At 67.3% G+C, this 112,336-nt stretch carries 104 protein-coding genes and 1 tRNA gene (2 of these 105 cut by a window edge); 54 read left to right on the plus strand and 51 right to left on the minus strand.

Annotated elements, in window-relative coordinates; genetic code table 11:
- Window positions 1-24: the 3' end of a DNA repair protein RecO gene (gene recO / locus HFK18_RS10375; RefSeq protein ID WP_180166238.1), read on the plus strand. The gene continues 696 nt to the left of window position 1, outside the view; 24 of the gene's 720 nt are visible here — the last part of the coding sequence; the start codon falls outside the window, past its left edge; the stop codon is at window positions 22-24.
- Window positions 25-576: 552 nt separating this feature from the next.
- Here the strand turns inward: recO and HFK18_RS10380 are convergent.
- A complete protein-coding gene (locus HFK18_RS10380) occupies window positions 577-1,299 on the minus strand; it encodes a response regulator (protein WP_025879186.1) in 723 nt (240 codons plus the stop codon).
- Window positions 1,300-1,427: 128 nt separating this feature from the next.
- On the opposite strand from HFK18_RS10380, the gene rlmD reads away from it, so the two are divergent.
- Entirely contained in the window at window positions 1,428-2,762 is a 1,335-nt protein-coding gene (gene rlmD, locus HFK18_RS10385; protein WP_099818938.1) for a 23S rRNA (uracil(1939)-C(5))-methyltransferase RlmD, read from the plus strand.
- A gap of 49 nt (window positions 2,763-2,811) precedes the next feature.
- On the opposite strand, the gene HFK18_RS10390 is transcribed toward rlmD, so the two are convergent.
- Window positions 2,812-3,432, minus strand: coding sequence for a hypothetical protein (locus HFK18_RS10390; RefSeq protein ID WP_180166239.1), 621 nt, complete (start codon window positions 3,430-3,432; stop codon window positions 2,812-2,814).
- Between the two features lie 93 nt (window positions 3,433-3,525).
- Here HFK18_RS10390 and HFK18_RS10395 point away from each other — a divergent pair, with 93 nt between their 5' ends.
- The 8 genes from HFK18_RS10395 to HFK18_RS10430 all read left to right on the plus strand — a co-directional run bounded on the left by HFK18_RS10395 (window position 3,526) and on the right by HFK18_RS10430 (window position 9,750).
- Complete coding sequence (locus HFK18_RS10395; protein ID WP_180166240.1) at window positions 3,526-4,011, plus strand: CYTH domain-containing protein; 486 nt, start codon at window positions 3,526-3,528, stop codon at window positions 4,009-4,011.
- 84 nt (window positions 4,012-4,095) lie between these two features.
- Window positions 4,096-4,803 (plus strand): DsbA family oxidoreductase, encoded by a 708-nt coding sequence (locus HFK18_RS10400; RefSeq protein ID WP_180166241.1) that lies wholly within the window; start codon window positions 4,096-4,098, stop codon window positions 4,801-4,803.
- Between the two features lie 162 nt (window positions 4,804-4,965).
- Window positions 4,966-5,973, plus strand: a complete 1,008-nt coding sequence (gene nagZ, locus HFK18_RS10405; protein ID WP_100461396.1) for a beta-N-acetylhexosaminidase — start codon at window positions 4,966-4,968, stop codon at window positions 5,971-5,973.
- Window positions 5,973-6,527 carry a hypoxanthine-guanine phosphoribosyltransferase gene (locus HFK18_RS10410; RefSeq protein WP_025879180.1) on the plus strand — a complete coding sequence of 185 codons (555 nt, stop codon included), beginning with the start codon at window positions 5,973-5,975 and terminating at the stop codon, window positions 6,525-6,527. Before nagZ ends, HFK18_RS10410 begins: the two co-directional genes overlap by 1 nt.
- 81 nt (window positions 6,528-6,608) lie before the next feature.
- On the plus strand, window positions 6,609-7,355 hold the full coding sequence (locus HFK18_RS10415; protein WP_099818943.1) for an S-methyl-5'-thioinosine phosphorylase: 747 nt from the start codon (window positions 6,609-6,611) through the stop codon (window positions 7,353-7,355).
- A gap of 88 nt (window positions 7,356-7,443) precedes the next feature.
- Entirely contained in the window at window positions 7,444-7,650 is a 207-nt protein-coding gene (locus tag HFK18_RS10420; protein WP_019183439.1) for a cold-shock protein, read from the plus strand.
- 384 nt (window positions 7,651-8,034) lie between these two features.
- Window positions 8,035-9,303, plus strand: a complete 1,269-nt coding sequence (locus HFK18_RS10425; protein ID WP_180166242.1) for an NAD(P)/FAD-dependent oxidoreductase — start codon at window positions 8,035-8,037, stop codon at window positions 9,301-9,303.
- Between the two features lie 177 nt (window positions 9,304-9,480).
- Window positions 9,481-9,750, plus strand: coding sequence for a hypothetical protein (locus HFK18_RS10430; protein WP_180166649.1), 270 nt, complete (start codon window positions 9,481-9,483; stop codon window positions 9,748-9,750).
- A 33-nt stretch (window positions 9,751-9,783) separates the two neighbouring features.
- Here HFK18_RS10430 and pdeM read toward each other — a convergent pair whose 3' ends face one another.
- From pdeM to HFK18_RS10450, 4 genes are read right to left on the minus strand one after another with little or no spacing between them, the layout of a single operon-like run.
- Window positions 9,784-10,425, minus strand: a complete 642-nt coding sequence (gene pdeM / locus HFK18_RS10435; RefSeq protein WP_180166243.1) for a ligase-associated DNA damage response endonuclease PdeM — start codon at window positions 10,423-10,425, stop codon at window positions 9,784-9,786.
- The gene (locus tag HFK18_RS10440; protein WP_180166244.1) at window positions 10,415-12,874 is read right to left on the minus strand and encodes a ligase-associated DNA damage response DEXH box helicase; all 2,460 of its coding nucleotides are present in this window, start codon (window positions 12,872-12,874) and stop codon (window positions 10,415-10,417) included. The genes pdeM and HFK18_RS10440 overlap by 11 nt, the downstream gene beginning before the upstream one ends.
- A complete protein-coding gene (locus tag HFK18_RS10445) occupies window positions 12,871-14,478 on the minus strand; it encodes an ATP-dependent DNA ligase (protein WP_180166245.1) in 1,608 nt (535 codons plus the stop codon). The genes HFK18_RS10440 and HFK18_RS10445 overlap by 4 nt, the downstream gene beginning before the upstream one ends.
- Window positions 14,475-15,473: a ligase-associated DNA damage response exonuclease gene (locus tag HFK18_RS10450; protein ID WP_180166246.1), complete on the minus strand. Its 999-nt coding sequence runs from the start codon at window positions 15,471-15,473 to the stop codon at window positions 14,475-14,477. Before HFK18_RS10450 ends, HFK18_RS10445 begins: the two co-directional genes overlap by 4 nt.
- Before the next feature lie 114 nt (window positions 15,474-15,587).
- Here HFK18_RS10450 and HFK18_RS10455 point away from each other — a divergent pair, with 114 nt between their 5' ends.
- Window positions 15,588-17,225 carry an acyl-CoA dehydrogenase family protein gene (locus HFK18_RS10455; RefSeq protein WP_180166247.1) on the plus strand — a complete coding sequence of 546 codons (1,638 nt, stop codon included), beginning with the start codon at window positions 15,588-15,590 and terminating at the stop codon, window positions 17,223-17,225.
- A 307-nt stretch (window positions 17,226-17,532) separates the two neighbouring features.
- Here HFK18_RS10455 and HFK18_RS10460 read toward each other — a convergent pair whose 3' ends face one another.
- The 3 genes from HFK18_RS10460 to HFK18_RS10470 all read right to left on the minus strand — a co-directional run bounded on the left by HFK18_RS10460 (window position 17,533) and on the right by HFK18_RS10470 (window position 19,734).
- Entirely contained in the window at window positions 17,533-17,943 is a 411-nt protein-coding gene (locus HFK18_RS10460; protein WP_089236410.1) for a hypothetical protein, read from the minus strand.
- 149 nt (window positions 17,944-18,092) lie between these two features.
- On the minus strand, window positions 18,093-18,434 hold the full coding sequence (locus HFK18_RS10465) for a hypothetical protein (RefSeq protein WP_089236409.1): 342 nt from the start codon (window positions 18,432-18,434) through the stop codon (window positions 18,093-18,095).
- Between the two features lie 124 nt (window positions 18,435-18,558).
- A complete protein-coding gene (locus HFK18_RS10470) occupies window positions 18,559-19,734 on the minus strand; it encodes a thiolase family protein (protein WP_100553193.1) in 1,176 nt (391 codons plus the stop codon).
- Window positions 19,735-19,916: 182 nt separating this feature from the next.
- On the opposite strand from HFK18_RS10470, the gene HFK18_RS10475 reads away from it, so the two are divergent.
- A complete protein-coding gene (locus HFK18_RS10475; RefSeq protein WP_180166248.1) occupies window positions 19,917-22,754 on the plus strand; it encodes an autotransporter serine protease in 2,838 nt (945 codons plus the stop codon).
- Window positions 22,755-22,835: 81 nt separating this feature from the next.
- On the opposite strand, the gene HFK18_RS10480 is transcribed toward HFK18_RS10475, so the two are convergent.
- Window positions 22,836-23,933 carry a Glu/Leu/Phe/Val dehydrogenase dimerization domain-containing protein gene (locus HFK18_RS10480; RefSeq protein WP_100553191.1) on the minus strand — a complete coding sequence of 366 codons (1,098 nt, stop codon included), beginning with the start codon at window positions 23,931-23,933 and terminating at the stop codon, window positions 22,836-22,838.
- Window positions 23,934-24,202: 269 nt separating this feature from the next.
- Between HFK18_RS10480 and HFK18_RS10485 the strand changes: the two genes are divergently transcribed.
- Window positions 24,203-25,282 carry an HDOD domain-containing protein gene (locus HFK18_RS10485; RefSeq protein WP_180166249.1) on the plus strand — a complete coding sequence of 360 codons (1,080 nt, stop codon included), beginning with the start codon at window positions 24,203-24,205 and terminating at the stop codon, window positions 25,280-25,282.
- 3 nt (window positions 25,283-25,285) lie between these two features.
- Here the strand turns inward: HFK18_RS10485 and HFK18_RS10490 are convergent, their stop codons facing one another.
- The 3 genes from HFK18_RS10490 to HFK18_RS10500 form a co-directional block, all read right to left on the minus strand.
- On the minus strand, window positions 25,286-26,896 hold the full coding sequence (locus HFK18_RS10490) for a phospholipase D family protein (protein ID WP_180166250.1): 1,611 nt from the start codon (window positions 26,894-26,896) through the stop codon (window positions 25,286-25,288).
- Window positions 26,897-27,010: 114 nt separating this feature from the next.
- Window positions 27,011-27,709, minus strand: a complete 699-nt coding sequence (locus HFK18_RS10495) for an RNA pseudouridine synthase (RefSeq protein WP_025879164.1) — start codon at window positions 27,707-27,709, stop codon at window positions 27,011-27,013.
- Between the two features lie 46 nt (window positions 27,710-27,755).
- Window positions 27,756-28,256: a M48 family metallopeptidase gene (locus HFK18_RS10500; RefSeq protein WP_059064772.1), complete on the minus strand. Its 501-nt coding sequence runs from the start codon at window positions 28,254-28,256 to the stop codon at window positions 27,756-27,758.
- A gap of 61 nt (window positions 28,257-28,317) precedes the next feature.
- Here HFK18_RS10500 and HFK18_RS10505 point away from each other — a divergent pair, with 61 nt between their 5' ends.
- Both HFK18_RS10505 and HFK18_RS10510 read left to right on the plus strand, forming a co-directional pair.
- On the plus strand, window positions 28,318-28,875 hold the full coding sequence (locus HFK18_RS10505; RefSeq protein ID WP_180166251.1) for a DUF2058 domain-containing protein: 558 nt from the start codon (window positions 28,318-28,320) through the stop codon (window positions 28,873-28,875).
- 106 nt (window positions 28,876-28,981) lie between these two features.
- A complete protein-coding gene (locus tag HFK18_RS10510) occupies window positions 28,982-29,248 on the plus strand; it encodes a DksA/TraR family C4-type zinc finger protein (RefSeq protein WP_025879161.1) in 267 nt (88 codons plus the stop codon).
- 519 nt (window positions 29,249-29,767) lie between these two features.
- Here the strand turns inward: HFK18_RS10510 and HFK18_RS10515 are convergent.
- Window positions 29,768-30,361: a mechanosensitive ion channel family protein gene (locus HFK18_RS10515; RefSeq protein ID WP_080353823.1), complete on the minus strand. Its 594-nt coding sequence runs from the start codon at window positions 30,359-30,361 to the stop codon at window positions 29,768-29,770.
- 35 nt (window positions 30,362-30,396) lie between these two features.
- A complete protein-coding gene (locus HFK18_RS10520) occupies window positions 30,397-30,576 on the minus strand; it encodes a hypothetical protein (protein ID WP_180166252.1) in 180 nt (59 codons plus the stop codon).
- Window positions 30,577-30,702: 126 nt separating this feature from the next.
- On the opposite strand from HFK18_RS10520, the gene HFK18_RS10525 reads away from it, so the two are divergent.
- From HFK18_RS10525 to HFK18_RS10535, 3 genes are read left to right on the plus strand one after another with little or no spacing between them, the layout of a single operon-like run.
- Window positions 30,703-31,281, plus strand: a complete 579-nt coding sequence (locus HFK18_RS10525; protein ID WP_180166253.1) for an RNA polymerase sigma factor — start codon at window positions 30,703-30,705, stop codon at window positions 31,279-31,281.
- Window positions 31,278-31,811: a hypothetical protein gene (locus tag HFK18_RS10530; RefSeq protein WP_180166254.1), complete on the plus strand. Its 534-nt coding sequence runs from the start codon at window positions 31,278-31,280 to the stop codon at window positions 31,809-31,811. Before HFK18_RS10525 ends, HFK18_RS10530 begins: the two co-directional genes overlap by 4 nt.
- 12 nt (window positions 31,812-31,823) lie before the next feature.
- Window positions 31,824-32,702, plus strand: coding sequence for a DUF4097 family beta strand repeat-containing protein (locus HFK18_RS10535; protein WP_180166255.1), 879 nt, complete (start codon window positions 31,824-31,826; stop codon window positions 32,700-32,702).
- A 49-nt stretch (window positions 32,703-32,751) separates the two neighbouring features.
- Here the strand turns inward: HFK18_RS10535 and HFK18_RS10540 are convergent, their stop codons facing one another.
- From HFK18_RS10540 to HFK18_RS10550, 3 genes are all read right to left on the minus strand, one after another.
- Window positions 32,752-32,934, minus strand: coding sequence for a hypothetical protein (locus HFK18_RS10540; protein WP_025879072.1), 183 nt, complete (start codon window positions 32,932-32,934; stop codon window positions 32,752-32,754).
- 11 nt (window positions 32,935-32,945) lie between these two features.
- Window positions 32,946-33,239: a YkgJ family cysteine cluster protein gene (locus HFK18_RS10545; RefSeq protein WP_051501656.1), complete on the minus strand. Its 294-nt coding sequence runs from the start codon at window positions 33,237-33,239 to the stop codon at window positions 32,946-32,948.
- 230 nt (window positions 33,240-33,469) lie between these two features.
- Complete coding sequence (locus HFK18_RS10550) at window positions 33,470-34,831, minus strand: Hsp70 family protein (protein ID WP_099818961.1); 1,362 nt, start codon at window positions 34,829-34,831, stop codon at window positions 33,470-33,472.
- A gap of 180 nt (window positions 34,832-35,011) precedes the next feature.
- On the opposite strand from HFK18_RS10550, the gene HFK18_RS10555 reads away from it, so the two are divergent.
- Entirely contained in the window at window positions 35,012-35,347 is a 336-nt protein-coding gene (locus tag HFK18_RS10555) for a zinc ribbon domain-containing protein YjdM (protein ID WP_099818962.1), read from the plus strand.
- 7 nt (window positions 35,348-35,354) lie between these two features.
- Here HFK18_RS10555 and HFK18_RS10560 read toward each other — a convergent pair whose 3' ends face one another.
- Window positions 35,355-36,512, minus strand: a complete 1,158-nt coding sequence (locus tag HFK18_RS10560) for a tetratricopeptide repeat protein (protein WP_180166256.1) — start codon at window positions 36,510-36,512, stop codon at window positions 35,355-35,357.
- Window positions 36,513-36,740: 228 nt separating this feature from the next.
- On the opposite strand from HFK18_RS10560, the gene HFK18_RS10565 reads away from it, so the two are divergent.
- The 4 genes from HFK18_RS10565 (at window position 36,741) to HFK18_RS10580 (ending at window position 39,611) form a co-directional block, all read left to right on the plus strand.
- Window positions 36,741-37,343 (plus strand): hypothetical protein, encoded by a 603-nt coding sequence (locus HFK18_RS10565; RefSeq protein ID WP_089236395.1) that lies wholly within the window; start codon window positions 36,741-36,743, stop codon window positions 37,341-37,343.
- A 49-nt stretch (window positions 37,344-37,392) separates the two neighbouring features.
- Window positions 37,393-37,572, plus strand: a complete 180-nt coding sequence (locus HFK18_RS10570; RefSeq protein WP_343202961.1) for an oxidoreductase-like domain-containing protein — start codon at window positions 37,393-37,395, stop codon at window positions 37,570-37,572.
- On the plus strand, window positions 37,569-38,186 hold the full coding sequence (locus HFK18_RS10575) for a DUF998 domain-containing protein (protein WP_180166258.1): 618 nt from the start codon (window positions 37,569-37,571) through the stop codon (window positions 38,184-38,186). The genes HFK18_RS10570 and HFK18_RS10575 overlap by 4 nt, the downstream gene beginning before the upstream one ends.
- Window positions 38,187-38,282: 96 nt before the next feature.
- Complete coding sequence (locus HFK18_RS10580; RefSeq protein ID WP_306669830.1) at window positions 38,283-39,611, plus strand: AcvB/VirJ family lysyl-phosphatidylglycerol hydrolase; 1,329 nt, start codon at window positions 38,283-38,285, stop codon at window positions 39,609-39,611.
- Between the two features lie 126 nt (window positions 39,612-39,737).
- Here the strand turns inward: HFK18_RS10580 and mprF are convergent, their stop codons facing one another.
- Complete coding sequence (mprF, locus tag HFK18_RS10585) at window positions 39,738-42,302, minus strand: bifunctional lysylphosphatidylglycerol flippase/synthetase MprF (protein ID WP_180166259.1); 2,565 nt, start codon at window positions 42,300-42,302, stop codon at window positions 39,738-39,740.
- Between the two features lie 193 nt (window positions 42,303-42,495).
- Between mprF and HFK18_RS10590 the strand changes: the two genes are divergently transcribed.
- Window positions 42,496-42,843, plus strand: a complete 348-nt coding sequence (locus HFK18_RS10590) for a RidA family protein (RefSeq protein ID WP_025879081.1) — start codon at window positions 42,496-42,498, stop codon at window positions 42,841-42,843.
- Between the two features lie 82 nt (window positions 42,844-42,925).
- Here the strand turns inward: HFK18_RS10590 and HFK18_RS10595 are convergent, their stop codons facing one another.
- The 10 genes from HFK18_RS10595 to HFK18_RS10640 form a co-directional block, all read right to left on the minus strand.
- Window positions 42,926-43,300: a hypothetical protein gene (locus tag HFK18_RS10595; RefSeq protein ID WP_180166260.1), complete on the minus strand. Its 375-nt coding sequence runs from the start codon at window positions 43,298-43,300 to the stop codon at window positions 42,926-42,928.
- An 818-nt stretch (window positions 43,301-44,118) separates the two neighbouring features.
- Window positions 44,119-44,532 (minus strand): Rnf electron transport complex subunit RnfB, encoded by a 414-nt coding sequence (rnfB, locus tag HFK18_RS10600; protein WP_100461287.1) that lies wholly within the window; start codon window positions 44,530-44,532, stop codon window positions 44,119-44,121.
- 24 nt (window positions 44,533-44,556) lie between these two features.
- Complete coding sequence (locus HFK18_RS10605) at window positions 44,557-45,147, minus strand: HAD family hydrolase (protein WP_180166651.1); 591 nt, start codon at window positions 45,145-45,147, stop codon at window positions 44,557-44,559.
- A 76-nt stretch (window positions 45,148-45,223) separates the two neighbouring features.
- Entirely contained in the window at window positions 45,224-47,302 is a 2,079-nt protein-coding gene (gene metG, locus HFK18_RS10610) for a methionine--tRNA ligase (RefSeq protein WP_180166261.1), read from the minus strand.
- 102 nt (window positions 47,303-47,404) lie between these two features.
- Window positions 47,405-47,848 carry a DUF2147 domain-containing protein gene (locus tag HFK18_RS10615; protein ID WP_099818971.1) on the minus strand — a complete coding sequence of 148 codons (444 nt, stop codon included), beginning with the start codon at window positions 47,846-47,848 and terminating at the stop codon, window positions 47,405-47,407.
- Window positions 47,849-48,311: 463 nt separating this feature from the next.
- A complete protein-coding gene (locus tag HFK18_RS10620) occupies window positions 48,312-48,716 on the minus strand; it encodes a VOC family protein (RefSeq protein ID WP_180166262.1) in 405 nt (134 codons plus the stop codon).
- Window positions 48,713-49,783 (minus strand): serine hydrolase domain-containing protein, encoded by a 1,071-nt coding sequence (locus HFK18_RS10625; RefSeq protein ID WP_180166263.1) that lies wholly within the window; start codon window positions 49,781-49,783, stop codon window positions 48,713-48,715. The genes HFK18_RS10620 and HFK18_RS10625 overlap by 4 nt, the downstream gene beginning before the upstream one ends.
- A 16-nt stretch (window positions 49,784-49,799) precedes the next feature.
- On the minus strand, window positions 49,800-51,743 hold the full coding sequence (locus HFK18_RS10630) for a DUF885 family protein (protein ID WP_180166264.1): 1,944 nt from the start codon (window positions 51,741-51,743) through the stop codon (window positions 49,800-49,802).
- A 96-nt stretch (window positions 51,744-51,839) separates the two neighbouring features.
- A complete protein-coding gene (locus HFK18_RS10635) occupies window positions 51,840-52,625 on the minus strand; it encodes a queuosine precursor transporter (RefSeq protein ID WP_180166265.1) in 786 nt (261 codons plus the stop codon).
- Window positions 52,622-53,305 carry a DUF502 domain-containing protein gene (locus HFK18_RS10640; RefSeq protein ID WP_100553172.1) on the minus strand — a complete coding sequence of 228 codons (684 nt, stop codon included), beginning with the start codon at window positions 53,303-53,305 and terminating at the stop codon, window positions 52,622-52,624. The genes HFK18_RS10635 and HFK18_RS10640 overlap by 4 nt, the downstream gene beginning before the upstream one ends.
- 84 nt (window positions 53,306-53,389) lie before the next feature.
- Between HFK18_RS10640 and HFK18_RS10645 the strand changes: the two genes are divergently transcribed.
- Window positions 53,390-54,661 carry a hypothetical protein gene (locus HFK18_RS10645; RefSeq protein ID WP_257216221.1) on the plus strand — a complete coding sequence of 424 codons (1,272 nt, stop codon included), beginning with the start codon at window positions 53,390-53,392 and terminating at the stop codon, window positions 54,659-54,661.
- 7 nt (window positions 54,662-54,668) lie between these two features.
- On the opposite strand, the gene HFK18_RS10650 is transcribed toward HFK18_RS10645, so the two are convergent.
- From HFK18_RS10650 to trxA, 5 genes are all read right to left on the minus strand, one after another.
- Window positions 54,669-55,388: a hypothetical protein gene (locus HFK18_RS10650; protein ID WP_180166267.1), complete on the minus strand. Its 720-nt coding sequence runs from the start codon at window positions 55,386-55,388 to the stop codon at window positions 54,669-54,671.
- Window positions 55,389-55,441: 53 nt separating this feature from the next.
- On the minus strand, window positions 55,442-55,894 hold the full coding sequence (locus tag HFK18_RS10655) for a DUF4442 domain-containing protein (protein WP_032975063.1): 453 nt from the start codon (window positions 55,892-55,894) through the stop codon (window positions 55,442-55,444).
- Between the two features lie 90 nt (window positions 55,895-55,984).
- Window positions 55,985-57,619 carry a CHASE2 domain-containing protein gene (locus HFK18_RS10660; RefSeq protein WP_180166268.1) on the minus strand — a complete coding sequence of 545 codons (1,635 nt, stop codon included), beginning with the start codon at window positions 57,617-57,619 and terminating at the stop codon, window positions 55,985-55,987.
- Window positions 57,616-59,316: a FecR domain-containing protein gene (locus HFK18_RS10665; protein ID WP_180166269.1), complete on the minus strand. Its 1,701-nt coding sequence runs from the start codon at window positions 59,314-59,316 to the stop codon at window positions 57,616-57,618. The genes HFK18_RS10660 and HFK18_RS10665 overlap by 4 nt, the downstream gene beginning before the upstream one ends.
- Before the next feature lie 107 nt (window positions 59,317-59,423).
- Entirely contained in the window at window positions 59,424-60,281 is an 858-nt protein-coding gene (gene trxA, locus HFK18_RS10670; RefSeq protein ID WP_180166270.1) for a thioredoxin, read from the minus strand.
- Window positions 60,282-60,434: 153 nt separating this feature from the next.
- Here trxA and HFK18_RS10675 point away from each other — a divergent pair, with 153 nt between their 5' ends.
- The 9 genes from HFK18_RS10675 to HFK18_RS10715 all read left to right on the plus strand — a co-directional run bounded on the left by HFK18_RS10675 (window position 60,435) and on the right by HFK18_RS10715 (window position 68,444).
- Window positions 60,435-61,043: a DUF998 domain-containing protein gene (locus HFK18_RS10675; protein ID WP_180166271.1), complete on the plus strand. Its 609-nt coding sequence runs from the start codon at window positions 60,435-60,437 to the stop codon at window positions 61,041-61,043.
- Window positions 61,044-61,148: 105 nt separating this feature from the next.
- Window positions 61,149-63,788 carry a leucine--tRNA ligase gene (gene leuS / locus HFK18_RS10680; protein WP_180166272.1) on the plus strand — a complete coding sequence of 880 codons (2,640 nt, stop codon included), beginning with the start codon at window positions 61,149-61,151 and terminating at the stop codon, window positions 63,786-63,788.
- 139 nt (window positions 63,789-63,927) lie between these two features.
- Window positions 63,928-64,503, plus strand: coding sequence for an LPS assembly lipoprotein LptE (lptE, locus tag HFK18_RS10685; protein WP_180166273.1), 576 nt, complete (start codon window positions 63,928-63,930; stop codon window positions 64,501-64,503).
- Window positions 64,504-64,515: 12 nt separating this feature from the next.
- Window positions 64,516-65,553 carry a DNA polymerase III subunit delta gene (holA, locus tag HFK18_RS10690; RefSeq protein ID WP_099818983.1) on the plus strand — a complete coding sequence of 346 codons (1,038 nt, stop codon included), beginning with the start codon at window positions 64,516-64,518 and terminating at the stop codon, window positions 65,551-65,553.
- A gap of 3 nt (window positions 65,554-65,556) precedes the next feature.
- Window positions 65,557-66,222 (plus strand): nicotinate-nucleotide adenylyltransferase, encoded by a 666-nt coding sequence (nadD, locus tag HFK18_RS10695; RefSeq protein WP_099818984.1) that lies wholly within the window; start codon window positions 65,557-65,559, stop codon window positions 66,220-66,222.
- Between the two features lie 58 nt (window positions 66,223-66,280).
- Window positions 66,281-66,694 (plus strand): ribosome silencing factor, encoded by a 414-nt coding sequence (gene rsfS / locus HFK18_RS10700; protein ID WP_025879295.1) that lies wholly within the window; start codon window positions 66,281-66,283, stop codon window positions 66,692-66,694.
- Window positions 66,695-66,757: 63 nt separating this feature from the next.
- Window positions 66,758-67,228, plus strand: coding sequence for a 23S rRNA (pseudouridine(1915)-N(3))-methyltransferase RlmH (gene rlmH, locus HFK18_RS10705; protein ID WP_025879294.1), 471 nt, complete (start codon window positions 66,758-66,760; stop codon window positions 67,226-67,228).
- A 22-nt stretch (window positions 67,229-67,250) separates the two neighbouring features.
- A tRNA-Asn gene (locus tag HFK18_RS10710) sits at window positions 67,251-67,327 on the plus strand.
- A 157-nt stretch (window positions 67,328-67,484) separates the two neighbouring features.
- Entirely contained in the window at window positions 67,485-68,444 is a 960-nt protein-coding gene (locus HFK18_RS10715; RefSeq protein WP_180166274.1) for an alpha/beta hydrolase, read from the plus strand.
- A 67-nt stretch (window positions 68,445-68,511) separates the two neighbouring features.
- Here HFK18_RS10715 and arcD read toward each other — a convergent pair whose 3' ends face one another.
- The 4 genes from arcD to HFK18_RS10735 form a co-directional block, all read right to left on the minus strand.
- On the minus strand, window positions 68,512-69,933 hold the full coding sequence (gene arcD, locus HFK18_RS10720; protein ID WP_180166275.1) for an arginine-ornithine antiporter: 1,422 nt from the start codon (window positions 69,931-69,933) through the stop codon (window positions 68,512-68,514).
- Between the two features lie 108 nt (window positions 69,934-70,041).
- Window positions 70,042-72,837 carry a TonB-dependent receptor gene (locus tag HFK18_RS10725; protein WP_180166276.1) on the minus strand — a complete coding sequence of 932 codons (2,796 nt, stop codon included), beginning with the start codon at window positions 72,835-72,837 and terminating at the stop codon, window positions 70,042-70,044.
- Window positions 72,838-73,053: 216 nt separating this feature from the next.
- A complete protein-coding gene (locus HFK18_RS10730; protein ID WP_180166277.1) occupies window positions 73,054-73,704 on the minus strand; it encodes an energy transducer TonB in 651 nt (216 codons plus the stop codon).
- A 221-nt stretch (window positions 73,705-73,925) separates the two neighbouring features.
- The gene (locus HFK18_RS10735) at window positions 73,926-74,663 is read right to left on the minus strand and encodes an SIMPL domain-containing protein (protein ID WP_100553160.1); all 738 of its coding nucleotides are present in this window, start codon (window positions 74,661-74,663) and stop codon (window positions 73,926-73,928) included.
- Between the two features lie 130 nt (window positions 74,664-74,793).
- On the opposite strand from HFK18_RS10735, the gene HFK18_RS10740 reads away from it, so the two are divergent.
- From HFK18_RS10740 to tldD, 4 genes are all read left to right on the plus strand, one after another.
- A complete protein-coding gene (locus tag HFK18_RS10740) occupies window positions 74,794-75,402 on the plus strand; it encodes a Maf family nucleotide pyrophosphatase (protein ID WP_180166278.1) in 609 nt (202 codons plus the stop codon).
- Window positions 75,395-76,882 (plus strand): ribonuclease G, encoded by a 1,488-nt coding sequence (gene rng, locus HFK18_RS10745; protein ID WP_100553158.1) that lies wholly within the window; start codon window positions 75,395-75,397, stop codon window positions 76,880-76,882. Before HFK18_RS10740 ends, rng begins: the two co-directional genes overlap by 8 nt.
- A 30-nt stretch (window positions 76,883-76,912) precedes the next feature.
- Window positions 76,913-80,782 carry a YhdP family protein gene (locus HFK18_RS10750; RefSeq protein WP_180166279.1) on the plus strand — a complete coding sequence of 1,290 codons (3,870 nt, stop codon included), beginning with the start codon at window positions 76,913-76,915 and terminating at the stop codon, window positions 80,780-80,782.
- Window positions 80,783-80,846: 64 nt separating this feature from the next.
- Window positions 80,847-82,292 (plus strand): metalloprotease TldD, encoded by a 1,446-nt coding sequence (tldD, locus tag HFK18_RS10755; protein ID WP_180166280.1) that lies wholly within the window; start codon window positions 80,847-80,849, stop codon window positions 82,290-82,292.
- Window positions 82,293-82,333: 41 nt separating this feature from the next.
- Here tldD and yjgA read toward each other — a convergent pair whose 3' ends face one another.
- Complete coding sequence (gene yjgA, locus HFK18_RS10760; RefSeq protein ID WP_100553155.1) at window positions 82,334-82,924, minus strand: ribosome biogenesis factor YjgA; 591 nt, start codon at window positions 82,922-82,924, stop codon at window positions 82,334-82,336.
- 68 nt (window positions 82,925-82,992) lie between these two features.
- Here yjgA and pmbA point away from each other — a divergent pair, with 68 nt between their 5' ends.
- Together pmbA and HFK18_RS10770 are read left to right on the plus strand one after the other, a co-directional pair.
- Window positions 82,993-84,360, plus strand: coding sequence for a metalloprotease PmbA (gene pmbA / locus HFK18_RS10765; RefSeq protein ID WP_180166281.1), 1,368 nt, complete (start codon window positions 82,993-82,995; stop codon window positions 84,358-84,360).
- A gap of 87 nt (window positions 84,361-84,447) precedes the next feature.
- Entirely contained in the window at window positions 84,448-84,810 is a 363-nt protein-coding gene (locus HFK18_RS10770) for a DUF4870 domain-containing protein (protein ID WP_099818995.1), read from the plus strand.
- Between the two features lie 70 nt (window positions 84,811-84,880).
- Here HFK18_RS10770 and HFK18_RS10775 read toward each other — a convergent pair whose 3' ends face one another.
- From HFK18_RS10775 to HFK18_RS10795, 5 genes are all read right to left on the minus strand, one after another.
- Window positions 84,881-85,759, minus strand: coding sequence for a farnesyl diphosphate synthase (locus tag HFK18_RS10775; protein WP_180166282.1), 879 nt, complete (start codon window positions 85,757-85,759; stop codon window positions 84,881-84,883).
- Window positions 85,749-86,009 (minus strand): exodeoxyribonuclease VII small subunit, encoded by a 261-nt coding sequence (locus tag HFK18_RS10780; RefSeq protein ID WP_006381978.1) that lies wholly within the window; start codon window positions 86,007-86,009, stop codon window positions 85,749-85,751. Before HFK18_RS10780 ends, HFK18_RS10775 begins: the two co-directional genes overlap by 11 nt.
- Window positions 86,010-86,045: 36 nt before the next feature.
- Window positions 86,046-87,332: a tRNA lysidine(34) synthetase TilS gene (gene tilS, locus HFK18_RS10785; RefSeq protein ID WP_343202955.1), complete on the minus strand. Its 1,287-nt coding sequence runs from the start codon at window positions 87,330-87,332 to the stop codon at window positions 86,046-86,048.
- A gap of 581 nt (window positions 87,333-87,913) precedes the next feature.
- Complete coding sequence (locus HFK18_RS10790) at window positions 87,914-88,459, minus strand: WG repeat-containing protein (protein WP_180166283.1); 546 nt, start codon at window positions 88,457-88,459, stop codon at window positions 87,914-87,916.
- The gene (locus HFK18_RS10795) at window positions 88,456-90,162 is read right to left on the minus strand and encodes an alkaline phosphatase (protein ID WP_180166284.1); all 1,707 of its coding nucleotides are present in this window, start codon (window positions 90,160-90,162) and stop codon (window positions 88,456-88,458) included. The genes HFK18_RS10790 and HFK18_RS10795 overlap by 4 nt, the downstream gene beginning before the upstream one ends.
- Before the next feature lie 154 nt (window positions 90,163-90,316).
- Between HFK18_RS10795 and HFK18_RS10800 the strand changes: the two genes are divergently transcribed.
- The 7 genes from HFK18_RS10800 to HFK18_RS10830 all read left to right on the plus strand — a co-directional run bounded on the left by HFK18_RS10800 (window position 90,317) and on the right by HFK18_RS10830 (window position 97,405).
- Complete coding sequence (locus tag HFK18_RS10800) at window positions 90,317-91,651, plus strand: dicarboxylate/amino acid:cation symporter (protein WP_025876066.1); 1,335 nt, start codon at window positions 90,317-90,319, stop codon at window positions 91,649-91,651.
- A gap of 287 nt (window positions 91,652-91,938) precedes the next feature.
- Window positions 91,939-92,421: a hypothetical protein gene (locus HFK18_RS10805; protein WP_306669834.1), complete on the plus strand. Its 483-nt coding sequence runs from the start codon at window positions 91,939-91,941 to the stop codon at window positions 92,419-92,421.
- Complete coding sequence (locus HFK18_RS10810; protein ID WP_180166286.1) at window positions 92,418-93,032, plus strand: hypothetical protein; 615 nt, start codon at window positions 92,418-92,420, stop codon at window positions 93,030-93,032. The genes HFK18_RS10805 and HFK18_RS10810 overlap by 4 nt, the downstream gene beginning before the upstream one ends.
- Before the next feature lie 44 nt (window positions 93,033-93,076).
- Complete coding sequence (locus HFK18_RS10815; RefSeq protein WP_089236356.1) at window positions 93,077-94,459, plus strand: adhesin; 1,383 nt, start codon at window positions 93,077-93,079, stop codon at window positions 94,457-94,459.
- Between the two features lie 140 nt (window positions 94,460-94,599).
- A complete protein-coding gene (locus HFK18_RS10820; RefSeq protein ID WP_180166287.1) occupies window positions 94,600-95,304 on the plus strand; it encodes a C39 family peptidase in 705 nt (234 codons plus the stop codon).
- Window positions 95,305-95,317: 13 nt separating this feature from the next.
- Complete coding sequence (locus tag HFK18_RS10825; RefSeq protein WP_180166288.1) at window positions 95,318-96,070, plus strand: hypothetical protein; 753 nt, start codon at window positions 95,318-95,320, stop codon at window positions 96,068-96,070.
- 45 nt (window positions 96,071-96,115) lie between these two features.
- Window positions 96,116-97,405, plus strand: a complete 1,290-nt coding sequence (locus HFK18_RS10830) for a transporter (protein ID WP_180166289.1) — start codon at window positions 96,116-96,118, stop codon at window positions 97,403-97,405.
- A gap of 44 nt (window positions 97,406-97,449) precedes the next feature.
- Here HFK18_RS10830 and HFK18_RS10835 read toward each other — a convergent pair whose 3' ends face one another.
- The 3 genes from HFK18_RS10835 to HFK18_RS10845 form a co-directional block, all read right to left on the minus strand.
- Window positions 97,450-98,802: a sigma-54 dependent transcriptional regulator gene (locus HFK18_RS10835; RefSeq protein WP_180166290.1), complete on the minus strand. Its 1,353-nt coding sequence runs from the start codon at window positions 98,800-98,802 to the stop codon at window positions 97,450-97,452.
- Between the two features lie 227 nt (window positions 98,803-99,029).
- A complete protein-coding gene (locus tag HFK18_RS10840) occupies window positions 99,030-99,806 on the minus strand; it encodes a C40 family peptidase (RefSeq protein WP_180166291.1) in 777 nt (258 codons plus the stop codon).
- A 132-nt stretch (window positions 99,807-99,938) separates the two neighbouring features.
- On the minus strand, window positions 99,939-100,478 hold the full coding sequence (locus HFK18_RS10845) for a C40 family peptidase (protein WP_049466242.1): 540 nt from the start codon (window positions 100,476-100,478) through the stop codon (window positions 99,939-99,941).
- A gap of 111 nt (window positions 100,479-100,589) precedes the next feature.
- Between HFK18_RS10845 and HFK18_RS10850 the strand changes: the two genes are divergently transcribed.
- The 6 genes from HFK18_RS10850 (at window position 100,590) to HFK18_RS10875 (ending at window position 106,405) form a co-directional block, all read left to right on the plus strand.
- Window positions 100,590-101,072, plus strand: coding sequence for a peptidylprolyl isomerase (locus HFK18_RS10850; RefSeq protein ID WP_025876084.1), 483 nt, complete (start codon window positions 100,590-100,592; stop codon window positions 101,070-101,072).
- 99 nt (window positions 101,073-101,171) lie between these two features.
- Window positions 101,172-102,416 carry a DUF418 domain-containing protein gene (locus HFK18_RS10855; RefSeq protein ID WP_180166292.1) on the plus strand — a complete coding sequence of 415 codons (1,245 nt, stop codon included), beginning with the start codon at window positions 101,172-101,174 and terminating at the stop codon, window positions 102,414-102,416.
- Between the two features lie 202 nt (window positions 102,417-102,618).
- Window positions 102,619-103,977, plus strand: coding sequence for a glutathione-disulfide reductase (gene gorA / locus HFK18_RS10860; protein WP_180166293.1), 1,359 nt, complete (start codon window positions 102,619-102,621; stop codon window positions 103,975-103,977).
- A 404-nt stretch (window positions 103,978-104,381) separates the two neighbouring features.
- Window positions 104,382-105,302 carry a DMT family transporter gene (locus HFK18_RS10865; RefSeq protein WP_100554164.1) on the plus strand — a complete coding sequence of 307 codons (921 nt, stop codon included), beginning with the start codon at window positions 104,382-104,384 and terminating at the stop codon, window positions 105,300-105,302.
- Window positions 105,209-105,637: an MGMT family protein gene (locus HFK18_RS10870; protein ID WP_240196465.1), complete on the plus strand. Its 429-nt coding sequence runs from the start codon at window positions 105,209-105,211 to the stop codon at window positions 105,635-105,637. Before HFK18_RS10865 ends, HFK18_RS10870 begins: the two co-directional genes overlap by 94 nt.
- Before the next feature lie 93 nt (window positions 105,638-105,730).
- Entirely contained in the window at window positions 105,731-106,405 is a 675-nt protein-coding gene (locus tag HFK18_RS10875) for a rhomboid family intramembrane serine protease (RefSeq protein WP_180166294.1), read from the plus strand.
- A gap of 177 nt (window positions 106,406-106,582) precedes the next feature.
- Here HFK18_RS10875 and HFK18_RS10880 read toward each other — a convergent pair whose 3' ends face one another.
- A complete protein-coding gene (locus HFK18_RS10880; protein WP_180166295.1) occupies window positions 106,583-108,169 on the minus strand; it encodes an NAD(P)/FAD-dependent oxidoreductase in 1,587 nt (528 codons plus the stop codon).
- A complete protein-coding gene (locus tag HFK18_RS10885; RefSeq protein ID WP_180166296.1) occupies window positions 108,166-108,648 on the minus strand; it encodes a VOC family protein in 483 nt (160 codons plus the stop codon). Before HFK18_RS10885 ends, HFK18_RS10880 begins: the two co-directional genes overlap by 4 nt.
- A 125-nt stretch (window positions 108,649-108,773) precedes the next feature.
- Here HFK18_RS10885 and HFK18_RS10890 point away from each other — a divergent pair, with 125 nt between their 5' ends.
- Window positions 108,774-110,429: an SDR family oxidoreductase gene (locus tag HFK18_RS10890; RefSeq protein WP_180166297.1), complete on the plus strand. Its 1,656-nt coding sequence runs from the start codon at window positions 108,774-108,776 to the stop codon at window positions 110,427-110,429.
- Window positions 110,430-110,556: 127 nt separating this feature from the next.
- On the opposite strand, the gene HFK18_RS10895 is transcribed toward HFK18_RS10890, so the two are convergent.
- Window positions 110,557-112,336: the 3' portion of a M13 family metallopeptidase gene (locus HFK18_RS10895; RefSeq protein WP_180166298.1), read on the minus strand. Its footprint extends 227 nt past the window's final position; 1,780 of the gene's 2,007 nt are visible here — the last part of the coding sequence; the start codon falls outside the window, past its right edge — the gene reads right to left on this strand; it ends in the stop codon at window positions 110,557-110,559.

Consider the following 112,336-nt stretch of genomic DNA (forward strand, 5'->3'; position numbering starts at 1 on the left):
GAGCAGCTCGCGCCCAGGCGTTGAGGGGTGTTCGGCAGGGCTTGCAGCCCTGCACCTGCCGAATCAACGTCAACGGCAAGAGCTGGCTATCCGTGGGTAGGCGGGGTGGGTCCGGTGGCAGGGGACGCCGTAAATACGTCCCTGTAGGCTCGGTCGCCGCATCCATGCGGCTCACGCCCCTGCCACCGGACCCATCCCGCCTTCGACAATTGTCCGCGAGCTGTCGGAACGGCTTCCGGCTCTGGTAGGTGTCGACCTTGGTCGACACGTAGATCCATGCCATGCGTGGATGCTCTTCGTTCAATTGTCGAAATATTCGATTTCGATGGATTCATCCACGCATGGCGTGGATCTACCAGACAACGGGAAACTGTCAGGGGTGGGGCGGCATGGGTTGGCAGGACCGTTGGCGCCATGGATGGCGCCATCGAGCCCCCATGGATGGGTTTACGGCGTGTCCTGCCAGCCCATGCCGCCCCGCCATCCCGCAGGAAGCCGCTTTGGCTTTGGCCGTTGCTTTGGCCGTTGCTCCGGCCGTTGCCTCTGCGGGTGCCGGGCGCAGCCCGGCCGAACCCCTCAGTGCAGCAGGGCCGCTACGGCGGCGCGGAACCCCGCCTGTGCCTGCCCCGATTCGGGCGTGTGGTGCAGCTGCCGCACCGCGCGTGCCAGTCGCGCTGCACCCACGAACCCGCAGCTGGCCTGCAACCGGTGCAGCTGGCTGCGCAGCTGGCGCTCGTCGTGCTGGTCCACGGCCTGTTCGACCGCGTCGCGCACGCCCGGCAGTTCGGCCAGGAACAGTTCGCGCAGGGCAATCAGGTGGTTGCGCTGGCCATTGAGCGCGGCCAGAGCGGCGGTTTCATCCCAGTCCTCCAGCGCCAGCTCGACCGCCGCTGGCGGCACCGTGGAACCGGCAGGGCTGTTGACCAGCGCACGACGGACCGCCTTCAGCAGCTGGTCGCGGCCCAGCGGCTTGACCAGGGTGTCGCTGAAGCCAGCCTCGCGCAGGCGTGCGTGAATGGCGGCATCGCCGTCGGCGGTATGCGCCAGCGCCGGGGTGTCCGGGTGCGAGCGGCGCAGCTGGTGCAACAGCTGGGCACCATTGCCATCGGGCAGGTTGACGTCGATCAGCCACAGATCGTGGGCACCGGGCTCGGCGCGTGCCAAAGCGCTGGCCAGTGAATCGGCGGTGTCCACATCCGCTGGTAACGTTTCCAACGCCGCTTTGAAAAAACCGCGGCTGATGATGTCGTCCTCGACAAGCAGGAAGCGGGGTCGACTGGCCCGCGGGGTCATCTGCATCAGGGCTGCCTCCATGTCAGCTGGGGTCAATCATCAAGCACGGCGGCGGCGGGCGCAAGCGGCCAGCGGCCCCGCCGGTCAGGATCTGCGACAATACGGCCCCACTTTTGCCCGCAGCCTGTTGCCACGTGGCCCGATCCCGCTCCCGTATCGACCGTACTCCCTTCCAGACCGAGATCCTCGACCTCAGCCATGATGGTCGCGGTGTTGCCCGCCGTGAAGGCGAGGGCGGCAAGGTCACCTTCATCAGCGGTGCCCTGCCGGGCGAAGTGGTGATGGCCGAACAGACCGCCCGCAGCCGCCACTTCGATGAGGCGCGCACGGTGCAGGTGCTGCAGGCCTCGCCGCAGCGGGTCACCCCCAAGTGCCCGCATTTCGGCACCTGTGCCGGCTGTGTGCTGCAGCACCTGGATGAAGACCAGCAGATCGTCGCCAAGCAGCGCGTGCTGATGGACAACCTGGAGCGCATCGGCCATGTGAAGCCGGGCACCGTGTTGCCGCCGCTGGTCGGCGACAGCTGGGGCTACCGCCGCAAGGGCCGGTTCTCTGTGCGCCGGGTCGAGAAGAAGGACAAGACCCTGGTCGGCTTCCGCGAGCAGGACCCGCGCTTCGTCGCGGACCTGCAGCAGTGCCTGACCGTGATCCCGGAAATCGGCACCAAGGTGGAGGTGCTGTCGACCTTCATCGAATCCCTGGACGGCAAGCGCGACATCCCGCAGATCGAGTTCATCGCCGGTGACCAGGCCGTGGTGCTGACCGTGCGCCACCTGCAGCCGCTGAGTGACGCTGATCGCGCTGCCTGGGCGGCCTTTGGCCAGCAGCAGGGCTTTGTCATCTACCTGCAGTCGGGTGGCGTGGACACCGTGCAGCCGCTGGACGGGCAGGGCGTGGCGCTGTCGTTCCGGCTGGCGCCGTGGGATGTCGAACTGGCGTTCCGTCCGCTGGATTTCATCCAGGTCAATGCCAAGCTCAACGAGAAGATGATCGCCCACGCGCTGGACCTGCTTGAGCCGGGTGCCGACGAGCGCGTGCTGGACCTGTTCTGTGGCCTGGGCAACTTCACCCTGCCGCTGGCACGCAAGGTGCGCGAAGTGGTGGGCGTGGAAGGTGATGCCGGGCTGGTGGCGCGTGCGCGCGAGAACGCCGAGCGCAACGGACTGGCCAACGCGCAGTTCTACAGCGCCGACCTGACCCAGGACCAGCGCAGCACGCCGTGGATGCGCCAGGGCTTCGACAAGCTGCTGCTGGATCCGCCGCGTTCCGGTGCCATCGAAGTGCTGCAGCAGCTGCCATTGAAGCAGTTCAAGCGCATCGTCTATGTCAGCTGCCATCCGGGCTCGCTGGCCCGCGATGCCGGCTACCTGGTCAACGAACAGGGCTTCACCCTGGTCAGCGCCGGTGCGATGGACATGTTCCCGCACACCGCGCACGTGGAAAGCATCGCGGTGTTCGAAAAGCGTTGATGAATGCAGCGCCGGGGTCTGCCCGGCGACTGCTGCGGAAGCAGCGCGCTCAGTCGGCCGGGGCGTTCTGCCACTGGCCGTCCACGCGCACGAAGGCCATGGACTGCTCGCCGTGCTCGTTGCCGTCGCCGGCGCGCACCGTGCATTCGATGACGGCCCTGTCGCTGGCAACGTCGCAGCTCCTCACGTCCTGCACCTGCAGGGTGCCGGCCGCCTGCTCGTAGCGTGCGCGCAGGGCGGGGTCGGCCTGCTGCTGCGCCTGTGCGGCGATCCGTTCCCGCAGCAGAGCCTGCACCCGATCCTTCGGCGGCGCCGGAACCGGGACATCGCGCTGGTCAGGCAGGGTCCACACGCCGCCCACCAGTGCCAGCCGCAGCAGCTGCGGTCGCGAATCGATGTCTGCGCTGGCGGTGGCGATGCAATCGACGGCGTCGCCGGCCTCGGCGGCTGCGCAGCTGTCCAGGGCCTGCAGGCGGGGCCGGAAGGTCTCGGCGACCAGGCGGCTGCTGTCGCTGGCGGGGCGATCGGCAATGGCCTGATCGAACATCCGGTCCATCGCGGCCTGTGCCTGCTGCAGCGATGGCATCGCCGTTGATGCGGCATTGGCGGCCACACACGGCAGCAGTGCCGACAGGGCAAGGCAGCGGCGAAGACGACGGGAAAGTGTCATGCGCGACCATTCCTTGGTTGGGGGCCGCGCAGTGTAGTCGTGCCTGTCGCCGCGCCGATAGGCAGCATCTGGCGTGAGCCGCATACTGTGCCCATGGGCATTGAAATCGAACGCAAATTCCTCGTCACCCATGATGGGTGGCGCACCGCCGCGCACCGGGTCATTCCGATGGCACAGGGCTATATCAACGATCTGGGCGCGCTCGACCGCGGCACCCAGAACGCCTCGGTGCGGGTCCGCATCGAAGGCGAGAAGGCCGCACTGAACCTGAAGTCGCGAACGCTGGGCCATACCCGGCAGGAGTTCGACTACCCGATCCCGGTGCAGGACGCGCGCGACCTGCTGGCGCTGTGCGTCGGCGGCCTGATCGACAAGCGCCGGCATCTGGTCGAGTACGCCGGCCTGACCTGGGAAGTGGATGAGTTCCTTGGCGACAACGCCGGCCTGGTGGTTGCCGAAGTCGAGCTCGACAGCGCTGACCAGGCCATCGACCTGCCGGACTGGGTCGGCGCCGAGGTCACCGACGACGCGCGCTATTACAACGTGGCGCTGGCCAATAACCCCTATTCACAGTGGTGAAATCCTGAAGCGGGGCGAACGGGACAGCCACTTGATTCCCTCCGTCCCCCTTTTTTCGGGGCGAGCAGGCCACATGTCGCAGGGATGAGAATCGACATCTACTCCGACGTGGTCTGCCCCTGGTGCTGGATCGGCAAGCATCGCTTCCAGCAGGGTGTGCAGTTGCTGGGCGCCGACGCGCCCGAACTCGAGATCCACTGGCAGCCGTTCCAGCTCGATCCGGATGCGGACGCCACCCCGGTGCCGCTGCGCGAGGCCTATGAGCGCAAGTTCGGCGGTGCCGAGCGCACCGAGCAGATTCTTGGCCAGACCCAGACCACTGCGCGGGCCGAGGGCTTGCCGATGGACTTCGGCCAGGGCCAGGTGCGGGTAACCACGCTGCCGGCGCATCGCCTGTTGTGGCTGGCTGGCCAGCACGGCGTGCAGGAGGCGGTCGGCGAGGCGCTGTTCCGCGCCCACTTCGAGCATGGGCGGAATCTGGCCGACCCGGCGGTGCTGGTCGAGGCCGGCGCCGCAGGTGGTCTGGGCGCAGATGAGATCCAGCAGATGCTGGCCGGCGATCGTGGCCTGGCCGAAGTGGAAGCGGGCCTGGCGCAGGCCCATGCCCTGGGTATCTCCTCGGTGCCCACCTTCGTCATCGACGGCCGCTGGGCTGTATCCGGCGCCCAGCCGCCGGAAGCCTTCGCCAACGCGCTGCGCCAGATTGCCGCCGAGAAGGCGACAGGGCAGGGCGCGCAGGGTGCCCCGGATGACAGCGGCGACGCCTGCGGCGCGGACGGCTGCAAGGTCTGACCGGACCGCAAAAGGAGACGGAGGGGATTAAGTCGTATTCGGCACCAGTGGGTCGATTGCGCGTTAATCCCCTCCGTCCCCTTTTTTGACCACTGCGCCTGTTGGCCGGTTCTGCGACAATGCGGCACTGCGCCATACGGGCGCCCGTTTTGGAGATCGACCATGCTGCTGATCGGCGTTGCCGGCACTGAACTGACCGCCCAGGAACGTGACTGGCTGCAGCACGATGCTGTGGCCGGGGTGGTGCTGTTCAAGCGCAACTTCGCCTCGCGGCAGCAGGTGACCGAACTGTCGGCGGCGATCCGCGCTGCCGCACCGCGTCCGCAGTTGATCTGCGTGGACCAGGAAGGGGGGCGCGTGCAGCGCTTCCGCGAGGGCTTCAGCGAGCTGCCGCCGCTGCAGGACATTGGTGTCCAGTACGCCAGGGACCCCGACGCTGCGCTTGCCTTGGCCGAGCAGCACGCCTGGCTGATGGCCAGTGAAGTGCGTGCCAGCGGTGTGGACCTGAGCTTCGCGCCGGTGGTCGACCTTGGCCGTGGCAATCGCGCCATCGGCAACCGTGCCTTCAGTGAAGACCCGCAGGTCGTGGCCGCGTTCACCGCCGCCTATGTGCGTGGCATGCACGCGGTCGGCATGGCCGCCACCCTCAAGCATTTCCCCGGCCATGGCACCGTGCTGGAAGACACCCATGTGGATACCGCGATCGATCCGCGTGCGCTGGACGAACTGCGCGCACAGGATCTGGTGCCGTTCGCGGCTGGTATCGCCGCCGGCGCCGATGCGGTGATGATGGCGCACGTGATCTATCCGCAGGTCGCACCGGAACCGGCTGGCTACTCGCCGCGTTGGATCCAGCAGATCCTGCGTGACGAGCTCGGCTTCCGCGGCGTGGTGTTCTCCGATGACATCGGCATGGCCGCCTCGCACAGCGCCGGTGGCGTGCCGGCGCGCGTGCACGCGCACCTGGATGCCGGCTGCGATGTGGTGCTGGTCTGCCACCCGGAACTGGTCGATGAAGCCCTGCACGCGGTGCAGGGACGCTCCCTCAATACCGCTGCGCTGCTGGGCCTGCTCGGCCGCGGCGCGCTTGGCTGGGATGGCCTGCTGGCCGATGCCCGCCATGGCGACACCCAATCCCGTCTGCTTCAAACCCTTGGAAGAACCGTCTGATGCCGAACCTCACCATTTCCCAGGCCCTGGCCCAAGCTGACCTGCTGGTCGACCGTCCCACCATCGACAAGGCCATTGCCGGCATCGCCGACGCCATCGCGCGCGATTACCAGGGCGAGGTGCCGCTGTTCCTGTCGATCATGCATGGTGCGCTGCCGTTCGCAGGCCAGCTGGCACTGGAACTGGGCGCGCGTGGCCAGGACGTGCAGTTCGATTACCTGCACGCCACCCGTTACCGTGGCGAGACCACCGGTGGCGACCTGGTGTGGAAGCACAAGCCGGCCACCGCGCTGTTCGGTCGCCGCGTGCTGCTGGTCGATGACATCCTCGACGAGGGTTACACCCTGCAGGGCGTGCGCACCTGGTGCCTGGAGCAGGGCGCGACCGACGTGCGCATTGCCGCGATGACCGTGAAGAAGCACGATCGCGCGCTGCCGGACGTCACCGCCGACTACGCCGGCATCGAACTGCCGGATCGCTACGTGTTCGGTTTCGGCATGGACGTCAACGAAACCCTGCGCTGCGTGCCGGCCATCTACGCGATGAAGGAATAACAACGCGGCCGCCTGCGGCCTGCGTTTCCTGCCGCCGGCATCTTCGGGTGCCGGCGTTCTTTTTTCTCTGGAGTGCTTTTCATGCAACAGATCGCCCTGGCCGTGATTGGCGGCACCGGTGTCTACAACCTGGCCAAGCTTGACGACGTGCAGACCCACGAAGTCTCGACCCGTTTCGGACAGCCGTCCGGCCCGGTGCGGGTCGGGACATTGCTCGGTCATCGCGTGGCTTTCCTGGCGCGCCACGGTGAAGGTCATTCGCTGCCGCCGCACAAGATCAACTACCGCGCCAACCTGGCCGCGCTGCAGCAGATCGGTGCGCAACGGGTGCTGGCACTGAATACCGTGGGCGGCATCGGTGACGATTTCGGTCCGCGCGTGCTGGCCTGTCCGGATCAGGTAATCGATTACACCTGGGGCCGGATCAGCACGATCTGCGAAGAAGAAGGCACCGACGTGGTGCACGTCGACTTCGGCCATCCGTACACGCCGATGCTGCGCAGCAAGATCCTGGCGGCGGCGAAGGTGACCGGCGTGAAGGTCCACGATGGCGGTTGCTACGGCGCAACGCAGGGCCCGCGACTGGAAACCATCGCTGAAATCGCGCGTATGCGCCGCGATGGTTGCGACCTGGTGGGCATGACCGGTATGCCCGAAGCGGCGCTGGCACGCGAGCTGGGGCTGGATTACGCCTGCCTGGCGATCGTTGCCAACTGGGCCGCCGGGTGCGGTGACGGCGAGGAAATCACCATGGCCGAAGTACTGGCCAATGTGCAGGCCGCCAGCAACGGACTTCCGGAACTGGTCGGCGAATTGGCGCGGGGGTGATTGTCTTCGCGTAACAAGCTTTGCATACTCAGCTTGTGCGCGGGTTCAGCGTACACCACCCATTCATTGCATAAGGTCACGCATCACCATGCCGAACGGTACCGTCAAGTGGTTCAACGACGCCAAGGGATTTGGCTTCATCTCGCCGGAGGACGGCAGCGCCGACGTCTTCGCGCACTTCTCCGCGATCAACTCCAAGGGCTTCCGCAGTCTGCAGGAAGGCCAGAAGGTCACCTACGACGTGACCCAGGGCCCGAAGGGCGCCCAGGCCTCGAACATCGTTCCGGCCGAGTGATCCACTCGATAGTGCGTTGAAAACCCCGCTTCGGCGGGGTTTTTTTTTGCGGGCCGTGAACGTGAAGATGCCCTTGCTGTGGGAGCGCCTGTCCTTGCGTGCGAATGTCCCCCGGCGCCGGCCTGCGGCCATCGCCTCCTCCTTTACTTCGCACGCAAGGACAGGCGCTTCCGTTGCGGAATCACGCGCGCGCCAACAGAGGCCATGAAAGCTGAGCGCCGCCACCACTGCAGGCTCTCCTGCGAAGTAAAGGAGGAGGCAGCCGCGCAGAGGCTGCCGGGGGACATTCGCAGGAGAGCCTGCAGTGGTGGCGGAGCCCGATGCACCGCTTCTGCTGGGAAGGCAGCTGATGTACCGCCCCTGCGCCGATGGCACAATGCGGGCATGACGGAACGACTGCGCATCGCCGTAATTGGATACGGCACCGCTGGCCAGGCATTGGCCATCCTGCTCACCCGTGATGGCCACGAGGTGGAGATCTTCGAACGCGTGCCGACGCCAGGGCCGGTGGGCGCAGGATTCCTGCTGCAGCCCAGCGGACTGCAGGTGCTGTGGCAGATGGGCCTGCTCGATGCGGTGCGTGGCTACGCCATGCCGGTGCGCCGGCTGTATGGCGATACCCCGTGCGAGCGCGCGGTGATGGACATGGGCTATGACGGCCTGGATGCGCGCCTGCATGGCCTGGGCATGCAGCGGGGCGCGTTGTTCTCGGTGCTGGACCAGGCGCGCGAAGGCGCCGGCGAGCTGCACGTCGGTACGACCATCGTCGAGGTCGACCACCAGCAGGGGCGCTTGCGCGACAGCGACGGCCGCACGCATGGACCGTTCGATCTGGTGGTCGCCGCCGACGGCGCTGCGTCCACGCTGCGCAACGGCATCGACGGTGGCGCGGCGCTGGACCGGGTGTACCCGTGGGGCGCGCTGTGGTGCCTGTTGCCGGCCGAAGACTGGCCGCACATGCAGCAGCTGCGGCAGCGCTACGTCGCCGCGCGCAAGATGATCGGCCTGCTGCCGGTCGGTACCCGTCCGGGTGACGATACGCCTCGCCTGAGCTTCTTCTGGAGCCTGCCGCGCGCGGATTTCGAGCGCTGGCAGGGCGACGGCATGGCACCCTGGCTGGAAGAACTGCATACGCTGTGGCCACAGGCGGGCGCGCGCTTTACCCATCTGCAGGACGCTGGGCAACTGGCGCGCGCGGTGTACCGCGATGCCGTGATGAAGCGTTGGCATCAGGGCCGGCTGGTACTGGTCGGTGATGCAGCACATGCGATGAGCCCGCAGCTGGGGCAGGGCGTGAACATGGCGCTGCTGGATGCGCTGGCACTGCGCGACGCGTTGCGCACCCACGGTGCAGGCGAACCTGCATTGCAGGCTTACCAAGCGCAACGGCGTGCGCACGTGGCGGTCTATCAGCGCTGGAGCCGCTGGCTGACGCCGCTGTTCCAGTCCGATCGCGATGCGTGGGCAAAAGCCCGCGACGTGCTGCTGGGGCCGATGGGACGACTGCCTGGCGGGCGCGGGCACATGCTGCGCGTGCTCAGCGGTACCCAGCACGGGTGGCTGGGCGCGTTGCCGCTCGATCCGGCATTCATCGACGCGCTGGCCGCCGCACCCTCGGCCGCACAGAGCGTGGCAATTCCGGCCACCGCGTGAATCTTTCGTCACGTCGATTAACGATTACCTCACCCCGTATATGCGACAAGAGATGAGCACGCGGCAGCCGCGTCGCCCGCTTTCCTTTTCGTGATCGATCATCGCGTGGCCCGGGTGGCGCCGCCGTCGCTGCCTGCTGCGGCCCGGATGCGCCGCACGATGCACGAGGAGGACGCCATGTTGTTCGCGGTCGAGAAGCTGGAATCGGAAATCTGCAAGCTGCGCGGTCTGCTGCGGATGCTGCACGAGGACCAGCCCGACGTACTGGAAGATGTGTTCGAGTTCCATGTCGGCAGTTTGATCAGCCACGCATCACCGGAAAACCACGACCATATCCGCGCCTGCGCCCACGAGATGCTGGTGGCGATACAGGCGCTGCCGCGCCACGCTGACGAGGAAGTGTCGGATTTCAGCCTGATGCCCGGGATCGTCGCCCGCCCGTCGTAATGCAGGGCAGGCCTCGACGCAGGCCTCGACGAGTCAGCGAACCGGCAGCGGCACCACGCTGTCTTCCACACAGGCGAGCAGCTGTTCGCCCGGTGCCAGTACAGGCACGACACCGGCGGTGAATGCAGAGAACGCCGGCAGGATGGTGATGCCCTGGCGCAGCCAGAACGCGGGAAAGCGTCGACGCAGCGCCGGCAACGCAACCTGCGGGTGCACATGGCCCGCAAGCACGTGCGTGGAGGCATCGGCCAGCGGCTCGTGCCGCAGCAGGAACGGCCCCAAGCGTGCGTCGTCATGCATCTGCACCTGTAGCGCGGCCTTCGGTAGATCACGGTCGTGATTGCCGCGCACCACGTGGATGTCCAGCGCAGCATGCTGCTCGCGCCAACCGAGCCATTGCTGGTACCAGGCCGCGCGATGCGCCGGACCATGCAGGACGTCGCCGAGAATCCACAGTTGCTGGCAGTGGTGGGTGGTCACCAGTTCCTGCAGGCGCTTCAGGTCATCGCCGGTACCGCCGGCCGGCAGGGCGATTCCCGCGCGCCGGAATACGTCCGCCTTGCCCAGGTGCAGGTCGGCGATCAACAACGCGCGACGTGCCGGCCACAGCAGCGCCCGACCACCCAGCAGCAGCATCGACTCACCGCCCAGCTGCAGCGGCAGATCAGCGGCCATGGCGGCGCTCCAGCTGCTGCGCCGCACGCTGCACGCGTGTGCGCCAGTCTTCATTGCTGAACTGCCCACGCAGGCGCTCGGCCCACAGCGGAAATGCCAGCGGGGTCAGTGAGGATGGCTGCTGCAACGACAACGAACGTGTGGCGATGCCTGCCAGCACCTGCTGCAGTCCGGGCAGATCCAGGCTGTCGTGCAGCACCTCATGCTCGGCCAATGCCAACAGCAGATGCTCCGGGTCGTGCTCGCGCAGCACGTCATGCAGCAGACCGGCGGAAGCCTGCAGCTGGCGCAGCGAGCGCGGCATGCCACCGGGCAGGCTGGGCACCAGCAGGCCCGACACGCGCGCGATGCCGCGGAACTGACGGCGCGTCAGCTCGCCCAGGTTCACCGCTTCGCGCAGGTCCTGCAGCAGACCGTCAGCATCCAGCATCGCCCGCCAGTCCTGATCCTGCAGTTCCACCGGCGTGGCCGGCGCGAGTACCAGGCCATGGTCGTTCACCGCATAGCCGATGCTGTTGCGCTGTTGCCGGGTGCAGCGCAGGGCCAGCAGCGCGGCCAGCGCTTCATGCACATGGCGGCCCGCAAAGGGATAGACGAACAGGAACTGGCCCTCGCGCCGACGCACATCTTCCACCAGCAGGTGGCCAGGTGATGGCGGCGCAGACAGCTGCGACTGCAACGCCAGCAGCGGCGCAAGCCAGCGCGACTCCACGCTCTGGTCGGCGCCCGACAGCACCCTCTCCAGTTCGCGCCCCAGTGGCATCGACAACGGCAGCTGCCCGCCCTGCCAGCGCGGCACGACGCCATCACCACCGCCGCGTGCCACGCGCACGAACGCGGTCATGTCGCGCAGCTGCACCAGCTCCAGCAGACGCCCGGCAAACTGGAAGCGGTCGCCCCGGCGCAGGCGGCTGGCGAACTGCTCTTCCACCGCGCCCAGGCTGCCGCCACGCAGGAACTGCACGCGCACGCTGCCGTCGCTGCTGATGGTGCCGATCGACAACCGATGGCGCAGCGCCTGGCGGCGATCGGGCATGCGGTAGATGCCATCGGCATCGCGTACCACCTTGTGGAACTCCGGATACCGCGACAGCGCACGTCCGCCCTGCACGATGAAATCAAGCACGGCATTCCACTGTGCGTCGTCCAGCGTGGCGAAGGCATGCGTGTCACGAACCTGCTGCAGCAGTGCATCGGCATCGAAGCCGCCAGCCAGTGCGCGGCTGACGGCATGCTGGGCCAGTACATCCAGTGACAAGGTGGGGGGACGTCGTGCTTCGATCACACCATCATGCAGCGCGCGTCGGGCTGCGGCGTACTCAGCCAGTTCCAGCGCATGGCTGGGAATGCACAGTATTTCGCCGCTGGCGCCGGGCCGATGGCGCGCACGCCCGGCCCGCTGGCGCAGGCGGGCCACACCCTTCGGGCTGCCGAGCTGCAGCACCTGGTCCACTTCCGGAAAGTCCACGCCCAGATCCAGGCTGGACGTGGCCACCACGCACCGCAGCGCGCCGGCACGCAGTCCGTCTTCCACCTGCTGGCGCAGCGTGGGATCCAGTGAGCCGTGGTGCAGGGCGAGTGTGCCGGCATCTTCCGGCCATACCGCTGCGAGGGCCTGGTGCCACAGTTCCGCCTGTGCACGCGTATTGGTAAAAAACAGGCTGCTGCGTGCGCGGAACACTGCATCGAGCACGCGCGGAAGCTGGGAAAGACCGAGATGCCCGGCCCAGGGAAAGCGTTCGCCGGGTTCGGGCAGCAGGCTGCGGATCGTTACCGGCCGCTGCCGTGCACCTTCCACGATCGGTGCCTGGGGTCGGTGTGGCAGCAGTACGTCGCGTGCCTGCGGCAGGTTGCCCAATGTTGCCGACAGTCCCCACAGCTGCATCGCGGGCGCCGCCGCACGCAGCAGCGCCAGGTTCAACTGCAGCAGCACGCCGCGCTTGTTGCCCAGCAGTTCGTGCCATTCGTCCACCACAACGCAGCGCAGCTGGCGCATGCGTTCAAGGGTGTCGGGATAGCTGAGCAGCAGCGCCAGCGACTCCGGTGTGGTCACCAGTACGTCGATGCGACCTTCGCGGGCCAGGCGCCTGTCGCGGTTGCTGGCATCGCCGCTGCGCAGTCCCACGCGCCAGCCCAGGCCAAGGCCGTCGATCGGTGCCTGCAGCGCGCGTGCGGTATCGCTGGCCAGCGCACGCAGCGGTGTCACCCACAGCACCTGCAGCGGGCGTACCGCGCTGGCACGACGCGGTGTGGGGGGCGGGTCGAGCATCGCCTGCAGCAAGGGGCCGCCGAACATGGCCAGAGTTTTGCCGCTGCCGGTGGGGGTGTGCAGCAGGCCGGATTCTCCGGCCAGATAGTGGCGCCACATCGCGCGCTGGAAGGGCAGGGGGCGCCAACCGCGGCTGCCGAACCAGTCGTTCAGGCGCTGCAGCGCATCGCTGCGCTTCATCGCGCCAGCGCCTGCAACTGGGCCAGGTGGTCGGCTTCGGCAGCCGGTTTGTCGTGACGCCAGCGCAGGATGCGTGGAAAGCGCACGGCAATGCCGGACTTGTGCCGCGCGCTGCGGTTGACCGCTTCGAAGCCGAGTTCGAACACCTGCTCGGCACTGACGCTGCGTACCGGACCGAAGCGCTCGCGGGTATGCGCGCGGATCCAACGATCGAGGGCGAGGATTTCCTTGTCGTCCAGCCCGGAATAGGCCTTGGCCACGGGAACCAGCGTGTCGCCGTCCCAGACCCCGAAGGTGTAGTCGGTGTAGAGCGTGCTGCGCCGCCCATGACCCGCCTGTGCATACAGCAGTACGGCGTCGATGGTGAGCGGCTCGACCTTCCACTTCCACCAGTCGCCACGACGGCGCCCGGACTGGTAGATCGAATCGCGGCGCTTCAGCATCAGCCCTTCCACGCCGCGCTCGCGCGATGCTTCGCGCAGCTGCGCGGCATGCTGCCAATCGTCGGCGGGCACCTCGGGCGACAGCTGGATGCGCGGATCGCCGAGCGCGCCGACCACCTCGGCCAACTGCGCGCGACGTTGTTGCAGTGGCAGCGCACGCAGGTCTTCACCGTCGCGTTCAAGCAGATCGTAGGCGAGCACGCGCACCGGTGTGTTGCGCAGGGTGGCGGCGCCGGGTTTGCGGCGCTGGATGCGGGTCTGCAGCGCGGTGAATGCACGCGGCAGATTGTCAGCATCGTCCCATGCCAGCAGCTCGCCATCCAGCACGCAGCCATCGGGCAGCGATGCGGCGGCCTGTTCGATCTCCGGGAAGCGACCGTCCAGCCGTTCTTCGCCGCGCGACCACAGCGCCACCTCACCCTGGCGCCGCAGCAACTGCAGGCGGATGCCATCCCACTTCCATTCCAGCAGCCAGTTGCTGATGTCGCCCAGCCGCTCGGTGGGCTCACCTTCCAGCGGCGAGGCCAGGAAGAACGGATAGGGCTGCTGGCGATCGGTCGGCAGTTCTTCGGCAGACAACAAAGTGGCCAGCAGGCCGGGGGAGGGCACCCAGTCGCCGAGCATGCGCTGGGCGATACGGGCGATGTCCAGTCCGGACCACTCGGCCAATGCCTGCTGCACCACGCGCTGCGACACGCCAACGCGCAGTGCGCCGGTCAGCAGCTTGTTGAAGACCAGGCGTTCGGCCGATGCAAGCTGTCGCCAGCCCTCGACTACAGCGGCACGACGCACGGGCTCCGGCTGGTTGGCGACGGCAAGCAGGTGCTGTTCGATCCAGTCGGCCAGGGGGCGATCCTCGCCTTCGCTGGCAGGATCATCCAGCAGCAGCGTGAGTGTTTCGGCAAGGTCGCCGACCTGCGCGTAGCTGTCCTCGACCAGCCATGGCGGCAGGCCGGATTCTTCGGCGATCCACGCCCGCAGTTCGCCACTGCCTGCGATCTTGCGGCGCGCGCCGCCCACCTTGCCGCCGCTGAGCAGGTACAGCGCCCACGCCGCGTCGTGCGGTCGTGCATGCTGGAAGTAGTCGATCAATGCCGCGCGCTTGTCCAGCGTCGCGGTGCTGCGATCCAGCCGCTGGTACAGCGCGGCGAAGGCCTTCATTCCTCGCCTCCGAAATCGGTGCGGAAGGCTTCGGCGGCAATGCCGCGTTCGCGCAGGTACGGAATCAGCGCATCGGTGTTGCCGTGGGTGGCGATGATCCTCTGCGCGCCGGTCTGCGTGATGGTCTGCAGCAGCGCCGGCCAATCGGCATGGTCGGAGATCACGAAGCCACGGTCGACGTTGCGGCGGCGGCGATTGCCGCGCAACTGCATCCAGCCCGAGGCGAAACCGAGCTGGTGGCGGCCGAACCGGCGCAGCCAGGGCGTGCCGGCGGCCGAGGGCGGCGCCAGGATCAGCTGGCCTGCGGCATCGGGCTGACGTCCCTGCTCGGCAACCGTGAGCGTTTCGAGCATCGGTACACCGGCCTGGCGATAGACGGCGACGCCGTTGGCGATGGCGCCATGCAGCCAGGCAGGCTGGTCATCCACCGCGCGCAGCTCGGCAAGCACACGTTGCGCCTTGCCCAGTGCATAGCAGAGCAGTACGGCCGCCTCCCCGCGCTGCGCACACTCACGACGCCAGGCGGCGATCTCGGCCGCCACGGCGCGGGTATCCGGCCAGCGATAGATCGGCAGTGCAAAGGTCGCCTCGGTGATGAAGGTATCGCAGGGCACCACTTCGAACGGTGTGCAGGTGGGGTCGGGCTGGCGTTTGTAGTCGCCCGACGCCACCCAGACCTGCTCACCGTCGTCGATGCGCACCTGCGACGAGCCGAGCACGTGGCCGGCCGGATGCAGTGATACCTGCACCCGGCCCAGCGCGAACGGCACGCCCTCGGCATGCGCGTGCAGCGGCACATCGCCCAGGCGCCAGCGCAGGATCGGCACGCTGCCGGTGCTGCAGTGGTATTCGCCCATGCCCGGACGCGCATGGTCGCCATGGCCATGGGTGATGACCGCGCGCGGCACCGGCCGCCAGGGATCGATATGGAAATCGCCTGCCGCGCAGTACAGCCCTTCCGGCCGCAGTACCACCAGATCGTCATTGCCTGCCATGCCCTCACTGTGGCGTGGCGGTCGTGCACGCGGCGAGAATCGGCCTGAACGCGGGGTTGCCGGACGATACGGCACAATCGGGCCGCACACCTCTTGCCGGCGGGGAAGGAACCGATGAGTGGACCGAGCTTCAACAGCAGCGCTCCCTACGAAACCCACGTGGTGCTCAACCAGCCGCCACCGTTCGCCGGTCGCCAGTTGTGGACCGACGACATCGCACTGATGGAGGCCGTGCAGCGCGAGGGTGCGGCAGCGTTCGCGCCACGCCTGGCGGTGTATGGAGGGCTGGCCGGGGACGAGCTGTACCGCATCGGCTTCGACGCCAACCGCGACCGCCCACGCCTTCGCACGCACGATGCGCAGGGCCATCGCATCGATACCGTGGAATTCCATCCGGCGTACCACCAGCTGATGCAGACGGCGAAGGAGCATGGCGTTGCCGGGTTGTCCTGGCATGAGCCGCAGCCCGGCGCCCATGTCGCGCGCGCTGCACTGAGCTACCTGCACCACCAGGCCGAGGCCGGCACCAGCTGCCCGTTGACCATGACCCATGCAGCGGTAGCCGTGCTGCGCGGGCAGCCGCATCTGGCCGAGTGGTCGCGCAAGGCCGCCGCACCGGTATACGACCCGCGTGATGTGCCGGTGGCCGACAAGGCCGGCATCACCCTGGGCATGGGCATGACCGAGAAGCAGGGCGGCTCGGACGTGCGCGCCAACACTACCCGCGCCGAACCCATCGATGGCGAGCGCTATCGGTTGATCGGGCACAAGTGGTTCTTCTCCGCACCGATGTGCGATGGCTTCCTGGTACTGGCGCAGGCGCCGGCCGGATTGACCTGCCTGTTGATGCCACGGCGGCTGGCCGACGGCGATCGCAATGCGTTTCGCCTGATGCGCTTGAAGGACAAGCTGGGCGACTGGGCCAACGCCTCCAGTGAAGTGGAGTTCTGCGGTGCGCAGGCTTGGCGGGTGGGCGAGGAAGGGCGTGGCGTGGCCACCATCATCGGCATGGTGATGATGACCCGGCTGGACTGCATGCTGGGCGCTGCGGCGGAAATGCGCATGGCGCTGGCACAGGCGCTGCATCACGCGCGGCATCGACGCACCTTTGGAAAGCCACTGATGGACCATCCGCTGATGGCCAACGTGCTGGCCGATCTGGCGCTGGAGTCGGAAGCCGCCACGGTGCTGGCGATGCGTATCGCGCGCGCGGCCGATCACGCCGGTAGCGATCCGGCCGAGGCCGCACTTGCGCGGCTGGGTACGGCATTGGGCAAGTACTGGATATGCAAGCGTGCGCCTGCGTTCGTCAACGAAGCACAGGAGTGCCTGGGCGGTGCCGGCTACGTGGAGGAATCGATGTTGCCGCGGCTGTACCGGCAGGCGCCGTTGAATTCGATCTGGGAGGGCAGCGGCAACATCCAGTGCCTGGATGTGCTGCGCGCGCTGGCGCGCGAACCGGAGGTGCTGGCGGCACTGCGCGGTGAACTGGAGGCGGTATCCGACCGTGATGCGCGCTATGCGGCGGTGCTGCAGCAGTGGCGCGATGCGGCGGCACCGGAGGAGGCACAGGCGCGGGTGTTCTGCGAACGCACGGCCTTGCTGCTGCAGGCGGCGTTGTTGCTGCGTGCACGCAGTCCGATGGCCGATGCATTCATCCGCAGCCGGCTGCAGGGCGAACATGGGTTGGCATTCGGCACGCTGCCGGCCGGGGTGGATGTGGCGGGGATGCTGGCGCGCGCGCTGCCGTAGGTGACGGCCAACGACGGAGCCCCTCGTGGTGGGCGCTGCTGGAGTGTGAGCAGCGCCGCGCGGGTGCGCTGCGCAGGGGGCGCTGCAAGTACGTCCCTGTAAGCTCGGTCGCCGCATCCATGCGGCTCACGCCCCTGCGCAGCCCACCCGCGCGGCCTTGGACGGTTTCCGTGGGCGCTCAGCACGGAATCAACAGAAGAAGCGAAAAGCAGAAAAGCCGCGGCGATGCCGCGGCTTTTCCTGTAGAGCTGAGCCCGTGCTCGGCTTTTCCGGTAGCGCCGGGCCATGCCCGGCGAACGCGAAGGCCTTAGTGCTTGGCTTCTTCCTTGGCGGCGGTGGCCTTGGCGTCGTCGGCCACATCGCGAGCCTTGTCGGCGACCTTCTGCGCGGCATCGGCAGTGGCGTCGCTGGCGTGCGCGGCGGCATCGGTCGCTGCGACCTTGGCCTTGTCGGCCGCGTTGGCGGTGGCGGCGGCAGCGCTGTCCAGCGCCTGCTGGGTGTCGGCGGCAGCCTGCTCGGAGGCGGCGGCGGTCTTGTCGGCGGCGTCACGGGTGGCTGCGGCGGCCTTGTCGACGGCATCGCGTGCGGCGGCACCGGCGCTGTCGGCGGCCTGCGCGGCATCCTGCTTGGCCTGTTCGGCTTCCGGGCCCTTGCAGGCAGCCAGTGCAAGCAGCAGGGAGGCGGCCAGCAGGGTGGTGGTCAGCGGGCGAATCTTCATGGCGGTCTCCGGTACTGCAATGGATGGGGACGCCAGCCTATTCATACCGTTGTGAAGACGTGGTGGTGACCTGCACACGGAACTGCGCGCAAAGAAAAAGCCGCTGGCGAACCAGCGGCTTCTTCAGAACAGCTTGAAGAAAGAAGTTATTACTTCTTGGCTTCTTCAGCAGCGTCCTTGGCCTTCTCGGCGGTGCCTTCAGCAGCCTTGGCAGCGTCGGCAGCAGCGCCGGCAGCAGCGTCGGTGGCAGCGCCAGCAGCCTGGGCAGCGGCGTCAACCGAAGCGTCAGCAGCGGTGGCGGCGGTGTCAGCGGCCTGCTGGGCAGCGTCGGCGGTCTGGGCGCCAGCAGCGGCGGCCTGGTCGGCAGCAGCCTGGGCTTCGGTGGCGGCCTGGTTGGCCGAAGCAGCGGCGTCCTGGGCAGCTTCCTGCTTCGAGCAGGCGGCCAGGGCCAGAGCCAGGGACATCGCGACCAGCAGCTTGTTGATGCTCATTGTGTAAATCCTCGTCGTTAGAATTAGGCAACGCGCATGCTGCGCGCCGACAACATGATGACAAGCCAAGATTGGGTGTCAAGCGATCCCGCATTCATTTTTGCGAAATAGACGTTAAACCCTTTCAGATCAACTCGATGGCGATAGCCGTCGCTTCGCCGCCGCCGATGCACAGGGTGGCAATGCCGCGCTTGCCGCCGCGCGTGCGCAATGCGTTGACCAGGGTGACCACCAGGCGTGCGCCGGAGGCACCGATGGGATGGCCCAGCGCGCAGGCACCGCCATTCACGTTGAGCTTGTCGTGCGGGATGCCCAGTTCGCGCATCGGTGCCATCGCCACCACGGCAAAGGCCTCGTTGATTTCGAACAGATCGATCTGGTCCAGCGACCAGCCGGTCTTCTCCAGCAGGGTGTGGATGGCGCCGATCGGGGCGGTGGTGAACCACTCCGGTTCCTGCGAATGGGTGGCATGGCCGACGATGCGCGCCAGCGGCTGCAGGCCCCGTGCGGCAGCATCTTCTTCGGTCAGCAGGACCACGGCGGCGGCGCCATCGGAAATGCTGGAGGAACTGGCGGCGGTCACGCTGCCGTCCTTCTTGAAGGCCGGGCGCAGGGTCGGGATCTTGGCGATGTCCGAACGGCCGGGCTGTTCGTCGCTGGCGACCTCGACTTCACCCTTGCGGGTGGCGACCTTCACCGCAACGATTTCGTCGGCGAACGCGCCGTTGGCCTGGGCTGCCTGTGCGCGCTTGACCGATTCGATGGAGTAAGCGTCCTGCTCTTCGCGGGTGAACTGGTACTTGTCCACGGCGCATTCGGCGAACTCGCCCATGGCCTTGCCGTCATAGGCGTTGACCAGGCCGTCGTGGGCCATGTGGTCCACAGCCTGGAAGTTGCCGAAACGGTTGCCGGTGCGCGAATTGGGCAGCAGGTGCGGGGCGTTGGACATCGATTCCATGCCGCCGGCGACCACGACCTTGGCCGAACCGGCCTTGATCAGGTCATGGCCGAGCATGATGGCCTTCATGCCCGAACCACAGACCTTGTTGAGGGTGGTCGCGCCGACCGACAGCGGGATGCCGGCGGCGATCGCTGCCTGGCGGGCAGGGGCCTGGCCGAGATTGGCCGGCAGCACGCAGCCCATCAGGACTTCGGAGACGTCGCTGGCAGGAACGCCCGACTGTTCCAGCGCGGCGGCGATGGCGGCCGCGCCGAGGGTCGGGGTCGGAACGCCGTTGAACTGGCCGAGGAAGGAGCCGATGGCGGTGCGCTTGGCGGCGGCGATGACGATGTTGGACATGGCAATCTCGTTGATGCGTGAGCAATGTTCGGAAAGGAGACGACGGGCGTTGGAAGCGGCGCCGTTTCCCGGCAGACTGCGTGGGGGGTCGGCTCAGTATAGAGGGTCGGCGAAGACTGCCGCTGGGCAGTCCTGGATGCCTGCCCGGATGGCGGCAGGCCAACGTTCATGGGAAGGAAACGATGGAACGTAAGACGATGGGAAGGTCGGTCCTGGCATCGGCGCTGGCGGTGGCGCTGTCGGCGTGTGGCGGTGGAGGGGGCGGCAGCAACGTGCGCATCGACCCGCCACCGGTTACGCCACCGGTCACGCCCCCGGTCACCCCGCCTCCCGCGTCCAAGCCGCTGGAGCCGGCGGTGGATGCGCATCTGGCACAGACCAACGCGCGTGCCGCACAGGCCACTGGCGTGACCGGCCGCGGCGTGCGCATCGGCATTGTCGATTCGGGCGTGCTGCGCAACGCCGAGGCACTGAACGGACGGGTAGTGGCCAACCTCAACTACATCGACCCGAGCCGCAACAATCTCAACGTCGATGACGTGCTTGGCCATGGCACGGCCGTCGCCAGCCTGGCTGCCGGTGCATCGGTGGGGGTCTGGCCCGGAGGCATCGCACCGGGTGCGGAGATCGTCTCGGCGCGGATCATTTCCGACACCACGCCCCAGGATGACGGCAGCGGCAAGGGCAACTCCTTCAGCGGCACGCTGGGCGTGGCCGGGGTCCACCAGGACCTGATCGGCTACGGCGTGAAGGTGATGAACAATTCCTGGGGCGGCCTGTACTGGACCGACCTCGGCACCACCGCGCAGGTCGCGGCCGAATACCGCCCCTTCATCATCAACCACGGTGGCCTGGTGGTGTTCGCCGCAGGCAACGAGGGGCGCGACCAGCCCAGCAGCGTGGCCGCGTTGCCCAGCCAGCGTGGCCTCGGCGGATCGCTGCCCGCAGCCGATCTGGAAAAAGGCTGGCTGGTGGCCACCGCGATCGATCCGAACAAGCCGGGTGAGCGTGCCCCCTGGGCCAATGCCTGTGGCGACGCCGCGCGTTACTGCCTGACCGCTCCCGGCAGCGCGGTGTTCCCCGAACCGGGTACCGGCAAGTATCTGTGGAACTACGGCACATCCTTCGCCGCGCCGCTGATCTCCGGCGCTGCGGCGCTGGTCTGGCAGCGCTACCCGTACTTCGACAACGACCTGGTGCGGCAGACCCTGCTCGGCACGGCCACCGACATCGGTGCGGCGGGCGTCGATCCGATCTACGGCTACGGCCTGCTCAACGTCGGCAAGGCGGTGAACGGTCCCGGCCGCTTCGACTGGGGCGATGTCACGGTCAATGTCGACGCGCCATCCTCGGGCTCGATCTGGAGCAACGACATTGCTGGCGCTGGCGGCCTGGTCAAGCGCGGCGATGGCCGGCTGGAGCTGAGCGGCAACAACAGCTACAGCGGCGATACCCGCATCGAGCGCGGCAGCCTGGCCCTGCGGGGCGGCGCGGTGATCCGTTCCAACGTCAGCATCTCTGGTGCCGGCGGTGTCTCGATGGCCGGTCTGCAGTTCATGCCGGGCACGCCGCGGGTGATCGGCAACGTCGACAACGGCGCCAGCGTGGTGCTGATCAACGCCAACACCACCGCGACCATCGAAGGTAATTACAGCCAGCGTCCGGATGCGCGGCTGATCGTCGCGCTGGGCGTGAACGCGCTGCAGGTGACCGGTACCGCACGGTTGGCCGGCGGCGTGGTGGTCGATGGCATCGTTTCCGGTTACGTGCCGCAGGTCGGCAGCCGCCAAGCGCTGATCCACGCCAACGGCGGTATCAACGGTACGTTCACCACACCGGTGTCCAACACCGGCGCCAACGGCCTGACCCTGCTGCAGGCACAGTACGGCTATGGCAGCAACGACGCGTGGATGGACCTGACCCAGGTCAATGTTTCCGCCGCTGCGTCCGGCCTGGGCGCCAATGCACAGGCATCGGCACTGCGGGTGGAGTCGGCATTCACCGCGCTGGACCGCAACGCGAATCTGCAGGGTTCGGCGTTCGGTGCGGCCGCCGGCGCGCTGCAGCGTACGGCGGGCGGCACCGATGGCCTGTCGGCGAGCCTGGAGAGCCTGTCCGGACAGGCGCATGCGCGTGCCGAAGCCTCGACCTTCGACAGCGTGGACATGTCGCGCCGTGCGGTTGCCGAGCGCTTCGACCGCGTGCAGGCGGCGCCGAAGCTGCGTGGCGCCTGGCAGAGCGCGCTGGGCGAAGCCGGGCAGGGCAGCTTTGCCGGCAACGCCGCCGACAGCCAGGGCTGGATGGCAGGCCAGGACGTGGCATTGGGCAGCAATGGTCTGCTGGGCATGGCTTTCGGCGAAACCCGCAGCAACGGCGGCAGCAACTTCAGTGGTGATCGTGGCCGCGACCGCCAGACGCAGGCGCAGTTGTATGCCGGCTGGAACCTGGGGCGTGGCTATGCGCTGGCCCAGTTCGGCACCGGCCAGTTCACCCGTGAGCTGGACCGCCAGTTGCTGCTGGGTGCCGGTGCCTACGGTGTGTCCGCGCGCTACGGCGGGCGTTTCAGCAGTGCCAGCGTCGAAGGCGGCTATCGTTTCGGGCGCATCGGTGCGTCGTTGACCCCGTACCTGGGGGCCAGCAGCACGCGCCTGGATACCGATGGCTTCAGCGAGCAGGGTGGCTTCGGCTTCGGCCTGCGCGGGGAGGCGTCACGTGCACAGCGCAGCCAGATGCTGGCGGGCCTGCGCGGCGAGCGGCAGTGGGGTCGTTGGACCCTGCGCGGCCATGCCGAATGGCAACAACGGCTGGATGGCAGTGAGCAGGCCTGGCAGGCAAGCTTCGTCGGCGTTGATGCCTGGGCGCCGTTGGCCGGTGTCGACGCACCGCGGGGCAGTGCCTTGTTCGGCCTGGCGCTGGAATCGTGGTGGGGCCGCAATGGCCGCCTGAGCCTGGGTATCGACCAGCGCGTGGGTGGCAACGATGCACGTCAGGCGGCGCTGCGCTACAGCACGGGCTTCTGATCGTAGCGCCGGGCTTGCCCGGCGCGTTCATCCGGCGCTGCCGACCATGGGTCGGCACGCGCACGGTTCGCGAGGCGGCGATCAGCCGCCGCGCAGATTGCCCAGGCGCGGCGTGCTGCGGCCCAGCGGCATCTTCAGCTTGCCGATCGACAGGATGCGCGCTTCGGCGATCCGGTCGGCGGCACGCTGCGGGGCGATGTTCTCGCGCTGCGACAGTTCGAAGATGCGCGTCAGGTTGTGGTAGATGCTGCGGATCAGCCGCATCGCGCGCTCGCGGTTGTAACCGTCGATTTCCAGCGACACGTTCATCACGCCACCGGCGTTGACCGCGTAGTCAGGCGCATACAGGATGCCGCGCGCATGCAGTTCGTCGCCGATCTCCAGGCTGGACAGCTGGTTGTTGGCAGTGCCACAGATGATCTTCGCCTTGATCCGCGGCAGGGTGTCGGCGTTGATCGCGCCTTCCAGCGCGCACGGCGCGAACACATCGGCGTTCACTTCGTGGATCTCGTCCGGCTTGACGGCCTCGGCGCCGAAGTCGTTGACCGCACGATCCACCAGCGCGCTGTCCAGATCGGTGACATACAGCTTGGCGCCACGGTCGCGCAGCAGCTTCACCAGTTCCATGCCGATATGGCCCAGGCCCTGCACCGCGATGCTGGTCTTGCCCACTTCCTCATGGCCGAACTTGAAGCGCATCGAGGCCATCAGCGCCTGCAGCGCGCCATAGGCGGTGAACGGAGCGGGATCACCCGAGCCGCCATGGACCTGGTGCACGCCGGTGACGAACTGGCTCTCCAGGTAGATGTTCTCCATGTCGTTGACGTCGGTACCGACATCCTCGGCGGTGATGTAGCGACCGCCCAGCGAATCGACGTAGCGGCCGAAGGCGCGGAACAGCACTTCGGTCTTGTCGACCTTGGGGTCGCCGATGATCACCGCCTTGCCGCCACCGACATTGAGACCGGCCAGCGCATTCTTGTAGGTCATCGTGCGGCTCAGCCGCAGCACATCGGCCAGCGCATCGTCAGTGCTGGCGTAAGGGCGCATGCGCACCCCGCCCAGGGCGGGGCCCAGGGTGGTGTTGTGGATGGCGATGATCGCCCGCAGGCCGGCATCCTGGTTGTGGCAGAACACCACCTGTTCGTGGCCGGTGGTTGCGAGGGTTTCGAATAGCATGGGGTCTCCGATGGCGCGATCTGCGGTGAACTGCGGCGAACTGCCAATGAACGGTAGGGTCCGAAAACAAAAAAAGCGACGTCGTCGGTACAGGGGGACGGGTCGCGCGGCGCCATTCTAGTCCATTCGCCCGGGATATGCCGTCGACGCAGGAAGCGCCCGGGTTAAAGAAGATGAAAGTGCGGCCGATGCTGCGACGACGGCAGGTGGCCGGATGTGATGAAGGCGCAGGCAGTGGCAGCAGCAGGAAAACGACAGGATGGGCGGCGATGACCGCAGCGTGGTGGCGATCTGTGCTGCGTTGGCTGTCGCAGCTGACCGGGCAGGCCCCGGCACGGCTGGCCGCAGCCCCCCGCCAGGCCGTGGCCGCGGCGGCGGCCAGCCTGCAGGGTGACGCCTTGCCGGCGGCCGAGGTCGCCGCTCACCTGCAGCGCGGGCTGCATGCACTGGCCCTGTATCCGCGCTTGGCCGGCGAACCGACCGCGGTCAGCGCGTCGGGTCTGGCCGAGGCGGTGGACCGCGCGCTGCAGGACCGTGACTGGGCTACCCGGCAGCTGCCGCGGCGTCCGCAACTGCTGCCGCAGCTGATCCAGACGGTCAATGACGACGTTGCATCGGCGCGGGTGATGGCCGCGATCATCGGCCAGGATCCGGTGCTGACCGGCAACCTGCTGCGGATCGCCAACAGCCCGGCCTACAAGGTGCACGAGCGGCCCGTGGAAAGCCTGCAGCGGGCGGTGACCCTGGTCGGCACCGAAGGCGTGCGGCAGATCATCAGCGCAGTGCTGGTGCAGCCGGTGATGCAGGTGCAGTGCGAGGTGTTCCCGCAGTTCAGTTCGATCATCTGGGAGCACGCGCTGCTGGCTTCGCGCGCGGCCGCCGACCACGCGCGCACGGTCACCTTCGGCGATGCCTTCGCTGCGCAATGGCTGGGCCTGGTGCAGGGCCTGGGCGCAGCGCTGGTCATGCGGCAACTGCTGCAGGAAGCGCAGGCACGCGGCGAAGAGGTGGAGCCGGCGCTGGCCTTGCAGTTGCTGCAGCAGTGGTCACTACCGCTGGCACAGCGGGTGGCTGCCGCCTGGGAACTGCCCGAACCGGTGCATCAGGCCCTGGCGCCTGACGCTGACGGTCCGCTGGCCGACAGCCTGCGACTGGCCAGCGCCGCTGCGGCGGCCAGCCTGCTGTGCCGGCACGGGCATGCCAGCCAGGGCCGCATGCTGGCTTTGCTGGAACAGCTGCCGGCAGCGCCGCCGCACGCGCTGCGCTGGATCTGGCGGCGCCTGCACGGGCGCAATGTGGAAACCCTGGACGAGAGCCTGCACGGCGATGGCGAAGGGCTCGCCAGCTGATCGTTACAGCTGCGATTCCAGCGGCAACCAGCTGATCACCCGCGCCGTCCAACGCTTGCCAAGGCTGCTGCCGGGCTCGGCTTCGACCCAATGCGGTGGCGGCTCGCGCTGCAGCCAGCGCAGTTCATCATCAGCGCCCAGCGCCAGCCACCAGCTGTGTTCCGGGCTGGCCAGGCGCAGGTATTCCGCACGCAGCTGCGCGCCCAGCACCAGGTCGTCGAACAGCACGCCCATCTCGGTGTTGAGATAGGCCGAACGCGGATCGAGGTTGAACGATCCGACGAACCCGCGCTGGTCGTCGACCAGCAATGCCTTGGTGTGCAGGCTGGCGCCACTGCTGCCGAACAGGCTGCTGTCACCGGTCTGGCCGCTCGCCTTCAGTTCGTACAGCTGCACGCCGGCCTTCAGCAGCGGCACCCGGTAGCCCATGTAACCACCGTGCACGGCAGCCACATCGTTGGCCGCCAGTGAGTTGGTCACCACGCCGACCTGGGCGCCACGCCCCGCCATCGCCGAAAGGCCGTCCAGCCCTTCGCTGCCGGGCACGAAGTACGGTGAGATCAACAGTGCCTTGTAGCGCGTCGACTGCAGCTGCCGGACCAGCGCGGTGACCAGCCAGTCGTCATGCGCATCGCCATGATGCTTCATCGGTGGATCGGACAGGATCCGTACCTGCGTGCTCCAGTGCAGCGGCTCGGGGCTGGCGCGCTGGCGCTGGCGCGACTCTGCCACGCGCTGCAGGTACGGTTGCGCCTGCGCATGCAGCGCGTCCAGATCGGACTGGCGTACCAGCTGGCGCAGCTGCGCATCGGTGTAGGTCGCCAGCGCCGAGATCGGAATCGCCGCGTCGCTGTTCCAGTAGTCGTCGAAGATCTGGTTGGCCTGCTGCACGGCCGGGCCGGCCACCACCAGGTCCAGGTCCTGGAAGTTCACATCGCTGCGCGCGCTGAAATATTCTTCACCGATGTTGCGGCCGCCGACGATGGCGATGCGCCCATCGGCGATCCAACTCTTGTTGTGCATGCGGTGGTTCACGCTGAAGGCGCGTTGCACCAGTTCCAGCGTGCGGGCGATGCCGCTGCGGTTGCGGAACGGGTTGTACAGGCGAAGCTCGATGTTGGGATGCGCATCGAGCGCCATCATCAGCGCATCCTTGTCCTTGGCGTTCATGTCATCGAGCAGGATGCGCACGCGCACGCCACGTTCGGCAGCGTCGTACAGCGCCTTGGCCATCAGGTGGCCGATCAGGTCGTCGTGCCAGATGTAGTACTGCAGGTCCAGGCTGCGGCCTGCATGTTCGGTGATCATCGCGCGGGCGGCGAACGCATCCATGCCATCGCTGAGGAAGGCCACGCCAGACTGCCCAGGATGGGCAGCCTGCAGCGGCATGATCTGTCGATCAATGGGCGTCTGCGCAGGCTGCAGTGGCAGCACCTGCGACGCTTCACCGCGCGCCTGCGGGGCCAGGTGGTCGGCCAGCAGCAGGCCGGACAGGACCAGCAGAAGCAGGGCGGCGATGATGATCGCGGCGACGCGCAGCAGACGCCGCCATAGGGGTTTGCGCAGACTCATGACGCCGATGGTAGTTCCACGCCGCGCGTAGATCCACGCCACGCCTGGAGGTAGATCCACGCCATGCGTGGATGAGTCACCATCAGTAGATCCACGCCATGCGTGGATGAATCGCCATCAGCAGATCCACGCCATGCGTGGATGAAGCGCCGTGACTCAGAACCGCTCGTCGCTGCCCAGATAGCGCCACTGGCCCACGGCCAGCGGGCCCAGCGCCACCCGGCCGATGCGCAGGCGGCGTACGGCCACAACCTGCAGGCCGGCGGCCGTCACCGCAGTCCTCAGTCCCTTCGCGGTCAGCCCCTTGCCTGCAAAGCGCAGGCGCTGCTCGCTCTGCCAGCTGACCTTGGGGCCGCCGGCTTCATGCTGCAGCCGGGCCATCAGCCACGGGCCACGTTCCGGGCCGCCTTCAGCCACTTCGACCAGATATTCCTGTTCGGTGCGGCCCAGGTTCCGCTGCAGGTGCGCGAGCACGGCCGGATCCTGGCTGACCACCACCAGCCCGTTGTCGTCGGCCGGCAGCGAGGATGCCAGCTGCAGGCCGTGGAAGTGCCGCTGCAGCGGACGGATGTCACTGGCATCCAGTTCGCTGCGGGTTTCGGTGCGGATCAGCGCGCACAGGGCATCGGCCGGCACGCCTGCCGGCTTGTGCAGCAGCATGCTGGCGCGCTCGGCCTTGCTGTCGCTGGCCTGCTCGGCCACCACGATGCTGGCGCTCTCGTCCACCGGGCGCTGCGGCTGTTCCACCACCTCGCCATCGACGCTGACCCAGCCGCCCTCGATATAGCGCCGCGCTTCACCACGCGGGATGCCGAGCAGGGCGGACAGGCGTTTGTCGAGTCGGGTCGGTTCCATGGCGAAAGGTCGGGCAGGGGGCGCGCAGTGTAGCCGCTACGCCGTTTCAGCGCTGGCCACGGTTGGCCAGCTCGGTCAGGTACAGCCGGGTATCGAACTCCAGCTGCAGGTAATCGGGCTCCATGTGCTGGCACAGCTGGTAGAAGGCCTTGTTGTGGTCGGCCTCCTTCAGATGCGCCAGTTCGTGCACCACGATCATGCGCAGGAAGGCGGCTGGCGCCTGCCGGAACACGGTGGCGATGCGGATCTCGCGGCTGGCCTTGAGCCGGCCCCCGTGCACGCGGGAAATGGCGGTGTGGGTGCCCAGGGCATGCTTGATGACTTCCAGCGTGTTGTCGTAGCAGACCTTGTTGAGCGGCACCGACTTGCGCAGGTAGCGATCCTTCATGTCCTGGGTGTAGTCGTACAGCTGGCGGTCGCTGCGCACCTCATGCGGGTCCGGATAGCGCTGCTGCAGCCAGGGGCCGAGCTTGCCCTGGGCCAGCAGGTCGCTGACCTGGGCGACCAGGGGTTCGGGGTAGCCGGTGAGGTACTTCAGGACAGCCATGCAGGGGCGTCGGCGCGTCGGTAGAATGGGGCATCCAGATTACACGCGGTACGTATCGACCATGGCAAAGCCCAACGCGCTGCAGGAACAATTGCTCAAGGCCGGCCTGGCCAAGAAGTCGCAGGCCAGCGCCGCCGCGCGTGAACAGGCCAAGGCCCGCCAGGGCAAGGCCGAGTCGACGTCGGCGGAAGTCCAGCGTGAAGCTGAACGCGCTCGAGCCGAGAAGGTCGAGCGCGACCGCGCGCTGGCCGCCGAACGCAACGCGCAGGCCAAGCAGGCGGAGCGCAAGGCGCAGGCCAAGCAGATCATCAGCGCCCACGCCGTGCCGCACAAAGGCGAGGACGAGTACCGCTTCAGCGATGGCGCGGTGATCCGCACCCTGTTGATCGATACCAAGCTGCGCAAGGCGTTGTCGGTGGGCGTGCTGGTCATCGTGGCCCATGGCGACAGCTACGCGGTGCTGCCACGCGCGGCGGCTGAAAAAGTGCGTGAACGCGCCCCGGAAGCCATCATCGTCGACCATGGCACGCCCGGCTCCAGCGCCGAGATTTCCACCGGCAACGCCGAGGACGACGCCTACTACGCGCAGTTCCAGGTTCCCGACGACCTGGTCTGGTAAGGCGGCGCTGAACCGGCCGCAGCGCCCGCCGGGCATGGCCCGGCGCTACCGATTGCGGCGGGGTGTATCGTCCCCATATCAGGCGACACCCCTGCGGAGGATGGCCATGGCTACCGGTTGGGCCGGAGATGGCGCGGTCCAGGACCAGATCGACGCCACCGTCGACGATGCGATTGCCCGCGCGCGGCGTCAGCTGCGCCAGGGCCCAGGTCTGGAACACTGTGAGGAATGCGACGCGCCGATTCCATTGGCGCGGCGTCAGGCGGTGCCTGGGGTTCGGCTGTGCGTGAACTGCCAGCAGGCGCACGACGAAGAGGAACAGGCGCAGAGTGGCTACAACCGGCGCGGCAGCAAGGACAGCCAGCTGCGGTGAAGGGGGTTCGGCAGGGCTGCGCCCTGCACCCGCCGAGGCAACGTCAACTTCAACGTCAAAAGCGGGCATTCCGTGGGAAGGCGGGGCGGTGTCGGATTGCGGGGACGCCGCAAGTACGTCCTTGTAGGCTTGGCAGCCGCATCCATGCGGCTGACACCCCGCAATCCGACACCGCCCCACCTCTGACAGTTTCCAGATTTCTGTTGGATTCACGTCGCGCGTGGATGAATCGATGGAAATCGAATATTTCGATATTGGAATTTGATGGAAGAGCATCCACGCATGGCGTGGATTACAGATCGCGGAGATCTGTCGAAGGCGGGGTACTGTGGGTTTGCGGGGTGTGAGCGGCATGGATGCCGCGCCCAAGCCCCCATGGATGGGTTCACGGCGTCCCCGCAAACCCACAGTGCCCCGCCATCTCACGGAACCCCAGCTCTGGCTGTTGAGGTTGCCGGCCAGCGGCCGGCACTACCGCCTCTGCGGGTGCAGGGCGCAGCCCTGCCGACCAACCTAACCTCAGCCGTCGCCCTGGATGCCGCCGGGCGCCTGCGTCGGGTCGCGCCAGCGGCGCACCGTGCGCTGGAAGAACAGGTTGTTCGGCAGCTGCAGCACCGTGCCCTCGTGGCCGTCACCGGTTTCCTGCAACGTGGTGTAGATCAGGTTGACGTCGATCACCCGGCCCTTCAGTCCGGGCTTTTCGCCGTTTTCCAGCACTTCGATGTAGTCATGCAGGCGGAACGGCCGCGTGGTGAAGATCAGCAGCGTACAGAAGATGTTGGACAGCACGCTCCAGGCCGCGAAGAACGCCACCGCGCCCACCGCAGCGAAACCGGTGAAGGCCGTCCACAACACCGAGGGGGATGCGCCGAGCAGGCTTAGGATGTACAGCACCGCGCTGAAATAGACCACGAAACTGGTGATTCGGCGCGCACCCATCACCATTTCCGGTGGCAGCGTGTAGTGATCGGCGAAGCGGCGGATCAGGCGCCGGGCCAGCACCCGCAGCAGCCAGGCGGCGAGCAGGGTGATCAGGATCTGCAGGGCGATCCCGATGTCATGCAGCCAGGGGTGGGTCCAGGCGGGCAGGTGGTCCTTCAGCGACAACATCATGGGGCGACAACATGTGACGGAAACGGGTCTTGATGTTACCCGGCGCGTGTCGACGTTTCGACCGCCTGTACCCAGGCAAGGCAGACAAGATCCTGTTTGTGCTGTTGCAGGCAGGCGCGGCCGCTCTCGGCACGCCAGTGCAGGGAAACGCCGAACGCCTGCAGCAGCATGCAGGCCACGATCGCCAGCAGGGCGGCGCAGGAAGGACTGGACATGGGAGGCTCCTGGCCGGGCAGGCCTGCGGGGGACCTGTGATGGATGCAGCCAGCCGCGAAAAGGTTGCAAGCAGAAAGCGCGTCGGCAGATCTAAACCTTTTTCCGGCAGGCCGCATCCAACGGATATGCTCGACACCACCATGCCCGCGCCGCCTGCCGCCAACGACGTCGTCGACGAAACCGCTTTGGTGCGTGCGGCGGCGGCCGGCGATACCGCTGCCTACGAACTGCTGTATCGGCGGCATTCGCCGCGGGTGTTTGCCACCCTGTGGCGGCTGTGCGGCGGCCAGCAGGCACGTGCCGAGGATGCACTGCAGGAGGCGTTCCTGCAGGCATGGAAGGCACTGCCCGGCTTTCGTTTCGAGAGCAGCGTGTCGACCTGGCTGCATCGGTTGGGGGTCAACGCCGCTTTGATGGAACTGCGCGGCCGCGCCGCCGGGCATGACCACGACAGCCTGGACGACGTTGACGGTGGGATACCAGAGATGGCGGTGCATGACGGCTGCGCCGGCACCGAACGCGATCTGGAACGCGCATTGGCGACCCTGCCACCGCGCGCACGTGCGGTGCTGGTGCTGCACGATATCGAAGGCTGGAAACACCATGAAATCGCCGGCCAGCTGCAGATGGCGGTCGGTAGTTCCAAAGCACAGCTGCATCGCGCGCGTGGCCTGCTGCGCGCGCGGCTGGGAGACATGACATGAGTACACACGACCACGATTCCGACCACGACCTGCTGGCCCGGCTGCGCGCGCTGCCGAGCGAACGCAGCGTACCCACCGATGGCTGGGAACGCCTGTCGGCGCGGTTGCCACCCCGCGAGCCGGTTGCCGCGCAGGTGCCGACGGACAACGTAGTGGCGTTGCCACTGCGCAGCCGTCGACGCTGGTGGTTGCCGGTTGGCGCGGCGCTGGCGGCCAGCCTCGCGCTCTACGCGGTGGCGCCATGGCGGCATGCGCAGCTGGACGCGCCGGCACCGTCCGCCCTGCAACTGCAGGCCGCGGCGATGACCGAGCAGTACCAGCAGGCCGTGGCTTCGCTGCCTGATGGGCGGGCGCCGGAATGGCAGCCCGCCCTGCACGAACTGGATGAAAGTGCGGCACAGATCCGCGCCGCGATGGCGCAGGACCCGCGTGCACCGCACCTGCTTGGCCAGCTCAGGCGCACTTACGCGCTGCGGCTGGAACTGACCCGGCAGGCGGCCTATGCCGCCGAATCCGGCTTGACGACCTGAGGAGACCCCCCGATGCGAACCCTTTTTCCCTTCTGCGCGGCCCTGCTGCTGGTGCCCACCATGGCGCTGGCCGACACCCGCATCGACGAACGCCACACGCTGGCTGCGGGCGGTCGTATCGAATTGAGCAATGTGGCCGGCAAGGTGAGCGTGCGCGGCTGGGACCGCAACGACGTGCAGCTTACCGGCACGCTCAGCGACGGCCTGCAGCTGCGCCAGGAAAAGAGCGCCAACCGTGTGCGTTGGGAAATCGAGTATCCGCGACGCGGCAACAGTGGCGGCGCCACCCTGACCCTCAACGTGCCGCGCTCAGTGGAACTGCTGCTGAGCACGGTCAGTGCCAGCCAGGACATCAGCGGCATTGACGTGCGCCGCCTGCAGGCCGATACGGTCAGTGGCAGCCTGAGTGCATCGGGTCGCAGTGGCGACAGCAAGCTCAATACGGTCAGTGGCAGTGTCAATGCGCGACTGCAGACGCCGAAGCTGGACGTGAACACGGTCAGTGGCCGCATCGAAGCCGGCGGCGGCGTGTCGGGCGATATCGGTGCGCAGACGGTGTCCGGCCGGGTCGAGGTCGACGCCGGTCGCGTGCAGCGGCTTGCGGTGGAAACCGTGTCGGGCAGCATCGACCTGTCGGCGGCCGGGCTGGCGCCGGGCGGACGCATCAACGTGGAGTCGGTCAGTGCATCGGTCAGCCTGCGACTGCCGCGCACGGTGTCGGCGCAGCTGTCGGTGAACAGCTTCAGCGGGTCGATCAACAGTGACGCCGGCAAGGTCGAGCGGCCGCGCTATGGGCCGGGCAGCAGCCTGGATGCCCGCCTGGGCAGCGGCGACGGCGATATCCGCGTGCAGTCGCACTCGGGCAGTGTGCAGGTACGCCTGGACCGCTGAGCGCGGCCCGGCAGGCCGCGGCGGCAGCGCCGCCGCGGTCGGGGGGGGGTCAGCTGGCTTTCTTCAGCGCCCAGGTGGTACCGAGAACTTCAATCTTGCCACCGCTCTTGCGGAACGCGGCCAGGTCGGAGGCGATCGAGTCGCTGTTGACCACGGTGCTGGCGGATGCGCCCTTGCGTTCGCTGCGGATGCTGTTGCTGGCCTTCGCGGGGGTCTTTGCCTTGCGGGGCATGGTTGCTCCTGTCAGGTGGAAGGGGAGGAAAGCGCGCAGGACTCAGCCTGGCGCAGGTAGTCCTGCCGCTCGCGGCGGCAGTCATCGCCGCCCATCGAGAACTGGCGGCAGATCGCCGGGCGCTGCGAATAGATCGTGCAGCGCAGGTGATACGGATCGATCGCCGCGCACCAGCCTTCCTCGTTGCGCGCCATCACGGCACGGCCGTGTGCGTCGCGCGACAGGAACTGGCCGGGCACGTGGTCGCCGGGCTGCAGCAGCACCGGCAACCGGCAACAGACCGCGTCACAACGGCGGCAGTCGATGGGTGCTGGTTCAGCGTCAGGTTGTACGGCCACAGGGGCCTGGCGGGTGCCCAAAGCGGGTCTCGATGGCGGCTCGGGTAGTACGCAGACCATGATCGAGCCAGAGGGCATGGTCGCCAGACCCGCTGGGCGGGGCAGGCTGCACCATGGGTACACACACCGGCGAGGCCAGCGGAAGGTGCAGCGGTTTTCTAGCCGGCCAAGGGTAGCGCAGACCGCGTAACGTTTTGTTAATCCCGGCTGGCTGCCGCCAGCGCGAGGCCCTGGACGACTCCCAGCGAGGGCTCGCCGTGGACCATGCGGGCGCCCGGGAAGGCCTCGGCAGCGGCCTGCCGCAGGTAGCCGGCGCGGGACATGCCGCCGGTCAGGAACACCGCGTCCGGGTCGCCGCCGATGTCATTGCGGACCTGCGCAAGCAGTTCGCGGATCTGGGTCAGGTAACCATGGGCGGCGGCGGCCAGACCGTCGGCGCTGTTGTCCACGTGCAGGTCGCGGGCGATGTAGTCCAGTGTGCTGCGATGCTCGCTGGCGCCGCTGAGGGCGATCTTGGCGCGCTCGACATCGCGGTACAGGCGGGCAGTGTTGCCGGTGTCCTGCAGTGCCTGCAGGCGCGCGCCCCACGGCGCATCCACGTTGTCGTAGTTGTGCTGGCGGAACTCGCGCTGGCGGGTCATGTCCTGCACGGTGGCCGCTTCCACGTAGTGGTGGGTGGGTACGCGGGTGATGCCACGGCCGAACAGCGGCATGTAACCGGACAGGCTCAGGGCCAGGTCGATATCGGTACCGCCGCGGGCGATACCCCAGGCACGGTGGATGCGTGGCGCTTCGCTGCCGCCCACTTCGGCGTGTGCGATGTCGGTGGTGCCGCCGCCGATATCGACGATCACCGCCTGATGGCGATCGCTGCTTTCAGCGTGGTAATGCATGGCTGCGGCGGCGGGCTCTTCAAGGAAGTCGATCTGGTCGAAGCCGGCCTGGCTGGCCGCTTCGCGCAGGATGTCCAGGGCCTGGTCGTTGCCGGCCTCACCGATCGAACTGCGGAACTGCACCGGGCGGCCGAGCAGGGCGCTGCGCAGCGGCTGGCCGAGCTGGGCACTGGCAGTCAAGCGGATGTGTTCGAGGATGTGCGCGGCGATGCCGGTGATGGTCTGCCGCGCGCGCGGGTGCAGGTTGTAGCCGAGCATGGACTTCGGGCTCTGCACGAGGTTGCCTTCGTGCTCCTCGAAATACGCTTCCAGCGCGTCGTCGCCATAGACCGCGTTCTGCAGCAGGTCGCTGGCACTGCGTTCCTTTCCAGCGCGCGCCTCCATCCACTCCCGGCGCAGGGCGCGCAATGCCTCGCGGCGCAGGGCCTGTGGCGTGCGTTCCTGGCCAGCGGCGCGGGCGGCACGGGCGGCGCTGTCGATCAGCTGCTGCAGTTCGTGTTCCTGCCCGGCGTCGAGCTGGAAATCGTCCGGATCGGGCACCACGCCGGGGAAGTAGACGCTGGTACGGAACTGTTCGGCCTCGCCGAAGCGGATCGGCAGCAGCGTCCCATCACGCACGATGGCGGCGGCGGAGTTGCTGGTACCGAAGTCGATGCCGAGGCGCATGGGGGAGGTCCGGGGACGATCAGGGGCCGCGCACTCTGCTGGAGTTTGCCGCGCGCTGCAAGTTCCGGTGCCTGCCTTGTGCGGGGGCGGGCGGGGGCCCAGCCGGGACGCCGCCGGAAAATGAACGAAAAGGCCGGGCGGTTACAATGGCGGCTGTTGATTCATTTTGAGGTACTTGCGATGTCTTCTGTTCCCGCCTGCCCACAGTGCACCCTGGAAAACACCTATGCCGACGGCGCGCTGTGGATCTGCGCCGACTGCGGCTTCGAGTGGACGGCCGAAGAAGGTGCTGGCTCGACCCTGGTCGTGCGTGACAGCAACGGCAATACCCTGCAGACCGGCGACACCGTCACCGTGATCAAGGACCTGAAGGTCAAGGGTTCCTCGATCCCGCTCAAGCAGGGCACCGTGATCCGCAACATCCGCCTGGTCGAAGACGATGCCGAACACATCGAAGGCAACTCGGACAAGATCAAGGGGCTGGTGCTGAAGACCTGCTTCCTCAAGAAGGCCTGATCGCGCCTCAGCGCTTGGCCTGCTGCGCCCGCCAGCGGGCCAGGCTGTCCAGCTTGGCCTGGTAGCGGGCCTGCTGGGTTGAACCGCCCAGTTCCTGCGCCCGCAGCAGTTCGCGGTCTGCACGCTGCAGCCGGCCGGTCAGGAAATACACCCGCGCCAGGCCGAAGTGGAACTGGTGCGCGGTGTCGTACAGGCGCACCGCCCGCCGGTAGTACGTGATCGCCTTGTCCAGGTCGCCAGCGCGTTCGGCCTGGGCGCCCTGCATGTACTGCGCGAACGGATCCTCGCGCTGCACCGACTGCAGTTTCTTCTGCATCGACTGCGCCTGCGCGGTCATGCCGAGCTTGCGATAGAGCGCACTGGCGTTGTTCAGCGCGGCACTCTGGCGGCCGTCCAGGCGCAGGGCGGTGTCCAGCGCCGTGCGAGCTCCCTGGTCGTCACCCAGGCGGTTGTCGAGCACGCCAATGTTGTTCCATGTCGAGGCGAAGCTTGGGTCCTGCGCCAGCGCGGCATCGAAGAAGGCACGCGCGCCGCTCAGGTCGCCGTCGGCCAGATGTTCCGCGCCACGGTTGTTGTAGTAGTGCGCCAGCGCCCGCTCACGGCCGATGGGCTGCGGCCCATGGCGGTCGTACAGCACGTTGCGGTCCAGGTCGACGGTGCCGTAGCGGCCGCCGACATCCACGCCGGCGTTGACGTGCCCGACGTTGTAGACCACGCCCTGGTCCTGGTCCTGGTACCACGACACCACCTGGCCGACTTCCTGCACCCGCGCCTGGATGCCGGCCTCACGGGCGAGGGTGACGAACAGCAGGGTGAAAGCGAGGCAGTTGGCGCGCTGGTGCTGCCAGATCTCGCTGACGGTGTAGGTCGCATCGGCGTCGTACTGCAGGTCCAGGCCGTGCTGGCTGAAGATCATTTCCACCAGCGCCTGCAGGCGCTGATCGCGCGAGTAACTACGGCTGATCACCTGTTTCTGCAGCATCTCGCGCATCGCCGGCGGGATCGCGAACACCTGTTCGGGCGTCGGCACGCTGGCGGCGGTGACCTTTACGGTGGAGATGGTCGGGATGGCGGGCGCAGGAGCCGCAGCATCCTGCGCGGACAGGGCTGGCGCGCCGAGCGCGGCCAGTGACAGGAGAAAGCATCGAGCGGCAAGACGGCGCATGACGGTTTCCGGCAGCGGCGGGCGCTCCCGCCTGCAGCCAGTGTAGACCTGCATGTGGCGGTCCGCATCCACTGGCGATCAGCGCGTCGATCATCCACAGCCGGTGTGGACCAGCGCGCGACAAACCTGTGGACAACTGCTGCCGGGCCTTGCCTGGCGTGGCGCGTGAAATGATGGTGAAAAAACAGCCAGCTTGCCCGGCGTTGCCAAGGGCGGGATCATCCACGCATGGACTTCGCCCCGCTGACCCTCGCTCCCGCGCACTGGCAGGCACTGCAGGATGCCTATGCGACGCCGCCGCGCGCCTACCACCACTTCGGCCACGTGCGCGCGGTCCTGCAGCATTGCCAGGCGGTGGCCGAGGGGCCGGGCTGGCAGCAGCCGGCCGAGGTCTACCTGGCGGCGCTGTACCACGATGCGGTCTACCAGGCCGGGCGCAAGGACAACGAGGCAAAGTCGGCAGCGCTGGCCCTGCAGGCCATCGCGGACTCACCGGAGCTGGCATCGGTGGACGCCGGCCGGGTCGAGCAGTTGATCCTGCTTACCGCCCGCCATGGCGCGCTGGGCCCGGCCGATGTCGATGCCGAAGCCGCGTTGTTCCTGGATTGCGACATGGCGATCCTGGCGGCGCCGGAAGCGGTGTTCTCCGCCTACGACCGTGGCGTGGCCGAAGAGTACAAGGGCGTGGTGCCGGGCTTCCTGTACCGCGCCGGGCGCCGGCGCTTCCTGCAGGGGCTGCTGCGTGCGCCGCGGATCTTCCTCAGCGACTTTTTCGACCAGCGGCTTGATGCTGCCGCGCGGGCCAACCTGCGCCGCCAACTGGGCGCCTGAGCGCGCCGCTACACTATCCACCTGCAACCGCGTGGTGCTGTTTCCAGCCGTGACCGTCTCCGATACCCCTGCCGATCCCCGTCCGCTGCCGCCGGAAGAACCCGGCCCCAACGAATGCTGCGGCAGTGGCTGCCCGCTGTGCGTGCTCGACCTGTACACCGAGGAGCTGCAGCGTTACCGCAAGGTGCTGGCTGAGTGGAAGGCACGGCATCCGGACGCCAACCCATGAGTCGTGCCCGTCCAGCCGCGATGCTGGCGCTGGTGGCACTGCTGTTGTTCGTGGCGACCACGTTGTGGACGCAGTTCGCGCGTGCGGATCTGGATTGGGTGAAGGCTACCCTGAGCCTGTACCTGCATGGGCCGTGGGGCCTGGCGCTGCGCACGGCCTATTGCCTGCTGGCACTGGCCATCGCCGTGCTCGGTATTGCGTTGTACCGGTACAGCGTGGGGCCACGGCGCAGCGCAGCGGCACCGTTGCTGTTCTGCGTGGCTGCCGGCGGCCTCGCCACCGTTGCCATCGGTGACAGCTGGCTGCCCGAGGCAACACCGTTGCTGGCACCGCTGATCCACGGGCTGGCCGCCAACACCGCCTTCCTGTGCGCCAGCGTCGGCATGCTGCTGCAGGCCTGGTACCTGCGCCGCGAGCCTGGCTGGCAAGGCAATGCGGCGCTGCTGTGGGGCTGGGCATGGCTGGCCTTCGTGCTGCTGTGGATGCACGTGCTCTGGCGCGGGGGACCACCGCGTGGGATGGGGCAGAAACTGGTGATCGCGGTGATCGTCGGCTGGTTGATCTGGCTGGCGCTGGCGCTGTATCGCCGCGGGCGTGCCACCGGCATCCGCTGAATCGACTACCCGCTGCGTTGCGGGTCGCCTGTACCGGTACGTGCCGTGCACGCAGTGGCGGCGTATCGTGTGCGCATTCCAACGGGATGCGAAACGATGCGTGCAGGGCTGGGCAGGGCGATGGGGCTGGTGTTGGCGTTGGCGGCGTTGCCAGCGGTGGCGGCAGTGCAGCAGGTCAGCCACGGACGCTTCGATCAGGTACCGGTGCATGTGCCGGCCGGGGCGCCACAACGGGTGGTGATCTGGTTCCATGATGGTGCTGATGCCGGCCGCAGCCCGATCGAAGCGCTGCGTGCCGATGGTGCGCTGGTCGCATCGGTGGATGTGGCCCACCTGCGCGGCGTGCTCAAGCGCGAAGGCAACAGCAGCTGCGCGTTCGGGGCGGGCGATGTCGAGAATTTCTCGCGTTGGGTGCAGGCATTCCTGCATCTACCGGGGTATCACCTGCCGTTGGTCGGTGGCAGCGGCGAAGGCGCCGAACTGGCCTATGCGCTGGCAGCGCAGGCCGACACCCAGGTCTTCGCCGGCCTGTTGACCTCGGGTTTCTGCCCGGCCCACACGCACGAGCGCATGGTCTGCGGCGATGGCGTGAAGCACGACCGCCTGCAGCCCAGTGAACTGAATTTCCCGTGGTTGAACGCGGCCGGCGCGCCGGGGTGTTCAACCAACAGTGCAGGCCCGTTCGTGCAGCAGGTTGCGATGGCCCGTGAATTCAAGCGCACCGTTGCCGGCGATGCGACACCGGGGCTGGTGGCAGCGGCCCGGGTGATCGGCGCGCAGGCCGGGGTCGCGCTGGCACCGCCGCCGGATGCCCTGAAGGGTCTGCCGGTAGTGGAAGTGCCGGCGCAGGGCAGCGGTGACACACTGGCGGTGTTCGTTTCCGGCGATGGTGGCTGGGCTGGCCTGGACAAGGATGTAGCGGGTGCCCTGGCCGAACATGGCGTGGCGGTGGTTGGCCTCGATTCGCTGCGTTACTTCTGGAGCGAACGCACGCCGCAGGGATTTGCTGTCGATCTGCAGAAGATCATCGGTCACTACCGCCAGCAATGGCAGCGCGACAAGGTGATGTTGATCGGATTCTCGCAGGGCGCTGATGTGCTGCCGGCCACCATCAACCAGCTGGATGCGGGCACCCGCGCCGGTCTCGAGCGCATCGTGCTGCTGTCGGTGGGCAAGAACGCCGACTTTGAATTCCATGTCAGCAACTGGCTGGGCGGTGGCGGCGACGGTTTGCCGATCGCGCCGGAAGTGGCCAAGCTGCCGGCGGACAGAACTCTGTGCGTATACGGCGACAAGGACAAGGACGCGCTGTGCCCCGATCTGCCGGGCAACGACGGCGTGCACAAGGTCAAGCTGCCGGGCGACCATCACTTCGGCGGTGACTACGATCGCTTGGCCGAGGTGATCCTCAAGGGCGGCGCGTAAGCCGCTGGTAGACGCCGACCTTGGTCGGCGCTGCGGCTTGGACCATCACGGAAGGGAGCGTGTCGACCAAGGTCGACACCTACCGGGCGGCAGGTAGCGCCGGGCCATGCCCGGCGGATCGTGACCTCAATTCCGCCGCGGGTCCAGCGAGATCAGCCGCGTGGCATCCAGCAGCGCGGCCGGCAGGTGCATGCCGCCGGGCGCGGCCAGGTAGCGCGGTCGCCACTGCGGATCGAACTTCGACTTGAACCGGCGCAGGCCGCTGAAGCCATAGAAGCGCTCGCCATGCCGTGCGAGCAGGCCGGCCAGGCGGTTCCAGCGACCGGCCAGGCGGTGCTGGGCCAGGCCGGACAGCGGCGCCATGCCCAGCGAGAACCGTGCATACCCCTGCGCACGCCCCCACAGGAACAGCTCGATGAACAGGAAATCCATCGTGCCCTTCGGTGCGTCGCTGACGTGGCGCATCAGATCCACTGACAACTCAGCGCCAGCTGGTGCCTGCCACAGGTTGGCAAAGGCCACGATCCGGCCCTCTGCTTCGACCAGGGCGATCGGGAAACGCACCAGATAATCCGGGTCGTAGCTGCCCAGCGAGAAGCCCTTCTCGTCGCCGGACTTGTCGTCCAGCCACGCGTTGGAAATGGCATGCAGGCGTGGCAGCAGGGCAGGGATTTCTTCCGCTGGTGCAACGCGGAAGGACAGCCCGCCGCGCTTGCCGCGGTTCCAGGCTTGCCGCAGGTCGGCACGCTCGCGGCCTTCCAGGCCGAAGTCGTGCAGCGGCACCATGGCCTCTTCACCCAGCTTGACCAGGCCCAGCCCGAGATCGAGATAGGTCTGCCAATACGCTTCACCCACCTGGTAGAACACCGGGCGCAGGCCGAGCCGGTCGGCTTCCTCGCGGAAGCGCCAGATCAATGCACGCGCCACCTCGGGCGGCCCGACCGGATCGCCCATCGCGATCAGGGAACCGCCGTAGCGCTGCATCATCACAAAGCCCTTGTGTTCCGCATCGCGCAGTACCGCCTTGTCGGCGGTCAGTACCAGGCAGGCCTGGGTGTCGGTAGCGCCGGCCAGCACCGGTGCCAGCGCCTGCAGGGTTGCATCGTCGGCAGGCGGCAGCGGGCTGCGCGTGCTGTGCAGCAACCGCGCCAGCCCGAACATCACCAGTGCCATCGCCACCAGCAGCAGCGCACGCAGCGCGCGCGGTGCATTGCCGGACACCGCGAACTGCCACCACAGCTCGTTCTGGTATTCGACATGGCTGTAAGTGAAGAACAGCAGCCACGTCACCGCCACCAGCACCAGGCCGAGGTTGCGCAGCCATGGCCACGACCAGGCTTCGTCCAGCAGCGCGCCCTGGCGATAGAACTCGCGTCGCGCCGCCCACAGCGCCATCGCCACCAGCAGCGCCGACAAGGCGATCAGTGGTTGGCCGCCGCGCAGCCAGATCGGCAGCGGCGCGATCACGCAGATCGCCATCGCCAGCATCCAGGCCGCATGGCTGCGGCGGGCCAGGCCCTGGCCGATCAGCAGCAGGGCGACGCCGCCCAGGCTGCCGATCAGGTGCGAGGTTTCCAGGATCGGCAGCGAGGCATTGATCAGGTGCCGCCGTGGTGTGGGCAGGGTGCCGTCGATGACCAGCGCGGCGCCGACACTGAAGGCCGCCAGCGCGATGATCTGCGGCAACCACGGACGCAGCGCGTACCAACCAGCTCGGGTTGCGCCTGCGCTGGCCTGCAGCGGTTGCCGCAGTGCGGGTGCCAGTGCCAGCACGGTGGCCAGCAGCAGCGGCAGCACGTAGTAGCTGACGCGGTAGATCAATGCCGCCGCCAGCACCGCCGCGGGCGCCACCTGCGGCAGCAGCTTCAGCAGGCTCCACTCGAACACGCCCAGGCCGGCCGGTACGGTGGAGACCAGGCCAGCCAGCACGGCCACCAGGTACAGGCCGACGAAACCGGGCAGGCCGGTCGGCGTGGAATCCGGCAGCAGCACGTAGAACGCCGCACTGGCCAGCACCAGCTCGACCACGCTGAGCACGGTGACACCCAGCATGGTGCGTCGGTCGGGCAGCCACAGGCCATGGCCGAAGATGCGGAACTGGCGACCGTCGCGACCGACCAGGATGAAGGTGGCGGCAAAGGCGATCAGTGCAACGATGCCGACCACGCGCACTGCAGCGGGATCCAGCGGCAGCGCAAGCGCGGCAGCGGCCGGCTCCATGCACAGCGCCACGCCGATCAGCAGCCACGCACCAAAGATGAAGCCCAGCGTGCTCATCAGCACCACCTGGCCGATCTGCGCCAGATCCAGGCCGGCACTGCGGTAGCCACGCAGGCGCACGGCACCACCGGTGAGTGCGGCAAAGCCCACGGTCTGACCCAGTGTATGGGCGAGGAAGGCGGTGATGCCGATCCGCGCCGGGTGCACGCGGATGCCGCTGCGGCGCAGGCCGATTGCATCGAAGCCGATCAGGCACGCGTAGCTGGCCAGACCGAGCAGCACGGTCAGTGCGATCTGGGCACCGCTGAGCTGACGGAAGGCCTGGCGGATCGCGCGATAGCCGTGCTCATCGAATTCACCGGCCAGCCCGTGCAGGGCCAGCGCCAGGATCAACAATGGAACGACGATGGTGACGACCCGCTTCCAGGTCGGGGCAGAGGCGGCAGGGATGGAATCGGTAGGGGCTGTCATCGGCGCAAGGGTGCGGCAGCAAGGGCGAGGGCGGTGTCAACGCAGGGCGTCGCGCATCGTGCGCCTGCCAGCGCGGTTTGACCAGCGGTGCGGCTGTGCCGTCGTTGGCGGTATTCAGTGGCCGCACCGGGCACACACTTGCAACGCCGGCTGGGTGAGAATGCAGTTCAGACCACCCGCAGGAGCCACGCCCATGATGGAGCGTTACGACGTCGGACCGCGCATGTCCGAGATGACCGTGTACAACAAGGTCGCCTACCTTTCCGGCCAGATTCCGGAAGACACCAGCCAGGACATCACCGGGCAGACCCGGCAGGTGCTGGCCGAGATCGACAAGCTGCTGGCGCTGGTCGCCAGTGATCGCCAGCACGTGCTGCGTGCGGAGATCTTCCTGGCCGACATGGCTGACTTCGAAGGCATGAACAAGGCGTGGGACGAGTGGGTGGTGGAGGGTGCGACCCCGGCCCGTGCCACCGTCGAAGCCAAGCTTGCGCACGCCGAATGGAAGGTCGAGATCATCGTGACGGCGGCCGTTCCGTAATGACTGGACAGGGGTCAGATCCCTTTTCCTCCGGAAAAGGGATCTGACCCCGTTTGCCCGGGGGCTGACGCTGCAACATCCGTTACAGCGGCGGTTGTAACCGTGAGCTTGCCTGCGCACACAAGGCCAGGCAGGCCAGCATCAACCCTTCCATGACCCGGTCGCCGACGTATTCCTCCGGCGCACCGTTCTGCCGGGTGCGTTCGGCGGCCAGCATGACCTCCTGCACCACCCGCAGCCCGGCCAGCGCGCAGTCGGCATCGGCCAGTGCCATGCACCGGCTGGGAAGTTGATGCCGCTCCGGCCACGCTTGGCCATCGGCTGCAGCGCCGGTGCCGATACGGCGCAAGGTCGCAACCAGCGTGTTGGGATCAAGCGCTGGCGACGGTTCCGTGTCCTCGCCGGCAGCAGCCGGGTCGAGGCAAGCGTGCAGATGACGATAATCCGATGCGTTCATGGCAAGGCTCCGTGCAGGACAGACGGTAGCCGCCACTCAAAGGTGGCGGACGGAGACGTGGCTCGAAAACCGGTGTCGAACGATCCGGCTGGCCCGAAGGCCCCCACGCCCCGCCCGCCATAGCCGGCAGACGGATTGCCAGCCGGCGCCACGCAAGGTGACGCCGGCTGGCAAGCGTAAACAACGTTCGACAAAACGGGTTTTCGAAGCCCGGCCACCCTTTTCCGGTGGCTCACCATCTGTAAACCTGCTGCTGCGCAATGCCAATCAGACGCGTTGAATTGCTCGCACCATCAAGACGCTTTCAGTATTCTTGCATGCTGTTGAACAGCCTCAAGCGCAGGTGGCGCAAGGGTCGCGAATGATCGAGCAATCTGCGACATGCATCGTGATTCGATAGTTGCCAGTGCACACAGGGCAGGTCGTTTGCGACGAAGGTCCATGACGTCGGACAGATGGTGCGGACCAAGGTCCGCACCTACCAACATCCCAGCCATAGCATTGCAGTTGCTCGACCGTCCGTGACGGATATCTGTCGAGGGCTGGTGGGCGGGGGCAAGCGGGACCGTTGGCGCCATGGGCCAGGCGCATGCCGCCTGGCGGGTTGGGCAGGACGCCCAACCCCGGTCTTGCCGTGTGCGCAGGATAGCGCACACGAGCAAGGCGCCATCGAGCCCCCATGGATGGGTTCACGGCGTGTCCCGCTTGCCCCCGCCCACCAGCCCGGACCATCAAACCCAGCCAGCCGACGCTCCGGCTGTTGCCGTTGCTGTTGCTTGAAAACGCGCAACGCGACGCCGCCGCGTCGCAAAAGAAACCTACACCAACACCAGCTCGATGCAATCCACCGGACACGGCGGAATACACAACTCGCATCCCGTGCACAGATCCGCAATCACCGTATGCATGTACTTCGCCCCGCCGACGATCGCATCCACCGGACACGCCTGTATGCACTTCGTGCAGCCGATGCAGTCCGCCTCCACGATCAATGCCACCTGTGGCGCCTTGTGCTCGCCCCGCGATCGATCGAACGGCAGCGCCGGCACACCCAGCACCTGCGCCAACGCCCGCGCACCGGCATCGCCACCCGGCGGACAACGATCCACGCCCACCTCACCACGGGCCATCGCCTGCGCATACGGGCGACAGCCGTCGTAGCCGCATTGCCCGCATTGGGTCTGCGGCAGCAAGCGGTCCAGGCGTTCGGTCAGGGGCGGAATCAGGCTCATGCGTGGCGAAGGCTGCGCGTGTGGTTACTTCAGGGGTTTGCCGCGGTACCAGCGCTCGTGCGCCAGGGCCAGCATCGGCCGATCTTCGGCGCTGTCACCGTAGGCATGGATGCGTGTGTAGCGTGACAGATCGAACTGGCGACGGATGTGCTCGACCTTGCGCGGGCCACAATCGCCACCGGCGTAGCGGCCGGTCAGGCGTCCGCTTTCGCTTTCCAGTCGATTGCAGATCAGCTGCAGGCCCAGTTGTTCGCACCACGGCCGCAGGTACAGGTCCAGTGAACCGGACACCACCACCACGGTGTGCTGCTGCGCCTTGTGCCAACGGATCTGCTCCAGCATTTCCGGACGCACGACATCGGGCAGGAACTCGCGGGAAAAGCCCGCCGCCAGCGTCTCGATGTCATCGGCGTGGCGCTCGCTGAAGGTCAACCGGGTCACCCGTGCGCGGATGCGCTCGGCGGAGATCAGCTTCAGCTTGTAGGCCAGCAGCCAGGGGCCGACTTTCCACCAGGCCTGTGCCAGCTGTTCGGCGGTGGCAACCCGGCGCAGGAAGCCGCCGTAGGTGTCGCAGGTGGTAACGGTGTGGTCGAAGTCGAACAGCGCCAGTTCCAACGCAGCATCTCCCATCACGGTACCTCCCTTCGCGGTGCTCATGACCGGGCGCGGCCGGGGCCGCGCCCGTGTTGCATCAACGCACCGGCATGCCCGGCTGCGCGCTGCTGTCGGCGTCCAGCAGCGCCAGCGCGCCGCCATCGAAACCGGCCGACAGGATCATGCCTTCGCTCAGGCCGAAGCGCATCTTGCGCGGGGCCAGGTTGGCGATGAACACCACGCTGCGGCCGACCAGCGCTTCCGGCTCGCCGTAGCTGGCGCGGATGCCGGAGAAGATCTGGCGCTTGCCGAGTTCGCCCGCATCCAGTTCGAAACGCAGCAGCTTGTCCGAACCTTCCACGAACTCGCACACCAGCACCTTGCCGATGCGCAGGTCGAGCTTGGCGAAGTCGTCGATGCCGATGTAGGCCGGCGCGTCAGCGCTGTTCGCTTCGTCCTTGGCCACCACCGGTGCGGCAGGCTTTGCGGCTTCCACCTTCGCTGCGGGGGCTGCAGCGGCAGCGGTCAGGGTGTCCTTGGAGGCGTCGATCATGGCGTCAATCTTCTTCGGGTCGATACGGGTGAACAGCGGGGTGTATTCGGTGATGCGGTGGCCCAGCAGCGGCTGCGCCAGCTCGGTCCAGTCATTCACCGGCGCAGCCAGGAAGGCCTCGGCCTGCGCGGCGGTGGCCGGCAGCACCGGCTTCAGGGCGGTGACCAGCACGCGGAACAGGTTCAGGCCCTGGCTGCAGACCGCCTGCAGCTGCGCGTCGGCGCCTTCCTGCTTGGCGATCACCCACGGCTTGACGTCGTCGATGTAGCGGTTGGCTTCGTCGGCCAGGGTCATGGTCAGGCGGATCGCCGCGGCCGGATCGTTGCGCTCGTACGCTTCACGGATCGGCGCCAAACCATCGACGAAGCGCTGGTACTGCGCCGCGTCGGGCAGCTGCGCGGCCAACTGGCCATCGAAGCGCTTGCTGATGAAACCGGCGCAGCGGCTGGCGAGGTTGACGAACTTGCCGACCAGATCGGCGTTGACGCGAGCGATGAAGTCGCCAAGGTTCAGGTCGAGGTCGTCGACGCCGCCACCGGACTTGGCGGCGAAGTAGTAGCGCAGCGCTTCCGGCTCCAGGCCGGCATCCAGGAACGTACGCGCCATCACGAAGGTGCCGCGCGACTTGCTCATCTTCGCGCCATCGACGGTCAGGTAGCCGTTGACGTGCAGGCGCGTCGGCGCGCGGTGGCCGGTGCCGTGCAGCACCGCCGGCCAGAACAGGCCGTGGAAATTGACGATGTCCTTGCCGAGGAAATGATGCAGCTCGGTGCTGGTGCCGGCGCGCAGGTGCGCTTCGAAATCCTCGCCGATCTTCCCGCACAGGGTCTGGAAGCTGGACAGGTAGCCGATCGGCGCGTCCAGCCAGACGTAGAAGTACTTGCCCGGCTGGCCGGGGATCTCGAAACCGAAGTACGGCGCATCGCGCGAGATGTCCCACGCACGCAGGCCACCTTCGGCATTGAGCCATTCACCGAGCTTGGCCTTCACGCCGGGCAGGGCGACATCGCCGGCCAGCCAGTCGCGCAGGAAACCGTCGAAGTGGCCGACCTCGAAGAAGAAGTGCTCGGAATCGCGCATTTCCGGGGTGGCCCCGGAGATCACCGAGCGCGGTTCCTTCAGGTCGGTCGGCGCATAGGTGGCGCCGCAGACTTCGCAGTTGTCGCCGTACTGGTCGGCGCTGCCGCAGTTCGGGCAGATGCCCTTGACGTAGCGGTCGGGCAGGAACATGCCCTTGGCCGGGTCGTAGAACTGCGCCACGGAACGACGGCTGATGTGGCCAGCGGCTTCCAGCTTCAGGTAGAACGCCTCGGTCAGTGCCTTGTTGGCCGCCGAATTGGTCGAGTCGTAGTGGTCGAAGGCGACGCCAAAGGCGGCGAAATCGCGTTCGTGACTGGCCTGGATGTTGGCGATGAAGGTTTCCGGGGTGACCCCGGCCTTCTCCGCAGCCAGCATGATCGGCGTGCCGTGGGTGTCGTCGGCGCACACGAACCAGGCCTTGCCGCCGCTCATTCGACGCGCACGCACCCAGATGTCAGCCTGGATGTAGCCGACCAGGTGGCCCAGGTGCAGCGGGCCGTTGGCGTAGGGCAGGGCGGTGGTGACGAGCGCGGTACGGGTCATGGTCACGGGGTGCAGCCAGGGGGAACCGGGGATTATCGCATGCCCGCAACGAGGTGACCCGGCCTGGGCCGGGTCACGGGAACAAGGCGGGGGCCGGGGCGCTTATTCGCGCTGCCAGGTCTGCGCGCGGCAGATGAAGGCGATGCAGCCGGACACGTCCAGCTTGGTGCCGCCGGGCTGCAGTTCCATCTTCGATCGGTAGGTCTTGCCGTTGGCCGGATCGAGGATGGTGCCACCGGACCACTTGTTGGCGCCGTCGGCCTTCAGGTTCCAGAGGATGGTCATGCCCTTTACCGGCTTGTTCTTGTTGGCGCCTTCACAACCGTCGCAGACCGGGTTCGGGCCCTTGTCCGAATGCAGGATCTCGACCACGCGGCCGGTCAGCGTGCCGTTGGCGGCCTGGCTGATCTCGACGATCGACTTCACCTTGCCGGTCTTGTCGTCGATGGTCTTCCAGCGGCCGGCGGCACTGTCGGCGGCCTGCGCGGAGAGCGCGGCCAGGCACAGCGGCAGCGCCAGCAGCAGGGTCTTGAAGGTCTTGCGCATGGTCCCCTCCCAGGGTTCATTCCGGCACGATGCCGGTACGGGTCGACTGTATACCCATTCGGCGGGGTATGGGGAAGGGGGCTCGGCCGGGCGGCGCCCGGCACCCGCAGAGGCAACGACCGGAGCAACGGCCGGAGCAACGGCAAAAGCTGGCGTTCCGTGGGATGGCGGGGTGGGTCCGGTTGCGGGGGACGCTGCAAGTCCCCCTCCGGGGCCCGGCCCAGCCGCTGGCGGCTGGGCGTTCGGGCGCTTGCGAAGCAGTGCTTCGCAAGCAAAGCGCCCTCACCCCTGTAAGCTCGGTCGCGCCATCCATGGCGCTCACGCCCCCGCAACCGGACCCACCCCGCCTTCGACAGAGTCCTGCGATCTGTCGGAATGGCGTGGCCTGCTCTCGGTAGGTGTCGACCTTGGTCGACACGTAGATCCACGCCATGCGTGGATGAGCCTCGCGATTGAAGATCGCTCAACCGATTTCGTACAGCTCCAGCGGCAGGTCGTCGGGGTCGGCGAAGAAGGTGAAGCGGCGGCCGGTGTATTCGTCCACGCGGATCGGTTCGCAGGCTACGCCGTGGCTGGCCAGGCGTTCGATGAACGGTTCCAGCGCAGCCACCCGGAACGCGAGGTGGCGCAGGCCCTGGGCTTCGGGGCGGCTGGGCCGTGCGGGCGGCGAGGGGAAGGAGAACAGCTCCAGTTGGCCGCCATCGGGCAGGGCGAGGTCCAGCTTCCACGAGTCACGTGCGACGCGGTGGTTCTCGGCCAGTATGCGCAGGCCCAGCACGCGCACGTAGAAGTCTTTCGAGCGCGCGTAGTCGCTGCAGATCAGTGCGGCATGGTGGATGCCCAGCAGGCCGGTGGTAGCGGGGGTCATTGCAGGGTGTCCAGCCAGCGCTGGGCGATCTTCAGCGCCAGCGGATAGGGTTCGGGGGCGTTGCGGTTGCTCAGCACGATCACGGTCAGGTGTTTGTCCGGGTAGCGCAGGATCACGTTGCGGAAGCCGATGCTTTCGCCGCTGTGCCAGTGCATGCGGCCGTTCAAGCGCCAGCCGAAACCGTAGTGCGGTACGTCCGCTTCGGTGGTGGCGGTGGCCGGGCTGAACATCGCCTTGCGCGATGCGGCTGACAGCAGGCGGTCGTCGTACAGGGCCGCATCCCAGCGCGCGAGGTCGTCCAGCGAGGCGTAGATGCCGCCGTCGCCGAGTACGGCGCTGGTCGTGCTCTGGTCGGTGCGTTGCCAGTGGCTGTCAACCTCGCTGTAGCCATAGGCACGCTGCGCCACAACATCGACACCGTCCTGGTGGGCGACGGTATGCGCCATGCCCAGTGGCCGGAAGATGCGCTGCTGCAGGAAGCTGGCAAAGTCGGTGCCGGCGGCGCGGCCGACGATCAGCGCCAGCAATGCGTAGCCGCTGTTGCTGTAGCGGTACTGCGTACCGGGTGCGAAGGCGAGCCGATCTTCGCGGGCGAGCAGGGCAAGCACATCAGCGTCGTGCACCTGCCGGGTGTCGGCAGGGTCCATCAGGTCTTCGTAGTCCAGCAGGCCGCTGGTGTGCGACAGCAACTGCCTCAAGGTGATGGCGGCAGCGGCGGGCGGCAGTTCCGGCAGCCAGCGCCGCGCGGGCTGGTCCAGTGCGAGGCGACCGTCCTCGACCAGCAACAGCACCGCCGCAGCGGTGAACTGCTTGCTGACCGAGGCCAGGCGGAAATTGCTGGCCGGCGTCACGGCGCTGCCATCTTCGACCACGGCCAACCCGTAGCCGCGGCGGAATACCGGCTGCCCGTCGTGCAGCACCAGCGCCGCCGCACCCGGCACCTGGCCATCGTAGGCCTGCATCAGGCCATCAATGCCTGCATCCGGCGGCGCCAGCGGTGCCGCCGCCAGGGTGATCGACGGCAGCACAGCGAGGACGGCGATACACAGCAGGGCGGCAGGGCGCATGGCAGCTCCGTGACGGTCAGGGTGCGGGTGCTGGTGTTGCCGTGGCCGGCTGGGCCAGCCAGCGTTCGATCTTGTGGTCCAGTACATCCAGTGGCATCGAACCGTCCTTCAGCACTTCGGCATGGAAGCGGCGCAGGTCGAACGCTGCACCCTGGCGTGCCTTGGCCTTGTCGCGCAGGGCGATGATCGTGGTCAGGCCCGCCACGTTGGACAGCGCTTGGCCAGGCTGGGCCATGATCCGTTCGACCTCGGCGTTGGCGTCGTCGCTGCTCATGTCCACGGTCTTCTGCAGATAGGTCACGGCCTGCTGCTTGCTCCAGCCCTGCGCATGCACGCCGGTGTCGGCGACCACGCGCGCGGCGCGCAGCAGGCGCGAATACAGATAGCCGATGCGGTCGTACGGATCGGTGTACGCGCCGAGGTCTTCGCCCAGGGTCTCCGCATACAGGCCCCAGCCTTCGACGAAGGCGAGGTCACCGCCGAGGCGGCGGAAGCGCGGCAGCTTGGTCAGTTCCTGCTGCAGGCCCAGCTGCACGTGGTGGCCGGGAATGGCTTCATGCAGGTACTGCACCGGCACGTTCCAGCGCTTGCGGCTGGGCAGGTCGCGGGTGTTGACGAACAGCACGCCGGGTTGCCCCGGGGGCGACGGCTGGTAGGAGGCTGCGGCGGCGGTCATGGCGCGCTCCGGTTCCACTGCATGGATCTGCAGCGGCGCCTTCGGCAGGGTGTCCAGCACCAGCGGCAGGCGTGCATCGACCTGCTGCTGCACCTGCCGGTAACGGTTGAGCAGCGCGTTGGCGTCGCTGTACTGGAACTGGCGGTCGTTGCGCATGCTACGCAGCAGCTTGGCCTGCGAACTGCGCAGCTTGCCATCGCGCATCACCGTGGTGATCTGCGCCTGCAGCTCCTGCACACGCTGTTCGCCCAGCGCGTGCAGCTGCGCGGCGGTCTGCTGGCTGGCGGTGGTCTGCACGATCAGGTTGGCGTACCACGCCTGCCCATCGGGCAGTGCGCCGAGGCCGCTGCTGCTGCGCGTGGCAGGCAGGTATTCGGTGGCGATGAAGCCACGCAGGGCGCGGTAGGCCGGCATGATGCGCAGTTCGATCATGCGCTTGTACTCGGCGCTGATGCGCGCCTTGTCTTCGGCGGAGATGGACTCCGGCATGGTCCGGATCGGCGACCAGAAGATGCTCTCTTCGGCGGTCGGCTTGATCACCGCGTCCAGCTGCGGCAATACTTTTTCCATCAGGTCGCGCGGCTGCACCACGCCGGCCTTCATGCCCTGGCGCATGTTGGCGATGGCCTGGTCGAACAGATCGGGAATGCCCAGCGAGCGGCGCGACCAGGTGTCGTAGTCCTTGGCCGTGTTGAACGGCTGCGCGCCAGCACCGGCGCCGAGGATGGCCATGATGCTGCCGACGTTGTAGTACTGGCTGATCGGCATCATCCAGCTTGGATAACGCTCGGCGGCCAGCGAGGCGCGGGCGTCGCGCACGAAGATCTCGTAGCTGAGCAGGTCCTGCCCCTGCAGGCCGTCGCTGCCGATCTTCTCGACCTTGCCCAGCCATTCGGTGGTGAAGTCGTGTGATTGCTGGCGCCAGGCGGCGGAGAGGATGTTGGGCAGCTGGTCGTTGTAGCGCGGCTCGCCCTGGAAGGTCGCCTGCAGCGGGTTCAACCGCATGGAGGCATCCCAGTATTCGTCGTACAAGCGCTCCAGCTGCACCTGCTTGGGCACTGCGCGGGCCGGGGCGACCGGACGCGGCGCGGCGCGGCGCGCCGAACTGCCGCGGGCCGGCGGGGTGGCACGTGTGCCGGCGCGCGCCTTCGGCTTGGCCGCCTGGCGGGTCTGCGCGGCGGCGGGGCGGCTGCCCTTCTTCTTCGCTGCTTCGGCCGGCGGAACGGCGCTGAACAGGAACAACGCGGCGATGGCGGCGGCCAGGACGCGGGGGGAATACGGCATCAAGAAGCTTCCGTGGAACACAGACCGTGGAGCTTGCACGATCCGCGCGCGTACGGCCAGCGTGAGGGCGCAGTCAGCTTGCGCGCCGCTGGGGCTTCAGTCAGCCGCGGCTGCGGCGCGCAGGTCGGCGGCGCGGTGTTCGCCCAGATAGCGGGTGATTGCACGCCGCATCAGGTACAGCAACGGAATCAGGGCGATCGCAAAGCCCATCTTGTAGACGTAGTTGACACTGCTCACCGCCAGGAACAGCGATGTCGGCCAGTGCTGGGGGCCGAGCACGAAGGCGATCCAGATCACCACGAAGCTGTCCACCAGCTGCGAGACCGCGGTGGAACCGGTGGCGCGCAGCCATACATGGCGCTCGCCGGTGACCTGGCGGATGCGATGGAACACCGCCACGTCGATCAGCTGGCCGAACAGGAACGCCACCAGCGAACCGGCAATGGTCCACATGCCCTGTCCGAACACCGCCGCGAACGCGGCCTGGTAATCGGGCACGCCGTGGGCATCCATCGAGGTCACCCACCAGCTGGCCGGTGCCAGTGAGATCGCAGCGAAGGCGAACAGGAAACCGTAGGCGATCAGCACCACCGCCAGCCACGAGATGAATCGCACCCCGCGCTTGCCGAAGAATTCGTTGATGGTGTCGGTCATGATGAACACCACCGGCCACAGCAGCGTGCCGGCGGTGAAGCTCAACGAGCCGGTCTGGCCGAACAGGTTCCAGTTCAGCGGATCGATGCCGAGGGTGTCTTCCAGGGCGAAGATCTTCACCCCGATCAGTTCGGCCAGTACCGCGTTGCCACAGAAGAACGCGGCCAGCACGATGAACAGCAGGACCGCACGGTCCTGCAGCGGCCGCGCGTGCGACGCCTCGCTCATTCGGAACGATCGCCAGCGCGGGTGAACGGAACGCTGGAGGGCGCCACTGCACCGCCGGAAATGATGAAGCTCATCGCCTGGTCCACCGTCCAGTCGGTCGGGGTGAGCAGCTCGACGGGCACGATCTCCAGATAGCCCGAGGTCGGGTTCGGCGTGGTGGGTACGTAGACGGCCGCCAGTTCGCGGTCGGTGCCCTGTTCCTTGATGACCCGGGTGACCAGGCCGACCGATTTCATGTCGCGATGCGGGAAGTCGATCAGCACCACGCGCTGGGTGCTGCCCGGCTCGGTCTGCAGCATGTCCAGCAGCTTCTTGGCGCTGTCATAGATGATGCTGGCCAGCGGGATGCGCTTGATGACCGCACCAACCCAGCGCAGCAGGCGCTGGCCGACCACGCGGCGGCTGGCCACGCCCACGGCCAGGATCACCAGCAGGGTGGCCAGCAGGGCGATGGTGTTCTGGATCCATTCGGCGCGGACCCAGCCGAGGTAATGCGGGAAGTTGGTCGCGATCTGTTCGGACAGCGGCACTACCAGCGGGCTGGAAATGCCCGACAGCAGCACGAACACGAATTTGACCACCACCCAGGTCAGCCAGATCGGCAACAGGGTCAGCAGGCCGGTCAGGAACAGGCGCTGCAGGGAGGGGCGGGGAACCAGGGCGGGGGCTTCGAGCGACATGCGCGCATTGTAGCGGTCGCGGCCGCTCGTTTACGCTGTCCGTTGGCGGTGCTGGCCATGCAGGGAAAGGATGCTGTGTTGAAGATGCTGCGTTGGTTGGGCTGGGCAATGCTGGCCCTGGTGGTGATGGCCGTCGCGGCATGGCTGCTGTCGAGGTTCTGGCCGTTGTCGGCCGCCCAGCGGGAAGACAGGCGTCTGCTTGAGGCCGTGCAACCCAACGAAGGTCGCAACGGCTTCGCCCTGCTGTGGACGCTGCCCTTCGATGGACTCGACCAGGCCCAGCGTGAGGCGGCGTTGGCCGACGATCTGCAGCGCTGGAAGGCCTCGCCATCGCAGGCGTCGCACGCCTCGTTGCTGGCGGCCAAACACGCACCGTTGACTCTGGATGGGGCAGGTCGTTGTGCCGTCGGGCCCGTCGGCTGCCTGGCACAGGTGCGCGCTGATCCGCAGCGCTTCGCTGACGCTCACGCCGGGCATGCCGGCCTGCACCAGCGACTGGCCCGGTTGGCAGACTTTGATCGTTTCGATTCCCCGTTCCAGCCCAGCGGAATCGAACTCATGCCACTGCCGGCGTACACGCCGCTGTTGGATGGCGCCAGTGCGCAGGCACTGGCCTATCTGCAGGGCGATGTTGCCGGTGCCGTCGAGGCAGGCTGCAGATCGGTTCGGTTCGGGCGGCGGATGATGCGCACCAGCAGCACGCTGATGGACAGCATGATGGGCGCTGTTGTGGTGAGGACCCATGCCGCGTTGCTGGGCGACATGCTGGTCGAGCAATCGCCGGGTTACGTGCTGCCCGCCTCCTGCGAGGTGGCGCTGCAGCCGCTGGACGCCGACGAGCAGAGCCTGTGTCAAGCGATGCAGGGCGAATTTGCGATGAACAAGGCGGCCATCGAGGCGTCCACGCAGACAGCAGGCAGCCGCCTGCTGCTGGATCGCGACCACACCCTGGCCCGGATCGCCGGCAATTTCGGTTGGGCATGCCGCCCCGCTGCAGCCAAGGCGCTGGCAGCCGATGTCCCGCTCCTTGTCCCGCCACCACCCCGATGGGATGTGGGCTGCGTGGCCAATCCGCTGGGATGCACAGTGAGCGCCATCGCCGGGCCGTCCTACACGCAGTACGCGGCGCGCAGCCAGGACGCAGCAGCGATGATCCGCCTGCTTGGGGCGCAGCGCTGGCTGCGGCAACAGGCCGGGCCAGCCGACGAGGCACTGGCGCGGTTGCCGGCGCAGTGGCGTTCGGACACCCGCATGCCACAACTGTCTGCCGACGGTCGCCATCTGCAGGTATTGCGGCGTGGACCGGCGCGCGAAGGCGAGGGCCCGTATCTGTCGATGCCGTTGCGGGCGGACTGACCCGGGCTCAGCCGCCGTCGCCGAGCGGATTGAACGCCCAGCCATCGCCAACGCTGTCCAGCGTCCAGCGCTTGCGGTCAGCCAGGGTCTGCCAGCGCACCTGTTCCTTGTCGTCCTGCATGCTGCCTTCGGTCAGCTTCACCTTGCCGGTGGAGAAGTTCACGCTGAGGCCTTCGGTCTGCCCGGAATTGCGCATCATCGAGTCGCGGTCGTAGCCGATCAGCGCGAAGTGGCCTTCCTGCCAGCGGAACGTGAACGTGGTGGTGCTGGTCGACCAGCTGCCCGCGCTGGAGAACGAGTACAGGCCCACCCGCAGTGCGCCGCGCTGGATCGACACGCCGGTGCCTTCGGCCAGCACATCGCTGAGCACCGGCGAGTCCGGCCGTGGAATGAGCGTGTGGTTCTGCGCCGCCAGCACGTAACCCGACGGTCGCGCAAAGGCAATGGCGAGGATGCGCGGGTTGCTGTCATACGGCGACGGCCCGAACCCATCGTGCTCGATGATGTTGCGCGGGTCGTGCTGGCGCAGCACCAGCGCAAGGTCGGCGCGCCCGTCGTGGTCGAGGTCGCCTTCGATCCTGTATTCCAGCGCCCAGCCGGCAGGCACGAACCCCTCGGCCGTAGCGGCGTGCGCCGGCAGGGAGGGATAGCGCACCGGCGGCACGTCCAGTGCGGTGGCGGTGAAGGGCAGGGCGGCCAGCGCCGCAGCAAACAACGAAAGGCGCATTGCAGCCTCCATGGCAGGGCTGCAGAGGATAGCGGGGCGTCAGCCGACCCGCTTTACCGTGCGTGTGGCTTCAGGCGCACGTAGACCTGCTTGCGTACCTGCGCGACGACCTCGCCAGCTTCGTCGACCACGTCGTTGCTGAACCAGCGCAGCACTTTTTCGCCGCCGGCCGCCGCCGTACGCAGTTCATCCAGCAGGGCGTCATCGATGCGGAACGAGGTGCGCACCGTTCCGCGGCCGGGCTTGAGGAAGTCGATCGCACCGGCGCGATCCCAGACGTAATAGTCACGGCCCAGGGTATGCATCAGGCCCAGCATCCAGAACGGATCGGTCATCGCGAACAGGCTGCCGCCGAAGTGGGTACCGACGTAGTTGCGGTTCCAGGGGCGCAGGCGCAGTTCCACGTCGATCTGCCGGTAGTCCGGGGTGATCCGGGTGACATGGATGCCGGTGAACAGGAACGGTGGCCACAGATTGATGCCGAAGCGGAACGTGCTGGCTTTCATGCGGGAACCGGGCAGGGGGCAGGGATCCCAGTCTAACCATTCGCATGCGTATGTTGTAGCCCGTGGCATCCACATCAGGCCTGCTGGCCGCTATGGCCCGGGCGTGCCGCCGTCGATCACATAACCGTCGCGGCCATTGTCCTTGGCCCGGTAAAGCGCGTTGTCGGCGCCTTCGACGAAATGATGCGGTTGCAGGTCGCTGTCCGGCACGCGGGTATAGACGCCGATGGTCAGGGTGACACCCGTCTCGCTGCCATCGCCGGGCGGTGGCAGGGCGCGGATGCAGGAGATCAGGTCTTCGATCACCTGCCGTGCGCCTTCAACCGGGGTGTCGGGCAGCACCAATGCGAACTCGTCGCCGCCGTAGCGGGCAGCCATGTCACGGGGGCGCCGGGCATGCGCCTGGATCAGGCGGGCCACTTCGCACAGCACACGATCGCCGACCTGATGTCCATGACGATCGTTGTGGTGCTTGAAGTGGTCGACATCGATCAGGGCCAGGGTCAGTGGCTTGCCGCTGCGGCGTGCCGCGTCGCATTCCTGTTGCAGCGATTGTTCGAAGCGCAGGCGGTTGCCCAGTCCGGTCAGCGCATCGCGGTTGGCCTGGCGGTGCCAGGAGGCGATCCGCCAGGTCGCCCATACGGTCAATACCAGCACGACGCCGAGCAGCGCGCTGGCCGGCGCCCACCAGAGGCTGCTGGTGCGCAGCAGCAGCCAGCTCAGCAGCGGCGCGGCCGGCAGCGAGCACAGGGCAACCACCCAGGGCAGACGCAGCCCCAGCAGCAGTACGCACATCGCCACCAGCACGCCGGCCAGGGTGTCCTGCCAGGCGCGGGGCAACACGTCGATCTGCTTGTCCTGCAGCAGCATCGAGGCGAGGTTGGCCTGGTACTCGCTGCCGCTCATCCAGTATTCGCGGGTGGTGGGTGTCAACAGGCGGAGGGCGATGCCGCTGGCCGTCATGCCGACCACGATGCGCCTGCCACGCAGCATCGAGGCATCCACGCGCCCATCCAGCACATCGGCGTAGGACACCTGCGGCAGGCGTTCCGGTGGCCCGGCATAACGCATGCGCACGTAATCATTGCGGCGCCATTGATAGGGCGAGTCCAGCGCCGGGTCGGGGTCGGGCAGGCCGTGTGCGCGTTGCGGCGGCAGACCGGTCAACGCCAGGCCGAGTGCCGGCCAGTGCGCCTGGCCGATGCCGGCATGCAGGTAGACCCCGCGGGCGACACCATCGCCGTCGACTTCAACATCGCTGTGGCCCATGGCGGCAGCGCTGGCAGCAATCAGCGGGATCGGCAGCATCTCCTCGGCCATGCGGTCGCCGGCCGCCGGGGCGGCCAGCACCGGCAGCACCACGCGGCCGTTGCGACGGATCGCCGCGGCCAGCTCGGCGTCCTGGCGTGCATCGCGGCGGTCGGGCTCGGACAGCATGAGGTCCAGCGCGACGCGCTCGGCACCGGCGTCGGTCAGGCGGTCCAGCAGGCGGGCATGCACCGAGCGCGGCCACGGCCACTGACCCAGCCGCTGCAGGCTGCCCTCGTCGATGGCGACGATCAGCACGCTGGGGTCAGGACGGTAATCCCAGCTGCCGACCATCATGTCGTACGCCGTCTCATCCTGCCGCCACAGCCATTGGCCGTGGCTGACCACCGCAGTCGCTACACCTGCCAGCAGGGCCAACAGGATCCGTCGCGACCACGGCAGCGGCGAGCGCCTCACAGCAACAGCCACAGCAGCAGGGCGCCGCCGCCCGCGCCGTAGCACAGGCGGCACGGCAGCTTGACCTGCTGGGCAGGCGAGAACGGGCCTGCGTGGCCGTCGTCGTCGATGTACTGCACACGGATGTGCAGCGTGCCGCGCCACGGGCGCTTGAGGCTGACCTGCGGTTCGTCAACGGTGGCATCGACCAGCGGCGCGCTGAAATCACCGCGACGATCGACCTGCACCCGGTAGCGCTGGCCATCGCTTCCCGCCTGCCAGCGCAGCGTCAGCTCGCCATCGGTGGCTTCGGGCGGCTGTAGCGCCGGGTCCACCGGTTCATTGCTCAGTTGCAGCGTCAGTGCCTGGCCATAGCGACCCTGATGGCCCTGGCCATCACGCGAAGCGATCCGCCAGTAGTACTGGCCGGGCGGCAGCGGCTCGCCCAGGCGCAGGTCGGTGCCATCGGTGCTCTGCTCGCGCAGCGGCTGCAGGAACTGCGGTTCGTCGGCCACCTGCAGCACACTGCTGCTGGCACCGGGCGCCTGGCTCCAGTGGAAACGCGGCCGGTCGCTGTTGACCGTCTGCCCCTGCACCGGGGAAATGGTCAGCGGCGGTGGCGGCTGGTCGCCGAGGAGGAAATCCTCGCTGGCATCGAGACCTTCCACACCCTGTGCATCCACTGCGCGCAGCAGCAGGCGCAGCGCTCCCGGCGGCAGCTCGCCGATCGCCAGCCCGGTGTCGGTGGTGGTGGCCGCAAACAACAGGATTTCCGGAGTTGCGGCCTGCACGACTTCCACCCGGTAGTGATCGGCACCCGTCACCGGTTCCCAGGCAAGTTGGGCCGGCAAGGCTCCCAGGCGGGTCGAATCGGCACGCAGGTGCGGTGCCGGCAGCAGACCGGAAACCGCTTCGGGTGCCGTTCCGCTGCCCGCGCTGCGGCTGGCCTGGCCAGGGTGCACCAGACGCTGGCCATGCGGGTTGCCGACCTGCACCTTGCCTTCCAGTACTTCGGTGGCGCCGGCTTGGGCGTCGTCGCCGGCACTGACCCGGAACACGGTGCCGCGCACGCTGCTGGTGGCCGTCGGTGCATCGATGATGTAGCGAGAGGCCGGCCCGCGCGCCGGGGTGACCCGGTTGCTGGCGCGGCCCTGCTGCAGGCGCAGGCGGGTATCGACCATGCCGGTGCGGCCATAGCGGCTGAGCTGGTCCAGGCGCAGGCGTGAGTACTCGCGCAGCTGCAAGCGCGACGCGTCGGCAAATTCCAGGGTGATGCTGGAATCGGCCTTCGTCTGGATCGCATCGCCGATGTGCAGCTCTTCGCCTGCGCGCACGGCGCGGTTGCTGCTGCCATCGGCTGCGCTCAGTTCAACCTGCCCACGCACGGCCAGTACCCGCGCCGGGGCGGGTTCAACGCGCAGCCAGCCGATCGGGAAGCGCAGCAGTTCGCCCGGCGGCAGCCGGTAAGGGTTGTCGATGCGGTTGTGCTGCTGCAGCTGCTGCCAGCCCACGCTGGGCTTGAGGTAGGCCGCGCCCAGGTCCCACAGGGTATCGCCGGGGCGGACCCGATAGTTCCAGTCCTGCGCGCCGGCGAGCGCTGGCAACAGGAAGAGGGCACACAACAGCGTGCGCAGGAAACGGATGATGAAAGACGAAGAGCGGCCAACGGTCACGGAATGCTGTCCCGGCAAAGCGGGGGCGCAGCTGCAAGACCCCATGGCCCCGACCTCATCCCCCCGAACGGATCGTGGCGGCCCTGGAGGCCACCATCGCGGGCATTATTGCCCGCGTTCAGTGCAGGGATTCTGAACGGTGCCGTTGCCGTTCAGAACAGCAGGGAGGCCATCCGGCGCCGCGAGCGGCCCACCAGGTCTTCATCGGAGATGACGTTGAAGGCATCGATCAGCGCCTTGCGCGGCAGTCCTTCCTGGAAGCCGCGGTCGATCCGCAGCATCTCCAGGAACTGTTCCAGCGCGGCTTCGTCCTGGCCTGCCAGCAGCAGCTGCACACCGCGCAGGTGACGCGCCTGCAGATCCTTGCCATCGGCGGCGATGCGCGCATCCAGCACCTCCGCAGGCGGGGCTTCCTTCAGCGCGGCGGCGAAGGAGAGCCGCGCGCGGCCACGCACGGCGCGGTCGTCGGTGGCCAGGTTGGCGGGCAGGGCATCGATCAGGGTGCCGGCCTCGTCCACGCCGCCGACCTGCAGCAGGGCCAGGGCCAGGTCGAGCTTCAGCTCGTCCTTATCCGGCTCGGCGGCGATCTGCGCGCGCAGCACGTCCACCTGCGCCTGCGGGTCCAGCGGGGCCTCGTCCTCGGCAATGGTGTCGCCGATATCAGCCGGCACCACGCCGTGCTGTGCCAGGAATTCTCGCAGCTGACCTTCCGGCAGGGCGCCGGGGAAGCCGTCCACCAGCTGCCCACCCTTGACCAGGAACACGGTGGGCACCGAACGGATCTGGAAGGCCGCCGCGATCTGCTGTTCCTTGTCCACATCGACCTTGGCCAGCTCGAAGGCGCCGTTGTATTCGCCGGCCAGCTTCTCCAGCATCGGGCCGAGGGTCTTGCACGGCTCGCACCAGGTCGCCCAGAAATCCACCAGGACCGGCGTCTGCAGCGACTTCTGCAGCACTTCCGCCTCGAAGGTAGCGGTGGTGGCGTCGAATACGTAGGTCGTCTCGGTCATGGGGCATCGTTCGGCATCTGGAGACCGATTCTATGGTGACGAACCCTGTCGGTCTCAACCCTGTGGTCATACCCATCGTGAAATCCTGGACAGCTTGGCGGAGCTGGCAGCTGCCGCGACAATGTGCTGATGTTCTTCTGAAGAGTGGCTGCGATGTCCGTGGTTCGGCTGGATCGTTGGGTGGGCGTGCTCGCCGCTGCCCTGTTCGTGCTGTCGGTGGTCGGCTTCGGTGCGGCGCTGCCGGACTATTCGCAGGCACTGCATCCGGTGACCTGGCTGGGCGCGCACGGCATTCCCCATGCGCTGGGTTTCAACCTGCTGGGCCTGGTGCTGCCGGGTGCACTGGCGGTGGTCGTTGCCGAGCGCCTGCGCCGGCAACTGCCGGTGGACGCCGCCTGGACGGCACGCGTGGGCAGCCAGATGCTGCTGCTGGCCGCGCTTGCCTTCATCGCGATGGGCCTGCTGCCGCTGGATTTTGAGGGCCAGATGGATATGCAGGGCCCGGCCAGCAAGCTGCACGCCAGCGTGTGGATGGTCTGGGCACTGGCCTTTGTCGCCGGCAGCGTGATGCTGGGGGCGGCACGACTGCGGCATCCCGGCGGGCGCAGGCTGGGCCTGCTGGCGCTGGGCTGCGGGATCGGTGCCGGTCTGCTCGCCTTTGGACTGCCGGGCGTACTGCCGGCGGCGCTGGCGCAGCGGCTGGCCTTTGCCTGCTGGGCGCTGTGGCTGGCCTTGGCCCTGCCTCTGTCGCGCAGGCGCTGAGACGGTTTCTGCTGCCTCGCCGCGCGCCGGCCCGGCAGGCAGGATTGGAGCCATTTGCCGCACTGCGGTACGCTGTACCGCTTTGCCGCCGCAACCGCGTGTTACATGACCAGCGTCGAACCCAACGTTTACGATCCGCAGCAGGTTGAATCCGCCGCCCAGCAGTACTGGGATGCTACCCGTGCCTTCGAGGTCGATGAAGCCTCGGACAAGCCGAAGTACTACTGCCTGTCGATGCTTCCGTATCCGTCCGGTGCGCTGCACATGGGCCACGTGCGCAATTACACGATCGGCGATGTGATCAGCCGCTACAAGCGCATGACCGGCCACAACGTCCTGCAGCCGATGGGCTGGGACGCGTTCGGCCTGCCGGCGGAAAACGCTGCGATCAAGAACAAGACCGCGCCGGCCGCCTGGACCTACAAGAACATCGACCACATGCGCAGCCAGCTGCAGTCGCTGGGCTATGCCATCGACTGGTCGCGCGAGTTTGCCACCTGCCGCCCGGACTATTACGTCCACGAGCAGCGCATGTTCACCCGCCTGATGCGCAAGGGCCTGGCCTACCGCCGCAACGCGGTGGTCAACTGGGACCCGGTCGACCAGACCGTGCTGGCCAACGAACAGGTCATCGACGGCCGTGGCTGGCGCTCCGGCGCGCTGGTGGAAAAGCGCGAGATTCCGCAGTGGTTCCTGCGCATCACCGATTACGCCCAGGAACTGCTGGACGGCCTGGATGAGCTGGATGGCTGGCCGGACTCGGTCAAGACCATGCAGCGCAACTGGATCGGTCGCTCCGAAGGCCTGGAAATCCAGTTCGACGTGCGTGACGTCGATGGCGCCGCACTGGATCCGCTGCGCGTGTTCACCACCCGCCCGGACACCGTGATGGGCGTGACTTTCGTGTCGATCGCGGCCGAACATCCGCTGGCGCTGCATGCCGCGAAGAACAACCCGGAACTGGCTGCGCTGCTGTCGGAAATGAAGCAGGGTGGCGTGTCCGAGGCCGAGCTGGAGACCCAGGAAAAGCGCGGCATGGATACCGGCCTGCGCGCCGTGCATCCGGTTACCGGTGCCCAGGTGCCGGTGTGGGTCGCCAACTTCGTGCTGATGGGCTACGGCACTGGCGCGGTGATGGCCGTACCGGGCCACGACCAGCGCGACAATGAATTCGCCAACAAGTACAACCTGCCGATCCGCCAGGTCATCGCGCTGAAGTCGCTGCGCAAGGACGAAGGCGCCTACGACGCGACGCGCTGGCAGGACTGGTACGGCGACAAGACCCGCGAGACCGAACTGGTCAACTCCGAAGAGTTCGACGGCCTGGACTTCCAGGGCGCTTTCGAGGCGCTGGCCGAACGGTTCGAGCGCAAGGCCCAGGGCCAGCGCCGGGTGAACTACCGACTGCGCGACTGGGGCGTGAGCCGCCAGCGCTACTGGGGCTGCCCGATTCCGGTGATCTACTGCGACAAGTGTGGCGCGGTACCGGTGCCGGAAGACCAGCTGCCGGTGGTGCTGCCGGAAGACGTGGCGTTCGCCGGTACCGGTTCGCCGATCAAGACCGATCCGGAATGGCGCAAGACCACCTGCCCGGAATGCGGTGGCGCGGCCGAGCGTGAGACCGACACCTTCGATACCTTCATGGAGTCGAGCTGGTACTACGCCCGCTACACCTCGCCGGGTGCCCGTGATGCGGTCGACAAGCGCGGCAACTACTGGCTGCCCGTGGACCAGTACATCGGTGGCATCGAGCACGCGATCCTGCACCTGATGTATTTCCGCTTCTACCACAAGCTGCTGCGCGACGCGCGGATGGTGGACAGCAACGAACCAGCGCGCAACCTGCTGTGCCAGGGCATGGTGATCGCTGAGACCTACTACCGCCCGAACCCGGACGGCTCGAAGGACTGGATCAACCCGGCCGATGTGGAAGTGCAGCGCGACGAGCGCGGCCGCATCACCGGCGCCACCCTGATCGCCGACGGCCAGCCGGTGGTGGTCGGCGGTACCGAGAAGATGTCCAAGTCGAAGAACAACGGCGTGGACCCGCAGGCGATGGTCGGCAAGTACGGCGCCGACACCGTGCGCCTGTTCTCGATGTTCGCGGCACCGCCGGAACAGTCGCTGGAATGGAACGAAGCCGGCGTGGACGGCATGGCCCGCTTCCTGCGCCGCCTGTGGGCACAGGTGCAGAAGCACGCTGCCGACGGGGCCGCACCGGCGCTCGACGCGGCCGCGCTGGATGCCGGCCAGAAGGCCCTGCGCCGCAAGACCCACGAGACCATCGGCAAGGTCGGCGACGACTACGGCCGCCGCCACAGCTTCAACACCGCCATTGCCGCGGTGATGGAGCTGATGAACGCGCTGGCCAAGTTCGAGGACGGCAGTGAACAGGGGCGCGCCGTGCGCCAGGAAGCACTGCAGGCCATCGTGCTGCTGCTCAACCCGATCACCCCGCATGCCAGCCACGCCCTGTGGCAGGTGCTGGGCCATGGCGAAACGCTGCTGGAAGACCAGCCGTTCCCGCAGGCCGACAGCAGTGCGCTGGTGCGCGATGCGTTGACCCTGGCCGTGCAGGTCAATGGCAAGCTGCGTGGCACGATCGAGGTCGCCGCCGATGCCGCGCGCGAGCAGATCGAAGCGCTGGCCCTGGCCGAGCCGAACGCGGCCAAGTTCCTGGAAGGCCTGACGGTGCGAAAGATCATCATCGTCCCCGGCAAGATCGTGAACATCGTCGCTGCCTGATGTACCCCGCACCGGCCGCCATCCTGGCGGCCGGTGCGTTGTCGCCACGCCGGGCGTGCCCGGCCGATGGCCCTGCGTTCACGCGGCCTCGGGCACCCTGTCTGTTGCCGTGATCGCCCGGCTCCGCCAGACTGTCTCCATGACCCGAATCCTGCTTGCCCTCGTTCTCGCCCTCGGCCTCGCCGGCTGCGGTTTCCACCTGCGCAACAAGCTGATGCTGCCGACCGACACGGCACCGGTGAAGGTGGTATCCACCGCGCCCTACAGTGAGCTGGTCAAGCTGTTGAACCGCAGCCTGCTGGCCTCCGGTGCTCGCTTGGCCGATGAGGACAGCAAGGGCCCCAATGCCCAGCTGCAGGTGCTGTCCGAACGCTGGGGCGACCTGCCCATCGCGATCGACTCGCAGGGCCGCGCACAGGAATACAGCCTGCGCTATGCGGTGATCTTCATCTTCCGCCGCGAAGACGGTAGCGAGCTGGTGCCGCAGCAGGTGATCGAACTGTCGCGCGACTACGTGTCGCCGCCGACCGACGCCACCGGTACCACCACCGAACGCGAGATCCTGGCCGATGAACTGCGCCGGGAAATGTCCGCCTCGATCATCCGCCGCATCGACAGCGTGGTCCGCGCCGAGCTGGAAAAGGGCGGCAGCCTGTCGGCGCCGAAGCCGGTCGAGCACGATCCGGTCGAGCCCGCACCCGCCGTCAAGCACTGAGCCGGGCGCCTGATGGAACTGCGACCGGAACAGCTGGCCGGGCAGGGCGCTGACACGGCGCTGGCGCCGGTCTATCTGATCGCCGGTCCGGAAACACTGCGTGTGCTGGAGGCAGCCGACGCCGTGCGTGCCCGCGCACGCGCGGCCGGCATCGACGAGCGCGAAGTGTTCGACGCCGATGGCCGCGATTTCGACTGGAACCAGCTCGACGCCAGTTTTCACGCCCCCAGCCTGTTCAGTGCCCGCCGCCTGGTGGAAGTGCGCCTGCCCAGTGGCAAGCCGGGCAAGGACGGTGGCGAGGTGATCAGCCAGTTCTGCGCCAATCCGGCGCCGGACGTGATCCTGATGATCACCGCCAATGAATGGAGCAAGGCCCACCAGGGCAAGTGGGCCGAGGCGGTGAACCGCGTCGGCGTGCTGTCGGTGGCCTGGGCGATCAAGCCGCACGAGTTGCCGGACTGGATCGAACGGCGCCTGCGCAGCAGAGGCCTGCGCGCCGAGCCTGCCGCCGTGCAACGCCTGGCCGAGCGCGTGGAAGGCAACCTGCTGGCCGCGGCGCAGGAGATCGACAAGCTCGCACTGCTGGCCGATGGCCAGACCCTGGACGTGGAACGGATGGAATCGCTGGTGGCCGATGCCGCCCGCTACGACGTGTTCCGGCTGGTCGAATCCACCTTCTCCGGCCAGCCGCAGGCGGTGCTGAGGATGCTGGCCGGTCTGCGCGGCGAAGGCGAGGCCGTGGCCGCGCTGATGCCGATCGTGATCCGCGAACTGCTGGCTGGTGCCGGCCTGGCACGGGTCCAGGCACGCGGCGGCAACCTGGCTGCGGAGATGAAATCCCGCGGTATCTGGGAATCACGGCAGGCACCCTACAAGCGTGCGCTGCAGCGGCACCCGGAAGGCAAGCGCTGGGAGCGTTTCGTGGCCGAAGCCGGGCTGGTTGACCGCATCGCCAAGGGGCGAGCCGACGGCGATGCCTGGCTCGCGCTTGAGCGCCTGCTGGTGGCGGTGGCCGAGGCGCGCGCGGTACGGCTGCTCGCCCGGGCCTGATCCATGAGCCTGCGGATCTATTACGGGGGCACCTTCGACCCGGTGCATCTGGGCCATCTGGCGATCGCGCGCGCTGCACGCGATGAACTGCAGGTGGCGGTACGCATGCTGCCTGCCGCCGACCCGCCGCACCGCGCGGTGCCGGGCGCGACCGCCGAACAACGCTGCACCATGCTCGGCCTGGCCATCGGCGATGAGCCGGGCCTGCTGCTGGACCGTCATGAGCTGGATCGGGCCGCGCGCTTTCCCGGCCGGCCGTCCTATACCGTCGATACCCTGCGCGAACTGCGTGCCGAACTTGGCCCCAGCCGCCCGCTGGCGTGGCTGGTGGGGGCCGACAGCCTGCTCGGCCTGCCCAGCTGGCATGAGTGGCAGGCGCTGTTCGGGCTGGCCCATTTCATCGTCGCCGAGCGTCCGGGCAGTCCGCTGCGGGCCAGTGTCGACGGCGCGCTGGGGCAGGCCACCGAGGGCCGCTGGGCCGACAACGAGCAGGCGCTGTTTGCCAGCCCGGCCGGCCGCATCCTGCGCCTGCACCACCCGCTGCGCGAGGAATCGGCCAGCGCCGTGCGCACCCAGATCGCCGCAGGCGGCCCCTGGCGGGCCATGCTGGCGCCGGCGGTGGCCGACTATGTTTCTGGCCACGGCCTGTACCGCTCCGCCACCTCGTGAATACGGTTGCCGCGCTGTGGCCGTATAATCGCCCCCACGTTTATCGAGTCGACCCGCTTTGAGCAACCAGACCCAGCCCCAGACCATCAAGGTCGATCTGCCCAGCCCGCCGCCCTCCGTGCCGGAACTGCTGGCCAGCGTCCGTCAAGCCACCGAAGACCTGAAGGCCAAGGACCCGGTCGAGATCGACGTGCGCGGCAAGTCCAGCGTCGCCGACTACATGGTGGTCGTGTCGGGTACTTCTACCCGCCATGTGAAGTCCATCGCCGACGAAGTCGTGCGCTTCGCCAAGAACATCGACGTCATGCCGCTGGGTGTTGAAGGTGAGCGTGAAGCCGAATGGGTGCTGGTCGACCTGGGCGACGTCATCGTGCACGTGATGCTGCCGCGCGTGCGCGAGTTCTACGCGCTCGAGCGCCTGTGGACCGTTGGCGACCAGCCGCCGTCCTACGACGACGACGAAGTGGCCTGAGCCATTCGTTGATGCGGTTTTCGACGGCGCCGATGGCGCCGTCGACGTTTTGGAGGAATGTTGATGAAAGCCCGCCTGATCGCCACTGGCGAACGCGCGCCCAGCTGGGTGGCGCAGGGGTTTGCCGAGTACCAGAAGCGGCTCTCGCACTGGCTGCCCTTCGAGCTGGTGGAGATCGAGCCCGGCCTGCGCGGCAAAGGGCGGGACGCACGTCGTGCCACCGAAGACGAAGGCAAGCGGGTGATCGCCGCGTTGCCGAAGAATGCCTATGTCGTTGCACTGGACGTGCCGGGCCGCCAGCTCAGTTCCGAACAGCTGGCACAGCGCCTGGAACACTGGCGCGGACAGGGCAGGGACCTGGCGTTCCTGATTGGCGGGCCGGAAGGCCATTCGCCGGAAGTGTCTGCGCTGGCCGATGAAAAGTGGTCGATCGGCCCGCTGACGCTGCCGCACATGCTGGTGCGGCTGGTGGTGGCCGAGCAGTTGTATCGCGCCGCTGCGATGTTGGCCAATCACCCCTACCATCGCGCGTGAAGAGTCGTTATACTGGCGGTCTGCCCGAATAGCTCAGCCGGTTAGAGCACTTGACTGTTAATCAGGGGGTCGTTGGTTCGAGTCCAACTTCGGGCGCCACTTTCAAGAGGCCTGCATCGCAAGATGCAGGCCTTTTTTTGCGTCGTGCCGTGCAATCGCGTGCGGCGGTAGATCCACGCCATGCGTGGATGCATTGCATGCAATCTGTCGAGCGAGCCCGACTCTACAATGCAGGTTCATCACGTGGATGTTGACGATGCGCGCGATCAGCTTCGCTGTTTCACTGTTGCTGGCCTCGCAGCCGTTAGCTGCATCAGCCGCCGCGCCTGCCACCTGGCAACCGCCGGCCGGTACCACTGAATTTCCTCTCTGGCCCGACGGCCAGGTGATGGCGCCGCCGAAGCTGAAAGGCCCCGAGCAGGTCAGCGAAACCGTCTCCAGGGCCAGTGGCGAGCACTGGATGATGCTGCAGAACGTGGCCGTGCCCACGCTCACCGTGTTCCCGGCGAAAGGCACGCCCAGCGGCACCGCAGTGATGGTGGTACCGGGCGGTGGCTACAACGTGCTGGCGATCGACCTGGAAGGCAGCGAGATCTGTGGTTGGCTCACCGCACAAGGCGTCACCTGTGCGCTGCTGAAGTATCGCGTACCCGCCTCGGGACCGAACTGGAATCGCGAATGCAACTGCCGCGACATTCCCGCCGTGCCGATGGCATTGCAGGATGCGCAACGGGCAATGGGCCTGCTGCGTGCGCAGGCCGCACACTGGAAGATCGATCCGCAACGGTTGGGCGTGATCGGCTTCTCGGCCGGCGGCCATGTGGTGGCCGGGTTGAGCACGCATGCGCAGCGCAGCTATGCAGCGCTGGATGCGGCGGATGCGCAGTCCAGCCGGCCGGACTTCGCGATGCTGCTGTATCCGGGGCATCTCTGGGTACGCAAGGATGATTCGCTGGAAAAAGACATCGTGGTCGATGCCAAGGTGCCGCCTACGTTCATCGTGCAGGCCGCCGACGACCCCACGGACGATGTCCGTCACGCGTTGACCTATCAGCGTGCACTGATCGAAGCGGGAGTGCCGGTTGAAATGCATCTGTTCGCACGCGGCGGCCACGCGTTCGGCCTGCGCCTGAAAGATGCGCCGGTGTCGGCATGGCCCAGCCTGGCCGAACGCTGGATGCACGACATCGGCATGCTGCCGAAACGCCGGTTGTAGAGCCGAGCCGGGAGGAACCTACAAGCCATGCTCGGCTGCCTGCGCGAAGCCGGGCGCGGGCTCGGCTCTACAGCGTCAGCTGGCCTTTCCAGAATGCCACCAGTGTAACGATCGCGACCACCAGGATCGCGCCGAACAGTACCCACTCCCAGCGCGTGAACACCCGCTCGCCGCGCTGGCGCCGGGTCACTGCGTACAGCACTACGCCCGGCACATACAGCAGTACCGACAGCAGCAGGTTGTCCAGGCCGCCGGCATACACCAGCCACAGCGCATAGGCGCTGGCCAGCAGCGCGACGATGAAGTCGCGCCAGCGCGCACCGGCCGCGCTGGCGTACGCCTCGCCCTGCCAGGCCAGCTTCACGCCGAATGCGCTGGACAGAAAATATGGCACCAGGCTCATCGACGCCGCCAGCAGCACCAGGCTGGTGTAGCTGCCCGAATTGAACAGCACCAGCAGCAGGAACAACTGGATCAGGCCGTTGCTCAACCACAGCGCATTGGCGGGCACGCCGCGCGCGTTCTCGCGGCCGAGAAAGGCCGGCATCGTGCCATCGCCAGCGGCGGCAAACAGCACTTCGGCGCACAGCAGCACCCACGCCAGCAGCGCGCCCAGCACCGAGATGATCGAGCCGATGATGATCACCGTCGCGCCCCATTCGCCAACGATCGCGCGCAGCACATAGGCCATCGAGGGGTTGGGCAGGCCCGCCAGTTCGGCCTGCGACATGACGCCCATCGACAGCAGGCTGACCAGCACCAGCAGCAGCCACACGCCGATGAAGCCGATCACGGTGGCGCGGCCGACATCGGCGCGTCGCATCGCCCGGCGCGAGTAGATGCTGGCGCCCTCGATACCGATGAACACCCACACGGTGACCAGCATCATCCCGCGCAGCTGCTGGCCCATGTCGCCCAGCGCGGGGACGCCGAAGAAGTCGGCGCGGAACACGTCCATGCGGAATGCAGCGGCCGCCAGGATCAGGAACAGCGCGATCGGCACCAGCTTGGCCACGGTGACCAGGCCATTGATGATTGCCGCGGTACGCAGGCCGCGCAGTACCAGCAGGTGCACCGTCCACAGCAGCAGGGAGGATGCGGCGATGGCGGCCGGTGTATTGCCTTCACCAAACACCGGCGCGAAGTGGCCGAGGCCGCTGAAGATCAGCACGAAGAAACTGGCGTTGCCGAGCACCGAAGCCACCCAGTAGCCCCAGGCGGCGGAGAAACCGATGTAGTTGCCGAAGCCTGCGCGCGCATACGCATAGATACCGGTGTCCAGGTCGGGGCGACGATTGGCCAGGGCCTGGAACACGAAGGCGAGCATCAGCATGCCGGCGCCGCTCACTGCCCAGCCGATCAGTGCGGCCGCGGGGCCGGCGCTGCGCGCCACGTTCTGTGGCAGCGAGAAGATACCGGCACCGACCATCGAGCCGACCACCAGTGCGGTCAGGGCGGCCAGGCCAAGGCGTTGGTTGGAAGAGGGCATCACGCGCGCCGCAGCTGTCGGGGTGCCCATGATGGACGCTGTCGCGTGCGGAAAAAAGCAAAGGCCCGGGCAGGAGCCCGGGCCTTTGCAGGTGAGGCTGCAGCAGGATTACTTGAACGTGTACTTGGCGCCGACGGTGAAGTAACGGCCCAGCGCACCGGAGAAGTGCATCGGGTTGTAGTTCACGCCACCGTAGGTGGTCGGATCGAGCGGGGCGATACGATCGAACACGTTGGCCACCGAGGCATTGAGCTCGAAGGCTTCGGTGATGTTCCAGCGGCCGGACAGATCGAAGGTGGTGAACGAAGAAATCTTCGTCACCGGCGTGCCGTCCTCATAGAACGCCTGGTAGTCGCCACCGCGCTTGTCGGTGTTGTCCATCTTGGCGATGTAGTTGGCAACGCCGCTGACGCTCCATACACCCTGGCGCCAGGTGGTGCCGAAGTTGATCTTGTCCTTCGGCGTGCCGATGCAGTTGGTGACGTCGCAGTTGCCGTGGGTGCCGGCATAGTCAACGGTTTCACCGCCTTCGGTACGCTCGAACTTCAGGATGTGGCTCCACTGCAGATCCATCTCCAACTGGCCCGGGCCGATATCGAAGGTCTGGCGGATATCGGTGTCGATGCCGCGAACGCGCGAGGAGCTTGCGTTCACATAGCCGGTGTTGACGGCCAGGATGCTGCCGGAGTTGGCCACGCCGCCGATGTTGTTGGAATCACGCAGCACGCTGCCGGCGAGGATGGCGGCGGCGGTGCTGCCCTGCACGATCTCGTTGGTACGCTTGATCTGCCAGGCATCGACGGTCAGCGAGGTGCTGGAGGTCGGCTGCAGCACCAGGCCCACCGAGTAGCTCTTGGACTCTTCCGGCTTCAGGTCCTTGTTCGGGCGGGTGATGATGGCCACCGAACGCGCGGTGCACTCGGCCGGATCGATGGCGCAGCGCACCGGGTCGCGTGCGTTGGAGAACGCGGCCAGGCCACCGTCACCGTTCTCGGCCGGGTTCGGTGCGCGGAAGCCCTCGGCGTAGCTGGCGCGCAGGGCGATCCAGTCGGCCGGGGTCCACTTCACGCCCAGCTTCGGCGTGGCCTTGCCTTCACCGCTTTCGTACTTGTCGTAACGCAGCGCGGCCGACAGTTCCAGTTGCTCCAGCACCGGTGCGGACAGCTCGACGTAGCCGGCGTACACGTTCTGGGTGCCGTCGTAAGCCGAATAGCCCAGGCCGATGATGTCACCCTGGTCGGTGTAGGTCTGCGGGGTCAGGCTGTTGCTGGTCTTGCGCCATTCGGTACCGAACGCCAGGCCCAGCGGGCCGCCCTTCAGGTCCATCAGGCTGCGCGAGATGGTGAAGTCGAACATGTCCAGGCTGGACTTGGCGCGCGCGCTGATGGTCGGCGAGATGTAGTCGTACAACGCCTGCGAGTTCTGGCTGGCGTTGTCGCCAATGCGCCAGGTGCCGCCAGCGCAGTTCGGGTTGCCCAGCGCGCACAGCACGGAGCTGTAGCGCAGGAAGCCGGTGCGCTTGTTGGTCAGGTCGGTGCCCGAATGCAGGTAGGCGGTGTCGTAGCTCCAGTCACCCCAGTTGCCCTTGACGCCCACCAGGAAGCGGTTGAACTCGTTGGTGTTGTTGGTCACGCGCGGGCCGACATCCCAGGCGCTGTAGCGCAGGCGCGCGGCGTAGGGCAGCGGGTTGTCCGGGTGGCCGGCATACAGCATGGTCGCGCCGGGGCCGCTGCTGGCGTTGACCGGGCCGCGGGGGTAGCCCCAGCCGCCGGACACGCCGGACGGGGTGTTGCTGAAGATGGTTTCCTTCTTCGAGTAGCCGATCTCGGTGTAGACCTCGCCGCCTTCGCCGAAGGCGAAGCTGGCGCGACCGAACACGTTGACGTACTTCTCTTCAGGGGTCAGGTCGCGGTACTGCTGGGCCGGATCCCACAGGCAGCCCTGGGACGCCGCAGTTGCATCGCTCTGGCCCGGGATGGTGCTCAGGTTGGCACAGCCCGGCAGGGCGACCAGGTGCGGCGACGGAGCGTCGTTGTTGAACACCGAACCGTTCGGACCGACGCCGCCGTTGGTGCGGCCGCTGAGGTAGGCGCCGCCAAGGAACTGTGCGTCGGTGGCGTCATAGCCCCACGGACGGGTGTCGCCGGTGCCGATCCACTTGCGATTCTTGCGGTCGCTGATCTTGATGGCGTCGGACTTGCCGACGTCCAGGCTGAAGAACGCGTTCCAGCCATCGCTGGCCAGGTCGCCGGTACCGGCGGTCAGGGTGGCCTTCTTGGTGTCGCCGTCGCTGTCACCGGACAGGCCGTACGAGGCACGCAGGATGGCACCCTGGAAGTCGCTGCGCAGGATGATGTTGACCACGCCGGCGATGGCATCGGAACCATAGATCGCCGAGGCGCCGTCCTTCAGTACTTCCACGCGCTCGACCGCGTCGAGGGGGATGGTGCTGAGGTCGGTGAACACCTTCTGGCCGTCATCGGCCAGGCCGTAGGTGGCCATGCGACGGCCGTTCAACAGCACCAGCGTCGAGCCGGCACCGAGGCCGCGCAGCGAAATGCCGGCGCCGCCGCCGGCGAAGCCGTTGCCGAAGGTCTTGGGAATGGAGCCGGCGCCATCAGCGGTGATGGTCTGCAGGTACTCGGCAAGGGTGGTCTTGCCGGTGCGATCGATTTCCTGGCGGGTCACCACCTGCACCGGTGACGGTGTCTCGGTGTTGGTACGCGGGATGTTCGAACCGGTGACGGTGATCCGGTCAAGGTTGGTGGCCTGCTCCTGCGCGAATGCAGAGGAGGAAGCAACCGCGCCGGCCAGCAGCAGGGCGCCGCCGGTAAGGATATGGGTGATGGACGATGCCAGGTAGTTATGGCGGCGGCTGGCGGGCCGTTGGATCGGGTGTTTCACAGCTTCTCTCCTGACTGGAAAACTCGAGCATTGAGGGCTGTCTCCGGTGTGTCCCGGGACGCGTCAATCTAGGTTTCCGGCAGGTGACGGAGGTGTGAAGTTTTACTAAATTCGTAACGGTTTTCCAACGAAGTTCAAATAACCGGGCAGATTGGCCCTGTTCCGGCCCATTCACCGTTGTGGCCGGCCCGGCGCGCTGCCGGGCCGGCCTCTGACTCAGTCGGGCAGGGAGAACTGCACCGGCACCATGCCGATCGCCGGAACGGCCATGCCATCACGCTCGGCCGGCACGAAACGCCAGTGGCGCAGCACCTGCTGGCGCGCGGCCTGGTCCAGGCTGCGCGAGCCGCTGCTGCGTTCGATGCTGACATTCACCGGCTGGCCACTGGGGTCCACTTCCACCCGCAGCAGCACCGTGCCCTGCTCGTGGTTGCGCAGCGCCTGGATCGGGTAGCTGGGCGGCGGGTTGCTGCGGTACTGCAGCTGGGCACCGGCCAACGGCGTGGACGGGGCGATCGTCGGCGCCGTCTGCACCACTGTCGGCTCGGCGGCCGGCAGGATGATGCCCTGGGCCTCCTCGACGGTGGCGGTAGGCGTAGGCAGCGGTGCGGGCACCGGCGTGGCCTGCCGCTTGTGCACCACCTCCACCTTTTCGGGTTCGGTCGGCAGCGGTACCGGCGGCTTCGGTTCTTCCTTCGGAATGAACCGGATCGTGGTCTGGTCGCGGGGAAGTGCGGTGACGGCCTGGTAGGTCGCCGGAATCAGCAACATCAGGAACGCAAGCAGATGCAGGGCGATGGCCGCACTCCAGGCGGCAACGCGGGCGGGATCGAAGTGCAGGGGTACTACGGGATACGTACGAACCATGGTCCACCTCCATGCCAGTGTTGAAGTCCTCAACGCACCAGGGCCGCCATCGGGGTTGCCGCACGCGGCTGGCAGTCAATCATTAGCGCGCCGCCTCCACCACTGCCTAGAGGCAGGGGCGGCAGCGTTGAGCTGGCCTTCATCTAGCGCGGCGCACCCGGCAGCGGCGGAAACGAAAACGGCGCCCCGCAGGACGCCGTTGCAGGAAGCGGGCAGGGGCCTCAGCGGCCCAGTTCGAACACCACGTCCAGGTTGACCGAGACGGTCGATTCGCCCGGGGCGACCGGGGTGGCCTTGTCCATCGCCGCGCCCGCTGCCATCGATCGCATCATCATCGGCGGGCGGAAACCGCCACCAGCGTTCTCGGAGATGCTGACAATACGGCGCACCTGCAGGCCAAGCGACTTCGCATAGGTCTGGGCGCGGGCCTGGGCCTTCTTCAGTGCCGCCAGGCGGGCTTCGTCATAGACCGGTTCGGGCTGGTCGATCTCGAACTGCGGGCCGTTGATCTGGTTGGCGCCCTGCGCGGCCAGCGCGTCCAGCACCTTGCCGAGCTTGGCGATGTCGCGGACCTTCAGGCTGACGGTGTTGCTGGCCTGGTAGCCGGTGATCTTCGGTGCTTCGTTGTCGGCGTAACGGTACTGCGGGTTGAGGCTGACGCCGCTGGTCTGCACGTCGCGCTCGGCGATGCCGGCGGCCTTGATCGCGGCCAGTACCTTGTCCATCTGCTGGGCGTTCTGGCGCATCGCGCTGTTGCCGTCGGCGGCCTGGGTGACCACGCCGGCCGACAGGGTGGCGACGTCCGGCACGCGGGTGGCTTCGGCGTTGGCCGAGATGTTCAGCAGCGTGCCTTCGGCCGCGGCGGCGATCGACGGCGACGACGGGTCGGCATGGGCGGTCATCGAAGCTCCAAGAGCGAGGGACAGGGCAAGCAGCAGCGGGGTGGCGGTGCGGCGCATGGGATCTCCTTGTTGTGGCGGTGAGGGTGGTGTCGTAGCGATGAACGCGCTGTGAGTCCGTTCGGGGTTGCAGGCGCCGGGGAAGGATTGTCCGACGATTCAGGTACCGGCGTCAGGTTATGCTGTGTCGATGCTCTATCTTGCTTCCCGCTCCCCCCGACGCAACCAGCTGCTGGCCCGACTCGGACGCCCTTTCCAGGCCTTGGACCTGGAGGTCGCCGAGCAGCGTGCGGCCTCTGAAAGTGCCCAGGACTATGTGTGCCGGGTCGCCGCCGACAAGGCGCGCGCCGGCCTGGCGCGGGTGCTGGCCGATGACCCGCAGGCGCGGGTGCTGGGCTCGGATACCGAAGTGGTGCTCGATGGCGACGTGTTCGGCAAGCCGGCCGATGCCGCCGACGCGCGGGCGATGCTGGCGCGGCTGGCCGGGCGCACCCACCAGGTGATGACCGCCGTGGTGGTGGTGGACGCGCAGGGGCTGGACAGCGAACTGGTCGTTTCCGAGGTCACCTTCGCCGCGATCGATGCGGCCGACATCGCCGCCTACGTCGCCACCGGCGAGCCGCTGGACAAGGCGGGCGCCTATGCCATCCAGGGCGGCGCCGAGCGCTGGATCGAACACCTTTCCGGCAGCTACTCCGGTGTCATGGGGCTGCCGTTGCTGCATACCGATCGTCTGCTGGCCCGCTGCGGCGTGCTGGCCCCAACTGCTGATGCCGCCAGGGAGGCTGCCGATGTCTGAGGAAATCCTGGTCAATGTGACCCCGCGCGAAACCCGGGTCGCGGTGATCGAGAACGGCATGCTGCAGGAACTGCACATCGAGCGCGGTTGGCGCCGGGGTGTGGTCGGCAACATCTACAAGGGCAAGGTGCAGCGGGTCATGCCGGGCATGCAGGCGGCCTTCGTCGAAGTGGGGCTGGACCGCGCCGCGTTCCTGCACGCCAACGACGTGGTGCGGCCGGCACCGGTGGCCAGTGCCGATACCGAGAACACGACCCTGCCGCCGCCGTCCAGCGTGCCGATCGTGGAACTGCTGCGCGACGGCCAGGACATCGTGGTGCAGGTGGTGAAGGATCCGATCGGGACCAAGGGCGCACGCCTGACCACCCAGATCAGCATTCCCTCGCGCTACATGGTGCTGCTGCCGCAATCGAAGGTGGTGGGCGTGTCGGCGCGCATCGAGGACGAAGGCGAGCGCGCACGGCTGAAGACGCTGGTGACCGAACTGTCGGCCCAGCACGGTGGCTACGGCTACATCGTGCGCACCAACGCCGAGGGCCAGCCGGCCGAGGCCATCGCCGAAGACATCGCCTACCTGTCACGGGTATGGAACGTGGTCGAGCGTCGCGGCCGCGAGGCGGCGTCGTGCAGCAACATCTATGAAGACCTGAGCCTGCCGCTGCGCTCGGTGCGCGACCTGATCCGCAAGGACGTGGACAAGGTGAAGGTGGACTCGAAGGAGACTTTCGCCCAGCTGCAGGCCTTCGTGGCCAAGTACATGCCGGTGCTGGCCGAGAAGATCGAGCTGTATAGCGGCGATCGTCCGATCTTCGACATGTTCGGGGTCGAGGACGAGATCGGCCGTGCGCTGGACAAGCAGGTACCGCTGAAGTCGGGTGGCTATCTGGTGATCGACCAGACCGAGGCGATGACCACGATCGACGTCAATACCGGCTCGTTCCTCGGCCAGCGCAACCTGGAAGAGACGGTGTTCCGCACCAACCTGGAGGCCGCGCAGGCGGTGGCCAGGCAGCTGCGCCTGCGCAACCTGGGCGGCATCATCATCATCGACTTCATCGACATGGATGACGCCGAGCATCGCCGCCAGGTGCTGCGTACCCTGGAAAAGGCGCTGGCCCGCGACCACGCCAAGACCACGGTGTACGACTTCTCGCCGCTGGGGCTGGTGGAGATGACCCGCAAGCGCACGGTGGAAAGCCTGGAGCGTCAGCTGTCGGAGACCTGCCCGCAGTGCAGTGGCCGCGGCACCATCAAGACCACCGAAACGGTGACCTACGAGATCTTCCGCGAGATCACCCGTGCGGTGCGCCAGTTCGATGCCGCGCGCCTGCTGGTGATCGCCTCCAGCAAGGTGGTGGCGCGGATCACCGATGAGGAATCCACGGCGGTGGCCGAGCTGGAGGAGTTCCTCGGCAAGAGCATCCGCTTTCAGGCGGATGAGCAGTACCTGCAGGAGCAGTTCGATGTTGTTCTGCTCTGATCCAGGCCGACTGTCTGCTTTCGGTGGCCGATGAGCGCGCCGCCGCGCCTGCGACTGCGAAGGATCCGCCGTCATTTCATCGCCGCATGCGCGGTCGGCCTGGTCGGGCTTGCCCTGCTGGTCGGTACCCTCAGCCAGCTGCTGCCGCTGGCTGAGCGCCATCCGGACAGGATCGCGGCCTGGCTGAGCGCGCGCGCCGGACAACCGGTGCGCTTTGAACGCCTGGACACCACCTGGACCCGACGCGGTCCACTGCTGCAGTTGAAGGGCCTGCGCATCGGCGCGGGCCAGGGCCTGGCCATCGGCGAAGCCGAAGTGCTGGTGTCGATGTACAGCGGCCTGTTGCCGGGCCGCTCGCTGACCGAACTGCGCCTGCGCGGCCTGGCACTGGATCTGCAGCAGGCTGCCGATGGCCGCTGGTCGGTGCGGGGCCTGCCGCAGTCCAGTGCTGGCGGCGATCCACTGGATGCGCTGCGCCGGCTGGGCGAACTGCAGGTGATTGGCGGCCGCCTGGGCGTGCATGCGCCTGCGCTGGGCGTCGACGCCAGCCTGCCACGCATCGATCTGCGCCTGCGCGTGGATGGCGACCGCCTGCGGGTGGGCGTGCGTGCCTGGGCAGAGATCGACGCTTTGCCGCTGACGGCGGTGCTGGACCTGGATCGCCAGCGCGGCAACGGCCAGGCCTGGGTGGGTGCCGATCCGGTTGATTTCCGCGCCTGGTCGCCGTTGCTGGCGGCCGGTGGCATGCGCCTGCGCGAGGGCAAGGGCGAGCTCAACCTGTGGTTGACCCTGCGGGATTTCGCGCCGGTGGCGCTGACCACCGATTCGGATCTGCGTGATCTGCGTATCGAAGGCGCGCCGATGCCTGGCATCGCGGCTCCGCAGATGCAGCTGCAACGGTTGCAGGCGCGCCTGCGCTGGCAGCGGACCGCAGACGGTTGGGCGCTGCAGGTGCCGCGCCTGCGCCTGCAGGCCGAGGGCAGCCAGCAGCAGCTGGACGGCCTGCACGTGCGGATGGGCAAGCAGATGCAGGTGCAGGCAGGGGCGGCGCAGGCGGGTCTCGCGCTGCGCGCGCTGTCACTCGGCGACCGGCTGGATGCGGGCCTGCGCCATTGGCTGTACCTGGCCAAGCCGCAGTTGGACGTGGCGCAGCTGCAGGTGCGCGGTCAGCAGGGTGGCCCGTTGTGGGTACAGGGCGAACTGCAGTCGCTGGGCTTTGCCAGCGTTGGCAACTCGCCGGGCCTGCGCGGCCTGGGCGGCCGCTTCGAGGGCGATGCCGATGGCTTCAGCCTGCAGCTGCAGCCGCAACGCCAGCTGCAGTTCGATTGGCCGACCGGTTTCGGCGTGCGCCACGACCTGCACTTGGCCGGACAGATTGTCGGTTGGCGCGACGAGGCCGGTGGCTGGCGCATCGGCACCCCGGCGATGCGCGTGGAAGGTACCGACTACGCCGCCGACGTGCGCGGTGGCCTCTGGTTCCAGGGCGATGGCACCCGGCCGTGGATGCAGCTGGCGGCCAAGCTGGACGACGTGCCGATGACCGCCGCCAAACGTTTCTGGATCCATTCCAAAATGAGCAAGGGCGCCACCGACTGGCTGGACATGGCCTTGGCCGGTGGCCAGGTGCGCAACGGCATCGGCCTGGTCAGCGGTGATCTGGACGACTGGCCGTTCGACAACAACGACGGCCGCTTCGAGGCCACCGGCCACATCACCAACGGTGACATCCGCTTCCAGCACGATTGGCCGTTGATGAGCCAGGTGGACGCCGATGTCGCCTTCATCGGCCCCGGTTTCCACATGCAGGGCCGCGGCGATCTGGCTGGTGTCGCAGTGCAGAAATTCGAAGCCGGCATCCAGGACTTCGGCCAGCAACCGCTGTACGTGCGCGCCGACAGCCAGGGCGATGCCGGCAAGCTGCTGGCAATGCTGAGGCAGAGTCCGCTGCACAAGGAGTACGGCGACACCCTGGACAACCTCGCGGCAAGCGGTCCGGCCAAGGTGCATTTCGACCTGCTGCAGCCTCTGCATCATGACGAAGGTGGTGGCCACCTGCAGGGCACCGTGGACCTGGCTGGGCTGAAGCTGGTCGAAAAGCGTTTCCAGCTGGAATTCGACAACATGCGCGGGCAGGCCCGCTACAGCAACGCCGGCTTCGCCGCCGAGGAACTGGCGGTGCGCCATCTCGGCCAGGACGGCCGGCTGAGCCTGCGCGCCGGTGGTTTCGTGCGTGACCCCAAGCTGGCCTTTGAATCGGAACTGGCCGCCACGCTCGACGCGGGCGTGCTGATCGACCGCGCACCGGAAATGGCCTGGCTGAAGCCCTACATCAATGGCACCTCACCGTGGACCATCGCGGTGAATCTGCCGAAGGTCGCGCCGGGTGCGCCAGCGCCGCCCAGTGAGCTGCGCCTGCGCTCGGAGCTGCTGGGCACCCGCCTGGACCTGCCGGCACCGCTGCAGAAGCCGGCCAACGAAACGCTGCCGACCACCGTGGCCGCGCAGTTGCCGATGGGCGCTGGCCGCATCGACGTGGCATTCGGCCAGCGTCTGGCGCTGGCCGCGCGCAGCCACAACAACCAGACCGGCGTGCAGGTCACCCTGGGCAGCGACCGTGTCGACCGCGAGCCACCGCCCAGCGGGCTGACCATCAATGGCCGCAGCCCGACCCTGGATGCGCTGGAATGGATCGGCCTGGCCCGTGGCGCCGGTGGCGATGGCGATCCGATGCCGCTGCGCGCGGTTGACGTGCAGGTCGGCCAGCTGATGCTGATCGGTGGCGTGTTCGAGCAGACCCGTCTGCAGCTGCATCCCGGCCCGCAGGCGCTGGACGTGCGCCTGGATGGCCCGTCGCTGGCCGGCAAATTGAACGTACCCAACGCCGAGGGCGGCACCATCAGCGGCCAGCTTGATCGCGTGTACTGGCAATCGTTGCCGACCCTTCCCGGAGCCACTGCGGCACCGGCACGGGTGCAGGCCGGTGCCGACGACATGGACCCGGCCAAACTGCCGCCGTTCGCACTGGACATCGCCGACCTGAAGTTCGGCAAGGTGGTGCTGGGCCAGGCGGTGCTGCGCACGCGGCCGATCGCCAATGGCCTGAGCGTGGAAGAACTGCGCTTCCGTGCCCCCAGCCAGGAGATCGACATCCGTGGCCGTTGGCTCGGCAAGGGCGGCGGCTCGCGCACCGCGCTCGATGCGCAGGTGCGCAGTGAAGACCTGGGCGGGTTGCTGCAGAACCTCGACTACGGCGGCCAGCTGCGCGGCGGCTCCGGCCACGCCCAGCTGCAGGCGTCGTGGCCCGGTGGTCCTTCGGACTTCCAGCTGGGCAACCTGCAGGGCCAGCTGGATGTGAACGCCCGCAATGGCCAGCTGCTGGAGCTGGAACCGGGTGCCGGCCGCGTGCTGGGCCTGCTCAGCGTCGCCCAGCTGCCGCGACGGCTGATGTTCGACTTCCGCGACTTCTTCTCCAAGGGCTTCGCGTTCAACCAGGTCGAGGGCAGCGTGCAGTTCGGCGAGGGCATGGCCCGTACCGACAAGGTGCTGATCGAAGGGCCGGCAGCGAACATCACCATCCGTGGCGAAGCCGACCTGCGCAAGCAGCAGTTCGACCAGACCATCGACGTCAACCCGCGCGCGGGCAACCTGCTGACCGTGGTCGGTGCGGTGGCCGGCGGCCCGGTCGGCGCGGCGCTGGGTGCCGCCACCAATGCGGTATTGTCCAAGCCACTGGGCGAGATCGGCGCCCGCACCTACAAGGTGACCGGCCCGTGGAAGGAGCCCAAGGTGGAAGTGATCGAGCGCAGCCGCGAACGCGCGCCAGCGCCGGCACCGCCGCCGCGCATACAACCATTGCCGGCCGCGCCGCCGACCGTCACCGAACCGCCGCCGCCGCGTTGAGCCCGGCGTCCCCGTTTCCCCCGGCGGACTTGCCTGGCCGCCTTCACACCCCCAGATCGAGACCATGACTGACAACGCCCTGACGCTTGCCCAAGACCGCCTGTTGCGCCCCGGTGGCCTGGATACCGCCGGCCTGGAGCGCACCTTCGGCCAACTGCTCGGCCCCGGTGTGGACTTCGGCGACCTGTACTTCCAGCACGCCCGGCGCGAAAGCTGGAGCGTGGAAGACGGCATCGTCAAGGACGGCGCCCATTCCATCGAGCAGGGCGTGGGCGTGCGCGCGATTGCCGGCGAGAAGACCGGCTTTGCCTATTCCGACGACATCCACGCCGGTGCGTTGCTGACTGCGGCGCAGTCGGCACGTGCGATCTCGCGCGAAGGTGGCGCACAGACCGGACGCTCGCTGCTGCGCGGCGATGCGCGCGTGCTGTATCCGGCACTGGACCCGATCGACGGCATCGGCAACGAAGCCAAGGTCGAGGTGCTCAAGCGCCTGGACGGTTACCTGCGCGCGGCCGACCCGCGCGTGAAGCAGGTGATGGTCAGCCTGTCCGGTGGCGTCGATACCGTGCTGGTTGCCCGCACCGATGGTGTGCTGGGCGCCGATGTGCGCCCGCTGGTGCGCTTGAACGTGCAGGTGATCGTTGAACAGAACGGTCGCCGTGAGTCGGGTTATTCCGGCGGCGGTGGTCGCTACGGCTATGAAGTGCTGTTTGCCGATGGCCGCCCGGAAGCCTTCGCCCGCGAGGCGCTGCGACAGGCGTTGGTGAACTTGGAGGCGGTGCCGGCACCGGCCGGGGTGATGCCGGTGGTGCTGGGGCCGGGCTGGCCGGGCGTGCTGCTGCACGAGGCGGTCGGCCATGGCCTGGAAGGTGACTTCAACCGCAAGGGCACCAGCGTCTACGCCGGCAGGATCGGCGAGCGCGTGGCTGCCCCGGGCGTGACCATCGTCGACGACGGCACCCTGGATGGGCGCCGTGGTTCACTCAACATCGATGACGAAGGCCATCCCACCCAGTGCACCACGCTGATCGAGGACGGCATCCTGGTCGGCTACATGCAGGACAGCCTCAACGCGCGGCTGATGGGCGTGGCGCCGACCGGCAACGGCCGTCGTGAATCGTTCGCGCACATGACCATGCCGCGCATGACCAACACCTACATGCGCGCCGGCCAGCACGATCCGCAGGAAATGATCCGTTCGGTGAAGAAGGGCCTGTACGCAGTCAATTTCGGCGGCGGCCAGGTCGACATCACCAGCGGCAAGTACGTGTTCTCGGCCACCGAGGCCTATCTGATCGAGGATGGCCGGATCACCGCGCCGGTGAAGGGCGCGACCCTGATCGGCAACGGCCCGGAAACCATGCAGAAGGTGCGCATGGTCGGCAACGACCTGGCCCTGGACGAGGGCGTGGGTATCTGCGGCAAGGACGGGCAGAGTGTGCCGGTCGGTGTCGGCCAGCCTTCGCTGCTGATCGAGGGCATCACCGTCGGCGGTACCCAGGCCTGAGCACGGCGATGGCCACCGCCACCGCCATGCCCGACGGGGACTCAGTCCTCGTCGGTGTCGTCGACCGGCGCGTCCGCCTCGACATCCTCACCGGATGCCTTCAGGCCCAGCGCGGCCGGCAGCATCAGCGCGCGCAGCACCTGGAAGATTTCGCGGTAGGCACGCGGAGGCTTGTTCTTGGCCTTTTCGGCCTGGGCGTTGCGCACCAGCGTGCGCAGCTGCTGGCGGTCGGCCTGCGGGTAATCGTTGAGCAGTGCGGCCAGCGCGGTGTCGCCCTCGTTCATCAGGCGTTCGCGCCAGTCTTCGGCACGGTGCATCATCGCCACTTCGCGGCGGCCGGTGTCGCTGTTGGCGTCCAGCGCATCGCGGATCGCGTCCAGCGCGGCATCGTCCTCGCGGCGCATGTGCTTGGCCAGGAACGCAAGTTGCCGCTTGTGCGCGATATGGGCGGTGATCCGCTTGCACTCGGCGATGTGCGGCAGCAGGTCCTCCGGGATCGGCAGGCGCGCCAGCTGGGCCGGGGTCAGCGACACCAGCTTCTCGCCCAGGGCCAGGACGTCGAGCGCATCGCGCCGGTTCTGGCTGCGGCTCTTGTCGTGGAATTCACCGGTTTCTTCGTCGCGTCCGCGCATCGTCCATACCTGATTTCAAAAAAAGTCGCCCGGCGTGATGCCGAGCCCAACCCGCACAGGATAAAGCATTGAACGTGATCGCCCCTGAAGTTGCCGTCGGCGACGACAGCCCGGCCCGGCTGGAACGGCTGGCCGACATCTCCCAGCAGCTGCTGCAGCGTGCCCGCGCGCTGGGTGCCAGCCAGGCCGAGGTCAGCTGCAGCGAAGACCGCGGGCTGGAGGTCAATGTCCGTCTCGGCGAGGTCGAGACCGTGCAGTCCACCCGCGACCGCGGCATTGCCGTGACCGTCTACTTCGGCCTGCGCAAGGGCAGTGCCAGCACTGCCGACCTGCATGAGGGCAGCCTGCTGGCCACCGTCGAGCAGGCCTGCGCGATCGCCCGTCATACCGAGGACGACCCGGCCGCCGGCCTGGCCGACGCCGGGTTGATGGCCCGCGACTTCCCCGAACTGGACGGTTGGCACCCCTGGGAGCTGCAGGCCGACGAGGCGGTGGACCTGGCACTGGCCTGCGAGGCCGCGGGCCGCGAAGCCGATGCGCAGATCCGCAATTCCGATGGCGCCTCGGTGTCGAGCATGCAGAGCGTGTCGGTCTATGCCAATTCGCACGGCTTCATCGGCCGCGAGCGCGGCACCCACCATTCGATCGGCTGTGCGCTGATTGCCGGCACCGGCGACGGCATGCAGCGCGACGGCTGGTACACCGGCGCACTGGCCCGCGAGGACCTGGAAGATCCGGCCAGCGTCGGTCGCCGCGCCGCCGAGCGCACGATCGCCCGCCTGCAGCCGCGTTCGCTGCCGACCGGCAGCATGCCGGTGCTGTACGCGCCGGAAGTGGCGCGCAGCCTGGTGGGCCATCTGCTGTCGGCGGTGTCCGGCGGCGCACTGTACCGCCAGGCCAGCTTCCTTCTGGACAGCGTCGACCAGCAGCTGTTCCCCGACTGGATGCAGATCGAGGAGCTGCCGCACCTGCGCCGCGGCCTGCGCTCGGCCGCCTTCGATGGCGACGGCGTGGCCACGCGTGCGTCGGCCCTGGTTCGCGACGGCGTGCTGCAGCGCTACGTGCTGGGCAGCTATTCGGCACGCAAACTGGGCCTGCAGACCACCGCCAATGCCGGCGGCGTGCACAACCTGCAGCTGGCGGCCAATGCCGGTTCGCTGCAGGAGATCGCCGCGCAGATGGGCAACGGCCTGCTGGTGACCGAGCTGATGGGGCAGGGGGTGAACGGGGTGACCGGCGACTACTCGCGCGGCGCCGGCGGCTTCCGCGTGGAGGACGGCCAGATCCAGTATCCGGTGGACGGCATCACCATCGCCGGCAACCTGCGCGACATGTTCATGGCCATCGAGGCGGTTGGCAGCGACGTCGATCCGCGCTCGCATATCCGCACCGGCTCGATCCTGGTGGGGCGGATGACGATCGCCGGCAATGATTGATGCCATTGATGGCGTAAGCTAGGCCCGCCTGACGCGACCGGCTTGCCGCCGGTCGGTCAAGACCACCCAATAAAAAGGAGTTTTGTCGTGAGCGAATTCGAGAACGTCCCGGCGGCGAGCAGCGTGCCTGCCGACCAGCGCACCATGGCCCTGGCAGCGCACCTGCTGGGCATCTTCACCGGTTTCATCGGCGCGCTGATCATCTGGCTGATCAACAAGGATGACGCCAGCAAGGCCTTCGTCACCGACCAGTCGAAGGAAGCGCTGAACTTCCAGATCACCGTGGCCATCGCAATGGTGGTGTGCATCATCCTGACCATCGTGGTCATCGGCGCGATCCTGATGCCGATCGTCGGCCTGATCAGCCTGGTCTTCAGCATCATCGCTGCGGTCAAGGCCAACAACGGCGAAGCTTACCGTTACCCGTTCGCACTGCGCCTGATCAAGTAAGACAGGCTGTACGCGGATACGAAAACGCCCGGCACTGCCGGGCGTTTTTTGTTGGTGGCGGCACGCTGCCTCAGTGGTCGCGTTCCACCGCCAGCGTGGCCAGCGCGCGCAGCGCATCGGCTTCTTCGTGATAGCCCGCCAGCGCCTGCTGCATGCGAGCGGACAGTTCGCGCAGCTGCGCCTTGGCACCGTCCATGCCGAGCAGGGCGGGGAAGGTGCTCTTGTCCTGGGCCTGGTCCTTGCCGGCGGTCTTGCCCAGCTGCTCGGAACTGGCTTCGACATCGAGGATGTCGTCGCGGACCTGGAAGGCCAGGCCGAGCGCATCGGCGAAACCGTCGAGCTGGGCCAGCACGGGTTCGGGCGCTTCACCGCACAGCGCGCCCATGCGCACGGCAGCGCGGATCAGCGCACCGGTCTTCAGCGCATGCATGCGGGTGAGCGCTGCCAGCGACTGCTGCTGGCCGGTGGCATCAATATCCAGCGCCTGGCCGCCGCACATGCCGGCCGCGCCGGAGGCATGGGCCAGGGTCTGCAGGCATGCCACACGCAATGCCGCCGGCAGGGGCGCATCGGCCAGCAGGCCGAACGCACGGGTCTGCAGTGCGTCACCGGCGAGGATCGCGGTGGCTTCGTCGAAGGCGATGTGGGTGGTGGGCTTGCCACGGCGCAGGGCGTCGTCGTCCATGGCCGGCAGGTCGTCGTGCACCAGCGAATAGGCGTGGATCAGCTCCACCGCCATCGCTGCGGCATCGAGCCTGTCCAGCGGGGCACCGAACACCTGGCCGGCGGCATAGACCAGCAAGGGGCGCATGCGCTTGCCGCCACCGAGCACGGAATAGCGCATTGCCTGGTGCAGGCGTTGCGGGGCTTCGGCCGGTGAGGGCAGGGCGGCGTCGAGCTGGCTTTCGATACGGTCGCGCCAGCGCGCGAACAACGCCTCAGCCGTCATGGCTGGGCGGATCGAAGGGTTCGGCGGTTTCGGGCTGGGCCGGATCGCTGAGCAAACGCACGCGCAGTTCGGCCTGCTCCAGCGCCTGCTGGCACTGGCGGTACAGACCCACGCCACGTTCGTAAGCACTGAGCGAGGCTTCCAGGCTCAGCTCGCCGGTTTCCATCTGCTCCACCAGTTGTTCCAGCGATTCGAGCGACTGCTCGAACTGGGCGACCGGGGAGGCGTTTTCGGGGGACTTCTTGGCCATGCGACAAGTGTGGACGGCGCGCGCGCGAGGGTCAATTCACCAGCCGCCCGGATGCCACTGCAACTGTGCATTGTGTGCCTGCAGCCAGGCCTGCAGCGGTGCGGAAACAACCACGTCGGCGGCCGCCAGCAGCTGCTCTCGGTCGAACAGCAGGGGCAGCTGCGCGCGTCGCCAGGGCGCCAAATGCTCGCGCTGCAGGCAGTCCTTCAGCGCGGATGAATGCGTACGGCCGGGCAGTACGATGCGTTCGCCGCCCTGACGGGCGCGCAGTTGCAGCGGGTGTTCGAAGCCGTCCGTGCCAAGCAGGCGCAGCTGGCCGCCGTCGGGCAGCTGCAACGGCGCGCGGCCGTCCCACGCCGCCTGCCAGTCCTTCGGCAGAGCCGGCAGTTCTGCCGGCAGCAGGTAGGCGTGCTGGCGCCACTGGCGGATGGCGTGCTGCTGCCAACGCACCTGCGATTGCCGATCGGCGCCGGCGATCATCAATTCGTTCTGTGCCTGCCGCAGTACGTGCGCCGGCAGCGGTGCTGCGTTGTGCTGGCGTACCCACGCACGCAGCACGCGCGCAGCACGCTCCGGTGCGACCTGGCGCAGCAGCTCCAGCGACAGCACACGTGGTGCCACTTCCAGGTGAGCGAGCAGCTCGGCGTCTTCTTCATCCAGCAATGCACGGGTCTGCGCGCAATGCGCGGCGCTGCCGGCCAATGCGGCAGTGGCGTGTGGCCAGCGCTGGCGCAGCAGCGGCAGTACCCGCAGGCGCAGGAAATTGCGGTCGGCGTGGTCTTCGCTGTTGCTGGGGTCTTCGATCCAGTGCAGGCCGTGAGTCGTGGCGTAGGTCTGCAGGCTGCTGCGAGGCACATCGAGCAATGGCCGCCACAGCCGATGGCCATCGAGGTGGCTGTCAGCGGTCATCGCCGCCAGCCCATCGATGCCCGAACCGCGCAGCGCGCGCAGCAGGAAGGTCTCGGCCTGGTCATCCTGGTGCTGGGCCAGCGCCAGGGTTTCTCCAGCCTGCAATTCGGCGGTGAATGCCGCGCGGCGTGCCAGCCGGGCAGCACCTTCGAGGCCATGGCCGCCCTCACGCCTGACCTGCACGTGGTGCACGGCCAGTTCGATGCCCAGCGCAGCACATTGCTGCTGGCAGTGGCGCACCCAATCATCGGCAGCCGGTTGCAGGCCGTGGTGGACATGGATGGCACGCAGCGGCGTGCCGGCGGCCTGCGCCGATTGCCACAGCCAGTGCAGCAGCACGGTCGAATCCAGCCCACCGCTGTAGCCGACCAGCAGCGGTGCATCCAGCGGAACGAGGGCGGGGAAGGCGGTCACGGCGGCAAGTATAGGGTGGGTGGGTGAACCGGCAGGGCTGCGCCCTGCACCTGCCGATGCCAGGGCAATGGCAACAGCCAAAGCAACAGCGGGCGTTCCGTGGGATGGCGGGGTGGGTCCGGTTGCGGGGACGCCGTAAACCCATCCATGGGGGCTTGGCCGCGGCATCCATGCCGCGGACACCCCCGCAACCGGACCCACCCCGCCTTCGACAGATCTCCGTGATCTGTTGGAACGGCATGGCCTGCCTTTGGTGGGTGTCGACCTTGGTCGACACGTAGATCCACGCCATGCGTGGATGAATTTCAATCGAAATTGAATATTTCGACAGTTGATCGAAGAGCATCCACGCATGGCGTGGATCTACTGGCCACCGGCCAACTGTCAGAGGTGGGGCGGTGTCGGATTGCGGGGTGTCAGCCGCATGGATGCGGCTGCCAAGCCCCCATGGATGGGTTCACGGCGTCCCCGCAATCCGACACCGCCCCGCCATCCCACGGAATGCCGCTGTTGCTGTCGCTGTTGCTCGGCTGTTGCCGTTGTTTCGGCAGGTGCAGGGCGCAGCCCTGCCGATAAACCCCTTACTTCAGCCGGCGACCGGAACGATCGATGCGGAACCACTCGCCGCCTTCCATCGGCGTATGCCCGTCGCCATCGGGCGTGCCTCGGCGGCAGCCGTTGCAGACCTCGGCCACGCCGTCCTGGAATGGCCAGCCAAAATCGAACGTGGCCGCAATCACCTGCTCGAAGGCGGCGTTGAAGTAGCCCACGCGATTGCCGACGCGGCCGCGGAACAGGCCTTCCTGCAGCGGATCTGCGCCGTTGTCCCAGGTGATCACCGCCTGGCTGCGGCCGCGACGGTCGACGTAGTGGAAACCGTCGGCAGTCTGTACCAGCGCCAGGCCATCGGCGTCGTAGGGAAGATCCTGCAGGGTGTCCGCGCTGATCTGCGGCTTGTGATCGACGACCTTGCAGCCGGGCAGCATCCACAACCCGTGTTCTTCGGTCATGACCTTGCAGGCCGGCCCCTGCGCTGACGCGCAGGTACTGGCCAGCACGCCCAGCAGGGCCAGCCAGCGCGCACGGCGCAGGTTGGCCAGGGCAGGGCGTGCCGGCCGGGCCATCACTTGCTGTCCGCCTTGCGCTCGAAGGTGACCGGTGCCGGCAGTTCCACCGGTACGCCCTTGTCGTCGCAGGTGCCGGCCTTGCACAGGCGGTCGCGCAGGGCCGGGGTGGCCTGCACGATCATGTGGTAGATCGCGTTCTGTTCCAAGGTGCCGCGGATCGCCTTGCTGCCCGGGCCGCGTGCCCAGATGCCGACGTCCTCGCCACCATGCGATTCGGACTTCATCGGGACCAACGCTTCCTGCATATAGTCCGGATGCTCGGTATCGACATCGTGCAGGTTCGGGCGGCCGTTGGCCGGCTCGAAGCTGCTGGGGTTGTGCGGGTAGCGCTTCGGGCCCGCCGGCTGCTGGTTGCTGGTGCCGGTGTGGCCGGGGCCGTTGGCATAGCTCAGGGTGGTGTAGGGCTGGCCGTTGCCATCCAGTGCCAGGTCGAGCTTGCCCGCGCCGTCTTCGCCGCCCTTGTCCTTCACCTTGCCCAGGATCGGGTTGCCACGGGCCGGGTAGCCGACGAAGTTCAGGGTGTGCGAATGGTCGGCGGTGACGATGATCAGCGTGTCGTCGGCCGAGGTCAGCTCGTTGGCCACGCGCACGGCATCGGACAGGGCCACGGTTTCGGTCAGCGCACGGTAGGCGTTGCCGCTGTGGTTGGCGTGGTCGATGCGCGCGCCTTCGATCATCAGCACGTAGCCTTCCTGATGGCGCGACAGGTTCTTGATCGCTGCAGCGGTCAGCTCGGCCAGGCTCGGCTCACCGGCCGGGTCCTGCGGGCGTTCGTACTCGTAGCGCATGTGGTCCGGCTCGAACAGGCCAAGAATCGCCGGAGCGTTGGCGGCGGCCTGCAGCTGCTTGCTGTTCCACACATAGGCGCCCTGCGGGTGCGCCTGCTGCCATTCCTGCACCAGGCTGCGGCCGTCCAGGCGCTGGCCGACCTTGTCGTCGTACTCGGGGTCGCGCTCTTCCACGGTGGTGAATTCACCACGACCGCCGCCCAGGGCGACCAGCGGGCCACGGCCGTAGCGCGAGGTCGACAGCAGCTGCTGGGCGATGTCCTTGCAGCCGGCGGCCTTGGCCGCTTCGGTCAGGTCGGTGTCGTTTTCCCAGTTGCGCTCGGGCGAATGCGCGTAGGTCGCGGCCGGCGTGGCATGGGTCAGGCGTGCGGTGGAGACCACGCCGGTGGCCAGGCCGGCGCTGTCGGCCAGCTGCAGCCAGGTCAGCAGGCCCTTGGACAGGCTGTCGGCGCAGTCGGTGCGGCTGCCGGCACTGACGCCGATCGCACCCATGTGGGTCTTCACGCCGGTGGTGATGGCGGTCATGGTGCCGGCCGAATCCGGCGTCTGCGAATCGGTGTTGTAGGTCTTGCTGAACGCGGTGGCCGGGAAGCGCTCCCACGACAACAGGTTCTCTTCGCCCGAGCCGCCCTTCTGCTGGCCTTCGTAGATACGCGAGGCAGCCACGGTTGTCAGGCTCATGCCATCACCCAGGAACAGGATGACGTTTTTGGCCTTGCCGGCCATCGCGCCATTGGCGGCCGCCTGGGCGGCACCGCTGCGGTACCACCACTGCGGGGTTTCACCGGCAGGGTGGGCGACGGGGGCGACGCTGACCTTCAGGCCGGCCGGGGCGGACGCGGGGGCGGTGCTGGCGCAGGCGCCCAGCAGCAGGGTCGTGGCGCAGGCGGCCAACAGGGAGACGGAACGACGCATGGACGCTGGGATCTCACAAAGTGTAACGGGACGTTCATTATGCCCGGCCTCGCAAGGCACGCCGATGACACACTGATTTGCCATGTGGGCGGTCGTTCTGCGGCCCGCCTTGGGCTATCGTGCCAGCATCCCTTCCTACCCCCTTGGATTGCCTATGAAGCTGGTCTCTGCCTGGCTGCGGATTCCATTCTGGCAGCGCGTGGTCGGTGGCTTCGTGCTCGGTGCGTTGGCCGGCTGGGCGCTTGGCCCGGCCGCTGAAACCTGGTTCGGCCCGCTCGGCGAGCTGTACGTCACCCTGATCAAGATGATCGCGGTGCCGCTGGTGTTCTTCGCGGTCATCAACGCGATCTCTTCGCTGCACGGCCAGAAATCGGTGGCCGCGCTCAGCGGGCGCACGTTCCTGTGGTTTGTGATCACCGCCGCGCTCGCGGTATGCGTGGGCCTGGGCGTGGGTACGGTGCTGCAGCCCGGCGCCGGTGGCCTGCAGCTGTCGATGGCCAGCAACTATGTGCCGCGCGAAGTGCCCAGCGTGGTGCAGGTGCTGCTGGATGTGGTGCCGTCCAACGTGTTCTACGCGCTGTCGGGCATCGGCACCAAGGTCAACGCCGCCGGTGAAACCGTGTTGGCCGCAGGCCGTGGTTCGATCCTGCCGGTGATCTTCTTCGCTGGCCTGGTCGGCTTTGCCATCGTCAAGCTCGGCGAGAAGGTGACCGAAGCGCGCAAGCTGGTCGGGCAGATGAGCGACATCATGATCCAGGTGACCCGCTTCGTGCTGGAAGTCACCCCGATCGGCACCTTCGGCCTGATCGCCGGCCTGGTCGGCAGCTATGGTTTCGAGAAGCTGCTGCCGCTGGGCCACTTCGTGCTGGCGCTGTACGTGGCCTGCGCGCTGCACATCGTGGTGGTGTACAGCGCGCTGCTGCTGGCGCACGGCCTGAACCCGCTGAAGTTCTTCCGCGGCGCGGCGCCGGGCATGCAGGTGGCGTTCGTCAGCTCCTCCAGCTTCGCGGCGATGCCGGTCGCGCTGCGTTCGATCACCCACAACCTGGGCGTGAACAAGGATTACGGTTCGTTCGCGGTGCCGCTGGGCGCGAGCATCAAGATGGACGGCTGCGGCGCGATCTATCCGGCGCTGTGCGCGGTGTTCATCGCCCAGTACAGCGGTGTGCCGCTGACGCCCGAGCAGTACGTGGTGGTGCTGATCGCTTCGGTGCTGGGCAGCTTCGGTACCGCCGGCGTGCCGGGTACGGCGGTGATCATGGCGACGGTGGTACTGAGCGCGGCCAACCTGCCGCTGGAAACCATCGGCTATCTGTACGCGATCGATCGCATCCTGGACATGATGCGCACGATGACGAATGTGACCGGTCAGATGCTGGTGCCGGTGCTGGTGGCCAAGGAAACCGGCCTGCTCGACCAGACGGTGTACGACAACCCGTCGACCAACGTCGGCATCGATGATCCCGACCCGAGCCCGCCGCGCGCCTGAAGCGGCACTGCAACGGGCTGTATCAGTACCTGTAACACTGCTGATACAGCCCCGATGGCGCCTTGCGCAGTGGTGTTTCCTGCGCGTTAAGGCCAACGAAATCCGAACGAAGTTGTAACACTGCGGCGTCATGCCGCCGTGCTGTTGCCCGTGAAACCCCTGCTGCGACGGCCTCCCGGTGTTGGCACGAAAGCTGCTCACTCCCTGCGCATAGGCAACGGGAGAGCGGCATGGACGGCAGCACCACCCTTTTCACTGTTTCGGGCCGGCAGCTGGCGCTGCTGCTGATGCTGGTCGTTCCGCTGGCGGCTGCGGCCTCGGGTGCCCGCCAGGGGGTGAAGGCGCAGCCGGGTGAAATCGTCCTGCTGCGCGATGTCGCCACGCGCCCGGCCTACCGCATGGCGCCGCCCGGCGTGGCATTGATCGCCGATCCGAAACCGCAACATGAGATCGCCGCTGCACTCGGCAGCGGTGGCGCCGCCAGCGGCATGGATGAACTCAGCGAGGACGACTACGCCGGTCTCGGTGCCGGTCAGTCCGGCAACGTGCACGCGCACGGTGTCACCACCGTCGAGCGGGTGACCCAGCAGGCATTGGGCGGAACCCTCGGCCGCTCGGGCGAGGGGATGATCAGTGGCAGCAGCCTCAGCGGTGCGATGAGCGGCCCGCTGGGTGCGGTCGGCAATACCACACGCGGCATCGGCGATACCGTGCGCGGCGCACTATCGCAGTTCCCGCTGGGCGCACCGGCGCAGGCGGGTGGCAAGTGAAGCGCGCAGTGCTGCTGGCGGCCTGGCTGGCAGTGCCGGCCGTAGCCTTGGCCGACGACTACAGCGGCATGTTGGCCTACCTCGACGTGACCCGCATCGACGGCCACGCGCTGGCCGGTGCCAGTGGTGCCATCGCCATCAACCAGGCGGCCGGCGATCTCAACCTCCAGGCCAACCTGCATGGCATGGCCAGCGGCGACCGCGCCGACGTGGCCATCGCCGCACGGCAGCAGCACAGCAACGATGTGGTGCTGTCGGCACCACTGGAAGCCAGCGCGCACATCGCCGGACAGGCACTGGCAGGGGCCAGTGGCATTGCATCGATCAACCAGGCCAGCGGCATCGCCAACACGACGCTCAATGTCGTCAGCGCGACGCTGGCCCGGCAAGGAATACGCGAATCCGATGACACGGCGTTGGCCGCCTCGGACATCGCGTCAGCAGGGGGGCAGGGCGACACCGGTGACGGTGTTGCGGCGGGTATCCGCAGTGTCGGCGTTTCCTCGACGGCACTGCGGGGCTTCGACGGTGTCCTGCAACTCAATCAGATCGCGGGAGCGCGAAACGATACGGCCAATGTTCTGGGCCTGGTCGTGCAGGGCAACCCGTGAGTACCACCCACCCGAACCAATCACCTGATGAGAGAGAGGGCACCATGAAAGCGACTGTCAAAAAGACCGTACTCGCCATGGCAATTGCCACTGCCTCGACCGCTGCTGCGGCCAATGGCTGGGACAACCAGAACGCCAATGCGAACATCAACCACAACCACGTCGTGACCGAAACCCGCAACGACACGCACAACCACACCGACAACGAAGTCCGCAACTGGACCCGCAGCAACACCACGGTACGCAACAACACCGATACCTCGAACGTGACCCGCAATCGCACGGTGAACGTCAACGAGCAGGTGCAGAAGAACAGCAACATCCAGGCCGACGAGCGCAAGGAAAAGAACAACCACGGCGTCGACGTGAACCTGGAGAAGGACCTGCGGCTGAGTTCGGACATCAACTTCTCCGGCGATCCGACCATCACCGGTGACATCGATCTGGATTCGGCCGCCATCGCCGTGATCGACAACCGCCAGTCGATCAGCAACAACCTCACCGGCAACAGCCTGGTCACCAACAGCGCTTCGATCGCCGATGATGTCGGCGCCGGTGCCTCCGGCAACCTCGGCTTCAACGTGGTGGCTGGTGACAACAACGCGCAGGACAACGCTGCGTCGCTGTCGGCTGCGGATGCCTCCTTCAGCTTCGGCATGGCCGACGCCGAGGTGTTCGTCAACCAGGCCGGCTTCGGCAACACCACCATGAACTCCGGCGTCACCAACGCCGCAGGCCTCGGTGGCAATGCCTTCGGCGGTGCATCGGGCAACATCGGTGTGAACATCGCCTCGGGCAACAACAACGAGCAGAAGAACGCACTTGCTGCATCGGTAGCCACCAGTGCGATGGCGCAGTCGAGCATCAGCTCCAACCAGGTGTCCACCGGCAACACCGTGTCCAACGCCGGCTTCGTGCAGTCCTACACCGATACGGTGCAGGTCGGCCTGAGCGGTCGCGTCGCTGGCGGTACCCTGGCCGTGGGTGCCGGTACCTATCGCGGCACCGGCAATGCCTACCAGATGGCCAACTACTACCTCGATACGTGGAGTGGCGATCTGCCGCATCCGGGTGGCAATGCGACCGGGCACATCGATCTGGACAACGAGATCCAGAACGCAACGATGAACCCGAACCGGCCGGGAGTGGGTGGCCTGGGCTTCGATACGCGTGAAAGCGGCACCAGCCAGTTCGTCGAGCTGGGCGTGGCCGACCTGTATGCCAGCCTCAGTGGCACGGTCAGCACCACCCGCTGGGTGAACGTCAATGCGACCAACACCTCGGCACTGTCCGGCAGCGCGTTCTCCGGCGCGTCCGGCAACATCGGCGTGAACGTGGCATCGGGTACCGGCAACCTGCAGGCCAACAGCCTGGCATTGGCCGTGGCACAGCCGAGCACCGGCGGTGGGACCGGCGGCGGCGAATGATCCACGGTGTGACCGCTTTCGCAGCGAACCTGCGTTGAGCGCAACAAGCCCGGCCATCCGCCAATGGCCGGGTTCCCCCGGGAGCCCCTGTCCCTCCTCCCCCTTGGGGCAGGGGCTCCTTCCTTCTCGTGGAGAACAGCATGGCCGGTCATCGCTGGTGGTTGCGTTTGCTGCCCTGCCTGCTGCTGTTGACCAGCGCATCTGGCTGGGCAGGCGAGGTGGTGTTCAGCGGGGTGCTGCCCAATGGCGCGCTGCTGCAGCAGAAGGTGGAAAGCATGCAGGAGCGGCGTTATCGCAACCTGGTGCGGCAGCACACCGACTACAGCTGCGGGGCGGCCGCTCTGGCCACCATCCTGCGTTATGCCTACCACCTGGACACCACCGAGGCGACGGTGATCGAGGGAATGATGGGGGTATCCGATCCACAGCTGGTCAAGGAACGCGGTTTCTCGTTGTTGGACATCAAACGCTATGTCGAATCGCTGGGCATGCGTGGACGCGGCTATCGCATCGATGAATCGCGGCTGCGCACGTTGCGGGTTCCTGGACTGGTGCTGATGGATGTACGCGGCTTCCGGCATTTCGTCGTGCTCAAGCAGGTGCGCGACGGCGTGGTGGAAGTGGCCGATCCGATTCTGGGCAACCGCAGCCTGTCATTGGAAGAGTTCAGCGCCGCCTGGCCGTCACGTGCTGTTTTCGTCGTGATCGGCAGCGACTTCGATCGCAACACGGTGCTGCTGCAACCCAGCGAACGGCCCAGTGCCCGCGCGTTGTATGCGCGGCAGGGACCGATCACCGATGCCGAACTGGTCGACTTCGGCTTCAGCCACGCCGACCTGTTCTGAAGGAGGCACGATCATGCAATGCCAACGTTTAGTACTCGCCCTGCTGCTGATGCTGTCGGTGTCGCCGTTGATGGCGGCAGACGGTGCACCGGGGCGTGGCCTGAAGGAAATACCCGATCCCGAACTGAACCTGATGCGTGGCCGCTACACCGTCGGTGGCAACAACGTGGCGTGGTTCGGGGTGACGATGATTTCGCAGTGGCAGGGACCCAACGGTGCGGTGGTGCAGGGCGCGCTGACCCTGGGCATGGATTTCCGCAATGGCGGGACACCGAAACTGAGCTTCCAGCCCAGCGTCCACGTCACTGCCGCTGACGCACCGTTGCCGACCACGGCAGGGCGCAGCATCGACAGTACCGGCCTGGCCAATGCCAGCGGACTGGTGCAGAGCGTGCAGGTGGCCGGCGATGGCAACACAGCGCGCAACGTGACCACGCTGACCGTGCGTGATGGCGCGGTGCCGACAGCGATGACCGATGACGGCAGCCGCATGGCGCAGGCACAACAGGGTGGCGCTACCGCCACGGCCATGCTCGATGGCAACCAGGCGCGCCTGCTGCTGCAGGTCGACGGGCAGAGCCTGGTACAGCAATGGATCCGCAATGGCAGCGTGGGGCAGGGCATTGCTCTGGCCGGCGATGGTCAGACCGCCAGCAACCGGCTGCAGCTGGAGCTGGTACGCAATACCGCGGCCAACAACCTGCCCTTGAGCCAGAACGTGGCCCAGGCGATCGGGATGAACCGCGGCATGGGCCCAGGCCAGTAACACGGCCTGGTCGGGGGGAATCGACGTACAACGCAGGTCACCGACATGCACACTCTCTACCGGCTTACTCCGCTGGCGCTGGCGGCGCTGGCGGTCACTGCCTTCGCCCAGCAGCCCGCGCCCAGTGACGGCGCCGACATGCAGGCATTGATCGCGCAACTGGAACAGCTCAAGGCCAATTACGCACAGGAGGTCCGCCGCCTGCGCGAACTGGACATGCAGGTGCAGGCGATGCAGGCGCGGCTGAGTGGTCGCGCAGGTCCCGGTACGACGCCCGCAGCGCCGTTGGCGCCCGCTGCAGCATCCGCCGTTCCGCCCAGCAGCGAAGGCTATGCCAGCAGCGCGGCCGAGGCACAGCAGGCCAAGCAGGAGGCACGGCGCAGCGTGGACGACGTCAAGCAGCAGCAGGCGGCGTTGTTCTCGCGCCGGTTCACCATCGAGAACGGCCTCACCTATGCGCGCTACGACCGCAAGCAACTCACCCTCAACGGCTTCCTCGCCCTGGATGCGATCTTCCTCGGCAACATCGCGATCGAGAACGTCGAATCCGATTCGCTGACCTACAACCTGGCCGCGCGCTGGGGCGTCAGCCCCAACCTCACCTTGAACCTGGACGTGCCATATCTGGCCCGGCGCACGGTCTACCAGAAGGGCGGTGCCGGCGGTGCAGCAGCGGCGATCGCGCAGGAAGAAACCAACGGCAGTGGCATCGGCGATGTCAGCCTGAGTGCCAATTACCGGCTGTTCGCCGAACGCGGCTGGCGCCCGGAGACGGTACTGACCGGTGGCGTGACTGCTCCAACGGGTCGCGCGCCCTATGGCCTGGACTGGAAAGTGATCGAGCGCGATGACGATGACTACATCCGCTTCGCGGTGCCGCAGGAACAGCCGACCGGCAACGGGGTGTGGCAGGCCAACCTGGGCGTGTCGATGGTGAAGACCGCCGATCCGGCCATCCTGTTCGCCAACGCCGGCTACATCCATTCGTTCCCGCGCGGCTTCAGCGATATCGACAGCAACCCGGATACGGTCAACCCCGGTGACGTGAAGCTGGGTGGTTCGGTGTACTTCGGTGCCGGTGTGGCATTCGCGTTCAACGAGCGCACCAGCCTGAGCATTTCCTTCAGCGACAAGATCAGCACGCGCGCCTCGACGCGGTTCAAGGGCGGTGAATGGGTGAAGGTGATCGGCAGCGATGCCAATGCGGCGTCGCTCAATCTCGGCGTGACCTACGCGTTGAACCAGCACACCACGCTGGTGACGATGCTGGGCATCGGCCTGACCCCGGATGCGCCGGACTTCACGCTGGCCTTCAAGGTGCCGTACATGTTGTAGGCGGGGCGGCCGGGCCATGCCCGGCTGCTTCAAGCTGCCAGCGGTCAGCGCTGCGCCGGCAGCTCAAGATGATGTTTGCGGCACAACCGATAGACCGTCACCCGCGAGATCTGCATGTGCCGCGCGCACGCCGACACGTTGTAGCCATGCTGGCGCAGGGCCTGCAGCAGTACATCGCGCTCCACCTGGCCACGCGCATCCTGCAGCAGCGCGCGCCGTGCGGGCGCATCGGGTTCGACCAGATCCAGGTCGGCCGCGCTGATCAGTTCTCCCTCCGCCACGATCGCCGCCCGCTGTACGCGGTTCAACAGTTCTCGCACGTTGCCCGGCCAGTCGAACCCACGCATCGCCTGGCGCGCGCCAGGATCGAAGCCACGTGCACGGCCGGCATGACGTTGGCGGAATGCGCGCAGGAAGTGTTCGGCCAGCAACAGGACATCGGCGCCACGTTCGCGCAGCGATGGCATCGGCAGGCGCAGCACATTGAGGCGGTAGTAGAGATCGCGCCGGAAGCGGCCGTGGGCGACCGCCTGCTCCAGTTCGACATGGGTGGCCGCCAGCACGCGCACATCCACCCGCAGTGGCTGGTTGCTGCCCACCCGTTCCAGCGTGCCCTCCTGCAGCACCCGCAGCAGGCTGGTCTGCGCATCCGCGGGCAGGTCGCCAACCTCATCGAGGAATACGGTGCCGCCGTGGGCCGCTTCGAACAGGCCGATGCGACGCTGGGAGGCACCGGTGAAAGCGCCACGCTCGTGGCCAAACAGTTCGGACTGGACCAGGTTGGCGGGAATGGCGCCGCAGTTCACCGCCAGGAAGGGCTTTCCCGCACGCCCGGACAGCGCATGCAGCGCCTGCGCGGCCAGCTCCTTGCCGGTGCCGGTCTCGCCCGTCACCAGCACCGGCAGCTCGACCGGGGCGAACTTGTGCAGGGCAGCGCGGACGGCCAGCAGGGGGGCGCTGTTGCCGATCAGTGCGGGAAGACCGCCACCGTTGTGGTTCGCGGCAAGCGGCACGTCGTCGCCGTCGCACTGGCGCTGCATCGCCGACAGGAGATCGGGAAGCTCCAGCGGCAGAGAGAACTGATCCTGGCAGGCCCGCAGCAGCGCCCCCCAGGCCGGTGGAGGACTGCCCAGCCCCGCGGGCAGCACGGCCAACCACGGCAGGTGATGGTGCTTTTCGATCCACGGCAGCAGCAACTGCGCCGCCTCTGCATCCAGATGGCGAAGATCGACGACGGCGACCAGATGATCGCGGCCGCGCAGGCCAATGGCCATGGCAGGCGCAGGGCTGACACAGCGAAGTTGCCAGCCGGCGGCCGCCAGCGCGCCGCGCTCGGCTGCCGGTGGCTGGCCAAACCAGATCACGCAGCGCGATGGAATCTCCAGGCTTGCCGCCATGCCTTCCCCCAGCATCCGGGCAACGCGAGCGGCAGACGGGCCATCTCAGCGTGCCGCCCCACGCCGGGATGCTGCGGCCGCACGTGGGTGGCCGGTTGCGGCCCAACCGGACCGTGACATCAATGACCAACGCAGCATGCGTCGACCAGCGGCCATGCTTTCGGTCAGCCAACAAAAAAGCCGCTGCAGGGCAGCGGCTTGTCAGGTCACGCGTGGACGGCCTCGAATCAGAGATCGACCCGGCGGGCCTGCATGAACTTGTTGCCCCAGTAGCCACTGAGCAGGGTGTCGACGCGGACGTCCTTGCCGGTGCTCGGGGCATGCAGGAAGCGGCCGTCGCCCACATAGATGCCGACGTGGTCGACCCGGCCCTTGCGGCCGAAGAACACCAGATCGCCTGCGGCCAGGGCGGCGCGGTCGTTGATCAGTTCGGCATTGGCGTCATGTGCCATTTCACGCGAGACGCGCGGCAGCTCGATGCCCAGAGCCGAGCGGAACACATAACCGACCAGGCCGCTGCAGTCGAAGCCGCTGTCTGGATTGCTGCCACCCCAACGGTAGGGGGTGCCAAGCAGGGTCATGGCCCGGCGCAGCAGCGACTGCACCTTGCCGTTGTCGGCAGCGTTGCCGACAACGACGCTGCCATTGGCGGCGCTGCTGGTGTCGTAATTGGCGAGCAGGCGGCTGAGGTCACCGGCCACCATGGCCGAGCGGTCCATCAGGGGAATGGTGTCATTGGCGGCCAGATGCGGCAGCAGGGCGGCCAGGGTGGCGCTGGCGGCGGCATCGGCGCGGCTGCGCTGCGGAGCGGTGGCGTCGGCCTTGGCGGCTGCGCGGGGGGCGGTCTCGGCGGTCGAAGCCGGGGTCGCATCGGTACGGGTGGGAGCGGACTGCGACCAGGCCGGAAGGCTGGTCAGACACAATGCCAAGCCCAGCAGAAGCGGGCGGACACTACGCGAAGAAGCGGCGGTCTGGCCTTGGCACGTCGGGTCGTTTGTCGTCACGCGTCGGTCACAAGGAAAAAAACGATGGGGCATCATGCCCTGTAAAAGCGGTAATAAGTTAAAAATTCCGTTAGTAAATCGTTAGTTTCATAGTGATGGTTGTCACAGTTTTGAACATATCGCCTGTTCATTTTAGCGAAGGACGCGTTTTGCCCCTGTGTAGTGGTCCTTCCAATAGGGGCCGCTGAGCGAATCCAGGCGGACCGTTCCGCCGGTGCTCGGGGCATGCACGAATCGACCTTCGCCGACGTAGATCCCCACATGACTGACACTGCCGCGGCTGCCAAAAAAGACCAGGTCGCCGGTTGCCAGGCGCTTCGGGTCGATCTTCGGGCCCTGTACCGCCGCCAGGTCGCGTGAGGTCCGCGGCAGCTTCAGGTCCAGCATTTCACGGTAGACGTAGGCGACCAGGCCGCTGCAGTCGAAGCCGGATTCGGGCGTGTTGCCGCCGTAGCGGTAGGGCGTGCCGACCAGGCTGATGGCACGCATCAGCACCGAATTGGCGGCCTCGGGGTTGTCCGGTGTGGTGCTGGGCCAGCTTGCCGCAGGTGGTGGCGGTGCGGAACGGACGGCCTTGCCGCCACCACAGGCGGTCAGCAGCAGGGGCAGGGCGAGCAGCAGGGCGGGCGCGAGGCGCCGGCGCGTGCCGGACGAAACTGGCGTGATGTGCATGTTCTCCGGATAATGCGCGACCTTGGATTGGCCGTCATGATGGCGGCGTCCCCGCCGGGCGACAACCCGCCCCAACCCGCCTGCCTCCGGCAGATCCAGACAGAGTTGCGCATGAAGATCGAAAAAGACCGCGTTGTCCGCTTCCACTACACCGTCTCCGAGGCCGGCCAGGAGCCGATCGAATCGTCCAAGGACCGCGGCGAGCCGCTGGCGATCCTGATCGGCCACGGCAACATCATCCCGGGCCTGGAAAACGCCATGATGGACAAGGAAGCCGGCGCGACCTTCGACGTCGACGTCAAGGCGGCCGATGCCTACGGCGAGCGCCGTGATGGCCTGTCCCAGCGCGTGCCGAAGAAGCATTTCGGTACCGCCAAGCTGGTCCCGGGCCAGCAGGTCGTGCTGCAGACCAACTTCGGCCCGCGTGCCGTGACCGTGCAGAAGGTCGGCATGAGCGTGGTCGACGTCGACCTGAACCACCCGATGGCCGGCAAGGACCTGCATTTCGACGTCGAGATCGTCGACGTGCGCGAAGCCGGCAAGGAAGAGCTCGAACACGGCCACGTCCACGGCGACGGCGGTCACCAGCACTGATCGCGCTGCGATCGTGATGGCAGCAACGGCCCGCTTCGGCGGGCCGTTGCGTATGTGGAACAGGGCGGAGCCATCCATGGTCCGCAGGCCGGCGGCATAATGACGGACCTGCACGCCGGATGCCCCGTGAACACCGCTTCCCCTTCCCTGCAACCGGTGGCTTCCGGCGAACGCATCGCCCTGCTGGACGTACTGCGCGGGTTTGCCCTGCTGGGCATCCTGCTGATGAACATCGAGGCCCTCAGCGGGCCGCTGGACCTAGCCTTTACGGGCATCGACGCGCATTGGCAGGGCATCGACTACTGGGCCGATGCCTTCGTCTATGTGTTCGTGCAGGGAAAATTCTTCACCCTGTTCTCGCTGCTGTTCGGGGCGGGCTTTGCGGTGATGGCCCAGCGTGCCGAGGCAGCGGGCCGCCCGTTCACGCCGTTCTACCTGCGCCGCAGCGCCGGGCTCCTGCTGATCGGCCTGTGCCACGCACTGCTGGTCTGGTCCGGCGACATCCTGGTGTTGTATGCCTTGGCCTCGCTGCCGTTGCTGGCCTGCCGCGAAGCACCGCGCAGCTGGCTGCCGTGGATGGGGCTGCTGGTGTATGCACTGGGTGTCGCGCTGATGCTGCTGGTCGGCGCAATGGTGTCGATGGCCACCCCGCAGGACCTGCAGAAAATGCTGGTCGATGCGCAGCAGGGCATCGACCAGCAACGTCTGGTGTATGGCCAGGGCGACTGGATGCAGGCCAACGTGCAGCGCCTGCATGAGTTCGGCGCGTCGCTGGGCGGCATGTTCATTTCCGGACCCGAAGTGCTGGGCATGTTCCTGCTGGGTGCCTGGTTCGCTGGCAGCGGCGCATTGACCGCGCCCGAGCGTTTCCCCCGGTTGTATGCCGGCCTGCGCTGGGTCGCGCTGCCTCTGGGCCTGCTGGTCACCCTGGCGGGTGTGTTGTGGAAGCCCTATCTGGCGCCGGGTGTCTATGACCTGCCGACCACTGCGGCAATGGCACTGGTGGCCGTGGGTGGCGTGCCGATGTGCCTGGGCTACCTGGCCTGGATCGTGCACTGGCGTGCGCGCATGGGCTGGCTGGCGCCGGTCGGCCGGATGGCGCTGACCCATTACCTTGGTCAATCGCTGGTCTGTACGTTGCTGTTCTATCACTACGGGCTGGGGTGGTTCGATGCAGTGCCGCGTGCCTGGCAGCTGCTGTTGGCATTGCTGCTGTTCGCTGTGCAGGTAATCCTCAGCCATCTGTGGCTGCGCCGTTTCCGCTTCGGTCCGATGGAATGGCTGTGGCGTGCGATGACATACCAGCAGTGGCCGGCGATGCGCCGTGAGGCCGCGCAGGGGTGATCGATGCCGACTGCGCGTGCATCGTCCTGTGCGGCTGCGCGCATCGCCAAGCATGCCGTTGTACACCCTCACGTCTGGCCTGCAGCGGAGCATGGCATGCTCGCCGCAGCATGAGCGCCTGCGCCAGCCAGCTGCCTGTCGATCTTTTCTGCGGGCGCGCGCCCGTCATCGATCCTGTTCCCTGTCGACCCGAGCGATTCCGATGAACACTCCTTCTTATGACTACGATCTGATCGTCCTTGGCGGCGGTTCCGCTGGCCTGGCCGGTGCCATCCGCGCTGCGCAGCATGGCAAGCGTGTTGCCCTGCTGGAGCCGGGCGAACTGGGCGGCACCTGCGTGAATGTAGGCTGCGTGCCGAAGAAGGCGATGTGGCTTGCCGCCGATCTGGCCGAGCGCATCGGCCTGGCCAGCGCGATGGGCTTCGACGTGGAGGCGCGTCCGGCGCTGTCGTGGAAGGAACTGGTGATCCATCGCCAGGCCTACATCAGCAACATCCACACCAGTTACCACAAGCGCCTGGATGAAACCGGCGTGGTGCGCATCCCGGCCCGTGGCCATCTGCTGGATGCGCACACCGTGGCGTGCAGTGATGGCGTGCAGTACAGCGCTGCACAGATCCTCATTGCTACCGGCGCCCATCCGCAGCGGCCCGACATTCCCGGCGCCGAACTGGGCCTGGTGTCCGACGATTTCTTCGACCTGCGCGCGGCACCGGCCGAGGTCGCGATCATCGGCGGCGGCTACATCGCGGTGGAACTTGCCGGGCTGTTGCAGGCGCTGGGCAGCAAGGTGAGCCTGCTGGTACGTGGCAGTCGCCTGCTGGAGCGCTTCGACTACGAGCTGACCGCGCAGCTTGCCGAGAACCTGCGCCAGCAGGGTGTCCGCATCCACTTCGATTACCGCCTGCGTGAGTTGAAGCGCGAGGGCGAACGCGTGCGCGCGTTCGGTCATGATGGTCCGATCGACAGCGTGTTCGACGCCGTGTTCTTCGCGACCGGCCGGCGCGGCAACAGCAGGGATCTCGGTCTGGAGGCACTGGGCATCGGCATCGGCGAACACCAGCAGGTAGAGGTGGACGAGTGGCAGACCACGGCGGTGCCGAGCGTGCATGCGGTCGGTGACATCGCAGGCAAGGTCGGCCTGACGCCGGTTGCCGTGGCTGCATCGCGTCGTCTGATGGATCGTCTGTTTGGTGGCCGCCCGGACGCGAAGATGGACTATGACAACGTGGCCAGCGTGGTGTTCTCGCACCCGCCGCTGGGCGCAGTGGGCATGAGCGAGGAAGACGCACGTGCGCGCTTCGAGCAGGTGACGGTGTACCACAGCCGGTTCCGGCCGATGCTGCAGGCACTGGCCAACGGCACCCAGCGCAGCCTGTTCAAGATGGTCTGTGCCGGGCCGGAAGAGCGTGTGGTGGGTGTACACCTGCTGGGTGAAGCGGCCGACGAGATCCTGCAGGGTTTCGCGGTGGCGGTGAAGATGGGTGCGACCAAGGCCCAGTTCGACGACACGGTGGCGATTCACCCGACGTCTGCTGAAGAAGTGGTGTTGATGCGCTGAGCCGACACTCACGGTAGTGCCGGCCGCTGGCCGGCAACAGCAACAGCAACAGCAACAGCCAAAGCAACAGCAAAAGCGTGCTTCCTGTGGGATGGCGGGGTGGGTCCGGTGGCGGGGGACGCCGTAAACCCATCCGTGGGGGCTTGGCCGCGGCATCCATGCCGCGGACACCCCCGCAACCGGACCCACCCCGCCTTCGACAGATTTCCGCGATCTGTCGGAACGGCGTTCTGTGTTGCTGTTGGTGGGTGTCGGCCTTGGTCGACACGTAGATCCACGCCATGCGTGGATCAGGAATTGCAGTGGGCATGAACGGGAATCGGATCGTTCGCCCGGAAGTGCCATGAGACAATTGGAAGCTATCCGGCTCCTTGCAGCCGCCCGTGCGGCCCGTCTTCTTCCTGATGTCTACCTCTTCCACCCGCATTGCCACCACGTCCCCGCGTATCGCCCTGGGCGGCATCGGCCTGGCTGCGATCGGCGCCGTTGCCGCTTCGGGCAAGGCCATCATCGTCAAGCTCGGGCTGCGCCATGGCGTGGATGCCACCACGCTGCTGGCGCTGCGCATGCTGATGGCGCTGCCCCTGTTCGCGCTGATGGCGGTGTGGGCGTCGCGCCGTGCGGAGCGATTGTCCTGGGCTGACCGCGCACGCGTGCTGTGGCTCGGCTTCACTGGTTACTACCTGTCCAGCCTGCTGGATTTCCAGGGCCTGCAGTACATCAGTGTGACCCTGGAACGGTTGATCCTGTACTTGAACCCGACCCTGGTGCTGCTGATCAACGTGCTGCTGGCGCGGCAGCGGCCGGGTCGCTGGCAGATCGGTGCGCTGGTGCTCAGCTATCTCGGCGTGCTGATCGCGTTCGGCCATGACCTGCAGCGCGAAGGTGGGCAGATCATTCTCGGCAGCCTGCTGGTGCTGGGCAGTGCGCTCAGCTATGCGCTCTATCTGTTCGGCAGCGGTCAGGTGGTCGCCCGTATCGGCGCGGTGCGTCTGACCGCCTATGCCAGCTGCGTGGCCAGTGTGCTGGTGCTGCTGCATTTCACCATCACCCATCCACTGCCGTTGCTGTGGCAGGCACCCGCTGCGGTGCAGTGGCTGTCGCTGATCAATGCGACGGTCTGCACCGTGCTGCCGGTGCTGGCGATCATGCTGGCGGTGCAGCGCGTCGGCTCGTCGCTGGCCGCGCAGGTGGGTATGCTGGGCCCGGTTTCCACCATCGTGATGAGCCTATGGCTGCTCGACGAACCGATGGGGCCGGCGCAGATCGCCGGCACCGTGCTGGTCCTGCTCGGCGTACTGCTGGTGACGCGGCTGCGCCGCTGACACCGGAGCAGGCGCGTGCGCGCATCCTGGCGGTGATCCATGCGATTCCGCCGGGACAGGTGATGGGCTACGGCCAGGTCGCAATGCGCGCGGGCCTGCCCGGACGCGCCCGGCTGACCGCGCGCATCCTCGGCCAGAATGAGGATCCCACACTGCCCTGGCACCGGGTGCTGCGCTCGGATGGGCGCATCGCCATGGCCGAAGGTTCGGCCGGCTGGCGCGAACAATCGCAGCGGCTGCGTGCGGAGGGTGTCGTCGTGGAAAACGGCCGGGTGCGGATGCCCGCGACCGACCCGGCGGCGGCGCTGGATGCGGCCGTATGGGGACCGGGTTGATCGCTGCCTGCGACTGAACGGGCGACCGTCCGCTCGGGTCAAAAAGGGCCGGTGCTGCGGCTATGATGGAGGCCGTTCCATGCCGGTGTCCCCATGTTCCCGCGACTGCCAACCGTTACCAAGGCCCTGTTGATCGCCAACGCGATCCTGTTCCTGCTGCAGCAGCCGTTCCTGCTCGGCATGCAGACCTTCGAACCGTTCATGCTGCAGCCGCTGCAGCAGGGCTTCGATGCGTTCTCGCCGGGTGGCAACTTCCAGCCGTGGCAGCTGCTGACCTACGGCTTCCTGCATGGCAGCTTCGGGCATCTTTTCTTCAACATGCTGGCTGTCTTCATGTTCGGCGCGCCGCTGGAACAGACCTGGGGCGAGAAGCGCTTCCTGATCTACTACCTGGTGTGCGTTGTCGGCGCCGGCCTGTGCCAGTTGCTGGTCGGCACGATGCTGGAGAACCCGGCCACGGTGCTGGGTGCTTCCGGTGGTGTGTTCGGCCTGCTGCTGGCCTACGGCATGCTGTTCCCCAACCAGCGGGTGATGCTGCTGTTCCCGCCGATTCCGATGAAGGCGCGTACGTTCGTGATCCTGTTCGGCGTCGGCGAGCTGGTGCTGGGCATGACCGGCTGGCAGCCGGGCGTGGCCCACTTCGCGCACCTGGGCGGCATGCTGTTCGGCTGGCTGCTGATCCGCTACTGGCGTGGCCAACCGCCGTTCAACAAGCGTCGTCCCCCCGGCCCGCCGAAGCGCCCGAACCATCTGCGCAGCGTCAAATGAGCCGCAGGCTCATTTGACGCGGGTAGGTGCCAACCTTGGTTGGCACGCTTTGACGCCGGTAGATGCCAACCTTGGTTGGCAATCACCTCTGCCACGTTGTGCCAACCAAGGTTGGCGCCTACCAACAGCAGGTCATGCAGGCGGCGGGTTGTACCCACATCCACGCATGGCGTGGATCTACTGGTCCTGCAGCACCACCTGCGCCGCATTGTGCCCGGGCGCACCGGTCACCCCGCCGCCCGGATGCGTGCCCGCTCCGCACAGGTACAGGCCGGGCAGGGCGCCGCGATAGCCGGCCTGGCCGACCATCGGCCGTGCCGAGAACAGCTGGTTGGCGCTGAGCGCCCCGTGGAAGATGTCGCCGCCGATCAGCCCGAACGTCCGCTCCAGATCCAACGGTGAAAGCGCCTGCCGACCGAGCACGCTGTCGGCGAAGCCGGGGGCATAGTGATCGACGGTAGCGATCATCAGGTCGGCGACGGTATCCCGGTGGTCATCCCAGTGACGACCATTGGGCAGCTCCGGCGCCACGTGCTGGCAGAACAGGCTGGCCACATGCTGGCCGGGTGGCGCCAGCGAGTCGTCCAGTGTGCTCGGAATCAGCATCTCCACGATCGGCTCGCGCGACCAGCCATCGCGGCGTGCATCCAGCCAGGCACGGTCCATGTAATCCAGGCTGGGCGCCATGATGATGCCGGCACTGAGGTGGTCGCCCGGGCCGGGCAGAGCGCGGAAATCCGGCAGTCGCGACAGTGCCACGTTCATCCGGAACGTGCCCGAGCCGCAGCGCCAGTTCGCCATGCGTTCGCGGGTGGTGGCGGGAACCTGCGCAGGCTGCAGCAGCTGTTCGTACAGCAGCTTCGGATTGACGTTGGCCACCACCGCACGTGCGCGCAGGCTCTCACCGCCGGCCAACGCGACGCCGACCACGCGTCCGTCTTCAACCAACAGGCGCTGCACGCCGGCATTGACACGCAGCTCAGCACCTGCCGCACGCGCGGATGCGGCGATGGCCTGGCTGATCGCACCCATGCCACCGATGGCGTGGCCCCAGGCACCCTTGACCCCGTTGCACTGGCCAAACACGTGATGCAGCAGCACGTAGGCGCTGCCGGGCGTGTAGGGGCTGGCGTAGTTGCCAACAATGCCATCGAAGCCGAACAGGGCCTTGATCGGCTCGCTCTCGAACCAGCGGTCCAGGTATTCGGCGGCCGACAGCGTGAACAGATCCAGCAGTTCCTGCCGCAATGCAGGATCGAGTGCGGCCAGCTCGCGCCCCAGCCGGCCCATCTGCCACAGCGCGGGCAGCGCGCGCCAGCCAGCTGTCACCCCGAGGTCGGGCGGCGGACGTAGCGCCCAGTCGCGCAGCACGTCGGCAAATACTTCCAGGCGCGCTTCATAGGCGGGCAGCGCCTGCGCATCGCGCTCGGAAAATTTCGCCACTTCCGCCTGGGTGCGGCCCGGTGCAGACAGCAGGTAGCGACCATCGGGCAATGGCAGGAAGTTGTTGGCCGGCCGCGCGACGATGCGCAGCCCGTGCGCATGCAGCTGCAGTTCCTCGATCACCTTCGGCTGCAGCAGCGACACCGTGTACGAGGCCACCGAGTTGCGGAAGCCGGGATGGAACTCTTCGGTGACCGCCGCACCGCCGAGTACACCGCGGCGCTCCAGCACCAGCACCCGTTGCCCCGCGCGCGCCAGGTACGCCGCACACACCAGCCCGTTGTGGCCGCCGCCAACGATGATCGTGTCCCACGTCGTCATGCGTTGCGGATCGCTGCTTCAATGGTGGCGATGTCGATCTTCTTCATCGGCATCATCGCGTTGAAGGCGCGCTTGGCCAGGGCCTTGTCCTTGCTGGTCACCGCTTCGATCAGCATGCGTGGGCTGATCTGCCAGGAGATGCCCCAGCGATCCTTGCACCAGCCGCATTGGCTCTCCTGGCCACCGTTGCCGACGATGGCATTCCACAGGCGATCGGTCTCGTCCTGGTCCTCGGTGGAAATCTGGAACGAGAACGCTTCGCTGTGCTTGAAGGTCGGGCCGCCATTGAGGCCGACACAGGGGACACCGCAGACCGTGAATTCGACGGTGAGGACGTCGCCCTGCTTGCCATCGGGGAAGTCGCCTGGCGCGTGATGCACGGCGGTTACTTCACTGTCGGGAAAGGTCTTTGCGTAGAACGTGGCGGCCTCGAGCGCACCGCTGTCATACCAGACGCAGATCCTGTTCTTGTGAGCCATGGCGGGGCTCCGCAGTGGACGAAGGCGCAGCGATAGCATGGGTCGTGTTAATGCCGGATCGTGCTGCACTGCGGGAGCTGGCGGCGTCGCGCTACCATGGGCAGACGACACGACAGGGACGATGCGTGAAGATCCTGATTCTGGGTGGATATGGGGTGTTCGGGGGGCGTCTGGTCCGCTTGCTGGCGGACCTGCCGATGCTGGAACTGCTGATCGGTGGCCGCAACCTGGCGGCGGCGCAGGCCTTCTGCACAGGCTATGTGGGGCAATCGACACTGCGCCCGCTGCAGGTCGACCGGCAACAGTTGGCCACGGCCCTGCAGGCCGAGCGACCGGACCTCGTGGTGGATGCCTCCGGTCCTTTCCAGGACTACGGCGAACATCGCTACGCGGCGATCGAAGCCTGCATCGCTGCCGGCATTGATTATCTGGACTTCGCCGACGCCGCGGACTTCGTATTCGGCGTTTCGCAGTACGACGCGCAGGCCAGGGCGGCCGGCATCTACGTGCTGTCCGGCGTCAGCAGCTTCCCGGTATTGACTGCGGCGGTGCTGCGCGAGATGGCCTCGCACATGGACATCGTCAGCGTGGAAGGTGGCATCGCGCCATCACCCTATGCCGGCATTGGCCTGAATGTGATGCGTGCGGTGGTCGGCTATGCCGGTTCGCCGGTGAAGCTGCGCCGCAATGGTCGCGATGGGCACGGCATCGGCCTGGCCGAGAGCCGCCGCTTCACCGTCGCGGTGCCGGGGCGACTGCCGCTGCGCAACCTGCATTTCTCGCTGGTGGATGTGCCCGATCTGCAGGTGCTGCCACCCGAACATCCGACGATGACCGATATCTGGATGGGAGCTGGCCCGGTGCCGGAAATCCTGCATCGCGTGCTGAACCTGCTGGCCAAGGCGCGTCTGCACCTGAAACTGCCGTCGCTGGAGCCGTGTTCGCGGTTGTTCTACACCGTATTGAACCTGATGAAGTTCGGCGAACATCGCGGCGGCATGATCGTCCGCGCGGTAGGCACCCGCGGTGGCGCGCGCGTCGAACAGAGCTGGCACCTGCTGGCCGAGGCCGATGACGGTCCGTACATTCCGTCGATGGCGATCGAGGCGGTAATCCGCAAGCAGCTGGCCGGTGATCGGCCGACGCCCGGGGCGCGCGCGGCCACGCATGCGCTGGAGTTGAGCGACTACGACCGCCTGTTTGAAGGCCGCACCATCCACACCGGTTTCCGCCGGGACATGCCGGGTGCCAGCCTGTACCAGCGCGTGCTTGGCAGCGCATACGCGCAACTGCCGGCCAGCGTGCAGGCGTTGCACGCACCGTCTGCAGCCAAGCGCTGGAGCGGCACGGCATCGGTCGAACGTGGTCGCGGGCTGCTGTCGCGGTTGCTGGGGAAGGTGTTCGGCTTTCCCGCGGCGGGCGAGAGTCTGCCGGTCAGTGTGGAGTTCACCCCGGAGGCCGGCGGTGAGCGCTGGACGCGGACCTTTGCCGGCCGTCGTTTCTCTTCGCTGCAGACGCAGGGGCAGGGGCGCAACGAGGCACTGCTGGTCGAGCGCTTCGGCGTGATCTCGGTAGCGTTGGCGCTGCTGGTCGACAACGGGCGGCTGCAACTGGTGCCACGACGCTGGTCGCTGTTGGGCATGCCGTTGCCGCAATGGCTGCTGCCGGGGGAAAACAGTTTCGAGAGTGATGAGGACGGATGCTTTGTCTTCGACGTGGAGATCGGCGCGCCAGTGGTGGGGCGGATCGTGCATTACAGGGGAACGCTGGAGTCGGGTTGATGCCCATCCACGCCTGGCGTGGATCCACCCCAGGCAACGGCAGTAGATCCACGCCATGCGTGGATGGCCAGAACCACGAAAAAGGGCGCCCGAAGGCGCCCTTTCCGTTACGGCTATCGCATCAACCTCAGCGCCAGACCTTGATCTGCTCGGCGTCGGTACGCTGCATCGGCTGGCCCGGCTTGCAGCTGAAGCTGGCGCCGAACGCCGGCAGGTTCGACAGCGGGCCGTTGGCGCGCCAGCGGCCCGGTGCACGGATGTCGGCGGTCAGGCGGCGTGCGGCCTCGTTCGGCGACAGCTGCTGCGGCCACAGCGCGGCCCAGGCGCGGAAGAAGCCCTGCTGCTGTGCCGGCTTGGCCTTCGGCTCCTGCGCGGTGTAGGCGGCCCAGGCCAGTTCCAGACCGGCGATGTCGGCGAGGTTCTCTTCCTGGGTCAGCGTGCCGTTGACCTTGGCCCCCTTCACGCCGGGGAACTCGTAGGCGCCGTACTGCGTGGAGACACGGCTGCCGAGCAGGGTCCAGGCGGTCTTGTCGGCCGGCGTCCACCAGCTGCGCAGTTCGCCCTTGGCATCAACCAGTGCACCCTTGGCGTCGATCGCGCGGGTCAGCTCGTGGCCGACCAGGCCGCCGAAGCTGCCGAACTTGTCGGCGGCATCGGCCTTGGCGTTGAACACCGGGCCCTGCAGGATCGCGGCGGTGACGATCAGCCGGTTCTGCGCCAGGTCATAGGCCAGCGACGGCTGCTGCGGCAGCACGTCCCAGCGGCGGTCGGCGTTGCCCTTGCCGATGCGCTTCATTTCCTCGCGGTGACGCCAGGTCGAAGCGATCAGCATGTTGCCGCCGAACGAACCACGGCCCATCGGCTGCACGCTGTAGTCCAGGTCGCGCAGCGGGGTGCCGATCTCGATCTTCAGCGCGGCCAGCTTGGCCTGCGCTTCGGTCTTGGCCTCGGCGCTCATCCAGCTGTTGTTCTTGACCGCCTCGATCTGCACTTCGCGCACCTTGTCGACGATCCACGCCGCCTGGCGACGGTCTTCGGCAGACAGGTAACGCGCGGCGTATTCGCGGCCGACCATCGGGCCAGCGGCCACGTTGATTGCGTCCAGCACGCTTTCCCAGCGCTGCGGCGGCAGGGTCTCACCACGCAGCACGCGGCCACGGAATTCGAACTCCGCATCGCGGTACGCCTTGGACAGGTACGGCGCCATCGAGTCGCCCACGCGCCAGCGCAGGTAGGCCTTCCACTGGTCCGGCTTGAGCTTGGTGACCATGCCGTCGAGCTGCTTGAACAGCGCCGGATCGGCCAGCGAGACCAGGTCATCGTTGACGCCCTGTGCCTTCAGGAACGCATCCAGCTGCAGGTTGCGATAGCGGCTGTTGAGGTCCTTGGTGGAGATCGGCGCGTAGTTGTTGAACGGGTTGTTGATGCCCGCCAGCGACTGCGCGTTGCGGGCCAGTTCGGTTTCCAGCGCGATCACCGCCTGCGACTCGGCGTCCAGCTTGGCCGCCGGGGTGCCGGTCAGTGCCAGGATCTGCTTGACGTAGTTGCGGTAGCGGCCCATCAACGCGACGGTGTCGGCGTCGGTGCGGGTATAGAAGGCCGGATCAGGCAGGCCCATGCCACCCTGCATGAAGTAACCGATGTGGCGGTCCAGTGCCTTCAGGTCCACGTCCGGACCGAAGTTGAAGGCCACCGGGATGCCGACCTGATGCAGCGCAGCGATCGAGGCGGGAATGTCCTTGGCCTTCTTGATCGCGTTGATGCGGGTCAGCAACGGCGCGATCGGGTTGGAACCATCGGCCTCCACTGCAGCTTCGTCCAGGCCGCTGGCCCAGAAGTCGCCCAGCAGCTTCTGCACGTTGCCCTGCGGCGCCTTCATCGAGGCGTCCAGCAGCTCACGCTGCTGC

This window comes from Stenotrophomonas sp. SbOxS2, assembly GCF_013416715.1.
GTDB lineage: Bacteria > Pseudomonadota > Gammaproteobacteria > Xanthomonadales > Xanthomonadaceae > Stenotrophomonas > Stenotrophomonas lactitubi.

What these genes read in the sequence shown, in the direction of transcription:
- HFK18_RS10380 (WP_025879186.1), bottom strand. Translation starts at nt 1,299, where the DNA reads ATGCAGATGACCCCGCGGGCCAGTCGACCCCGCTTCCTGCTTGTCGAG.
- HFK18_RS10390 (WP_180166239.1), bottom strand. Translation starts at nt 3,432, where the DNA reads ATGACACTTTCCCGTCGTCTTCGCCGCTGCCTTGCCCTGTCGGCACTG.
- HFK18_RS10395 (WP_180166240.1), top strand. Translation starts at nt 3,526, where the DNA reads ATGGGCATTGAAATCGAACGCAAATTCCTCGTCACCCATGATGGGTGG.
- HFK18_RS10400 (WP_180166241.1), top strand. Translation starts at nt 4,096, where the DNA reads ATGAGAATCGACATCTACTCCGACGTGGTCTGCCCCTGGTGCTGGATC.
- nagZ (WP_100461396.1), top strand. Translation starts at nt 4,966, where the DNA reads ATGCTGCTGATCGGCGTTGCCGGCACTGAACTGACCGCCCAGGAACGT.
- HFK18_RS10410 (WP_025879180.1), top strand. Translation starts at nt 5,973, where the DNA reads ATGCCGAACCTCACCATTTCCCAGGCCCTGGCCCAAGCTGACCTGCTG.
- HFK18_RS10415 (WP_099818943.1), top strand. Translation starts at nt 6,609, where the DNA reads ATGCAACAGATCGCCCTGGCCGTGATTGGCGGCACCGGTGTCTACAAC.
- HFK18_RS10420 (WP_019183439.1), top strand. Translation starts at nt 7,444, where the DNA reads ATGCCGAACGGTACCGTCAAGTGGTTCAACGACGCCAAGGGATTTGGC.
- HFK18_RS10425 (WP_180166242.1), top strand. Translation starts at nt 8,035, where the DNA reads ATGACGGAACGACTGCGCATCGCCGTAATTGGATACGGCACCGCTGGC.
- HFK18_RS10430 (WP_180166649.1), top strand. Translation starts at nt 9,481, where the DNA reads ATGTTGTTCGCGGTCGAGAAGCTGGAATCGGAAATCTGCAAGCTGCGC.
- pdeM (WP_180166243.1), bottom strand. Translation starts at nt 10,425, where the DNA reads ATGGCCGCTGATCTGCCGCTGCAGCTGGGCGGTGAGTCGATGCTGCTG.
- HFK18_RS10440 (WP_180166244.1), bottom strand. Translation starts at nt 12,874, where the DNA reads ATGAAGCGCAGCGATGCGCTGCAGCGCCTGAACGACTGGTTCGGCAGC.
- HFK18_RS10445 (WP_180166245.1), bottom strand. Translation starts at nt 14,478, where the DNA reads ATGAAGGCCTTCGCCGCGCTGTACCAGCGGCTGGATCGCAGCACCGCG.
- HFK18_RS10450 (WP_180166246.1), bottom strand. Translation starts at nt 15,473, where the DNA reads ATGGCAGGCAATGACGATCTGGTGGTACTGCGGCCGGAAGGGCTGTAC.
- HFK18_RS10455 (WP_180166247.1), top strand. Translation starts at nt 15,588, where the DNA reads ATGAGTGGACCGAGCTTCAACAGCAGCGCTCCCTACGAAACCCACGTG.
- HFK18_RS10460 (WP_089236410.1), bottom strand. Translation starts at nt 17,943, where the DNA reads ATGAAGATTCGCCCGCTGACCACCACCCTGCTGGCCGCCTCCCTGCTG.
- HFK18_RS10465 (WP_089236409.1), bottom strand. Translation starts at nt 18,434, where the DNA reads ATGAGCATCAACAAGCTGCTGGTCGCGATGTCCCTGGCTCTGGCCCTG.
- HFK18_RS10470 (WP_100553193.1), bottom strand. Translation starts at nt 19,734, where the DNA reads ATGTCCAACATCGTCATCGCCGCCGCCAAGCGCACCGCCATCGGCTCC.
- HFK18_RS10475 (WP_180166248.1), top strand. Translation starts at nt 19,917, where the DNA reads ATGGAACGTAAGACGATGGGAAGGTCGGTCCTGGCATCGGCGCTGGCG.
- HFK18_RS10480 (WP_100553191.1), bottom strand. Translation starts at nt 23,933, where the DNA reads ATGCTATTCGAAACCCTCGCAACCACCGGCCACGAACAGGTGGTGTTC.
- HFK18_RS10485 (WP_180166249.1), top strand. Translation starts at nt 24,203, where the DNA reads ATGACCGCAGCGTGGTGGCGATCTGTGCTGCGTTGGCTGTCGCAGCTG.
- HFK18_RS10495 (WP_025879164.1), bottom strand. Translation starts at nt 27,709, where the DNA reads ATGGAACCGACCCGACTCGACAAACGCCTGTCCGCCCTGCTCGGCATC.
- HFK18_RS10500 (WP_059064772.1), bottom strand. Translation starts at nt 28,256, where the DNA reads ATGGCTGTCCTGAAGTACCTCACCGGCTACCCCGAACCCCTGGTCGCC.
- HFK18_RS10505 (WP_180166251.1), top strand. Translation starts at nt 28,318, where the DNA reads ATGGCAAAGCCCAACGCGCTGCAGGAACAATTGCTCAAGGCCGGCCTG.
- HFK18_RS10510 (WP_025879161.1), top strand. Translation starts at nt 28,982, where the DNA reads ATGGCTACCGGTTGGGCCGGAGATGGCGCGGTCCAGGACCAGATCGAC.
- HFK18_RS10515 (WP_080353823.1), bottom strand. Translation starts at nt 30,361, where the DNA reads ATGATGTTGTCGCTGAAGGACCACCTGCCCGCCTGGACCCACCCCTGG.
- HFK18_RS10520 (WP_180166252.1), bottom strand. Translation starts at nt 30,576, where the DNA reads ATGTCCAGTCCTTCCTGCGCCGCCCTGCTGGCGATCGTGGCCTGCATG.
- HFK18_RS10525 (WP_180166253.1), top strand. Translation starts at nt 30,703, where the DNA reads ATGCTCGACACCACCATGCCCGCGCCGCCTGCCGCCAACGACGTCGTC.
- HFK18_RS10530 (WP_180166254.1), top strand. Translation starts at nt 31,278, where the DNA reads ATGAGTACACACGACCACGATTCCGACCACGACCTGCTGGCCCGGCTG.
- HFK18_RS10535 (WP_180166255.1), top strand. Translation starts at nt 31,824, where the DNA reads ATGCGAACCCTTTTTCCCTTCTGCGCGGCCCTGCTGCTGGTGCCCACC.
- HFK18_RS10540 (WP_025879072.1), bottom strand. Translation starts at nt 32,934, where the DNA reads ATGCCCCGCAAGGCAAAGACCCCCGCGAAGGCCAGCAACAGCATCCGC.
- HFK18_RS10550 (WP_099818961.1), bottom strand. Translation starts at nt 34,831, where the DNA reads ATGCGCCTCGGCATCGACTTCGGTACCAGCAACTCCGCCGCCGCCATC.
- HFK18_RS10555 (WP_099818962.1), top strand. Translation starts at nt 35,012, where the DNA reads ATGTCTTCTGTTCCCGCCTGCCCACAGTGCACCCTGGAAAACACCTAT.
- HFK18_RS10560 (WP_180166256.1), bottom strand. Translation starts at nt 36,512, where the DNA reads ATGCGCCGTCTTGCCGCTCGATGCTTTCTCCTGTCACTGGCCGCGCTC.
- HFK18_RS10565 (WP_089236395.1), top strand. Translation starts at nt 36,741, where the DNA reads ATGGACTTCGCCCCGCTGACCCTCGCTCCCGCGCACTGGCAGGCACTG.
- HFK18_RS10575 (WP_180166258.1), top strand. Translation starts at nt 37,569, where the DNA reads ATGAGTCGTGCCCGTCCAGCCGCGATGCTGGCGCTGGTGGCACTGCTG.
- HFK18_RS10580 (WP_306669830.1), top strand. Translation starts at nt 38,283, where the DNA reads ATGCGTGCAGGGCTGGGCAGGGCGATGGGGCTGGTGTTGGCGTTGGCG.
- mprF (WP_180166259.1), bottom strand. Translation starts at nt 42,302, where the DNA reads ATGACAGCCCCTACCGATTCCATCCCTGCCGCCTCTGCCCCGACCTGG.
- HFK18_RS10590 (WP_025879081.1), top strand. Translation starts at nt 42,496, where the DNA reads ATGATGGAGCGTTACGACGTCGGACCGCGCATGTCCGAGATGACCGTG.
- HFK18_RS10595 (WP_180166260.1), bottom strand. Translation starts at nt 43,300, where the DNA reads ATGAACGCATCGGATTATCGTCATCTGCACGCTTGCCTCGACCCGGCT.
- rnfB (WP_100461287.1), bottom strand. Translation starts at nt 44,532, where the DNA reads ATGAGCCTGATTCCGCCCCTGACCGAACGCCTGGACCGCTTGCTGCCG.
- metG (WP_180166261.1), bottom strand. Translation starts at nt 47,302, where the DNA reads ATGACCCGTACCGCGCTCGTCACCACCGCCCTGCCCTACGCCAACGGC.
- HFK18_RS10615 (WP_099818971.1), bottom strand. Translation starts at nt 47,848, where the DNA reads ATGCGCAAGACCTTCAAGACCCTGCTGCTGGCGCTGCCGCTGTGCCTG.
- HFK18_RS10620 (WP_180166262.1), bottom strand. Translation starts at nt 48,716, where the DNA reads ATGACCCCCGCTACCACCGGCCTGCTGGGCATCCACCATGCCGCACTG.
- HFK18_RS10625 (WP_180166263.1), bottom strand. Translation starts at nt 49,783, where the DNA reads ATGCGCCCTGCCGCCCTGCTGTGTATCGCCGTCCTCGCTGTGCTGCCG.
- HFK18_RS10630 (WP_180166264.1), bottom strand. Translation starts at nt 51,743, where the DNA reads ATGCCGTATTCCCCCCGCGTCCTGGCCGCCGCCATCGCCGCGTTGTTC.
- HFK18_RS10635 (WP_180166265.1), bottom strand. Translation starts at nt 52,625, where the DNA reads ATGAGCGAGGCGTCGCACGCGCGGCCGCTGCAGGACCGTGCGGTCCTG.
- HFK18_RS10640 (WP_100553172.1), bottom strand. Translation starts at nt 53,305, where the DNA reads ATGTCGCTCGAAGCCCCCGCCCTGGTTCCCCGCCCCTCCCTGCAGCGC.
- HFK18_RS10645 (WP_257216221.1), top strand. Translation starts at nt 53,390, where the DNA reads ATGCTGCGTTGGTTGGGCTGGGCAATGCTGGCCCTGGTGGTGATGGCC.
- HFK18_RS10650 (WP_180166267.1), bottom strand. Translation starts at nt 55,388, where the DNA reads ATGCGCCTTTCGTTGTTTGCTGCGGCGCTGGCCGCCCTGCCCTTCACC.
- HFK18_RS10655 (WP_032975063.1), bottom strand. Translation starts at nt 55,894, where the DNA reads ATGAAAGCCAGCACGTTCCGCTTCGGCATCAATCTGTGGCCACCGTTC.
- HFK18_RS10665 (WP_180166269.1), bottom strand. Translation starts at nt 59,316, where the DNA reads ATGGGGTCTTGCAGCTGCGCCCCCGCTTTGCCGGGACAGCATTCCGTG.
- trxA (WP_180166270.1), bottom strand. Translation starts at nt 60,281, where the DNA reads ATGACCGAGACGACCTACGTATTCGACGCCACCACCGCTACCTTCGAG.
- HFK18_RS10675 (WP_180166271.1), top strand. Translation starts at nt 60,435, where the DNA reads ATGTCCGTGGTTCGGCTGGATCGTTGGGTGGGCGTGCTCGCCGCTGCC.
- leuS (WP_180166272.1), top strand. Translation starts at nt 61,149, where the DNA reads ATGACCAGCGTCGAACCCAACGTTTACGATCCGCAGCAGGTTGAATCC.
- lptE (WP_180166273.1), top strand. Translation starts at nt 63,928, where the DNA reads ATGACCCGAATCCTGCTTGCCCTCGTTCTCGCCCTCGGCCTCGCCGGC.
- holA (WP_099818983.1), top strand. Translation starts at nt 64,516, where the DNA reads ATGGAACTGCGACCGGAACAGCTGGCCGGGCAGGGCGCTGACACGGCG.
- nadD (WP_099818984.1), top strand. Translation starts at nt 65,557, where the DNA reads ATGAGCCTGCGGATCTATTACGGGGGCACCTTCGACCCGGTGCATCTG.
- rlmH (WP_025879294.1), top strand. Translation starts at nt 66,758, where the DNA reads ATGAAAGCCCGCCTGATCGCCACTGGCGAACGCGCGCCCAGCTGGGTG.
- HFK18_RS10715 (WP_180166274.1), top strand. Translation starts at nt 67,485, where the DNA reads ATGCGCGCGATCAGCTTCGCTGTTTCACTGTTGCTGGCCTCGCAGCCG.
- arcD (WP_180166275.1), bottom strand. Translation starts at nt 69,933, where the DNA reads ATGCCCTCTTCCAACCAACGCCTTGGCCTGGCCGCCCTGACCGCACTG.
- HFK18_RS10730 (WP_180166277.1), bottom strand. Translation starts at nt 73,704, where the DNA reads ATGGTTCGTACGTATCCCGTAGTACCCCTGCACTTCGATCCCGCCCGC.
- HFK18_RS10735 (WP_100553160.1), bottom strand. Translation starts at nt 74,663, where the DNA reads ATGCGCCGCACCGCCACCCCGCTGCTGCTTGCCCTGTCCCTCGCTCTT.
- HFK18_RS10740 (WP_180166278.1), top strand. Translation starts at nt 74,794, where the DNA reads ATGCTCTATCTTGCTTCCCGCTCCCCCCGACGCAACCAGCTGCTGGCC.
- rng (WP_100553158.1), top strand. Translation starts at nt 75,395, where the DNA reads ATGTCTGAGGAAATCCTGGTCAATGTGACCCCGCGCGAAACCCGGGTC.
- HFK18_RS10750 (WP_180166279.1), top strand. Translation starts at nt 76,913, where the DNA reads ATGAGCGCGCCGCCGCGCCTGCGACTGCGAAGGATCCGCCGTCATTTC.
- tldD (WP_180166280.1), top strand. Translation starts at nt 80,847, where the DNA reads ATGACTGACAACGCCCTGACGCTTGCCCAAGACCGCCTGTTGCGCCCC.
- yjgA (WP_100553155.1), bottom strand. Translation starts at nt 82,924, where the DNA reads ATGCGCGGACGCGACGAAGAAACCGGTGAATTCCACGACAAGAGCCGC.
- HFK18_RS10775 (WP_180166282.1), bottom strand. Translation starts at nt 85,759, where the DNA reads ATGACGGCTGAGGCGTTGTTCGCGCGCTGGCGCGACCGTATCGAAAGC.
- HFK18_RS10780 (WP_006381978.1), bottom strand. Translation starts at nt 86,009, where the DNA reads ATGGCCAAGAAGTCCCCCGAAAACGCCTCCCCGGTCGCCCAGTTCGAG.
- HFK18_RS10795 (WP_180166284.1), bottom strand. Translation starts at nt 90,162, where the DNA reads ATGCGTCGTTCCGTCTCCCTGTTGGCCGCCTGCGCCACGACCCTGCTG.
- HFK18_RS10800 (WP_025876066.1), top strand. Translation starts at nt 90,317, where the DNA reads ATGAAGCTGGTCTCTGCCTGGCTGCGGATTCCATTCTGGCAGCGCGTG.
- HFK18_RS10805 (WP_306669834.1), top strand. Translation starts at nt 91,939, where the DNA reads ATGCTGGTCGTTCCGCTGGCGGCTGCGGCCTCGGGTGCCCGCCAGGGG.
- HFK18_RS10815 (WP_089236356.1), top strand. Translation starts at nt 93,077, where the DNA reads ATGAAAGCGACTGTCAAAAAGACCGTACTCGCCATGGCAATTGCCACT.
- HFK18_RS10820 (WP_180166287.1), top strand. Translation starts at nt 94,600, where the DNA reads ATGGCCGGTCATCGCTGGTGGTTGCGTTTGCTGCCCTGCCTGCTGCTG.
- HFK18_RS10825 (WP_180166288.1), top strand. Translation starts at nt 95,318, where the DNA reads ATGCAATGCCAACGTTTAGTACTCGCCCTGCTGCTGATGCTGTCGGTG.
- HFK18_RS10830 (WP_180166289.1), top strand. Translation starts at nt 96,116, where the DNA reads ATGCACACTCTCTACCGGCTTACTCCGCTGGCGCTGGCGGCGCTGGCG.
- HFK18_RS10835 (WP_180166290.1), bottom strand. Translation starts at nt 98,802, where the DNA reads ATGGCGGCAAGCCTGGAGATTCCATCGCGCTGCGTGATCTGGTTTGGC.
- HFK18_RS10845 (WP_049466242.1), bottom strand. Translation starts at nt 100,478, where the DNA reads ATGCACATCACGCCAGTTTCGTCCGGCACGCGCCGGCGCCTCGCGCCC.
- HFK18_RS10850 (WP_025876084.1), top strand. Translation starts at nt 100,590, where the DNA reads ATGAAGATCGAAAAAGACCGCGTTGTCCGCTTCCACTACACCGTCTCC.
- HFK18_RS10855 (WP_180166292.1), top strand. Translation starts at nt 101,172, where the DNA reads ATGACGGACCTGCACGCCGGATGCCCCGTGAACACCGCTTCCCCTTCC.
- gorA (WP_180166293.1), top strand. Translation starts at nt 102,619, where the DNA reads ATGAACACTCCTTCTTATGACTACGATCTGATCGTCCTTGGCGGCGGT.
- HFK18_RS10865 (WP_100554164.1), top strand. Translation starts at nt 104,382, where the DNA reads ATGTCTACCTCTTCCACCCGCATTGCCACCACGTCCCCGCGTATCGCC.
- HFK18_RS10870 (WP_240196465.1), top strand. Translation starts at nt 105,209, where the DNA reads ATGGCTGCTCGACGAACCGATGGGGCCGGCGCAGATCGCCGGCACCGT.
- HFK18_RS10875 (WP_180166294.1), top strand. Translation starts at nt 105,731, where the DNA reads ATGTTCCCGCGACTGCCAACCGTTACCAAGGCCCTGTTGATCGCCAAC.
- HFK18_RS10880 (WP_180166295.1), bottom strand. Translation starts at nt 108,169, where the DNA reads ATGACGACGTGGGACACGATCATCGTTGGCGGCGGCCACAACGGGCTG.
- HFK18_RS10885 (WP_180166296.1), bottom strand. Translation starts at nt 108,648, where the DNA reads ATGGCTCACAAGAACAGGATCTGCGTCTGGTATGACAGCGGTGCGCTC.